The 100,075-nt window shown below is 63.9% G+C and carries 80 protein-coding genes, 3 pseudogenes and 1 riboswitch; of the genes and pseudogenes, 33 read left to right on the forward strand and 50 right to left on the reverse strand.

The window, feature by feature from the left end; genetic code table 11:
• Nucleotides 1–543 precede the first annotated feature (543 nt).
• Complete coding sequence (locus tag GO707_RS06450; RefSeq protein ID WP_114549143.1) at nucleotides 544–2,754, reverse strand: HelD family protein; 2,211 nt, start codon at nucleotides 2,752–2,754, stop codon at nucleotides 544–546.
• Nucleotides 2,755–3,145: 391 nt separating this feature from the next.
• Between GO707_RS06450 and GO707_RS06455 the strand changes: the two genes are divergently transcribed.
• Nucleotides 3,146–4,162, forward strand: a complete 1,017-nt coding sequence (locus GO707_RS06455) for an alpha/beta hydrolase (RefSeq protein ID WP_114549144.1) — start codon at nucleotides 3,146–3,148, stop codon at nucleotides 4,160–4,162.
• Nucleotides 4,135–5,994 carry a DUF6320 domain-containing protein gene (locus GO707_RS06460; RefSeq protein WP_157012591.1) on the forward strand — a complete coding sequence of 620 codons (1,860 nt, stop codon included), beginning with the start codon at nucleotides 4,135–4,137 and terminating at the stop codon, nucleotides 5,992–5,994. Before GO707_RS06455 ends, GO707_RS06460 begins: the two co-directional genes overlap by 28 nt.
• A gap of 18 nt (nucleotides 5,995–6,012) precedes the next feature.
• On the opposite strand, the gene GO707_RS06465 is transcribed toward GO707_RS06460, so the two are convergent.
• From GO707_RS06465 to GO707_RS12580, 5 genes are all read right to left on the reverse strand, one after another.
• Nucleotides 6,013–6,780, reverse strand: a complete 768-nt coding sequence (locus GO707_RS06465; RefSeq protein ID WP_114549146.1) for an energy-coupling factor transporter transmembrane component T family protein — start codon at nucleotides 6,778–6,780, stop codon at nucleotides 6,013–6,015.
• On the reverse strand, nucleotides 6,780–7,634 hold the full coding sequence (locus GO707_RS06470) for an energy-coupling factor ABC transporter ATP-binding protein (protein WP_114549147.1): 855 nt from the start codon (nucleotides 7,632–7,634) through the stop codon (nucleotides 6,780–6,782). The genes GO707_RS06465 and GO707_RS06470 overlap by 1 nt, the downstream gene beginning before the upstream one ends.
• Entirely contained in the window at nucleotides 7,631–8,470 is an 840-nt protein-coding gene (locus tag GO707_RS06475) for an energy-coupling factor ABC transporter ATP-binding protein (protein ID WP_114549148.1), read from the reverse strand. The genes GO707_RS06470 and GO707_RS06475 overlap by 4 nt, the downstream gene beginning before the upstream one ends.
• Before the next feature lie 33 nt (nucleotides 8,471–8,503).
• Complete coding sequence (locus GO707_RS06480; protein WP_114539259.1) at nucleotides 8,504–9,112, reverse strand: hypothetical protein; 609 nt, start codon at nucleotides 9,110–9,112, stop codon at nucleotides 8,504–8,506.
• A gap of 575 nt (nucleotides 9,113–9,687) precedes the next feature.
• A complete protein-coding gene (locus tag GO707_RS12580) occupies nucleotides 9,688–10,344 on the reverse strand; it encodes a helix-turn-helix transcriptional regulator (protein WP_198161033.1) in 657 nt (218 codons plus the stop codon).
• Nucleotides 10,345–10,660: 316 nt separating this feature from the next.
• Here GO707_RS12580 and ptcA point away from each other — a divergent pair, with 316 nt between their 5' ends.
• From ptcA to aguA, 3 genes are all read left to right on the forward strand, one after another.
• Nucleotides 10,661–11,731, forward strand: a complete 1,071-nt coding sequence (ptcA, locus tag GO707_RS06490; protein ID WP_157012592.1) for a putrescine carbamoyltransferase — start codon at nucleotides 10,661–10,663, stop codon at nucleotides 11,729–11,731.
• A gap of 63 nt (nucleotides 11,732–11,794) precedes the next feature.
• Nucleotides 11,795–13,270: an APC family permease gene (locus tag GO707_RS06495; protein WP_157012593.1), complete on the forward strand. Its 1,476-nt coding sequence runs from the start codon at nucleotides 11,795–11,797 to the stop codon at nucleotides 13,268–13,270.
• A gap of 63 nt (nucleotides 13,271–13,333) precedes the next feature.
• Nucleotides 13,334–14,458: an agmatine deiminase gene (gene aguA / locus GO707_RS06500; protein ID WP_114549152.1), complete on the forward strand. Its 1,125-nt coding sequence runs from the start codon at nucleotides 13,334–13,336 to the stop codon at nucleotides 14,456–14,458.
• Nucleotides 14,459–14,806: 348 nt separating this feature from the next.
• On the opposite strand, the gene aroF is transcribed toward aguA, so the two are convergent.
• The 12 genes from aroF to GO707_RS06560 all read right to left on the reverse strand — a co-directional run bounded on the left by aroF (nucleotide 14,807) and on the right by GO707_RS06560 (nucleotide 26,319).
• Nucleotides 14,807–15,607, reverse strand: coding sequence for a 3-deoxy-7-phosphoheptulonate synthase (aroF, locus tag GO707_RS06505; protein ID WP_114539261.1), 801 nt, complete (start codon nucleotides 15,605–15,607; stop codon nucleotides 14,807–14,809).
• Nucleotides 15,604–15,885, reverse strand: coding sequence for a chorismate mutase (locus GO707_RS06510; protein WP_022739332.1), 282 nt, complete (start codon nucleotides 15,883–15,885; stop codon nucleotides 15,604–15,606). Before GO707_RS06510 ends, aroF begins: the two co-directional genes overlap by 4 nt.
• Before the next feature lie 247 nt (nucleotides 15,886–16,132).
• A complete protein-coding gene (locus tag GO707_RS06515; RefSeq protein ID WP_114539262.1) occupies nucleotides 16,133–16,696 on the reverse strand; it encodes an HdeD family acid-resistance protein in 564 nt (187 codons plus the stop codon).
• Between the two features lie 257 nt (nucleotides 16,697–16,953).
• Nucleotides 16,954–17,265 carry a hypothetical protein gene (locus GO707_RS06520; RefSeq protein ID WP_114539263.1) on the reverse strand — a complete coding sequence of 104 codons (312 nt, stop codon included), beginning with the start codon at nucleotides 17,263–17,265 and terminating at the stop codon, nucleotides 16,954–16,956.
• A complete protein-coding gene (locus GO707_RS06525; RefSeq protein WP_114539264.1) occupies nucleotides 17,255–17,473 on the reverse strand; it encodes a hypothetical protein in 219 nt (72 codons plus the stop codon). The genes GO707_RS06520 and GO707_RS06525 overlap by 11 nt, the downstream gene beginning before the upstream one ends.
• Nucleotides 17,474–17,808: 335 nt before the next feature.
• Entirely contained in the window at nucleotides 17,809–18,426 is a 618-nt protein-coding gene (locus GO707_RS06530; RefSeq protein WP_114539265.1) for a 4Fe-4S dicluster domain-containing protein, read from the reverse strand.
• Nucleotides 18,427–18,435: 9 nt separating this feature from the next.
• Nucleotides 18,436–20,892: a molybdopterin-containing oxidoreductase family protein gene (locus GO707_RS06535; protein ID WP_198161034.1), complete on the reverse strand. Its 2,457-nt coding sequence runs from the start codon at nucleotides 20,890–20,892 to the stop codon at nucleotides 18,436–18,438.
• A gap of 263 nt (nucleotides 20,893–21,155) precedes the next feature.
• Nucleotides 21,156–22,313 carry a hypothetical protein gene (locus GO707_RS06540; protein ID WP_114539267.1) on the reverse strand — a complete coding sequence of 386 codons (1,158 nt, stop codon included), beginning with the start codon at nucleotides 22,311–22,313 and terminating at the stop codon, nucleotides 21,156–21,158.
• A 282-nt stretch (nucleotides 22,314–22,595) separates the two neighbouring features.
• A complete protein-coding gene (locus GO707_RS06545) occupies nucleotides 22,596–23,528 on the reverse strand; it encodes a slipin family protein (protein ID WP_114539268.1) in 933 nt (310 codons plus the stop codon).
• Complete coding sequence (locus tag GO707_RS06550; RefSeq protein WP_114539269.1) at nucleotides 23,529–23,990, reverse strand: GntR family transcriptional regulator; 462 nt, start codon at nucleotides 23,988–23,990, stop codon at nucleotides 23,529–23,531.
• 21 nt (nucleotides 23,991–24,011) lie between these two features.
• Nucleotides 24,012–24,989 (reverse strand): NrfD/PsrC family molybdoenzyme membrane anchor subunit, encoded by a 978-nt coding sequence (gene nrfD, locus GO707_RS06555; RefSeq protein ID WP_173114072.1) that lies wholly within the window; start codon nucleotides 24,987–24,989, stop codon nucleotides 24,012–24,014.
• A gap of 382 nt (nucleotides 24,990–25,371) precedes the next feature.
• Complete coding sequence (locus GO707_RS06560; RefSeq protein WP_041714865.1) at nucleotides 25,372–26,319, reverse strand: undecaprenyl-diphosphate phosphatase; 948 nt, start codon at nucleotides 26,317–26,319, stop codon at nucleotides 25,372–25,374.
• 643 nt (nucleotides 26,320–26,962) lie between these two features.
• Between GO707_RS06560 and GO707_RS06565 the strand changes: the two genes are divergently transcribed.
• The 3 genes from GO707_RS06565 to GO707_RS06575 all read left to right on the forward strand — a co-directional run bounded on the left by GO707_RS06565 (nucleotide 26,963) and on the right by GO707_RS06575 (nucleotide 30,053).
• Nucleotides 26,963–27,784: a helix-turn-helix transcriptional regulator gene (locus tag GO707_RS06565; protein WP_114539271.1), complete on the forward strand. Its 822-nt coding sequence runs from the start codon at nucleotides 26,963–26,965 to the stop codon at nucleotides 27,782–27,784.
• 283 nt (nucleotides 27,785–28,067) lie between these two features.
• On the forward strand, nucleotides 28,068–29,150 hold the full coding sequence (locus GO707_RS06570) for an acyltransferase family protein (protein WP_114539272.1): 1,083 nt from the start codon (nucleotides 28,068–28,070) through the stop codon (nucleotides 29,148–29,150).
• A 15-nt stretch (nucleotides 29,151–29,165) separates the two neighbouring features.
• Nucleotides 29,166–30,053: a TrmH family RNA methyltransferase gene (locus tag GO707_RS06575; protein WP_114539273.1), complete on the forward strand. Its 888-nt coding sequence runs from the start codon at nucleotides 29,166–29,168 to the stop codon at nucleotides 30,051–30,053.
• Nucleotides 30,054–30,207: 154 nt separating this feature from the next.
• On the opposite strand, the gene GO707_RS06580 is transcribed toward GO707_RS06575, so the two are convergent.
• The 6 genes from GO707_RS06580 to GO707_RS12325 all read right to left on the reverse strand — a co-directional run bounded on the left by GO707_RS06580 (nucleotide 30,208) and on the right by GO707_RS12325 (nucleotide 35,884).
• Nucleotides 30,208–31,536: a serine/threonine protein kinase gene (locus GO707_RS06580; RefSeq protein WP_161127751.1), complete on the reverse strand. Its 1,329-nt coding sequence runs from the start codon at nucleotides 31,534–31,536 to the stop codon at nucleotides 30,208–30,210.
• 10 nt (nucleotides 31,537–31,546) lie between these two features.
• Nucleotides 31,547–31,966, reverse strand: coding sequence for a helix-turn-helix domain-containing protein (locus GO707_RS06585; RefSeq protein ID WP_161127752.1), 420 nt, complete (start codon nucleotides 31,964–31,966; stop codon nucleotides 31,547–31,549).
• 101 nt (nucleotides 31,967–32,067) lie between these two features.
• Nucleotides 32,068–32,787 (reverse strand): DUF5067 domain-containing protein, encoded by a 720-nt coding sequence (locus tag GO707_RS06590; protein ID WP_157012597.1) that lies wholly within the window; start codon nucleotides 32,785–32,787, stop codon nucleotides 32,068–32,070.
• 109 nt (nucleotides 32,788–32,896) lie between these two features.
• Nucleotides 32,897–33,730: a hypothetical protein gene (locus tag GO707_RS06595; protein WP_157012598.1), complete on the reverse strand. Its 834-nt coding sequence runs from the start codon at nucleotides 33,728–33,730 to the stop codon at nucleotides 32,897–32,899.
• Complete coding sequence (locus GO707_RS06600) at nucleotides 33,724–34,449, reverse strand: ABC transporter ATP-binding protein (protein WP_227070548.1); 726 nt, start codon at nucleotides 34,447–34,449, stop codon at nucleotides 33,724–33,726. The genes GO707_RS06595 and GO707_RS06600 overlap by 7 nt, the downstream gene beginning before the upstream one ends.
• Nucleotides 34,450–34,843: 394 nt before the next feature.
• Nucleotides 34,844–35,884 carry a C39 family peptidase gene (locus tag GO707_RS12325; RefSeq protein WP_227070547.1) on the reverse strand — a complete coding sequence of 347 codons (1,041 nt, stop codon included), beginning with the start codon at nucleotides 35,882–35,884 and terminating at the stop codon, nucleotides 34,844–34,846.
• 163 nt (nucleotides 35,885–36,047) lie between these two features.
• Between GO707_RS12325 and GO707_RS06610 the strand changes: the two genes are divergently transcribed.
• From GO707_RS06610 to GO707_RS06620, 3 genes are all read left to right on the forward strand, one after another.
• Complete coding sequence (locus GO707_RS06610; protein WP_041714355.1) at nucleotides 36,048–36,767, forward strand: response regulator transcription factor; 720 nt, start codon at nucleotides 36,048–36,050, stop codon at nucleotides 36,765–36,767.
• Nucleotides 36,757–38,952 (forward strand): sensor histidine kinase, encoded by a 2,196-nt coding sequence (locus tag GO707_RS12930; RefSeq protein WP_157012600.1) that lies wholly within the window; start codon nucleotides 36,757–36,759, stop codon nucleotides 38,950–38,952. Before GO707_RS06610 ends, GO707_RS12930 begins: the two co-directional genes overlap by 11 nt.
• Before the next feature lie 70 nt (nucleotides 38,953–39,022).
• On the forward strand, nucleotides 39,023–40,012 hold the full coding sequence (locus tag GO707_RS06620) for a diaminopimelate dehydrogenase (protein WP_114539281.1): 990 nt from the start codon (nucleotides 39,023–39,025) through the stop codon (nucleotides 40,010–40,012).
• A 247-nt stretch (nucleotides 40,013–40,259) separates the two neighbouring features.
• Here the strand turns inward: GO707_RS06620 and GO707_RS06625 are convergent, their stop codons facing one another.
• From GO707_RS06625 to GO707_RS06650, 6 genes are all read right to left on the reverse strand, one after another.
• Nucleotides 40,260–42,872: an acetyl-CoA carboxylase carboxyltransferase subunit alpha gene (locus GO707_RS06625; protein WP_227070545.1), complete on the reverse strand. Its 2,613-nt coding sequence runs from the start codon at nucleotides 42,870–42,872 to the stop codon at nucleotides 40,260–40,262.
• 2 nt (nucleotides 42,873–42,874) lie between these two features.
• Complete coding sequence (fabZ, locus tag GO707_RS06630) at nucleotides 42,875–43,336, reverse strand: 3-hydroxyacyl-ACP dehydratase FabZ (protein WP_227070544.1); 462 nt, start codon at nucleotides 43,334–43,336, stop codon at nucleotides 42,875–42,877.
• Nucleotides 43,337–43,497: 161 nt separating this feature from the next.
• Complete coding sequence (fabF, locus tag GO707_RS06635; RefSeq protein WP_157012601.1) at nucleotides 43,498–44,784, reverse strand: beta-ketoacyl-ACP synthase II; 1,287 nt, start codon at nucleotides 44,782–44,784, stop codon at nucleotides 43,498–43,500.
• Complete coding sequence (fabG, locus tag GO707_RS06640) at nucleotides 44,781–45,539, reverse strand: 3-oxoacyl-[acyl-carrier-protein] reductase (RefSeq protein WP_335878766.1); 759 nt, start codon at nucleotides 45,537–45,539, stop codon at nucleotides 44,781–44,783. Before fabG ends, fabF begins: the two co-directional genes overlap by 4 nt.
• A gap of 2 nt (nucleotides 45,540–45,541) precedes the next feature.
• The gene (locus tag GO707_RS06645) at nucleotides 45,542–46,504 is read right to left on the reverse strand and encodes an ACP S-malonyltransferase (protein WP_157012602.1); all 963 of its coding nucleotides are present in this window, start codon (nucleotides 46,502–46,504) and stop codon (nucleotides 45,542–45,544) included.
• Between the two features lie 10 nt (nucleotides 46,505–46,514).
• A complete protein-coding gene (locus tag GO707_RS06650) occupies nucleotides 46,515–47,480 on the reverse strand; it encodes a nitronate monooxygenase (RefSeq protein WP_157012603.1) in 966 nt (321 codons plus the stop codon).
• 196 nt (nucleotides 47,481–47,676) lie between these two features.
• Between GO707_RS06650 and GO707_RS06655 the strand changes: the two genes are divergently transcribed.
• Nucleotides 47,677–48,861 (forward strand): beta-ketoacyl-ACP synthase 3, encoded by a 1,185-nt coding sequence (locus tag GO707_RS06655; protein WP_157012604.1) that lies wholly within the window; start codon nucleotides 47,677–47,679, stop codon nucleotides 48,859–48,861.
• A gap of 175 nt (nucleotides 48,862–49,036) precedes the next feature.
• Here GO707_RS06655 and GO707_RS06660 read toward each other — a convergent pair whose 3' ends face one another.
• Together GO707_RS06660 and GO707_RS06665 are read right to left on the reverse strand one after the other, a co-directional pair.
• Complete coding sequence (locus GO707_RS06660; protein WP_157012605.1) at nucleotides 49,037–50,194, reverse strand: CapA family protein; 1,158 nt, start codon at nucleotides 50,192–50,194, stop codon at nucleotides 49,037–49,039.
• 21 nt (nucleotides 50,195–50,215) lie between these two features.
• Nucleotides 50,216–51,070 (reverse strand): hypothetical protein, encoded by an 855-nt coding sequence (locus tag GO707_RS06665; RefSeq protein ID WP_157012606.1) that lies wholly within the window; start codon nucleotides 51,068–51,070, stop codon nucleotides 50,216–50,218.
• A 546-nt stretch (nucleotides 51,071–51,616) separates the two neighbouring features.
• Between GO707_RS06665 and GO707_RS06670 the strand changes: the two genes are divergently transcribed.
• Together GO707_RS06670 and GO707_RS06675 are read left to right on the forward strand one after the other, a co-directional pair.
• The gene (locus GO707_RS06670; protein ID WP_157012607.1) at nucleotides 51,617–52,405 is read left to right on the forward strand and encodes a sortase domain-containing protein; all 789 of its coding nucleotides are present in this window, start codon (nucleotides 51,617–51,619) and stop codon (nucleotides 52,403–52,405) included.
• Between the two features lie 126 nt (nucleotides 52,406–52,531).
• Nucleotides 52,532–53,440, forward strand: coding sequence for a Ppx/GppA phosphatase family protein (locus tag GO707_RS06675; RefSeq protein ID WP_161127757.1), 909 nt, complete (start codon nucleotides 52,532–52,534; stop codon nucleotides 53,438–53,440).
• 150 nt (nucleotides 53,441–53,590) lie between these two features.
• Here GO707_RS06675 and GO707_RS06680 read toward each other — a convergent pair whose 3' ends face one another.
• Nucleotides 53,591–54,277, reverse strand: coding sequence for a beta/alpha barrel domain-containing protein (locus GO707_RS06680; RefSeq protein WP_198161035.1), 687 nt, complete (start codon nucleotides 54,275–54,277; stop codon nucleotides 53,591–53,593).
• A gap of 224 nt (nucleotides 54,278–54,501) precedes the next feature.
• Here GO707_RS06680 and thrH point away from each other — a divergent pair, with 224 nt between their 5' ends.
• The 4 genes from thrH (at nucleotide 54,502) to GO707_RS06700 (ending at nucleotide 58,449) form a co-directional block, all read left to right on the forward strand.
• The gene (thrH, locus tag GO707_RS06685) at nucleotides 54,502–55,101 is read left to right on the forward strand and encodes a bifunctional phosphoserine phosphatase/homoserine phosphotransferase ThrH (protein WP_157012609.1); all 600 of its coding nucleotides are present in this window, start codon (nucleotides 54,502–54,504) and stop codon (nucleotides 55,099–55,101) included.
• A gap of 95 nt (nucleotides 55,102–55,196) precedes the next feature.
• The gene (locus GO707_RS06690; protein ID WP_232325668.1) at nucleotides 55,197–57,032 is read left to right on the forward strand and encodes an elongator complex protein 3; all 1,836 of its coding nucleotides are present in this window, start codon (nucleotides 55,197–55,199) and stop codon (nucleotides 57,030–57,032) included.
• Nucleotides 57,029–58,069, forward strand: coding sequence for a class I SAM-dependent methyltransferase (locus GO707_RS06695; protein WP_157012611.1), 1,041 nt, complete (start codon nucleotides 57,029–57,031; stop codon nucleotides 58,067–58,069). Before GO707_RS06690 ends, GO707_RS06695 begins: the two co-directional genes overlap by 4 nt.
• Nucleotides 58,070–58,095: 26 nt before the next feature.
• Complete coding sequence (locus GO707_RS06700; protein ID WP_157012612.1) at nucleotides 58,096–58,449, forward strand: nitrous oxide-stimulated promoter family protein; 354 nt, start codon at nucleotides 58,096–58,098, stop codon at nucleotides 58,447–58,449.
• 6 nt (nucleotides 58,450–58,455) lie between these two features.
• Here the strand turns inward: GO707_RS06700 and GO707_RS06705 are convergent, their stop codons facing one another.
• The 7 genes and pseudogenes from GO707_RS06705 to GO707_RS06735 form a co-directional block, all read right to left on the reverse strand.
• On the reverse strand, nucleotides 58,456–59,166 hold the full coding sequence (locus tag GO707_RS06705; protein ID WP_161127759.1) for a LytR/AlgR family response regulator transcription factor: 711 nt from the start codon (nucleotides 59,164–59,166) through the stop codon (nucleotides 58,456–58,458).
• Between the two features lie 283 nt (nucleotides 59,167–59,449).
• The gene (locus GO707_RS12730; protein ID WP_157012614.1) at nucleotides 59,450–60,364 is read right to left on the reverse strand and encodes a GHKL domain-containing protein; all 915 of its coding nucleotides are present in this window, start codon (nucleotides 60,362–60,364) and stop codon (nucleotides 59,450–59,452) included.
• Nucleotides 60,361–61,272, reverse strand: a complete 912-nt coding sequence (locus GO707_RS06715) for a hypothetical protein (protein WP_157012615.1) — start codon at nucleotides 61,270–61,272, stop codon at nucleotides 60,361–60,363. Before GO707_RS06715 ends, GO707_RS12730 begins: the two co-directional genes overlap by 4 nt.
• Before the next feature lie 775 nt (nucleotides 61,273–62,047).
• Entirely contained in the window at nucleotides 62,048–62,884 is an 837-nt protein-coding gene (locus GO707_RS06720) for an N-acetylmuramoyl-L-alanine amidase (protein ID WP_232325669.1), read from the reverse strand.
• 383 nt (nucleotides 62,885–63,267) lie between these two features.
• On the reverse strand, nucleotides 63,268–64,305 hold the full coding sequence (locus tag GO707_RS06725; RefSeq protein WP_157012616.1) for a GHKL domain-containing protein: 1,038 nt from the start codon (nucleotides 64,303–64,305) through the stop codon (nucleotides 63,268–63,270).
• 32 nt (nucleotides 64,306–64,337) lie between these two features.
• On the reverse strand, nucleotides 64,338–65,027 hold the full coding sequence (locus tag GO707_RS06730) for a hypothetical protein (protein WP_157012617.1): 690 nt from the start codon (nucleotides 65,025–65,027) through the stop codon (nucleotides 64,338–64,340).
• A gap of 14 nt (nucleotides 65,028–65,041) precedes the next feature.
• A pseudogene (locus tag GO707_RS06735) lies at nucleotides 65,042–65,508 on the reverse strand (low molecular weight protein-tyrosine-phosphatase).
• A 245-nt stretch (nucleotides 65,509–65,753) separates the two neighbouring features.
• On the opposite strand from GO707_RS06735, the gene ettA reads away from it, so the two are divergent.
• The 3 genes from ettA to GO707_RS06750 all read left to right on the forward strand — a co-directional run bounded on the left by ettA (nucleotide 65,754) and on the right by GO707_RS06750 (nucleotide 68,977).
• Nucleotides 65,754–67,433 (forward strand): energy-dependent translational throttle protein EttA, encoded by a 1,680-nt coding sequence (gene ettA, locus GO707_RS06740; RefSeq protein WP_114548687.1) that lies wholly within the window; start codon nucleotides 65,754–65,756, stop codon nucleotides 67,431–67,433.
• 219 nt (nucleotides 67,434–67,652) lie between these two features.
• Nucleotides 67,653–68,207, forward strand: a complete 555-nt coding sequence (locus GO707_RS06745) for a helix-turn-helix domain-containing protein (protein ID WP_232325670.1) — start codon at nucleotides 67,653–67,655, stop codon at nucleotides 68,205–68,207.
• Between the two features lie 2 nt (nucleotides 68,208–68,209).
• On the forward strand, nucleotides 68,210–68,977 hold the full coding sequence (locus GO707_RS06750) for a zeta toxin family protein (protein WP_157012619.1): 768 nt from the start codon (nucleotides 68,210–68,212) through the stop codon (nucleotides 68,975–68,977).
• Between the two features lie 326 nt (nucleotides 68,978–69,303).
• Here GO707_RS06750 and GO707_RS06755 read toward each other — a convergent pair whose 3' ends face one another.
• A complete protein-coding gene (locus GO707_RS06755; protein WP_161127763.1) occupies nucleotides 69,304–70,707 on the reverse strand; it encodes a 4Fe-4S dicluster domain-containing protein in 1,404 nt (467 codons plus the stop codon).
• Between the two features lie 188 nt (nucleotides 70,708–70,895).
• A pseudogene (locus GO707_RS06760) lies at nucleotides 70,896–74,105 on the reverse strand (molybdopterin-dependent oxidoreductase); the annotation flags it as partial.
• A 267-nt stretch (nucleotides 74,106–74,372) separates the two neighbouring features.
• Here GO707_RS06760 and GO707_RS06765 point away from each other — a divergent pair.
• From GO707_RS06765 to GO707_RS06780, 4 genes are all read left to right on the forward strand, one after another.
• The gene (locus tag GO707_RS06765) at nucleotides 74,373–75,608 is read left to right on the forward strand and encodes an LL-diaminopimelate aminotransferase (protein ID WP_157012622.1); all 1,236 of its coding nucleotides are present in this window, start codon (nucleotides 74,373–74,375) and stop codon (nucleotides 75,606–75,608) included.
• A gap of 155 nt (nucleotides 75,609–75,763) precedes the next feature.
• The gene (locus GO707_RS12040) at nucleotides 75,764–76,561 is read left to right on the forward strand and encodes a hypothetical protein (RefSeq protein WP_198161036.1); all 798 of its coding nucleotides are present in this window, start codon (nucleotides 75,764–75,766) and stop codon (nucleotides 76,559–76,561) included.
• A 409-nt stretch (nucleotides 76,562–76,970) separates the two neighbouring features.
• Nucleotides 76,971–78,080, forward strand: coding sequence for a cation diffusion facilitator family transporter (locus tag GO707_RS06775; protein WP_157012623.1), 1,110 nt, complete (start codon nucleotides 76,971–76,973; stop codon nucleotides 78,078–78,080).
• Between the two features lie 25 nt (nucleotides 78,081–78,105).
• Nucleotides 78,106–79,086 (forward strand): helix-turn-helix transcriptional regulator, encoded by a 981-nt coding sequence (locus GO707_RS06780; RefSeq protein ID WP_157012624.1) that lies wholly within the window; start codon nucleotides 78,106–78,108, stop codon nucleotides 79,084–79,086.
• Nucleotides 79,087–79,217: 131 nt separating this feature from the next.
• Here GO707_RS06780 and GO707_RS06785 read toward each other — a convergent pair whose 3' ends face one another.
• The gene (locus GO707_RS06785; protein WP_157012625.1) at nucleotides 79,218–80,873 is read right to left on the reverse strand and encodes a PAS domain-containing hybrid sensor histidine kinase/response regulator; all 1,656 of its coding nucleotides are present in this window, start codon (nucleotides 80,871–80,873) and stop codon (nucleotides 79,218–79,220) included.
• A gap of 120 nt (nucleotides 80,874–80,993) precedes the next feature.
• Nucleotides 80,994–81,926 (reverse strand): cysteine synthase A, encoded by a 933-nt coding sequence (cysK, locus tag GO707_RS06790; RefSeq protein WP_157012626.1) that lies wholly within the window; start codon nucleotides 81,924–81,926, stop codon nucleotides 80,994–80,996.
• Between the two features lie 397 nt (nucleotides 81,927–82,323).
• Here cysK and GO707_RS06795 point away from each other — a divergent pair, with 397 nt between their 5' ends.
• Entirely contained in the window at nucleotides 82,324–83,250 is a 927-nt protein-coding gene (locus tag GO707_RS06795) for a LysR family transcriptional regulator (protein WP_157012627.1), read from the forward strand.
• 37 nt (nucleotides 83,251–83,287) lie between these two features.
• On the opposite strand, the gene GO707_RS06800 is transcribed toward GO707_RS06795, so the two are convergent.
• A complete protein-coding gene (locus GO707_RS06800; protein ID WP_157012628.1) occupies nucleotides 83,288–84,772 on the reverse strand; it encodes a helix-turn-helix transcriptional regulator in 1,485 nt (494 codons plus the stop codon).
• A 345-nt stretch (nucleotides 84,773–85,117) separates the two neighbouring features.
• Here GO707_RS06800 and GO707_RS06805 point away from each other — a divergent pair, with 345 nt between their 5' ends.
• Complete coding sequence (locus GO707_RS06805) at nucleotides 85,118–86,731, forward strand: FAD-binding protein (protein WP_114539308.1); 1,614 nt, start codon at nucleotides 85,118–85,120, stop codon at nucleotides 86,729–86,731.
• A 255-nt stretch (nucleotides 86,732–86,986) separates the two neighbouring features.
• Here the strand turns inward: GO707_RS06805 and mnmA are convergent, their stop codons facing one another.
• Entirely contained in the window at nucleotides 86,987–88,096 is a 1,110-nt protein-coding gene (gene mnmA, locus GO707_RS06810) for a tRNA 2-thiouridine(34) synthase MnmA (RefSeq protein WP_232325671.1), read from the reverse strand.
• Nucleotides 88,097–88,278: 182 nt separating this feature from the next.
• A riboswitch (TPP riboswitch) is annotated at nucleotides 88,279–88,400 on the forward strand.
• A gap of 78 nt (nucleotides 88,401–88,478) precedes the next feature.
• Here mnmA and thiM point away from each other — a divergent pair.
• The 3 genes from thiM to GO707_RS06825 all read left to right on the forward strand — a co-directional run bounded on the left by thiM (nucleotide 88,479) and on the right by GO707_RS06825 (nucleotide 90,698).
• Complete coding sequence (gene thiM / locus GO707_RS06815; protein WP_198161037.1) at nucleotides 88,479–89,369, forward strand: hydroxyethylthiazole kinase; 891 nt, start codon at nucleotides 88,479–88,481, stop codon at nucleotides 89,367–89,369.
• A gap of 62 nt (nucleotides 89,370–89,431) precedes the next feature.
• Complete coding sequence (locus GO707_RS06820) at nucleotides 89,432–89,731, forward strand: MTH1187 family thiamine-binding protein (RefSeq protein ID WP_157012629.1); 300 nt, start codon at nucleotides 89,432–89,434, stop codon at nucleotides 89,729–89,731.
• Nucleotides 89,732–89,834: 103 nt separating this feature from the next.
• The gene (locus GO707_RS06825; RefSeq protein WP_157012630.1) at nucleotides 89,835–90,698 is read left to right on the forward strand and encodes an ATP-binding protein; all 864 of its coding nucleotides are present in this window, start codon (nucleotides 89,835–89,837) and stop codon (nucleotides 90,696–90,698) included.
• A 57-nt stretch (nucleotides 90,699–90,755) separates the two neighbouring features.
• On the opposite strand, the gene GO707_RS06830 is transcribed toward GO707_RS06825, so the two are convergent.
• Together GO707_RS06830 and GO707_RS12335 are read right to left on the reverse strand one after the other, a co-directional pair.
• The gene (locus tag GO707_RS06830) at nucleotides 90,756–92,105 is read right to left on the reverse strand and encodes an aminotransferase-like domain-containing protein (protein ID WP_232325682.1); all 1,350 of its coding nucleotides are present in this window, start codon (nucleotides 92,103–92,105) and stop codon (nucleotides 90,756–90,758) included.
• A 213-nt stretch (nucleotides 92,106–92,318) separates the two neighbouring features.
• Nucleotides 92,319–92,630 (reverse strand): annotated as a pseudogene (locus GO707_RS12335) (GntR family transcriptional regulator); the annotation flags it as partial.
• A 97-nt stretch (nucleotides 92,631–92,727) separates the two neighbouring features.
• On the opposite strand from GO707_RS12335, the gene pdxS reads away from it, so the two are divergent.
• Complete coding sequence (gene pdxS / locus GO707_RS06835) at nucleotides 92,728–93,630, forward strand: pyridoxal 5'-phosphate synthase lyase subunit PdxS (RefSeq protein WP_157012632.1); 903 nt, start codon at nucleotides 92,728–92,730, stop codon at nucleotides 93,628–93,630.
• Between the two features lie 5 nt (nucleotides 93,631–93,635).
• Complete coding sequence (pdxT, locus tag GO707_RS06840; RefSeq protein WP_114539314.1) at nucleotides 93,636–94,274, forward strand: pyridoxal 5'-phosphate synthase glutaminase subunit PdxT; 639 nt, start codon at nucleotides 93,636–93,638, stop codon at nucleotides 94,272–94,274.
• Here pdxT and GO707_RS06845 read toward each other — a convergent pair.
• Entirely contained in the window at nucleotides 94,268–95,905 is a 1,638-nt protein-coding gene (locus tag GO707_RS06845) for an ATP-binding protein (RefSeq protein ID WP_157012633.1), read from the reverse strand. The two genes, pdxT and GO707_RS06845, sit on opposite strands and share 7 nt — an antisense overlap.
• Before the next feature lie 39 nt (nucleotides 95,906–95,944).
• Between GO707_RS06845 and GO707_RS06850 the strand changes: the two genes are divergently transcribed.
• Complete coding sequence (locus GO707_RS06850) at nucleotides 95,945–96,232, forward strand: hypothetical protein (RefSeq protein ID WP_157012634.1); 288 nt, start codon at nucleotides 95,945–95,947, stop codon at nucleotides 96,230–96,232.
• Nucleotides 96,233–96,450: 218 nt separating this feature from the next.
• Here the strand turns inward: GO707_RS06850 and GO707_RS12735 are convergent, their stop codons facing one another.
• Nucleotides 96,451–99,882 (reverse strand): chitobiase/beta-hexosaminidase C-terminal domain-containing protein, encoded by a 3,432-nt coding sequence (locus GO707_RS12735; protein ID WP_157012635.1) that lies wholly within the window; start codon nucleotides 99,880–99,882, stop codon nucleotides 96,451–96,453.
• Nucleotides 99,883–100,075: the final 193 nt, after the last annotated feature.

Below are 100,075 nucleotides of genomic sequence, written 5' to 3' on the forward strand. Positions count from 1 at the left end.
CTACTCGACCGTCCGTCTAAAGGCCTTCCGGGAGGGCGGCAGGACCGTCTACGATACGATAGACAACCGCAGGAGGCGGTTGGGGCTGGCGGCGTAGGCCGCTGTCCAAGTAACTGTCCGCACCCCCAGGACGCTGATAAGTGCAGATTTTGATACAAATTCTGACAACTCGGCGTCCGACCAATTTCGCATACTGGCTCTTAGCGGATCCAAGCGCGTCGACCCGCCACAATATAACAAGCTTGGCCAACGCGTCCGTCTCTTCCCTAGAAAGAGCTGCGGCATCGCCTCATTCCAGGCAAGTGCTGAGGCCGATTCTCCTGTACAAGCGGTACTAGTTTTGTATAGTTACGTTTATTATAATCGTGACTATACAAAACCCTTATCGGGAGCGCCGACAAACAGCGGCTGTTCCTCTTCTCGAAAAGCGGCTTTACCGACGCCTGCCGAGCCGAAGCCGCCGCCTGCGGGTGCCGCCTCGTAGCGCTTGCAGATATGGGGCTGGGGCAATAGAACCGATCCGCTTGGCCGCCCGCGCTTGGCCTAACGCAGCCGCTTCTCCCCCAGAAACGGGCTCGGTTCGTCGCGGTAGAGGACGGTCAGGGCGTGCATGGCGCGGGTGACGGCCACGTAGAGCAGGTTGCGATCGGCCTCGGTGGCGTACTGGCGGCCGTCGGCGTCCAGCAGCACCGCCTCGTCGAACTCGAGGCCCTTGGCTAGGCGCACCGAGCTGACGACGATACCGCCCGGGTAGGCGTCCGTTTCATCGGTGAGCAGCGTAAGGTCGTGATCGCGCGCAATGAGCTCAGCGTAGCGGGCGGCGAGGAAGTCCGATTTCGCGATGACTCCCAAGGTGCGCCGCCCCGAGGCACGCCACCGCTCGATGGCTTCGTCCACCGCCGCGAGCACCCCCACGGTGTCGCCGCAGCGCGCAAAGCGCACCGCCTCCCCATGGCGCTGGACGGCGACGAGACCCGCAACGGGCATCACCCGGGCGGCCAGCTCGGTGATCTCGCTGGTCGAACGGTAACTCGTCATGAGCCGCACCACCCGCGCGCCCGGATAATGGGCCGCCACCGCCTCGGGCGCCGACACCGCACGGCCGTCCACGAGCTGGTTCACATCCCCCAGGATAGTGCGATCGCAGCGGAACAGGCGGGAGATGGCCTCGTGCTGCACCGGCGTCAGATCCTGCATCTCATCGATGACCAGATGGCGCACGGCAGAAGTGGGGGCGAATCCGTCGGGGCCCGCGAAGGCCAGGGCGCACAGCACGACGGGGAAGGCGTCCTCCCATTCCACCACGCCCTTGGCCGGCGCCTTAAACAGGGCGCTCTGGCCCGTGTCGGCTAAAAAGCGCTTGTACAGCGCCAGCGGGTTCTTGGCCCGCATCATGCGCAGGAGCCGCCCGCGCAGCTCGCGGCGCGTCGGCATGGTGTGGACATAGCGGCCGAAGGTCTTGCCATGGGCCAACTCCAACGCGTCGCCGGCGATAAGGTCGAGGCGCTCATCGAAGGGCACCGGCGCGTAAGCCGCAAAGCGCTCGGCGAGCCAGGACGCCTCGGCCACGTCGCCCCCGACGGCCAAGTCGCGCGGCTCGAAGAGCTCCGATGCCGCCACCTTCCCATCGCCGGAGCCCTTCTCCCCCAGCTGAGCGCCGAGCCACGCCGTCAACGAGGCAGCGAACGCCTCGGTGCCCTTGGCGGCAGCACGGGCCGCCCGAACCGGGTCGGCCTCATCGGCAGCCGACACCGGGAGCGCCACTTTCGTGATCCCTTCCAAAAGGAGGGCCGCCAAGTCGTGCAGGCTCCACTGCCGCACTGGCTCCTCGCCCAGCTCCGGCAGCACCCCGGAAATGTAGTCGGAGAACACCCGGCTCGGCGAGAGGATGGCCACCGACTGCGAGGTCAGCCGCTCTTTCTGGCGATACAACAGGTAGGCAACCCGGTGCAGCGCGATGGAAGTCTTGCCCGAGCCGGCCACGCCCTGAATGATAAGCGTGCCGGGCGCCTCATCGCGAATGACGGCGTTCTGCTCGCGCTGGATGGAGGAGACGATATCATGCATCTTCGCGTCAGACGTGCGCCCGAGAACCGTCGCGAGTACCTCGTCGCGCACGCTGGAGCTGGAGTCCACCGCGTAGCGCAGCTGCCCCTCCTCGATGGAGATCTGCCGCTTGAGCGCGAGCGTTCCCTCCCGGCGCCCGGCCGGTGCCTCGAAGGCGGCCGGCCCCGGCTCGAAGTCGTAGAACAGCGCGGCCACCGGGCTTCGCCAATCGGAGATGAGCGCCTGGTTCTCCCAGGTGAGGGCGAAGCGCCCGAGGTAGGTGATCTGGCGTGCGGCCGCCGTCTCGCCTTCGGCCGAACCGGCAGATGAGGACGCCCCTTCCTCGCCTTCGACGAAATCGACCCGGGCGAAGTAGGGCGAATCGAGCAGCTTCTCCAACCGGCCTCGGGAGCGATGGGCCAAAGCGGCCTGGGCGTCCATGCGGTTCAGCTCATAGGCAGAAAGATGCGCCTCCTCCGGCGCCAATTCGCCACGCGAGGCCGCCAGCTGCGCCCCCGCCTCGCGATGGCTCGCCTCCGTACGCTCGGCCAACCCGCGCGCTCGATCGACGGCCGCGCGCACCGCACCCAACACCTCGTCAAGGTGGGCTTGCTCTTCCGCTTCTATGCTAGGGGATCCTCCATCGGTGTCCGCATCGGCATCTGCGTCTGCAGACCGAAGCAGGGCTTCGTCATGTTCCGCATCCACAGCCTTCTCCTTCCTCGTCCAGATTTCGCGAAACGCGGACGGCTCGGCCCTCGCTGAGCCCCGTCCGGGAAACCTGAGAGGTCGAAGCCGTGAGATGCGCCGACGTCAAGGGGAAACGCTATGCTAGCGGCCCCGCGCCTGAGCACCAGTCGCCACCGCACCGACCTCCACAAAATTCGCGCAACTTCGCTTCCCATGCTAAGACGGTATGGCTGTAGCGAGTCGTTTACCGTTTGATGCCAAGGGGCAGCAGCCAGACGTCAGCAGGGACAACTTCCCTTAGCATGGAACTCAGCGTTTACGTGGCGTCAAAAGCGTCGCCGACTGCGGCGCCCGATGCCGCTGTCGACCGCGGCGCTCGACGCCGCCGACCCCGAGACAAGGAGCGCTCATGCCCATGAACCCCGCCGTCCAAGCGGTCATCAAGGCCATCACGCGCCTGCAGCCCGACGTGGCCAATTCCTGGAACTCCCAGCGCAAGGTGGAGGACGCCGCCGGCAAACTCACCATTGCCGACCCGCGCTGCCGCATCGACAAGATCACCGCCACAGCCGACGACGGCTACGAGATTCCCTTGCGCGTGTTCACGCCCCTCGACATCGACTTCTCCCTGAAGCGGGGCCTACACGTGAACGAGGATCACCGCGGCACCATCCTGTACTTGCACGGCGGCGGCTGGGCCAACGGCGACGTGGAATTCTACAGCGACGCCTGCATGCGCACGGCGCTGAAGCTCGAGCGCCGCGTCATCGCCGTCGACTACCGGCGCAGCCCCGAGCACCGCTTCCCCACCGCGCTTGAGGACTGCTACGCCGTGGCGCGGCAGCTGTTCGCCGGCACGCTTATCCGCGACGCCGATCCCGGGCGCATCGTGCTCATGGGCGACTCGGCCGGCGGCAACCTCACGGCGGCCGTGAGCCTTCTCGCCCGCGAGCGCGGCGACTTCCGCCCGCGCACCCAGATCCTCTTGTACCCGCTCGTGTACAACGACCACTCCGAAACGACGCTGTTCGATTCCGTGCGCGACAACGGCGAGGACTACATTCTCACCCGCCAGGCCATCGTCGACTACATCGAACTGTACCTGCGCACGCCCGCCGATTTCCACGACTCCCGCTTCGCACCGCTCATCGCGACGTCGCTGGCCGACCTGCCCCGCACGCTCGTCATCACCGCCGAGTACGACCCTTTGCGCGACGAGGGCGAGGCTTTCGCTGCGCGCCTGGATGCGGAGGGCAACGAAGTGGCCTGCTTCCGCATGAACGACGGCGTCCACGGCTACTTTTTGTACCCCTCCGTGCTCTCGCTCGTGCGCGACACCTACCGCCTCATCGCGCACTTCCTCGATGGCGACCCGCTCCCGAAACCCGGTGACCGGCCATGGCTGACGCTTCTTGGTACCGACTAGACAACGTCGGCAAGTTCTACGCCGCCCAGGCGGGAAGCCCGAACCAGACCATCTTCCGCTTGGCGGCCACCATGGTCGACGAGGTGGACGCGCAGGCGCTGCAGCGCGCGCTGGACGCCACCGTGGCGCAGTTCCCCGGCTTCAATGTATCGCTGCGATCCGGCATGTTCTGGCATTACTTGGAACCGTCCGGCACCGCGCCGCGCGTGACTCCCGAGAACCTGCCCATCTGCTACGGCCTGCATGCCGGGCCCCAAAGCGTGCTCTTCCGCGTGAGCTACTATCGCCGGCGCATCAACGTCGAAGTGTCCCACATGATCTCCGACGGGCGCGGGGCCCTGGAGTTCCTAAAAGCGCTGCTCGGCGCTTACGTGGCCGAGCGCTACGGGTTGCCCGAAGCCGCCGCCTGCGCTTATGCGGGCACCGAGGCGCAGAAGACCGAGGACAGCTTCACGACCAACTACGACCGCTCCGCGGCGGGAAAGGCGAAAAAGCCGCGCGTCTTCCATCTGACGGGCCTGAAGACCGACGCCGACCCGCTTTACCTGGAATACCACCTATCGGCCAGCGCCGTGCATGCCGCCGCCAAAGACGCCGGAGTCAGCGTCACCTCCTACCTCATCGCGGCGGTCATCTGCGCCGTGCGCGCCACGATGACCGCCCGCGACCGGCGCCGGGCCATCCACCTGGACGTCCCCGTCGACCTGCGCAGCCTCTTCGGCTCGGCCACCCTGCGCAACTTCTTCGGGCTCGCTTTCGTCTCCTACGCTCCCGGCGCCGCCAATGCCTCGGTGGCCGAGGTGGCCGTCGAAGTGCAGCGCCAGCTGACCGCCGGATGCGAGCCCGCATCCCTGAAGCGCCGTATGATGGCCATGATCAAGCTGGAGAAGAACCCACTTCTGCGCGCGGCGCCCCTCATCGTGAAGGATGCGGCGCTGGCCGTCGCCGACGCGCGCGCCGCCCGCGAGGTCACCACTACCGTCTCGAGCCTCGGCCGCGTGGCGCTGGACGAATGCACGGCCCCCTACGTGGAAGGCATCAGCGCGCTCACGTCCACCTCCGGCCTCAACTTCATCGTGTGCACCTACGGCGACGATCTATCCATCGGCATCTCCAGCCGCTTCCTCGGCCAGAAGGTGACCCGCGCCCTGGCAGAGGTTTTGGAAGACGAGGGGATGCGCGGATATCTGAACGCAAACCGCGACGCGCCGGCGTTCCACCGCCCCGGTCCGCTGGCGGCCGCCCGCAAGGCGGCTCCCGTGCCATCGGTGTTCCCGCCGAACTCCTTCGAGCGCAAGAGCACCCGCGTCCGCACGGTTCTGGCGGTGCTCACCCTTATCTGCATCGCACTTATCGCGCTTTTGGGCGGCACTGCGGGCGGCAGCGCGCTGGCCGTGGGGGCGCCGTGTGCGGCCGTGGCCCTGAACTGGCTGTTCGTGCGGAACATGATCGTGCACGCCCCCGACTTCATCCGCGTGGTTGAGCGCTACTTCCTCGTGCTTTTGGCCGTGGCGGGGCTGTGGTTCGCATCCACGGGAAACCTCATCGTCACCACCTACGTGGTGCCGGGCCTGTGCATGCTGGCCCTCGCGTTCAACGCGGTGCTCCTCATCGCCTTCCGCGGACCGTTTGTCACCGGATACGCGAAGTACCTCATCTACGAGGTGCTGCTCGGGCTCGTTCCCCTGGCGCTTCTGGCCGCCGGCCTCATCACCTGGCCGCCCTTGGCCATAGCCGCCGGCGCAGCCGCCGCGGCCCTGCTGGCCATCCTGCTCCTGGTCGGCCGCAAGCAACTGGCCGCCGAAGCCCGCAAGCTGTTCTCGCTGCGGTAGGCCACCTGTCTCCAGTCCCTACCCCACCACTGCCAGCACGATGGCGGCGGCCAGCACCGCCACGCACACGGCCAGGGCCACGAAGTCCTCGGCATGCAGCGGGTAGTCCTTGTAGCCGCTCGTGCGCGTGCGCAGGTTGAAGCCGCGCACCTCGGCGGCGATGGCGGCGGAGTTCGTCTTGCGCACCGAGCTCACCAGAAGCGGCACGCACAGAGGAATCATGAGCCGCACCTTCTTCGCAAAAGAGCCGTCGAATTCCACGCCGCGGGCTGTCTGGGCCTCCATGATGCCGGCCATGTCGTTCATGAACACGGGAATGAAGTGCACCGTGCTCGTGAAGGTGAACGCGTACTTGTAGGGCACGTGCAGCTGCTTGACGGCCGCGTTTGTCAGGTCGTTCATCTTCGTGACGTAGAACACGAGGAACAAAGGTATCGCCGCCGCCATGAGGCGCACGACGACCGTGAGCGCCGCCAGCAGGCTGCCGGTGCCGATGTACCCCCAGGGCAGCGGCACGAGCGGCATGCCGTGGGGCGTCGTGAGCAGGATGACCACGGCCAGAATGAGCGAGAACGCGAACACCGCCTTGCAGAGGCCGGCCGTCTCGCGACCCAGCCCGCACGAAGCGGCCATGACGAGCGCGGCGGCCAGAAGGATCAGCAGAAACACCAGGTTGCTCGTCACGAAGCAGGCGATGGCGATGAGCACCGCGCCGATGAGCTTCACACAGGGGTTCATACGGTGCAGAAAGCTCTCCCCCGGCACATATTCCAGAAACTTGGCCATTAGTCGATCGCCTCCACTTCCACGTCTTCGACCTCCCTATCGCATGCCTGGGCCACCGCCGTCACCATTTGGGCCACGGTGTTCGCCTCGGCCACAGCCGCGGGACAGGCCGCCTCGCGCCCGAGAATGAGCGACACCTCGGTCACCTGAGGCGGCAGGATGTGCGCCTCCTTCAGCACGCGCCCGTCGCGCAGCACCTCGAAGGTGGGGCCGTCGGCCACCACCCGTCCAGCGGTCATGGCGATGACGCGGCGGGCGAAGTCCCCCACCACTTCCATGTCGTGGCAGACCATGATGACCGTGGTGCCGTTCTCGTTCAGCTCGCGCACCACATCCATCACCTTCACGCACTCGCGAAAGTCGAGACCGGTGGTCGGCTCGTCCAGGATGATGGTGGGCGGCGCCAGCACGATGATGGAGGCCAGCGCGAGCAGCTGCCGCGTGCCGCGGTTCAGCAGGTAGGGCTCGGCATCCGCGTCGAAGCCGAAGCGCTCGATCATGGCGTCCACCCGCGCCTCCGCTTCCGACCCCTCCTCGCCGAGCGCTTTGAACCCGAACATAAGCTCCTCGCGCACGGTGTTGCAGCAAATTTGCCGATCGGGGTTCTGGAAGAGAAAGCCGATGCGCCGGGCCAATTCGCTCGTCTTCAGGGAGGTCGTGGGCACGCCGTCGATGAGCACCTCGCCGGAGGTGGGCTTCAAAAGCCCGTTCACGAGTCGCATCGTGGTGGATTTCCCCGCTCCGTTGGTGCCGACGAAGGCCACGAAGTCGCCGTTGTTCACCGTGAAGCTCACGTCGTTCAGCACGGCCAGCTCGCCGTCGTAGGACGCCGACACGTTCTTGAACTCGATCATGCGAGAACCTCCTTCAGCGCCGCCGCGGCCCCGGCCACGTTGCGCACCGTGGGGCCGGCGTACAGGCCCTGGGCGGAAAGCGCGTTCATGAGCGTCGTCGAGCGCGGCACGTTCACGCCGAGCGCCAGCAGCTCCTCGGAGTGGGCCAGCACCGCGTCCGGCGTATCGGCGAAGCGGATGCGGCCCTCGTCCACGATGACGAGCATGTCAGCGTAGTCGGATAGAAGCGCGATCTTCTGCTCCACCACGACGACCGTGGTGCCGTGTTCCCGGGCGTAGCGGGCCAGCAGATCGAACACCGTCACCGACGAGGCCGGGTCCAGCTCGGCGGTAGGCTCGTCCAGCACGAGCACCTTGGGGTGCAGCGCCAGCACCGAGGCCACGGCCACCTTCTGCTTCTGGCCGCCGGACAGGCTGTCGATGGTGCGGTCGCGCAGATCCGCGATGCCCATGGAGGCGAGCGCCTCGTCCACCCGCGCGGGAATCTCCTCGCGCGGCACGGCGAAGTTCTCCAGGCCGTAGAGGATCTCGTCTTCCACCACGGTGGACACCATCTGGGAGTCGATGTCCTGGCACACGCTGCCCACCAGTCGCGACAGGTCGGTCAGCGAGGTGTCCACGGTATCGCACCCTTCCACCGTGACCGAGCCGTAGAAGTCGCCCGGATAGCAATGCGGGATGATGCCGTTGATGGCGTAGGTGAGGGTGGACTTCCCGCTGCCCGCCGCCCCAGTGATGCCGACGAAGCAGCCGTCGGGAATGGAAAGCGTGATGTCGCGCACCACGGGCTCGGCCCCTTCCCGGTACCGAAAACTGAACTCGTTGAACTCGATCATGATGACCTTTCTTGCTCGTGCCGGACCAGCAGTTTAACGCTTCAGCACCTTCTTCAGGGGCGTCGCCAGCACCTCGACGAAGATGCAGTTGAAGGTGGCGGTGCCCAGCACGATGGCCACGTAGGCCGCCATGGCCACGGCGAAGTCGCCGCCCACGGACACGACGTTGATGTAGACGGACAGCGCCGCGAAGGTGAAGCCGGACACGCAGGTGGAGATGAACGTGTTCACGAGCGGGTTCACGTCCAGCTTGCCGATCTTCATGGGCACGTGGATGAGCAGCCCGCAGGCGAGCGCACCCAAAAGCTCCGAGGGAATGTTGAGCAGCGGCGTGGCGTTCAGCATCGGAATCTGGCACACAAGGCCTGCGATGAGCCCGATGACGAGCGACTGGGCCACGTTCGGTCGGATGATGATAATGGCCAGGCAGTAGGCGGCGATAATGAAGTTCGGCTTCATGCCGAAGGAGGCGAGCAGGCTGCCCACCGTGAGCTTCAGCACGGCACCGGCGGCCAGAAGCACGGCCACCAAGATGAGATCCTGGATGGCCAGTCCCTTCTTCTCAGCCGCAGCCACGGTGCGCTTGGCGCCGGCGGCGGGGGTTGCGGTTTCAGCGTCGGCGGTCATACGGAGTTCTGCCATGTCGATCAGTCCTTTCTCGGGCGGTTTCCCCACCGCCCCTCGTGCCCGCTTCTTACGGGCCTTCCAATTCGTAGCAATTGCTCCTTCGCCGACGCCTTTCGAGAGGTTCCCGGCCGACCCCAACAAAAAAGGATCTGTCCTTCGCTTAAAGGACAGATCCCTCGATCTGCGGTGCCACCTTTAATTGATTCGCGCGATGCGAACCCTCTCATGAACGGGCCATCACCCGTTCTGCCTTTAACGCAGGCTCACGGTCCAGATACTCGGCCTCGTCGGAACAAACGACGTCGGGCCTTTCCCCTTTCCCTCGGCGATCCATTTACCCTCTGGCGTTCTGCGGGAATCTCAGCTGCGCCCGCTCTCTGTGAGTGCCCGGATGGCTTGACTTTCGCCTCATCGGTTTAAGGTATATTCAATTGCTGCGTGTACTTTAGCACAGAAAACCAACCGCGCAACCCCCAATTTCCCCACCGCCCGCCAACGGGCCCTTGAAGGGCAAGACTTGGAGGGCAAAAGCGAGAGCGAAAGGGTTGAGGGGTGAAAACGGGTGCGTTGCGAGAGCCCAACTGCGCGATTCAGTCGAAAACGGCATCCTTCCCTAGAGAGCGCAGGGCTTTGCGCAGGAGCGTTGAGCGATTCCCCGCTCCCGTCTTCTGATAGATGTTGGCTAAGTGTCGGTTGACCGTACTCGTCGATATCGTGAGGCTTGCGGCTATTTCTGCGGGAAGAAGGCCGCTGCATACCATCTCGCAAATCTCCGCCTCTCTCGCCGTAAGACCATACAACTCGTTAAAATTCTCGAGCGACCCGCCTCGGCCGCGATACGAAACTCCCACTGGATACAGTTGGTGGAATTTTTCACCGAGATGGCGAGCCGTCACCGATAGAATATCCAACTCCTTATCGGTGAAATCTCCCTCCCCTTCGTCACGTGCAAACGTCACCGTCGCAAAGCCAACGCCATGGCTGAAGACGTTGATACCGCAGCCATAGACGACGCCCATGGGCCTCATCCATTTCTGGTAAAACTCGCTTTTCTGCCTCATTCCGTCTGAAATGAAATCTGAATCTCGATAAGCAACGATATCGCCCATCTGACTCGTCGCCCACGATGTGTAGTCCTTCTCGATGAATTCGTCGTAATAGCTATCAAGAGCCTTCTTCTCGATGGTGGTGGTTACCGGGTCGAAGAAGACATCTCGACCTCGGCGTCGGCCTTTGAGATCGAACACGGAAATCTCGTGGGGAACCAGCTGTTTCATCCTCTCGAGGAAACGGAGTCGCAAGTCCCTCACGTTCTCCGCCTGATATATGTCAAAAACTACATCGTCTATTTGCCGCCATTCCGACTCCGAGATCATAACGCCTCCGCACTCTAGGACTCGCCGCCGCGCTGCATATATTTATGCAGAATGAAAAGATGCACAACTCAAAGAATTTCATAGTTCGTCGCTCAAATTTACCATAAGCGCAGCGGTATCTCAAACCGCCGAGCCAATGGGGGATTCTGCCATATTACGGACGATATCCCCAGATAGGAGGATTTCCATGGTCAAGGATTACATCGACACCAACGACTTCACCAAGGAGGAACTGCTCGGCATGGTGGACCTCGCCATCGCCATGAAGGGGCTCATCAAGGAGGGCGGCGAGTACCCGCTGCTGCTCGCGAACAAGACCCTCGGCATGATCTTCCAGCAGGTGTCCACCCGCACCCGCATCTCCTTCGAGACGGCCATGACCGACCTCGGCGGCCACGCGCAGTTCTTCGGCCCCGGCTCCATCCAGCTGGGCGGCCATGAGTCCATCGAGGACTCCGGCCGCGTCATGGGAAGCCTCGTCGACATCCTCATGGCCCGCGTCGACCGCCACAAGGACGTGGTGGACCTGGCGAAGTACTCCGCCGCGCCGGTCATCAACGGCATGAGCGAGTTCAACCATCCCACCCAGGAGCTCGGCGACCTCATGACCATGATCGAGAACCTGCCCGCCGGCAAGAAGATCGAGGACTGCAAGCTCGCCTTCATCGGCGACGCCACCCAGGTGTGCGTGTCGCTGATGTTCATCGCCTCGAAGATGGGCATGGACTTCGTGCAGTTCGGCCCGAAGGGCCACCAGATCTCCGACGGCGCCCTGCACGTGGGCACCGACGAGGAGCGCGCCGCCTTCGGCAAGCAGCTCATGGCCATCGGCGAGGAGAACTGCAAGGTCTCCGGCGGCACCATCACCGTCTCCGACGACATCTCCTGCATCGAGGGCGCCGACTTCGTCTACACCGACGTGTGGTACGGCCTCTACGACGAGGAGGTCTCCGGCGAGAACTACATGGACGTGTTCTACCCGAAGTACCAGGTGACCTGGGACCTGATGAACGCGGCCGGCCCGGACTCCAAGTTCATGCACTGCCTGCCCGCCACCCGCGGCGAGGAAGTGGTGGACGAGGCGATGGATGACCCCGCGCGCAGCCTGTGCTGGGACGAGGCTGAGAACCGCAAGCACTCCATCCGCGCCATCCTGGCCACCCTGTGCCCCCAGAGCGAGCCGGACGAGGAGAAGGCGACTGCCTACCGCGCCACCATCGACAGCTGCATGGCAAAGCTGGGCAAGCACGGTCTGTAAGACGTACCGGGTCGAGGGAGTTGCGGCTCCCCCGCCTTCATCTTCCAAGTAAGGAGCCACACTATGAGTGGTAAGAAGAAGTTCAAGCTTTTAGACGTGATCCTCTCGGTGATCTGCGTGGTGTTCGTTGCCGAAGCCATCGCTCCCGCCGCGGCCATCGGAAACCAGCAGTTCTTCTGGTGGATATTCCTGATCATCACCTTCCTTCTGCCCTACGGCCTTATTGTATCGGAGCTGGGAACCGCCTATGCCGACGACGAGGGAGGCCTGTACGATTGGGTGCGCCGTGCCTTCGGCGACAAGTGGGGCGCCCGCGTCAGCTGGTACTACTGGATCAACTTCCCCCTGTGGATCGCCAGCTTGGCCGTGCTCTTCCCCAGCACCCTCGGAGCCATGGCAGGTATAGAGCTGGGTCTCGTTCCCTCTTTGGCCATAGAGCTCGCTTTTATCTGGATCATCATCTTCATCAGCTTCTCCCGCGCCTCTGACGCCATTTGGATCATGAACGTGGCCGCAGTCCTCAAAGTCGCTATAGCCCTGTGCCTCGGAGGGCTCGGAATCTACTTTGCGGCAACTTCGGGATTCGCCAGCGATATGGCCCCGGCAACGTTCATGCCGTCGTTCGATATGAACGCTCTTGCGTACCTCTCCATCATCCTCTTCAATTTCCTGGGATTCGAGGTAGTCGCCACTTACGCAAGCGACATGGAAAACCCACGCGTGCAGATTCCCAAGGCCATTATCATCGGGGGCATCGTCATCGCCGCCATTTACATGGCTGGCTCGTTCGGCATCGGCGCCGCCATTCCTGCGACTGAACTGAGCCTCGATTCCGGCATCATGGACGCCGTCGCCATCATGACGGGCGACGGGTCGCTCCCGCTCATCATCGTCGGCGTCGTCTTCCTCCTTACACTGTTCGGCAATATGGTGAGCTGGTCGTTCGGCGTTAATTTCGTTGTTGTGTGCGCAGCTAAAGACCGGAACATGCCGACCGCGTTTTCCACGGAAACCCGCAAAAGCAACATGCCGAAGGGAGTCACTATAGCAAACGGCATCATCGCATCCATCGTCGTGCTTCTCCTGCCCGTCGCCGAGGCGTTCGGTATCGGGGACTTTTTCTGGGTGCTGTTCTCCGTGGGAGTCGTATTCCTGCTCTTCAGCTACATTCCTATGTTCCCGGCCTTCCTGAAACTGCGGCGCATCGACCCTAATCGAAACCGACTCTTCCGCGTGCCCGGCTCGCGCGCCGTTCTCAGCGTCTTGGCGTGGCTACCCGTAGTGATCCTCGTGCTAGCTGCCTTCATCACCATCGTACCCCTCGACGGCTCGGAGTCGGAGCTAGCGAAACTGCCCATGCTCATCACCGTTATCGCCTTCATCATACTGGGAGAGGTCGTTCGCATCGTCGCGGGCAAAAAACGTCCCCAGGCCTACCTTGGCATGGGCAAGAGCGGCGAACCACCGGCCCGTTCCCTACCTGGAGCCGAAGTTGAGGAAGAGCGATCCCAGAGAGAGGAGCACCTGGCGAGAAATTAGCGAAAAATGAACTGCCTGCGAAAAGAATAGCCCCGATACTGTCCCAGAACGAAAGGATGCATTATGGAGAAAACAATTTACGAGAACGAGTCAACGCCCAAAGCAGACGGGTTCCATATGCCCGGCGAGCACGAGCCCCAAGAGCGCATCTGGATGCTTTGGCCTCATCGAACCGACAACTGGCAATACGGGGCAAAACCCGCACAGCAAGTTTTCGCCGACGTGGCGCGCGCCATTGCCCACTTCGAACCCGTGACAATCGGAGTCAAGCCCGTCGACTACGCAGCTGCCCATTGCCTTTTTAAGAACGACCAGCTTATCGATATCGTGGAGATGGAATCCGACGATGCGTGGATCCGCGACTGCGGGCCCGCCTTCGTTGTCAACGACTCCGGAGACCTGCGCGCGGTTCATTTCGGATTCAATGCCTGGGGCGGCCTGCACGACGGCCTCTACTTCCCCTGGAACCAAGACGAACTCGTCGGAATGAAGGTGTGCGACCTGGCTCACGTCGACCGCTACAAGCCCGACAACTTCATCCTCGAGGGAGGCTCGTTCACCGTTGACGGGGAAGGAACGGTCATCACTACCGAGATGTGCCTGCTCTCGCCCGGTCGTAACCCGCACTATACCAAGGGCGAGATCGAACAGCACCTGTGCGATTATCTTGGCTGCGAGAAGGTCATTTGGGTAAAGGACGGCATTGATCCCGATGAGACCAACGGGCACATCGACGGTGTTGCGACCTATGTTGCCCCGGGCGAAGTTGCTTGTATCTGGACCGATGACACAGAGCATCCCTACTACCAAGTGGCCCAAGACGCCTTCACAACCCTTTCGACCGCCACCGACGCCAAAGGCCGCAAGCTGAAGGTCCACAAGCTCTGCATGGGAGCCAATCCCATAGCGCTCGACCCGGCTGCAGCGGCCACCATCGATACGGTGGACACGGCCAAAGAGCGCACAAGCGACTACGAAGTCATGGGATCCTACCTCAATTTCCTCATTGTCAACGGCGGCGTCATCGTCCCCCAATACGACGACCCCAACGACGAGCTCGCCATCGAGCAGATCCAGGGCATGTTCCCCGACCGCGAAATCGTCGGCGTGAACACCACGCAGATTCTCTACGGCGGCGGCAACATCCACTGCATCACCCAACAGCAACCGAAACCACAGAGGAAATAGCAGAATCGGCGCGGCTGAAAGGAAGAATAGCGCATCACGCCAGACAAACTGCACCCCGCTCTGTTGCAAATCGGCAATATTCGCCAAACACGCAGCATAATTTGGACAAAAACAAGCGCTTTGCAACAGCTAAATCGCCCTATGGGGGCTGAATTCCTGTTGCAAAGCACCTTTATCTGCCAAAACAGAGCCGCAAACCCCCGATTATTGCCGTGTTTTTCTTGCTCAATAGACAGAAACAAAGGATTTGCAACAATCTCGGGGCCTATACAGCAAAGTGGCCGAACCCGAGAAGGGGACGGTCACTTTTTCGCAGTCGCATAATGAACCTGCAAGCGGAAAAGCGCGCTACACGATCTTCTTTCCCAGGACGGCGGCCAACTCGCGCAGCTCGGCCACGAGCTCGCGGAACTGGGCCGGGGTCAGCTGCTGGGGGCCGTCGGAAAGCGCCACGGGCGGGTTGGGGTGCACCTCGATCATGAGCGAGTCGGCCCCGGCGGCCACGGCGGCCTTTGCCAGCGACGGCACCAGGTCGCGCTGTCCGGCCGGATGCGACACGTCGATGCACACCGGGTACAGCGACTGCTTGTGGATGACCGGCACCGCCGCGATGTCCAGCGTGAAGCGCGTGGCCGTCTCGAAGGTGCGGATGCCGCGCTCGCAGAGCACCACGTTGGTGTTGCCGTGATCAGTGATGTAGTCGGTGGCGGCGAGCCACTCGGCGATAGTGCCGGCGAAGCCGCGCTTGTACAGCACCATCTGGTGGGTGTCGGCCGTCACCTCGCCGATCTTCTTCAGCAGGCTGAAGTTCTGGAAGTTGCGGGCGCCCACCTGCAGGCCGTCCACGTAGTCGGCCACCAGCTGGCAGTGGGCCGAATCCATCACCTCGGTCAGCGTCTTCAGGTTGTAGCGGTCGCCGGCGCTCTTCATGATCTTGAGCGCCTCCTCGCCGAGGCCCTGGAACGAGTGCGGGTTGGTGCGGGGCTTGAAGGCGCCGCCGCGGATCCAGGTGAGGCCCAGATCGGCGATGCACTCGGCCACCTCGTCGAACTGCTCGGCGGACTCCACCGAGCAGGGCCCGGCATAAATGGTGATCTCGTCCGTGCGCTGGCCGAGATCGGGGATGGGGGCAATCTTCACTTCGCTCATACGGACGGCGTCTCCTTCATGATCTTCAAGATGGTAGCGTAAATCTCCCGAAGGTTCTCGTTGTAGAGCGGCCCCTCGTTGTAGCTATCCACCCGCGCGAAGATTTCCTCCTCGCGGCGCGCGTCGTACAGACCCAGATGCGCACCGGGTTTCAGACCGCGGATGACCAGCGAGTGACCGGCGCGCTTGTTCAGAAGCGCGACGATCTCGCGATCGATCTCGTCAATCTGCTCACGATGCTTCTGAATCTCGGCAAGATTGCTGTTCTCTTCAGACATCGCTTTTCCTTTCGTGTACCAAAAACTTGAACGAGCATGGCCGCACCGCCTAAAAGCGCCGCCGCCCTCGCGTGGCGTTCATGATAGCAAAGACCCCGGTCCGCGCCGAGGTCGCAAAGGGAAACGGATATAGAAGCCCCCGACCGCCCGCCATCGACAAAAGCGAAGGGCACGCCTATTCAAATACGCCCTTCGCACGCCCTTCGCGCAGACGGAAAGCCCGGAGAAGACTACGCAGCAAAAACCGCTAGCGACGCATGAAAGTGCCGACTTTTTTCTCGGAATCGCGGGTATACCACTCGATGAACAGGTCGACCGCGCCGTTGGCCACGAATGTCGCACCGAGCACGAGCACGAAAGTCATGGACGCACCCCATGGGTTCACCACGATAAGCACACCACCGATACCCACGGCCACAGCCGCCGCAAGCACAGCGATCCAAATGCTGCTGCCGAACGCACGCAGGCCGAACGCGCGAACCACGTTCACGATGGCCAGCAAAATGAGCACCACGCCGAGGACCACCGAGAAGAACCCGGCGATCACCTTGGGAAAGACGAAGGCGATGATTGCGATGATAACGTAGAACACCGCCGCCATGAGCGTGCCCGAGTCGCGGTAGCGCACGCTGCGCTGACGGAAGTACGACAGCAGCCCCGCCGCGCCCATCAAAGCCAGGGCCACGCCGAAAAGCATAATGATGCCCTGCACGGTAATGGACGGGTAGATCATCAGGAAAAGCCCGAACGCGATGCAAAGCACCGCTTGCACCATGTTGTTCGATCGCACAACGTTCAGAAACTTCTCCACAGCTGCTCCTCTCGCTCGGCGCCTAAGCGCCCCTACTTCGGATCCGACACCCCCGGTCACGCGCCACCCTCCCCTGCGACCGCGCCCTTCGGATCTCTCTTACTGGCGACATGCTAAAGCGCTCGCACAAAACGGTGGGCCTTGAGATCAGCGTTGAAAACAATCAGTTGAAGAAGGCCGCCCGCCGTCACCAACCCGTTAATAAGACCACCATTGCGAAAAGACAGCGTTACCATTCCGTCAACAACGGCAACGCCCTAGAATCGCGTCGCTTCCAGCTCCAGACCCAACTTCATCGCCGTAGTCGTGAGCGAACCGATTACGAACGCCCCTGACGGCTCTACGCTCGAAGTCGTAGTGCGCAAGAGCTTCGTCGCTGAGCGAGCCGACCCCTCGGTAATGCGAAGCACACGATTCATGATGGCCTCCAAGAAAAGGCGGTCCACATCCATCGCCGGATCTTTGAAACGCACCTCGGTAATGCCAAGGCAACTGATTTGCCCCTGGGTCTCCGTGACGAGATCGAACGTCTCCTGAATACGAGCGAGATCGGTAGCCTTAGCATCCAACCAGCGCCTCGCCCTCGCAGCCTTCGACGATAAGCCGGCGCAACACATCGAGGGAGATCCTCTCGTCCTCCACCTTCAGCGGCTTGATGAGAAGCCCTTCGTCGGTCTGCTCAATGAGGGCATACTCGGTGAACCCCATATCTTTGTAGGCCTTCGCGGAAATAGCGATCTGCCGCCTGCTGGACACCTTGACCCGCTGTGGCGCCATACGAGCCGTCTCCCCCATAGCTCCCCCACCAAGCGCTTGGTTCCAAGTTACAAAGCGAGTATGGCATGAGACGCGCACAAAAAGGACAGGGAGCCTGACGGGGAGGGTGGGCGCAATGACGCCAACGCCATTCCTCGTCAAAGATGAATTCATCTGCAAGGAAACCGAATGCCAGGCAACACGTAGCTCACGCCCTCCATCTGAAACGTGCAGAGCCCGGAGCAGAAGTCGCCTTAATCGCATTCGGAGCAACGGCCAGACGCCATCCACGAAATGGACCCTTCGCAGAGGGAGGGGGCGAAGGGTCCATAAGCCTAGTCGGACAAGCCGAGAAGCTACTTGAGGTAGTACACCGACGGATTAGTTCCCTGCTCGGGAAGCAGCTGCTCCCACTCGCGCTCGGCAATGAGCTTGGACACCTCGGAGTTCGGATCATCCAGATCACCGAAGAAGCGGGCGTAGCCCACGCACGCCTGCACGCACATGGGCTTTTCGCCGCGCGCAATCAAGTTCGAGCACATGGTGCACTTCTCCACCGTGTTCGACACATGCTGCGGCGCGTCCGCGAAACCCACGGCGAACTCCATGGCGTACTTCGGCTCGCCATCGTTGTACACACGCACCTCATAAGGACAAGCCTGCATGCACGTTTTGCACCCAATGCAAGTTTCCGCGTCCACGGTCACAATGCCTGTTTCTTCATCCTTCATGGTAGCACCCGTGGGACACACCTCCACGCAAGGGGCATTCTCGCAATGCTGGCAGGTCACCGGATAGTGCTGGAGCGTACAATTCGGATACTCACCGTCCGGCGAATCGAGACTCTCTCCACCGTCAGTGATGACCCGATTCCACCAATTACCAGTCGGAAGATTATTCGCCGTCCGACAGGATGTCATACACGTCTGGCACCCCATGCATCTCTTCAAATCAATAGCCATTCCGTATCGCATGACGTCCTCCTATTGAACTTTTTCCATTTCGCACAGACAATCGAACCAATTGTCCTGCTCAAAGCGTGGCCACGAAGCGATGCTGGAGAGATCGCCGTAATGCCCCTCGATGAAATTCCGCTCTTCCCAACCGTGATCGATCACCAACACGCCTTTGCGGCATCCGTTGCTGACAACCGCTTTAAGGACCACATGCCCGCGATCGTTATAGAGACGCACTATATCGCCAGTGTTGATGTCACGCGACGCCGCATCGGAGGGACTCATCTTTACGAACGGCTCTGGGTCGATCTCGAGCAAGGCAGGAACGTTGTTGAAGATGGTGTGAGTTTTATACTTGCATCGTTCGCTTATGAAAGCAAGCGGATACCGCTCGAAAAGCGGATTCTCGTGCCAGGCCTCTAACGGAGGTTCCCAGAACCAGCAGGACTCTTTGAGCATATCCCACTCCTGGCCAACATCCATCATGGGTTTAATGCCCTCATGGTAGAACTCCAGACGCCCTGTCGCTGTAAGGATGGGAGCGTTCAATCCAATGACGCTGGGCTCCTCGGGATGAGACCATACCGCATGCTCCGATTGCAGCTTATCCCACGTAACACCGGCTTCTTGAGCCACTTCATTATCTACACATGAGGAAAGGAAATCCTCAAGAGTCTGGGTGAAGTACTGCTCGAAACCCATTGCGCGGCCTAGCAGAGTAATCACATCAAAGTCGCTCTTCACCTCAAAGGGAGTCTCCACTGCCTGATCTATGAGCTTAACGAAGCCAGTCTGACGAAAAGTAAGATCGCTCTTCTCGAAGGGGAAGGCTACAGGCAAAACAATATCGGCGTATTCCGCCGTTTCGGACATGACCATGTCCGAAACCACGACAAGATCCATCTTGTCGAGCATCGAAAGCCATCTTTGGCGATCGGGCATGTTAGCCAGCGGGTTGCAATAGTAGATGTACATCGATCGCGGCGCCGTGTCGAATTCCCCAATCGATCCTTCCTCCACTAACTGAGGAAGATGGTTCACATACACTGTAGGCCCAGCCACAGCACCATCCAGGTTCATACCGGCAGTACTCTGAACGCCCTGCGCCACAGCCCCAGTCAAATCGACGCAGGTGCTTCCGGCTCCGTGTTTGCACTCTTGCCCGGTGATATCCGCAAGCGCAAACACACCGTCGTAGAACGTCTGACCGTTTGCGTAATGATCTTGCCCAAAGCCAAGCAGCACCATCGATCGGCCCGAGAGATAGATACTCGCAACCTCCTCGATAACGTCGAGCGGAATGTCAGTGTATTGGGAAATCTGGTCCAAAGTCCACGCCGAGAACCTATCGACGAGAATCTGGTACGCTGGCCTGACTTTAAACCCCTCGAGTTCGAACGAGCCCTCGAGCACAGGCTCCTCTACCTCGTCGAAGGGCGCGAGTTGGACGCCATCATAAACCATAATCCTATCTTGGTCGCTTCCCGCCTCTGCCCGACCTAAATCGCTCAAGCGAAGGTAGAAGCCATCCTCTTTGACCAAAAACGGAGCTACCGTCTTAGTGCGCATGTGTTCGACATCGATTTTGCCATCGCGAATGGCAATCTGGGCAATACCTGCCGCTAGAAGACCATCAGTTCCGGGACGGATGGAAACGTAGAGGTCCGCCTTAGCTGCCGTAGTGGTAAAAATGGGATCGATGACAACAAGTTTGGCTCCCGCTTCGCAGGCTTCGGAGATGAAATGATAGTCAACAATGAATGACTCAGACGGATTGGAGCCCCATACAAAGATATTTTCCGCATTGACGATGTCGCGATACTCGTTATGGCCTCCTGTAGTGGTCGCACCGAGAGCGCCATGGTTGTACTGGCAATAGACACCTGTATTGTCGTAACAATTATGAAGTACCGTAGCGCCCATGCAAGCAATCAGGCGATCAGCGTACGTTTTAACCGTTGAGTCCACGTTGCCCGATCCGGCCAAGAATCCTACAGCGCCCGGCCCAAAATCTCCTTGCAGATTCTTCCACGTATCCGTGATTTCCGCAATGGCCTCATCCCAGGAAATACGCTCCCACTCCCCAGCACCTCGCTCGCCTTTGCGCTTCAAAGGATACTGAAGGCGCGTATCAGCATACATGCGCTCGATGTTGGTATAGCCCTTCAAACAGATACGTTGATAAGGACTCGGAGATCCGTCGGGTAGTTTCATATCGGGACGAGTCAGATTGGCCGCTTTCCCTTCGCGGACGGTAACGTTGATGGGGCATCCCCAGCCCGAACAGTTGCCCATACAACTGCTGAAGTATACTTCTTCAGCGACTTGGGGCGCCGTGCCGGCGAGCGAAACACTTTCACCCTCCTCACCTACAGTGTTGCCCGAAGCGCATCCAGCAAGCGATCCAGCTGCAACCGCCCCCGCCGTTGCAGCGAGAAAGCTGCGCCGAGTGAGTTCAGGGGAAACTCGTTTCGTTTTCCTCATTATCTTCTCCTCCACTCTTTTGGGTCCAAAAAGCGAGATGTTGTTTAACCAGATTTGTTCCAAGTATTTCAAATAAACCATCGGAGAACTTTTCATCGCAACCACACCTGTCGATGTTCGTTGCCGCCAGTCCCCTCAAACTGGTATTCCCGAGAATTGGCCAAATTCCTCTGGCGGCACTATAGCAAATTGTCCTATGGCAATGCAAGGATTATCATAGGACAATTTTTCAGCACAGGTTATCTATTTTGAGGATAGTTAGCTTACATCCCCCACTCGAGAGCTGATGCGACAACAGAATTGGCGTCACCCTCCGTCCTCAGTATATAGTCGGCTAAGTAAGGAATGATGAACGCCAGCTTCCCTCGTCCAGGCGCTCCGACAATGCCGTTGTCAACAAGATTCGCCCGTACGGTACTCAGTTGCTTTTGGGACTTCCCCATCTTCTGGGCAATCGCCCCCGTCTCAGCCGTTCGCTCCTCTCCAAGGAGCCCAGCCATGGCATGCAAATACTCCACCTCGCTACGGCTCATGGCGGCGACTAATGGCTCAAGGGCCCGACTGTCATAGGCTTTCCGCACCGCCGGCATTGCGCACTCGACATCCTTCACCTCAATACGATAGGAGCGCTTCTGCACCTTTTCGTTTATATTGTCAATCAAGTAATAACCCTGCAGCTGCATGATATAGGGGTGTCCTTTCGATTCCCGAAGCAGCAGTTCAAGGGCATCCTTTTCGAGCGAGGTACCCTTAATGCTCCCAAAGGACTCCTCGAGCGCCTCGCGCACCTCATCGGCGCTGAGCGGCCCCAGCTGCTCGTAAGAGGCGCGGCGCAGAAACGCGCAGCCGTTCTTTTGGATAATCGGTTCGTAGGCATAGGGCAACCCAGCGATGGCAATCATTGCATCGCAGCCCTTGCGCGACGCCATCTGGAAAGCTTCGGAGATCAGCGACACGCCATCAAGGGAGACCTTCTGAATCTCGTCAATGGTGACAAGAAGCTTGAATCCGTCCTCCAGACAGGCATTCAGGAACACGTATTCGAAATCGTCACGCTCGTAGCGCACCGTCTTCGAGCTGGAGCCCGCGCGGAGGCTCCCGCCCGTGCCCATCACGCTAATCTCCACCTCGGGATCAATCGTTTTAGTGGCCTCGTCGAAGGGAACGAGGTGACGCATGATACCGCCTATGGGATTGTCGGACCCCACATCGATAACTTTGCGTCCCTGCGCTCTCGCGCGCATAGACAACTGCTCAAGCAGGGCCGCCTTCCCATAGCCGCGGCTACCCGTTATGAAAAGAGCACGGTCGTCGCTTCCGTAATCACTCATAGCCCTATCGAAACGCCGCAAAATACCTTCGCGCCCAAAAAAGAACCCAGGCCTTCCCCCAAAGAGCGGGGTGAACGGGTTGTCGAACATAGGACACCTCCAGATGAGGCGATGCGTTGCTTCCCAGATACAGCTACCTTCAAGAGATTCTAAGAAATCTATTCCAACAGAGCAAATCTATAAATCTAGTTATCTAGTAAGTCTAGTTTTAACTACGAAGTCTAGTAAATCTATTTTCGAACTAGAGTCTAAGGGCACTCATTAGATTTCGCTGCTCCCGTAATCGCAACGGCATTTCGGAGCGCCGTCGCATAAAATGTCAAATACTCTTGATTAATGAGAAATGGGACGAATATCAAATATTTTTGACGCCTACCCCTTGAACAGGTCGCCTACGCCTTCGTTGAAGCCCTCGGCGAAGGCGCTGGGGATGACCACCGTGCCCTTGCCCTCGCGCAGCGACTCGTTCAGCAGGTGCATGGTGCGCAGGCGCGCCACGGCCTCATGGTCGCCGATGAGCTCTTCCATCTCGCCCAAGATCTCGTAGATGTCGTGCTCGGCCTCCATGAGGATGATGCGGGCCTTCTTGCGCTGCTCGGCCTGGGCCTCCAGGCTCATGGCCTCTTGCAGCTCCTTGGGCAAAAGGATGTCGCGCACCTCCACCGAAAGGATGGTCACACCCCAGGGCGCCACCTTCTCCTCCAGCACCCGTTTGAGCTCCCGATCCAGCTGCTCGCGACGGATGGCCACCTCGGCGGCGCTCGCCCGCCCGATGGCGTCGCGCAGGGCCGTCTGGGCGGCCATCTCCACAGCACGGGTGAAGTCGCCCACCTCGGTGCAGGCCGCGGCGGCGTCCCACACGTGCCAGAACAGCACGGCGTCCACGTTCATGGGAACCAGGTCGGCCGTCAGCGTCTCCTCGGCGTAAAAGGTCGTCACCCGCGTGCGCGTGTCCACCCGCATGGTGTTCGACTCGATGACGGGGATGGTCCAGAACAGCCCCGGCCCCGACACGCGGTTGAAGCGCCCGAGGCGCAGCACCACCACGCGCTCCCACTGCTGGGCGACATGGCAGCAGCCGATGGCGAGCAGCGCCGCGAGGGCCGCCACCACGATGACCTCCAACGTCACACGGCCGACCGTAAGCCAGCCGATGCCCAGCACCGCAGCGAGCACCGCGACGAACAGCACGGCGGAGAACAGCAGCACGCCCGTCGAGGACGCACGCTCCCCCACCACCTCCGTGGCCGCATCGGGCGCCACGCGGAACCGGCGCTCGCCGGAAGACTTCTCCTTGCGGGACATTTAGGCTCCCTTCTCGGCCCGGGCTCCGGGCTTCTCGAAATCGATGATGCGGGCAGACACCTCGCCGCGCTCGCGGGCCTCATCGTACTTCAGGCGCTTGATCTTTCGGCTCATGGCGCGCTCGATGTCATCTAGCCCCATGCCCAGCTCGCGGCACGACGCGATGCACTCGTCTAGCACCGCATCGGCCTCACCCTCCCCTTCCGCACCCATCTTCGCACCCAAATCGGTCACGAACACGCCACGACCCCGCGTCGATTCCAGGTACCCGTCGGACACGAGGCTCAGGTAGGCCTTGTTCACCGTGTTGTAGTTGATGGAGATCTCCGAAGCCAGGCCGCGCACCGTGGGCAGCTTGTCGCCGGGCGCCAGGGTGCCGTCGTTGATGAGGTAGGCGATGCGGTTGCGCAGCTGCACCCACAGGGGCAAGTCGCTTGTCGGATCAACTTCGAAGGGAAACATGGACGACCTTTCTCTCAAGGACTAGAAGGGAACGGAAACAACGGGCAGCATCCCGGCCGCCACTACGACCGCGCGCAAACAGGCGCCGCCAACAAGAACGCAACCGGCGCTGGCGAGCAACGCGCGCGAGGCGAGAGACGCCTCGGCGACGTCCTTACTCGCATTGCAACGCGCGAGGACAGCCTCTATCGCAAAAGGAGCAACAAGGCCAACGAGCACAAGGCCGCCCCAGAACGGCAGAGAGCACGCACCGTTCAATACGGAGGCCACCGATGCCAACGCGGCCGCATCGGTAGGCGTTGCCCCCGAGGAAGCCGAGCCGCCGTGTTCCAGCCACGCTGCACCGAGCCACAGCGCCACGACGACCGCCTCCAGGGCAAGGAGAACCATATCGGCGCGAACGACTTGCCGCATCGTTCGGCCGAAAACCGTCGCCATTCCCGAAAATACTGCCACCATGCCCACAAGCGCCACTCCGCACGAGAGAGCCGAGATCGCGAACAGCCCCGGCAGCCACGGGCCGAACCACAACGGCACCGACGGCATACCCGACAGCAACAGTCCCGTATAGATCACCGCGACGAAAGACACCGCCGCAAGCAAGACAGCGAGCGCTCTGAATAGAGGCAGAGACACCGACGGCACCCCGAGCCACACAAGAAGCATGGCTGCCGCCAACGTGCCACAAAGCAAAAGTGCCCAGAATCCTACGACCAGATAATTCGAAGGGGATGAAACCGCCAGCAAAAGGATGCGATCGAGGCGCCCCACATCAGCCGCAAGGCACAGGGCCCCCAGCACTAAGACTACCAGCGAGGCCACGAGTATCGGCACGAACAGTCGGCGATAGGCAGCGCTTCCGTTGTCTCTGAAGCGCACAACCACTCCGCGGCTCACGGCTCTCTCGTCAGCGAGGAGCATCAGCACTGCGGCAATCAAGAGCGCGCCCGCCCCTGTCCCTCCCAGAAAGAGGTAAGCAACCACCAGTTCGCTGAACACGACTCCTCCTCTTGCCCTAGACAATGCCTACGGAACCCACCGACCCCGCATTCCGGCGTTAAGATTATCATAAGACAATCGAAGAAGCGATGCGTCCGTCAGGAAAGATTCAGGGAGAGCAGCACCAAGAATTTCGAGTTGTTAGACATCCAACGCGCTCGCAGGTGATTGCCTGCTTCCATCTTGTCTTCTCATATATCGTATTTTATTACTTTTCTTACACATTTTGTTCTGCCACAGTTTTTGAGCGAACCATCGCGCGTACCTAAAGTCTAACAACTCGAAAAAACAGCCCGAATCCGACGGCAAGCTTTTCCGAGAAGGCCTTCGTTCCCGATTCGCACGGTTAATTCACGTTGAAATCGCGCCGCTTTTGCGTCGGCTACAGCAACACCTTCACGCCGAAGTAGGCGAGCACCACCAAACCCACGATGATGCGGTAGACGCCGAACGCCGTGAAGTCGTTCTTCTTGATGTAGCCCATGAGGAACTTGATGGAGATCACCGACACCACGAATGCCGTCACGATGCCCACCACGAGCACGGCGATCTCGGTGGCCGTCATGGCCAGACCCACGGCCATCAGATACTTGATGAGCTTCAGCACGCCCCAGCCGAACATGACGGGAATCGCGAGAAAGAACGTGAACTCCGCCGCCGCCGTGCGCGAGCAGCCGCAGAGCATGCCGCCGATGATGGTGGAGCCCGAGCGCGACGTGCCGGGGATGATGGCGAGCATTTGGAAGCAGCCGATCTTCAGCGACGTCTTCCAGTCGATCTCGTCCACGGTGCGCACGCGGAACAGGGCCATCTCGGCGTCGTCGCCATCGTCGCCCGGACCCACCTCGGGCACGGGACGCGCATGGGCGCCGCGGGGACGCCGGGGGGCGCGACTGGCCAGATAGGCTGCCTCGCGCCGACGGTTGCGACGCTCCAGCAGGATGAACACGACGCCGTAGACGATAAGGGCGATGGCCACCGTCCACGCGTTGTAGAAGTACTCGTTGAAGAAGTCGTCCAGCGTAAGTCCGATGGCCGCCGCCGGGATGCAGCCGATGGCCACCATGCCCCACAGCCGCCACGTGCCGCGCTTCTCGGCCGACGTCTTCTTCGGCGAGAACGGGTTCAGCTTATGGAAGTACAGGATGAGCACGGCCATGATGGCGCCCAGTTGGATGACCACTAAGAACAGCTCCAGGAACTCCGCCGACACGTTCAGCTTCACGAACTCGTCCACGAGAATCATGTGGCCCGTGGAAGAGATGGGCAGCCATTCGGTGATGCCCTCCACGACGCCGATGAAGAACGCCTTCAGAACTTCGATGAACATGTCCACAGAAACTGCCTCCGTACGATTTGCTTGTCTGTCGGCCCAAGCGGCGAGCGGCAACCCAGGCCAGAGCGCGCCGCCAACACGAGGAAAAGCGCACAAGGGGCACTCCCTCTTTCGAGCCTCGGAAATGCTATCACGGCACTGCGAATCGTCAGGATTCCTACGGAGAAAGTCCACGTTTGTCACTTTGGTCTACCGAGGCGCCGGCCAGCCCAGCGTTCGCAGCGCGCGACACAACCCGTCGTGTCGCGCGTGCCGCCCATTCCACCATGGCTTGTGCACGTAGCCGATTTCATGTCAGATACAACATAGCAAGCAGGTTCGTTTTCCCTGCTCAAATCCTCTTTTCGAAAGCAACGATGCGCCAACGAACACCAAGCATCGTGGTAATAAAACTATCGAAGATCGCACTTTTACCAACGATGTCAGTTCCATTGGGGTATCATGGGACACCCGCGAGAGACCGGAAGCGAAATGTTTTTCCGGCCCGGCAAACGCAGCTTTCAACTCAACAGGCCTCGCCCTCTTCCTGGCGCTCAGGCGCACTGCGGCACAACCCGCGGCGCACGGACGTCCTTGCCTCATCACGGATGCGCCCACCAACCGAAGGGTCTCCCCCTTCCGACAAAAGGATACTATCATGCTGAAAGCTGCCCACCCCGGCGGTCTGATCCCGCCCATCCTCCATCCCTCCCCGCTCAACCGCGAAAACACCGGCGAGCGCACCGACCGGACGGGCGCGCTCCTGTTCGCAGGCGCCGTGGCTTCCTTCGGGCTAGCTCTCGTGCTCATCGGCGCTGCCGTTTCGTTCGCCGCCGGAGCGCCAGCGCCGGCGAACCTCGACCAGTCGACCCTCGTGTTCGGATCCTTGGCAGCGGCCTGCGCCCTGGCGGCACTCGGCATGATGCTGGCCTTGCGGGAGAGAAGCCTGCGCACGCAGCAAATGCGCCGCGTCACCCGTGCCGAGCAGATCCAGGGAGAGCTGGACAGTCTGGGCCTCACGCCCAAGGAGATGCCCATTGCCAAGCTCATCCTGCAGCATCAAAGCTATGCGACCATCGCCGCCGAGCGGCACCTGGCCGTGCGCACGGTGCAATTCCATGCCACGAATATCTTCCGGAAGGCCTATGTCAGCAATCGGCGCGATTTCGAGCGTGTCATCCTGGCCGACGAGCGCAACGACGACCGGAGCGACGGCGGCCGTCGCGACACTCCCTGCTGCCGCAGCAACCAAACGACACCGCCCGACGGCCGAGGCGCCGCGCGCCCCGGATGCGCCCTCTGCGGCCAAAATACCTGCTTGCCCGGGGGCGGCTCCGACAACCCGGCGACGGGCCTCCCCGCGCAAAACCCTGGCAGCGAGCAAGAGCGCGGAGATCCCGACCGTCCCGCTGGCAGCCCCACGACCCTCCGCAGCAGGGCGGCCCTGCGCCACGGCAGGCAGGAGGGAGGACGGCCATAGCCAGCGCCGTTCGCTAGCGCGCCCGCACATCTGGTAGGCGGCGCCGGCACTCGCAGGCGCGTCCGCGAGAGGTCATCATTGGGGAAACAGGCGCCCGCGCGCCGCCTTCGTCGTGGTGCCCGCGTGCTACCGTGAACCCATGAGCAACTTCGCCGACATAGCGTGCCCTGCATCGCCGCAACTCGAAAGCGCAACGACCGCCTCCCCTGACGGCCGCCCGAAAGACTCGGCAACATTTGCGGGAAGCCGCTCTCGAAAGACGCCCGACGTCCCCGAAGGCGAGATGCACGGCCACGGCTCCGGCGGCCCCAAGGACGTCTGGACGCACAACGTGGAAGCCACCGCGTCCCTCCTCATCGCCTTCGGCACCCTCATCACCACCTGCAGCGCCCAGGGCCTTTTCACCCCCTCGACCGCCAGTCGGTGGATTCTCGAGTACCTCGTTCCCTTCCAGCTGCCGATTTTCTACTTCTGCCTGGGCTTTCTCTACCAGCGCTACCGCACGACGCGCACCCCTCGCGCCTGGGGCCAGAACCTCCGCCGCGAGCTGGCGCTCATGGGCATCCCCTTCGCGGCGTTCACCGTGCTCGTGCTGCTCACGAACTCGGCCGTCGGCGCGAAGCCGCCTCTGTCGGTCGCCGATCTCCTCCGCGCGCTCTTCATCGAGCCCGTCATTCCCGTCGGCTACTTCTATACCTGCCTCATCATTTACGCCATCACCCCCACCGTGAAGAGCCGCCGCAACGCCAGCGGCCTCCTGTTCGCCGCCGTCGCAGCGAAAGCGGCCATCGTGGCGCTCGCTTCGCTGCCCGCCACCGCCGAGATGGCCACGCGCCTCCCCTACGCCGTCACCTCCGTGGCCGAGAACTGGATCTGGGTCGCCGGCGGCATGGCCATGGCGCTCTACCGGGGCCTGCCCCTCGTGCGCGGATCCGAGAAGGCCTGGGCCCTCGGCGCCCTGTGGGTGGCCACCAGCGTGATCGCCTTCTACGCCGGCTGGACCGGCGAGACGTCCCACGCCGTTCTGGACGCGCTCGGCGTGCTGTGGGCGACCTCCCTGTTCTCCACCGTGTTCCGCAGCGGGCGGCAGAACCGCTTCTACGACTTCGTGACCCGCTACACCATGGCCATCTGGCTCTTCCACGGCATCTGCCTCGCTCTGTACTTCCATCTTTGGAAGGCGGCCGGCATCTCCGTCACAGCAGCACCGTGGATGGCGGCCGTGGGGGCGGCGCTCGTCTGCTACGGCATGCCGGTGCTGATCATGGCCGTCCTTTCGCGCCTTGGGAAGGCCGGCATCATCGTGTATCCGGCCCGCTATCTGCCGCCCGCGCCGGCCACCATGCTCCGGAAGACGCCGCACTAACGTATACTAGGGCCCATGAACAAGTCGCAAACATCTTTCCTGGCGGGGGGCGACCCGTATCTGGCGCCGTTCTCGTCTATGACCGACGGGCAGCTGCGCGACCCCAAGCAGCTCGTGGGCCTGGCCCGCGCCATCGACCCGGAGGGCGCGCCGGAGCGCTTGGCGTCGGGCCTGTTCGTCGCTGAGTCCGTGAACGTCATCGACCGCGCCCTTAACGCCGGGTGCGTCCCCTTCGCCGTGCTCACCGATGCGCGCTGGCTCGCCGCCTCCGAAGTGCTCTTGGAAAAGGTGCACACGGCCAATCCGGCCGCCCCCGTGGCCGTGGTCTCCTCGGAGGAGATGCGCTCCATCACCGGCTACGAGGTGACCCGCGGGCCCTTGGCCGCCTTTCACCGGCCGCCCGAGCCCGACCTGGCCGCCCTGCTTACTGGCGCCCACCGCGTCGCCGTGCTGGAGGACGTCACGAACTACACCAACATCGGGGCCATCTTCCGCAGCGCCGCCGCCCTCGGCATCGATGCGGTGCTGCTCACGCCGGCCTGCCATGACCCGCTGTTTCGCCGCGCGTCGCGCGTTTCCATGGGTACGGTGTTCCAAGTGCCCTGGGCCCGCATCGGCAGCGCGCGCGATTGGGCGTGCGAGGGCGTGGCGCGCCTGCGCGACGCCGGCTTTGCCACAGCCGCCCTGGCCCTGGCCGACGACGCGCTTTCCATCGCCGATACGCGCCTGAAGGCGACCGACAAGCTGGCCCTCGTACTGGGCACGGAAGGCGACGGCCTGGCCGCCTCCACCATCGCCGCCTGCGACTGGACCGTGCGCATCCCCATGCACCACGGGGTCGATTCCCTGAACGTCGCCGCCGCCAGCGCCGTCGCCTTCTGGGAAACCCGCCGGGAAGGCTAGCGTCGCGCAGCCACATCCCGTAGCTGGGAAGACTAGCGTCGCGCAGCCTCATCCCGTAGGGGCTGACCTTGGTCAGCCCTCATCAGGCAAGGTTATCCCTCTTGTGAGGGGCGACTGAGGTAGCCCCCTACGGATGGAGCGGAAGCTCGGCCCCCTACGAGCCGGTCGGAAGTCCCATGGCGTTCGCGATCGCCATCGTCACGCCCACGGCTATCACGCCCACGACAACCAGCGCGATGCCCAAGATTCGCAAACGAGCTCCCTGCAGAAGGCGAAGCCTCGGAGCCGCCCGACGTAAAACGCGGACGTCGGTCAAAATGAAAAGAAAGCCCGTGAAGAACGGAATACCGAACGTCCAATACTGAAAGGCGAGCAGCCAGAACGGCCAGGTGGCGTAACGTTCGTCGGGCGTGAACGGCATTGCGATGAGAACTGCCATGAACAGCAGCCACACCACCAAGAGGGCGACATCGACCACGAGCCCTGCCGTCTCACCGGAGGAGAGCGTCGAGAAAGCACGCCTTACCCGAGAAACGACTACGCCATGCGGTCTGTCATCGATCGGAGCTGCGGCACTCACCGCCGTCGCGGCCCAATCCGCAGGGGAAACCCGACCCGCGCCGGCGACCTGGGTCACAACGACACCCCGGTCTGCAGGAGAAGCCCCGGCTGGGGCGAGCGCCGCGAGGAACGCCGCCTTCAGGTCGCGCACCGTCTGGAAGCGGGCCGCCGGATCAAAGGCGCAGGCGCGCTGGAGCACGGGGCGCAGCGCGAAAGGCACTTCCGGCCCCGCGAATCCCGCCGCAGCCACCGACGGCGACGGATCGCGCTCGGCCAGCAGGTAGTAGAGCAGCATTCCCAGCGCGTACACGTCGCTGCGCTCGTCGGTCTGCCCGTAGCCGAACTGCTCGGGCGGCGCGTAGCAGCGCGTGCCGAAATGAGCCGTGTCCCCGTCGGCCCCCTCGCGAAAGACCCGGGCGATACCGAAGTCGATGATCGTAAGGCCCGCATCGCTCACCACGATATTGGTGGGCTTCAAATCGCGATGGATCAACGGCGGCGAGAACTGCTCGTGCAGCTCCATCACCCCGTCGCACAGGAGCGGGAACCACTGCGCCGCCAGGGCGAGCGATCCGTCGCGCTCGTACACCTCGTCCCGCAGCGTGCGCCCTTGGATGTATTCCATGACCACCACCAGCTCGTCGCCGGTGGTATGGACGTCGTAGATGCGCGGCAGATGCCGGAAACGCCGCCCGGCGCGCTGCGCTCGGAACAAGTGGCCGTAGGCATCCCCCATGGCCGCATCAACCGCGATGCGCTTGCGGACGAACGGCCCGAGCTCCGCCGCATTGGCCCCCACGAAGTACACCACTTCGGTCGTCTCGTGGGGCACCGTCTTCAACACCTCATCGACGCGATAGCAATCATCGCGGGCAAGGGCGGCGAGGTATGCGGCAAGCGGGTCGTTTTCCATAGATGCCATGGTACCAAAGTTAGCTGATGGTCGCCTCGTCGAACCGGTAAAGCTCCTCCTCGGTTTTCTGCAGCGTGTAGCCATGGCTGATGGCGAAGATGACGATGGCATCCCGCCGATTCTTGCAGTACAGCTCGTTGGCGCCTCCCGCCTGCAGAAGGCGGTTCGCCTCGCGCAGCGTGCATCCCATGGCGAAGGCGATCTTCAGCAAGTTGTCCCGGGAGGCGCGGCGGGCGCCGGTGAATATCTGGTAGCCGAAGGTCTCGTTGATGCCCGCCTCGCGCACCACGGCCGCACGCTTCAGACCCTTCTCCGCCAGAAGCGCGTTCAGGTACTCCGCCAGACTACGCTCGCCCACCTCGCGCCGCTTGATGAACGCCCGCGGATCCGGCGCATCCAAGAGCTCGGCCAGCATGTCCTCTGTCAGCGGTTCCTCCACGCGCTTCTTTCTCCTTCGACCCATATCACGAAGCCCCTATTGTAGCGCCCCGAGCGCCCGCCTTCGAAGACGGGCGCCCGAGACATGCGCCATCGGGCACGCTAGCTCAGCGAGAACGTCTGCTCGGCGATGAGCTCGTCGCTGAAGCTGAAAAGCTCTTCCACCTCGACGGTAAGATCGCTCATGTCGGCGAGCTCGTAAGCCGACTCGTAAGTGATGGAGGAGCCAGGCTTCACCTCGTTCATCGACTTGCCGGACTCCTCGGCATCGGCGACCACAGCCAGCTCGAGCTCGGTTCCGTTCTGGAAAGCTTTGGCGTGAACCGCCACTGCGGGGCTGGTCGCCTCGTCGGAGTTGTTCGTGAAGGTGTAGGTCACCACGGCAGCTGGATTTCCCCGATAGTCCTCGGTCACGCGGCAGTCGTCGATGGTGACGCCGTAAGCGGCCTGCGTCGCCTCGCTCTGCTCGGCCGCCTGGGGCTCGGCCGCAGATCCGGAATCTCCGGCCGCTACGCCTTGCGCCGTCGCCGTATCAAGCCCGCTCTCCTCCATGGCCTGGTCGAGGGCGGCGCTGAAGGCGCTCTGCATCACGAGCACAAGGATGAAGGCGATCACAGACAGCACGAGGCCGGCGACGCCTAAGCCCTTACCGCTCTTTTTCCCTTTCGAAACGCCCACCAACCCGACGATGGCGAAGACGATGCCGAGGATGGCCAAAAGGAAGGAGAGGTTGTTGATGATCGGCAGAATCGAAGTGACCAGTGCCACGATTCCCAATACGAGAGAAGCCACGGCCATGGCCGAGCGAGGTTGCGTTTCCATAGATGATTCCCTTCTTCTAAACGCGCTATTCCTAACGGACAAGGAAGAAGGGTATCCGTTCTCGTTAACCGTTTCATTAGCTGCCAGCTAAGGCAACGGCAATTTTTCCCTAGCTCAGATCGACCTTGGCGCGCACGAGGTAGGCGGACAGGGCGACGCCGCCCGCGGCCACGGCAAGGTTCACCACCGTCTGCATGACGGACACCGTGCCGAGCATGAACGATGCCGTGCCCGTGTCGCCCATCATGGCCAGCACGCCAACGATAGAGAACAGAAGAGAGATCACCCAGCCAATTCCCACATACAGCGCCACGGCCGCGGCCACCTTATGCCGCCGCGCCCACCATGCGCCCAGCGTCAGCGAGAGGAACGCCAGCCCCACGGTGTAGGCGGCGGACACGAGCGCGTTCGCCACGCCTATGACCGACGAGGCCACACCACCGCTGCCCGTCAGCGCCGACCAACCGCCCAAAAGCGACAGCACCACCGACACCATGTCCCCATCGCCGTCGGAGATCGCGAGCACGGCCAATGAGGCGAGCGCGCAGGCCGCAAGCGTAAACACCGCCGCCAGCAGGAAGGCGGCGCAGAATTTCGCCGTCACCAGCGCGCCCGTGCGCACCGGCAGCGTGAGCGTGAGATAGCCCTCGTCGGTGAACATCGTGCGATAGAAGCGCATGGCGATGAACACGTAGACCGCCACGAGGCTGGCCCACACGAGAAAGGCGCAGAACAGCGCCGCCATCACGAGCACCACGGTCAGGTTGGAAGCGGCCGACGCCTCGTTGACATAACGGGAGGCGAATCCCGCCGCGCGGCTCACGGCGTCGGTGGCCTCGATGCAGCCGATGCCCACCACGCCAGCGACGACCATAATGGCCAGCATGATGGCCGCAGGCTTCACAAGCGCCCGCATTTCCTGGGCGAAGAGCTTTCCTAGCATCGGAACTCCTCTCGGAAGAACGCGTCCAGCGTCGTGCCCTTCCCCTGGGTCACATAGGCCACGGGCGCGTGCAGAAGCATCTGGCCATAGCGCAGCAGGATGAAGTCGTCCAGAAACGCCTCCACGTCGCGCACGAGGTGGGTGGAAAGGATGATGGACGACTGCGGCCGATAGGCGCGAATAACCGTTTGCAGGATGTAATCGCGGGCCGCCGGATCCACGCCGCCGATGGGCTCGTCCAAAAGATACAGCGCCGCGTGACGGGCCATGACGAGCGTGAGCTGCACCTTCTCAACGGTGCCCTTGGAAAGCGCCGCGCACGGGGCGCCCTCGGAAACGCCGAGCCGAGCAAGCATGTCCCGGGCCAAGGCGGCGTCGAAGTCCTCGTAGAAGTCGGCGAAGAAGGCGATCATCTCGCGCACGCGCATGGAACGGGAGAAGTAGGGCCGCTCGGGCAGGTAGGAGACGAGCGCCTTCGATTCCGGGCCTACCTCATAGCCCGCCACGCGAATGTCGCCCGCCGTCGGATGGGCCACGCCGGCGATCATCTTCAGCAGCGTGGTCTTGCCCGAGCCGTTCGGGCCGAGCAGCCCTACGATGCGGCCGGCGGCCAAGCTGACAGTAAAGCGGTCGAGCGCCACCGTGGCGCCATAGCGCTTAGTGAGGTCGCGGCACTCGAGCAAGGGCGGCGGCGCGACTTCGGGGACAAAGGCATCCACGGGAAGCCTCCTCATCGTTCGGAATCACTGGCTCCATCCTAGCACGGACGCCAACGGCCAAGCGGGAACCCCATCGAATGAGCGAATCGCTCCCGCCGCATGGGCGCATGGACCTTCCCACCGCATGGACGCATGGACGAATCAGTCATGCAGCGCGTTTCCGAAGGCATCGACAATGCACCCTCTTGTTTTGAGAAAGAATTTCGAGTTGTTAGAGTTCGCGCGCAGAAAACCAGCCGCTCCAAATCAGCAATTCAGACAAAACCGCCATCAAAATGGCGAGATCGCCCTCTCATTCGCTCGACTAAGTCTAACAACTCGAAATTCTTGCCAAAAAGAGGGAGGCGCTTTGCTCCAAAAGCGAAAACCCTGGAAGCGCGCCGTCCCGCCCCCGTTAAACCCGCTCGAAGGCCCAGAGGTTGGCACATTGGGCGAGCACGCGCTGAACGTCCCAGGTGCGGGCGCTGTTGGCGGGGCTGTTGGGGTCGTGGATGACCAGCTCGCCGTTGTCGGCCACGCCGGCCACCACGAGAAAGTGTCCCGTGTCCGTGAAGTCGCCGGGGCGCACGCTGCAGATGACGGGATGCCCCTCAGCGAGCTCCGCCGCAAGACGCCCCGCGTCCGCCGGCACCTCATGGGAGGAAAGACCCAGCTCGGCCGCGCCGTCGGTCATGAGGCGCCAGGCGGTGAGTCCCCCCTCCACATAGCCGCCGGCCTCGCTGAAGGCGGCCATGGCGGCGGGATCCTTGTCGGTCTTCCCCGTCAGCGCGATGTAGACCATGGCCAGGCTCGTCGGCCCGCAGCCGGCCTCCCGCACCGTGGTACCGGCATAGGGCGCATCGCGGTACTGGGGATCGGTCTGGTAGAGGAAGGGCAGATGGCCGCCGCGCCACTCGTCACGCGGGGTGCTGGCAGGATCGTCCGCCTCGTCCGCGCCCGCGGCGGCCGGAGCGGTATCCGCCGTGGGCGAGGCGATGCCCGGTCCCGTAAGCCCCAGCCCTTCGACGTACAGGTTCGCCATTTGAAAGATAGCGACCAGCACGAAAATGGAGAGCGCCGCCACGCTCAGCACCGACCACAGATGCCAGCGCCGTCGCCCAATGCGGCGGCCACGCGCGGCGCGGCCCGTGCGGGCCAGACCGCCCAGCATGGCCCTCACCACGCCCGGCACGGCAGCCGAAGCCGCGAACGCCCGCGCCGACCCGCGAGACGGCCGCCGCTGCGGCGATGCACCCTGGGCGGTTTTCGAACCCGCGCTACGAGCCGACCGACTCCCCGCGCCCTGCGGCCGCGCCCAAGCGTCCCGCCCGTAGGGATTGGGGGCAACCCTCGAAGCACCCGAAGAGCCCGAAGCGCCCGCCCTTCCGGCGCAGCTTAAGGGCGCGTCCCCTTCGTACAAGTTTCCCTCGTCGAAACGGTAGGCAGCAGTGTCCATAAATCTCTCCTTACGTTGCACCTCCACCTTACCGACGAGCCGGCTTACGCGTCCCATAGCGAAATCTGACATTTCCGGCAGGGCACCTTAACTTTTCCTGAAGCTGTCACGGGATGGCACGCCTGTTGGCAAAACCCGGGGCGAATCGCGTACAATAGCCCTTATGGAAAAACGCGCGCACATACTGGTGGTGGACGACGAGCAGGCCATCGCCGATCTGGTTGTCAACCTGCTCGTGGCCGAGGGCATGGACGCGCTGGCCTGCTACAGCGGACAGGCGGCCTTGGACATGCTCGCCCGCACGCCGTTCGACCTGGCCATCGTGGATATCATGATGCCGGGCATCGACGGCTTCGAACTCTGCGTTCGCATGCGCCAGATGCGGGACATTCCCGTCATCTTCCTCTCGGCGAAAGACGAGGAGGCCGACCAAGTCGTCGGCTTCACCCTGGGCGCCGAGGACTACGTCACCAAGCCCTTCCGGCCCCGCGAATTGGTGGCCCGCGTGAAAGCGCGCCTACGCCGACGCCAAGCAGCGCCCCAGGCTTCCTCGACCCTGCTTTCCGCCGGCGCCATCGAGGTGGACTTGCGCACACATCTAGCCACGCTCCACGGCGAGCCTTTGCACCTCACCCCCAAGGAGTTCGCCATTCTGGCGATTCTGGCCCAGTCGGTCGGCTCACCGGTCTCGGCGGCCGATCTGTTCGAAGGGGCCTGGCACGAGCGCTTCGACGACGCGGCGGCCAACACGGTCATGGTGCACATCCGCCGCCTGCGCAAGAAGCTCGCCGATATCGACGCTTCCACGACGTTCATCGAAACCGCCTGGGGCGTCGGCTACAAGCTGCGCGGTGCGCCCGGCGACACCGGCCATGGCGCTTAAAAGCGAGCAGGCCCGCGTCCTGCGCCGGCGCGTGCTCGGCGGCCTCATTCGCAACCTGCTGCTGTTCAGCGGGGCCTTCGCCCTGGCCTGCCTGGCCATCGAGACCTTCATGGTGCCTTCGATCGCGAACTGGGTAGCCGACTCAACCTCGTCCTGGCGCACCCTGAATTCCTCCGAGCAGTTCCAGCAGATCCTCACCGACCAGGGACTGCTCGACGATGCCAACCTCTTCGACCTCTGGGTCAACGAGGCCGTCGAGAGCGGCTACTCCAACGATGCGGGCACTATCGCCGAGGTTCAAGGCGAAGTGAACGAGATGGAAGACGCCCTGGCGGAGTATGCAAGCATGATGGCCGACTCGCCCGAGAACGCCGAGGCGGCCGCGGCCTACGCCAAGGAACGGGCTGAGAAGCTCGGGGCGGATGTGGCCGTCGCCTCGGGCACCAACGCCGCGGCCATCGGCGACACGAGCGCCTTCATCGATGACGTGGCGCCCCTCGATGCCGAGACCGACGGCGCCCCGGACGACAAGACCCTCTGGGCCGTTCCCCTCCTTCCCTATCAGACCATTCTGACGGCCGAGGGCATTTTCACCGACGAGGCGAGCGCCGCCCATGCCATGGCGGCGCTGCGCGTATCAGCATCCCTGCAGGAGCTGGGGCTTTCCCTGCCCGAGGCCCAAACGTTCATGCCGCCGGAGACCACGGTGGACGTGGCCACGCGGATTCTCGTCAGCGCCGCCGTCCTGGGCTACGATCAGCCAACGTTAAACGACCTTCTGCAAAGCGCCTTTCGCCAATCCCAGGAGCAGGCCTACAGCGCCTGGCTTGACCTGACCTCCGCCGAAGAGGCGCGGGCGCTGGGCGTCTCCGACGACCACCCCGTCTGGCAAGTCCAGTACGGCGAGGACGGCGTCTACCGCATGCGCGACGTCGCCACCTACACGTTCGTCAAGTCGTTCAAGCTCCCGCTGGCTCTACTCGTCTTCGTGGCCGGCTGGCTCGTCATCATCCTGCGGGCCCTGAACCGGTCGCTGCGCTACTTCGACGAGCTGTCCGGGGCCGTGGGCCGCTTGCTCGCCGACAAGGACGCCCCCATCGAGCTGCCGGCCGATCTGTCCATCGCCCGCAACGAGCTGGCGGTTATCCGCTCGCAGTCGCTGGCCGACGAGCGCGCCGCCCACGCCGCCGAGCAGCGCAAGAACGAGCTGGTGGCTTACTTGGCCCACGACATCCGCACGCCGCTCACCTCGGTGCTCGGTTACCTAGACCTGCTGCACGAGACAACCGATCTGCCCCGTGAAACCCTGCGCAAGTACGCCGACATCGCCTATTCGAAGGCCGAGCGCCTCGAAAGCCTCATCAACGAGTTCTTCGAGATCACCCGCTACAACCTGTCAGCCATTCCCATCGAGCGGGAGACTGTGGGAGTGCGCCTGTTCTGCCAGCAGGTGGCCGAGGCGTTCTTCCCCGAGGCCGCCGCCCGCAACATCCGCATCACCGTGGACGCCGCCGGCGCCGGCCAGTTCTTCATCGACCCGGACAAGCTCGCCCGGGCGCTGGGCAACGTGCTGCGCAACGCCGTGGCCTACGCCGACGCGAACTCCGTCATCGCCATCGCCGCGCGCCAGGACGCCCGCACGACCACCATCACCGTAGCCAACCGCGGACGCGAGATATCCGACGCCCATCTGGAGACCATCTTCGAGAAGTTCTACCGCGAAGACGGGGCGCGCTCGTCGAAGAAGGGCGGTGCGGGGCTGGGGCTCGCCATTGCCAGGGAAATCGTCGTGGCGCACCACGGCGACATCGAGGCGGCAAGCGAGCGCGGCGTCACCGTGTTCACCCTGCGCATTCCCACCCAGGGGGAGGAGATTGAAGGAGCAGCCGCCGCGCCGCGCATCCCGGGCGCGCCCGAGGGCCTCCAGCGGCCGGTTGCGCCCGTGCCGCCCCGCACCGCGCGGCCGGCGGGCGTGCGGGCAATTTCCACGCCGCCTTCCGCGACGACGCGCCGCGGGGCCTCCGCCCGTCCGAATCCGCAGCACCCCGTCGGCGAACGGACGCACGCGCCGCGCCAAGGTACCTCTCCGTTAAATCCTCGTAACGCTCGCCATGGACAGGTTCCCGCGCGTAAGACGGTACGCGATAATGATGCGACACCCCGGCGGCGCGGCCTGTCCCGCTAGCTTCAAAACCAAAGCGAGCGTCAGCCCGAAGCGCCGTTTTCCTACTCAGCGAACACCCAAGGAGGCACCATTGAACCCCATCCGCATCGGCATTCTCGGCTATGGCAATCTCGGCCGCGGCATTGAACTGGCCGTCGCCGCCAACGACGATATGGAACTGGTGGGCGTGTTCACCCGCCGCGACCCGGCCACCGTGCATCCGCTCGGCGAGAACGTCGCCGTCTGGCCCGCCACGGAGCTGGCCGCCCATACCGACGACATCGACGTGCTCATGCTCGCCGGCGGCTCCGCCACCGACCTGCCCGAGCAGACCCCGGCAGCCGCTGCGCTCTACAACGTGGTCGACTCCTTCGACACCCATGCCAACATCCCGGCGCACTTCGCCGCCGTCGATGCGGTGGCCCGCGAGACGGGGCACGTGGCCGTCATCTCGGTGGGCTGGGATCCGGGCATGTTCTCGGTCTCGCGCGTTTACGCCAACGCCATCATGCCCAACGGCGCCGACTACACCTTCTGGGGCCGCGGCGTCTCCCAGGGGCACTCCGACGCCATCCGCCGCATCCCCGGCGTGGTGGACGCCCGCCAGTACACGGTGCCCGTGCCCGAGGCGCTGGAGGCCGTGCGCTCCGGTGCCAACCCGGAGCTGACCACGCGTCAGAAGCACACCCGCGAGTGCTTCGTCGTGGCCGAAGAGGGTGCCGATACGGCTGCCATCGAAGAGGCCATCGTCACGATGCCGAACTACTTCGCCGACTACGACACCACGGTCACCTTCATTTCTCAGGAAGAGCTCGACCGCGATCACGCCGGCATTCCCCACGGCGGCTCGGTCATCCGCACTGGCACCACGGGTGCCGCCGGCGAGAACACCCACGTGATCGAGTACTCGCTGAAGCTCGATTCCAACCCGGAGTTCACCGGCAGCGTGCTCGTCGCCTGCGCCCGCGCCTGCTGGCGCATGGCCTGCGCGGGCGAGACGGGCTGTCGCACCATCTTCGACATCGCGCCTGCGCTGCTCTCGCCCATGACCCCCGAGGAGCTCCGCGCGAAGATGCTGTAAGAGGTCCTTCCAGCAAATCTTCCTCTCAATTTGGGGACATATTTTCGAGTTGTTAGACTTCCACATCCTGCAAAGCAAAAGAAAAGGGCTCGACACGAGTCCTTTTCTTGCTTTTCGGCCTCTTTTCAGCCTGTTTTTCAACCCCAGCTCACCAAGCCGCTCCCAGCCATGTCTAACAAATCGAAATTCTGCGACCAGAACGGCAACGAGATTGCTCCGGGCAAAAAAGGAGCGGCAGAAACCACTCCTAGAACTTCGCGAAGCGCTCTTGGCGTTGGCGGACCAACTCGTCGGGAGCAAGGTCGGCCAGCTCCTTGTAGGCGTCACGCACGTAATCGCGCACAGCAGCGACGGCCTCCTCCGGATTCTCGTGGGCCGGGCCCTCCCCTTCCGAAATGACCGCATCGATGATGCCGCATTCCAGCACCGAGGCGGCGTCCATCCGCATGGCCTCGGCGGCCTCGGGCGCGCGGGTGCGATCCTTCCACAGGATGGAGGCGAAGCCCTCCGGCGAGAGCACCGAGTACACCGCATGCTCCTGCATGGCCACGCGGTTGCCCACGGCCAGCGCCAAGGCGCCCCCGCTTCCGCCCTCGCCCAGAAGCACGCTCACCACCGGAACGGTAAGGCCCGCCATGGCCACCAGATTGTCGGCGATGGCGTTGCCCTGGCCGCGCTCCTCGGCCTCGGTGCCGCAGAAGGCGCCCTGGGTGTCCACCAAACAGAGAATCGGCCGGCCGAACTTCTCCGCCTCGCGCATGAGGCGCAGCGACTTGCGGTAGCCCTCGGGCTGGGGGCATCCGAAGTTGCGGGCCACGCGGTCGGCCAAGTTCACGCCCTTCTCCTGGGCAATGACCGTCACGGGATGCCCCGAGATCCACCCGATGCCGGCGAGGATGGCCCCGTCGTCGGCGAAGGCGCGGTCGCCGTGCAGCTCGATGAAGCCCTCCACGATGCCGTCGAGGTAGCGTCGGGCCGTGGGACGGCGCACGTTGCGGGCGATCTGCACGGACTCCCAGGCGCTGCCCGAAGCGGCCTCGCAGCTCACCCCGGACTTGCGGGCCTCGCGCCGGGCATGGCGCTCCAGCTCGCGGCGGGACGCCTCCTCGGCTTCCTCGGGGGTTTCCGGGCGCCCGATGAGCTCGCCCACCACCGGCACTGACTCGGCCAGGCTGCGCCACAACCCCGCGGCCTCCTCGTCGCGGATGCGCTCGCCAACGGCTCGGGCCTCGGGCGCCACGTCCACCGAGCCGTAGGCGTCCGCGCCCACCGACAGCGCGTCCATGACGCTGTGGTAGGTGACGATGCGCCCCGGGTCGTCGGCCGGGGCGTGCAGGGCCAGAAGCTGGGCCAGCACGCTGCGCATCTGGGAGCGTTCCACGATGGCGTCGATAAGCCCGTGCTCGAGCGCGAACTCCGCCGTCTGGAAGCCCTCGGGCAGCTCCTGCTTGATGGTGTCGCGGATGACCCGCTGGCCGGCGAACCCGATGAGCGCGCCGGGCTCGGCCAAGACGATATCGCCCTGCATGGCGAACGACGCCGTCACGCCGCCGGTCGTGGGGTCGGTGAGCACGGTGATGAAGGGCAGACGGGCCGCCCCCAAACGCTCCACGGCGCAGGACACTTTCGCCATCTGCATGAGCGAGATGAGGCCCTCCTGCATGCGGGCGCCGCCGGAGGCGCAGAACACGACGACGGGCAGCCGCTCGGCGATGGCGCGATCGATCATCGCGGCCACCTTCTCGCCCACCACGTGTCCCATGGAGCCCATGAAGAAGCCGGACTCCATGACCCCTACGGCCAAAGGCAGCCCCGCGATGGTCGCGCGTCCCGTGCGCACCGCTTCCTCAAGGCCACTCTTCTCGCGCTGATCGGCGATCTTCTCCGGGTAGCCCGGGAAGTCCAGCGGGTTGGAGTCGGGCATGACCGCGTTCCACTCCTCGAACGAGCCGGCGTCCACCGTGGCGGCCAGGCGCTCGTCGGAGCGCAGGCGCTGCAGGGTGCCGCAAGCCGGGCAATAGCCGCCGAGCTCGATGATCTCCTCCTTGTCGAAGAAGAGCTTGCACTTGTGGCAGCGGCGCCAATGGGTGGGGCCCTCGTCGTCGTCCGCCACCCGAGCCGGCTCGTTTTCCCAGGGCGCCTCGGAGGGCGACGCCGCACCGAGCGCGGGCGCGACGCCGGCGGGCAGAAGCTCCACCCAACCGGTGCGCAGAGTGCCCTCGGTGGCCGGGGCGAACACGCGCAGGCCGCGCTTGGCGGCGTGACGTAGGAAATAGGCGTCCTCCGCGAGCGACGCCTTGGCGCTGTCGAGGAAGATGAGCGTCGCGCCGCAGGCCTTGGCCGCCGAGAGCACTGTGTAGATGTTGGCGGAAAGCGTGTCGGCGTCCACGTCGGCCGTGGTGCTGCCCAGGTTGTAGGTGGGCAGCATGCGCCGGGCGAAACCGTCCAGCGAGCGGTTGTCCACCGTGGCGAAGACCACATCGAGGCCCGCCTGCTCCATGGGCACCACGAAGGCCCGGGCGTTCTTGGCCGAAGCGATAACGAGGGCCCGGGGCTTCTCGGCGGTTCGCGCCGCATCGACGGCGAAGTCGTCGCCGATGGTGGACCGAACGTGCTCGGAGACGTCGGCCACCTTCTCCTCCGGGTCGCGATGGGCCGCGCCGGGGCGGGCCCCCACCAGGGCCGCCGCCGTATCCGGCAAGGTGCCGGCCGCCTCCACGATGGCGTCCAGAGCGTAGGAGACCGCCGACTTCAGCGAGCCGTCCTCGGGCGCCTCGGGGGCCGCAGAGCCGTCCTCAAACTCGGAGACGAAGTTCCCCGCCGTGTCGAAGCTGATGTACTTGGAAGCCGCTTTGGCCATGTCTACTCCTTGGGTGCGAGCACGTACTTCTGGGTGGCCGTGGCGCAGATCTCGCCGTCCACGGAGGCCTCCACCTCGGCCACCACGAGGCGTCGCGACGACTTCACGATGGTCGCGCGCAGCGTCACGGTGTCACCGGGGGCCACCTGGCGGCGGAACTTCGCTGCGTCTATGCCGGTGAGAAAGCCGATGCACCCGCGCAGCTCGGGCGCCTGAAGCACGGCGATGGAGGCGCACTGGGCGAGCGCCTCCATGATGATGACGCCGGGCAGCACCGGATGGTCGGGGAAGTGCCCGCGGAAGATATCCAGATCAGCCGGTACGTCCAGCTCGCCTTCGATGGAAGCGCCGGGCTCGATGGCCATAATGCGGCTCACCCACACGAACGGATCGCGATGGGGCAGAATCCCCTCGATGACCTCGCGCCCCCAGGGCAGCGGCGCCATCGCGTTCTCCTCAGTCATACGTTTCTCCTTGCAACATTCTTTCGATCCTCATCTCGCCTTCCGTAGGGGCCGACCTTGGTCGGCCCTCGTTCGCGAGGACGTCGACGCTTCGCGTCAGCCCCGCCGGACCGCGAGCCCAGGGCCGACCGAGGTCGGCCCCTACGAGAGGGTGAAGCTCCCTAACCTTTGTAGGGCGAGAAGGCCAGAGCGGCGTTGTGGCCGCCGAAGCCCAGCGAGGTCGACAGGGCCACCTTCTGCGGATAGTCGGTGACCGCCTCGGTGACCACGGCCACGGGGCAGTCCTCGGCGGCCTCGGCGAAGCCGGCCGTGGGGGGCACCGCGTCGCGCGCCACGGACAGGGCGCACACGATGGCCTCCACCGCGCCGGCGGCGCCGAGCATGTGGCCCGTGGTGCCCTTCACGGAGGTGACCGGCACCGAAGCGGCCGCTTCCACACCGCCCATCAGGTTCGCGAGCGCCTTCGACTCCGTGGCGTCGTTGGCCGGCGTGCCCGTGCCGTGGGCGTTCAGGTGCCCCAAATCGGCCGGGGTGAAGCCGCCCTCGGCCAGAGCGGCGGCCATGGCAGCGGTGATGGCGGTGGCCTCCGGGTCGGGCGCGGTCATGTGATAGGCGTCGCCCGTGCTGCCGAAGCCGGTGATCTCGGCGATGGGCGCAGCGCCGCGGGCCAGAGCGCTTTCCAAAGACTCGATGACGAGCGCGCCGGCCCCCTCGCCGGCCACGAACCCGCCGCGGCGGGCGTCGAAGGGCAGCGAGGCCTCTTTGGGATCCTCGGCGCGGGTAAGGGCCGACAAATTCGTGAAGCCGGCGATGCAGATGGGGCTCACGGACTCCTCCGTGCCGCCCACGAGCGCCGCGTCGATGTAGCCGTGGCGGATGTCGCGCAGCGCCGTGCCGATGCAATGGGCGCCGGTGGCGCAGGCGGTCACCACGTTCAGGCACTCGCCGCGCATGCCGTAGCGGATGGCCAGGTTGCCCGCGGCGATGTTCCCGATCATCGTGGGAATGAACAGGGGGTTCACGCGCTTGGGGCCCTTCTCCTCCAAGGTGGCGAAGCTCTTCTGCAGCTCGTCGATGCCGCCGATGCCGGTGCCGAACACCACGGCGATGCGATCGCGGTTCTCGTCGGTCACTTCCAAGCCGGACTGGGCCAGCGCCTCGTCGGCCGCCACGATGGCGTACTGCACGAAGCGCTCGAAGCGGCGCGCCTCCTTCTTGGTCAGGCCGTGCTCGGTGCCATCGAAGTCGCGCACCTCGCCGGCGATGTGCACCTCGTACTCGCTCGTATCGAAGCGCTCGATGGGCGCGATGCAGCAGCCGCGCTCCATGAGCGTCTCCCACAGCGCCTCGGCGCCCACACCGGCCGGCGTCACCGCGCCCACGCCGGTGATGACGACGCGATGGGTGCCGTCGGGCCGCCGGGTCTGGATGCTCTCGTTCTCGCTCATAAAGACATTCCTCCGTCCACGCAGATGACCTGACCGGTAATATAGGACGCCTCGTCCGAGGCGAGGAAGCGCACCAAATGCGCGATGTCGTCCGGCTCGCCCAAGCGCCCGCTGCCGATGCGGCTCACGATAGCCTCGCGCTGGGCATCGGAGAGCGCATCGGTCATATCGGTGGCAATGAATCCCGGCGCCACGGCGTTGGCCGTGATGTTGCGGCGCGCAAGCTCCCGGGCGAGCGACTTCGTGAGCCCGATGACGCCGGCCTTGGAGGCGGCGTAGTTCACCTGGCCCGCGTTGCCGTACACGCCCACCACGCTGGACATGTTCACGATGCGACCCCAACGCTGCTTCATCATCAGCTTCGCGGCGGCGCGGCAGCAATGGAAGGTGCCCTTCAGGTTGATGTCGATGACGGCGTCGAAGTCGTCGTCGGACATGCGGGCGGCCAGGCCGTCGCGGGTGATGCCGGCGTTGTTCACGAGCACGTCCACCCGCCCGTTGGCCTCGGTCGCAGCGGCGATAAGCGCGTTGGCCTCCTCTTCTATGGCCACGTTGGCGGCCACGGCCAGGGTTTCCACACCGAACTCTTCGGCGATCTCGGCGGCTACCGCCTCGGCGGCGGGCAGGCTGCGCTCAGAAGAGCTGTTCACCACCACGTTCATGCCGGCGGCCGCCAGCTCGCGGGCCACGGCGCGTCCGATGCCGCGGGTGGAGCCGGTCACCACGGCGCAACGGCGATTCTCTGATTCGGTCACATCTATTCCTTTCCGAATTCCTCGACGAAGGCGTCGAAGGAGGGGCGATCCTGAATGGCAGCTCGGGGCGCGCTGCGGTCGATGCGCTTCACGAGATTGGCGAGCACGCCGCCGAAGCCCACTTCCGCGAACATCTTCGCGCCGACCGCCTGAAGCTTTGCCACGCTGGCCTCGAACTGCACGGGCGACACCAAGTGCGCCACCAGCTCCTCGCGAGCGCCGGCGACGTCAAGCGGCGCGGCGTGCACGTTGCCGATGACCGGCACCACCGGCTCGCGGAACTCCACCTTCGCCAGGTAGTCGGCGAAGGGCGCCTGCGCCGGCGCCATGAGCGGGCTGTGGAAGGCACCGGACGTGGCCAAGCGCGAGAAGCGGCCCTTGCTCGCGGCCCACGCCTCCTCGGCGCGGGTCACCGCCGCCGGCGTGCCGGCGATGACGATCTGGCCGCCGCCGTTCAGGTTCGCGGGCACGAGCACCTCGTCCTCGGCGCACTGAGCGCACAGTGCCTCGGCCTCGGGCAGCGTGATCTTCAGAAGCGCGCTCATAACGCCGGGATTCGCGTCGGCCGCCTCCCCCATGAGGCGCGACCTTTCAGCGATGAGCGCGAAGGCGTCCTCCTCGGCGAGCATGCCGCCGAGCACCATGGCGGAAATCTGCCCGAGAGAGAACCCGAGCAGCGCGTCCGGCTCGATGCCGCGCGCCTTAAGCGACCGCCCCATGCCGACCGACAGCGCCGCGATGGCGATCTGGGCGTTGCGCGTGTCGTTCAGCTCTTCGGGCGACGCGTCGCGCACCAGCGCTGCCACGTCGCGGCCGAGCACGTCCGAGGCGCAAGCGAACACGTTCGCCACCTCGGGGATGTCCAACAGATCGGCGCCCATGCCGGGCTTCTGGGAGCCCTGGCCCGAGGCCATGAACACCAGGCCAGCCGGGCCCAAAGGCGCCAAGGGGGTCTCATCAAGCATGGCGGCCTCCTTACACGCGCGCCCGGCGGCTGTTCAGCTCGGCCAACTCGCCCAATGAGCGGCCGGCCAGGGCCTCGGCCTCGCGCACCATATCGGCAATGACGCCGGCCGCCGTGCCGCGCTCGGTCACCAGCGCAGCCACCTGGCCCGCCATGACCGAGCCGTTTTCCACGTCTCCCGCCACGGCCCGGGCGAGCGAGCCGGCGTACATGCCCTCCAGCTCTTCCCCGGAGGTGGCGGCCATCTCGATCTTGCGGCATTCGCGGGCGAACTTGTTCTTCAGGCCGCGCACGGGATGCCCCGTGCCGCGCCCGGTGACGATGGTGTCGGAGTCCTTCGCCTTCAGCACCTTCTCCTTCCACGCCTCGTGCACGCCGCATTCCTCCACGGTGAGGAAGCGCGTGCCGCACTGCACGCCCTCGGCGCCCAGCGCGAAGGCGGCGAGCATCCCCCGGCCGTCCACGATGCCGCCGGCGGCGATGACGGGAATGGAAACCGCCGCACACACCGACGGCACAAGGGCCATGGTGGTCAGCTCGCCGATATGTCCGCCAGCCTCGGTGCCCTCGGCCACCACGGCATCGGCGCCGAGGCGCTCCATGCGGGCCGCCAGCGCCGAGGAGGCCACCACGGGCACCACCTTCACGCCCGCTTCCTTCCACATCTTCATATAGTTGGCGGGACTGCCGGCGCCGGTGGTCACCACTTCCACGCCCAGCTCGCACACGAGCTCGGCCACCTCGCTCGCGCGCGGATCCATGAGCATGACATTGATGCCGATGGGCTTGCTCGTAAGGGCGCGGGCGCGGGCCACCTGCTCGCGAATCCATTCGGGCCGGGCGCCCCCGCAGGCGATGATGCCCAAGCCGCCGGCTTCGCTTACGGCGCCGGCCAGCCCTCCGTCGGCGATGCGGGCCATGGCCCCTTGCACGACGGGATATTCAATGCCCAAAAGCTCTGTGATACGGGTCTTCATGAAAGCAGCTCGTCCTCTCTTTCGCTGCGGCAACACGCGCCTTGAGATAAACTATCTGAGAAATCTTAAGGAATTCGCCCCAAAAACTGACCGCGCGTTTAAAATCTTCACCAAACATCTCATCGTTGAGCAGAAAACTTGGCGATATGGGGCATCATAGAGCAGGTTGAGGCATCACTTACGGAAAGGAACGGCTTTGGGCAGCGTCATCATCGGATCGGGCAGAGCGCTGCCCGCGCGCATCGTCACCAACGACGAGCTCTCGGAAATCGTAGACACCACCGACGAGTGGATCGTCCCGCGCACGGGCATTCACACCCGCCATGTCGCCATCGAGGAGACCTGCACCGATCTGGGCGCCCAAGCCGCGCTGCGAGCGCTGGGGCTTGAGGAAGGCGGTTGGCAGCGCGAGGCGGGAGCGATCGAAGCTGCCAGCCTGGACATGATAATCTGCCCGACGCTCACCGCCGACACCCACTTCCCCTCCGAGGCCGCCCGCATCCGCGAGCGCATCGGTGCCACAAACGCCGTGTGCTACGACATGTCCTGCGCCTGCTCCGGCTGCGTCTACGGGCTTTCCACCGCTGACCTCATCATGGCCGGCGCCGCCTTCGCGCGCCAGGAAGCCGCCCGCACCGGGACGCCTCTGCGCTGCAACGACGTGCGCCGCGTACTCGTGGTGGCCGCCGAGCGCCTGAGCAAGCTCGTCGACTGGGAAGAGCGCGCCACGTGCATCCTGTTCGGCGACGGCGCCGGGGCCGTGGTGCTGGAATGGCGCGACGAGGCGGAGACCGGTGCTGCCGGCGCCGATGGCGCTGCCGGAGCCGCCGGAGCTGCCGGAGCCGCCGGAGCCGATGCGCCCGGCATCCTCTCCTCGTACATGGAAAACACCGACGACGTCGACCGCACCCTCTGGTGCGACAGCGCCTTCGCCTCCCGCGAGGTGCCCTTCGCCGCCGACGGCACGACCGCTGCTGCCGGCACCTCCGCCACCGCTGCCCCGCGCCTCGCCGCTGCCGATGCGGAAAGCGACCCCTATATGCGCATGGCCGGCCAGGCGGTGTTCAAGTTCGCCACCTCCGCCATGATGCGCTGCACCGAGGAGGCGCTTACCCGCGCCGGGCTGACCACCGACGACGTCACCTTGTTCACACCGCACCAGGCCAACGAGCGCATCATCCGCTACGCCGCCAAGAAAATGGACCTGCCCATGGAGCGCTTCCAGGTGATCATCGACCACGTCGGCAACGTCAGCGGCGCAAGCGCCCTCATCGCCCTGAACGAGGCGCTCTGCGAAGGCAAACTGCAACCGGGAGACATCGCCTGCATGACCGCCTTCGGCGGCGGCCTCACCGCCGGCTCCTGCGTCATCCGCATTTAGACCGCAACCCCAGCAACTAAGGCTCAATAGGCTGCGAGAAGGCGGAGGGGTGCCGCGCGCAGTTCTTTCTATGGCATAACGAAATGTCGGCAGCTCCCGACGAGCCCTGCCATAGAAAGCTGTTTGAGCACGGCGCCCCTCCGCCTTCTCGCGGCCGGACAGGTTAATCGATACTTTAGGAGGCAGCCGCAATGCGGTCGGCGGCTTCTTGCACCTTCGCGTCGATGCGGGCCTTCTCATCCCCTTCGGCCAGTACCGGCTGGTAGGTGTTGCGGTCGGTCTCCGTGGAAACCGAGGCGGCGATGAAATCCACGTCGTCGTTCTTGGCCACCTCGTCACCGGTCACCGTGAACGTTTGCTGGAAGATGAGGCAATCTTTGTCGTCGGGGTTGGTGTTACCGCCGAAGCAGAAGTTGCCGAGGCTGTAGACAATGTAGCGGCCCTGATACACCTCCCAGCCCTGCACCACGTGCGGGTGCGAGCCCACCACTACATCGGCCCCCGCATCAATAGCGGCGCGCCCGGCGGTCTGCTGCCCCTCGGTGATGTCGTACTCGTGCTCCTGGCCCCAGTGCACGTACACGATCACGAGCTGGGCGCCCTCGGCGCGGGCCGCGGCGATGTTGTCGGTCATCTCCTTGGTGTTCTCGGCGCTGTCCTCGGGGAAGTACGACCCGATGAGCGCCACCTTCACGCCCTTCACATCCAGATACGCGATGCGGTCGTAGCCGAAGCTTTGCACCCCCTCGGCGTCCAGCGCGGCAATGGTGTCGTCGTAGCCCGTCTGGCCGTAGTCCTGGGAGTGGTTGTTGGCCAGCGTCGCCGCCTCTACCGAGGCGCTGGAAAAGATCTTGGCGTACTCCGGCTTGCCGCGGAAGGCGAACTTCTTGTCGGCCCGCTCGCCGCCCTCGGTCAGCGCACCCTCCATGTTCACCACGGTAAGGTCGTCGGAGCCGAACAGGTCGGCGACGTTGCGCAAGAAGTAGGTGGCATCGCCCTCCTCGGCCTGCCAGCGGCTGTTGAAGGACCGCTCGTTCTCGTAGTTGATGTCGGTACCGAGCGTGCAGTCGCCGGCGAAGGTGACGGTCAGCGTCACGGGCTCGGAAGACGCCTTGTCCCCGCCGGCCGTCTCTCCGCCGTCAGAGGCAGCCGGAGCTGCCGGCGTGTCGGTTGGCGCCGGAGTCGTCGACGCCGAAGCTTCGACGGCCGAGTCCCGACCCTCGGAGGCACCGGCACGGCCGGCGAGCAAGAGCCCAATAGCCGCAAGTTCGACAACAATAACAACAACGAGAAGGATCTTCAGCGGAGTCGGACAGGTCGGTTTCGCGTACATGTAATGCCTTTTCTAGAACCCTTAGAACACTAAGAGGCAAACGATCACAACAAGAAGAACGACGATCAGGGGAACGGCGATCTTGACGAACATCGGCACCCCGGAGCCGCCCTGGGTGCCGCCGTAGTTGGCCCGGCCGCTCATGACGCCGGCGAATCCGACGTCGGAGGCGCTCGAGCCGCGCGGACGACGCGCGGGCGCCGGAGCGCCGGGAGCCCCCTCGGCGGGCGCGACGAAGCCCTGCCCAGCCCGGGAATGCCAGGTGCGGTTGTCCATGACATCGATCATCGGGTCGTGGCGGTCGCGGTCGTCGCGGGAGTAGGCGGAAATCTGGTGGCTCTCGTTGAAGGTGCGCGAGTCGATACTGCCCCGGCCGTCGATGACCTCGCGGTTGAGCGCGCGGCCCCGCCGAGCTTCCGACAGGGCATCGCGAGAGGCGCGGGCGCGCTCGTAGCTTTCCATGGAGGAGCGGGTGAGGTCGTAGCTTTCCTGGGAGGACAAAGGCGGCACCACGCGCGTTCGGCGCTGGCCGGCGCGCTGGGCCGGGGTTGCGGGTGCGGGACGCTGCTGGGCGGCGCGACGAGCCTCCTGCTCGCGCTGCTGGGCCGCAAGGGCCTCGCGCCGGGCCGCGCGATCGGCATCGCGCTGGGCGGCGCTGGCCGTATAGGCGCGGGACGCCTGCTGGGAGCGCAGGCGCGCGTCACGGGCGCGCATCTCGTCTTGGGTCGCGTAGGACTGCAAAATGCTCTCTCGCGAGGGGCGCGTGGTGATCTTGCCCCGCGAGCCCTGGGGAGCCCGGCCGGCCGGAGCCGGCGCATCGGGTCGCTCGGGGCTGCGGCCGTAGGCATCCCCTCGGGGGTCTTGGTTCATTCCCATGGATGATCAACCTCGTGTTCGTTTCCGTCGTGCGTTTCGCGTGTTCGTTTGGTGGCAGCACGCCGGCCGCCAAAGCAGCTTGCGTGCGGTTGTGTCCATCGAAATACAGGTGGGCTCATTATAGGCAAAATATCGCCTTGCGACCTCCCCTCTTCGCGAAAAGCCCTCAGACCTCAACAATCGGCAGCGGCGAAAACCTCAACACGTGCAGCAAGGGTCGACCAACATCGCCCCCTACGGGAGCCAAACGGCAGCGGCCCCCCACAACTTCTGCGCAACCCGCGCCGTTTCCGCTTGCATGCCGTCAACAATGGCGACGGGATGGAAACGGGCGTATTTCAAGGCGGCTTCTTTCTTCCGAACAAGTTCTCTTACGCATACGCGATTCCAACAATGCCCAGTTCAGAGCCTATTTGTGACCTGGACACCCTAAGATAGGCACTGTCAAGTTCCATTCTTGGCCCTTACCGCACGAGAGGGTTCGCCTCGCAAAGAAGAAGCCCGTCCGCGACTCCGTCGATAGGCCTCGTGAAAGGAAGAAGCGTCATGAAGGCATCGAAACTCATAGCCGCCGTTGTTTCCGGCGCCGCCGCGCTCGCCCTGGTCGGCGGCATCGCCTACGCCATAGAACCCGACCGCGACCCCGCGACCCTGCCCATGCCCGAGGCGGCCCAGGGCACCTCCATCGCCAAGCAGGTGGCCTCCATTATCGTCTACGAGGATCAGGAAGAGGCGGTGGCCATGGCCTCCGAGTTCGACGACATCCACGACGAGCTGGCCCTGGATGCGGTTTCCAGCCGCGCTTCCCTGTCCGCCAAGCACAGCGCGAGCCACGATGCCACAGCCAAGACCGCCGCGAGCGCTGCCGGCGAGACGCCCGAAGGCTCCGACGATTCCATCGACGTGGAGGCCGTCGACGTGACCGAGCCCCTCGAGACCATCTCCCCCGAAGGCGATGAAATGGTAGCGGACTCCATCGACGTGAACGGGGACATCGTCACCTACGTCCCCTCCTACGAAAGCGCCTCGGCTCCCGCCTCCGGTGCGGGACTGTGGATGGGCTCCGATAGCACCACCGATGGCAGCTGGGGCTACTTCATCGGTCACAACCCCGGCGACTTCACCTGCGTCATGACCCTGAAGAACGGGGATCCCGTCACCGTGTGCGACTCCGATGGGAACACGCGCACCTACTCCGTCGTCGACGAGTTCATCGTTCCCGATAGCACCTACTGGGAGGACATCCAGTCCCGCGTGACCGACTACGGCGAGTCGATCATTCTGCAGACATGCTGCGGAGACAACGCCCATTACCGCGTGGTCATCGCCGTCTAGAGGCGACAGCGACCCGCTCCTCCCCTCTTCCGAGCCGCCCGGTCATACCGATCGGGCGGCTCTTTGCCGGCAGGTTGCGCTACCCTAGGGAATCACTGCGGAATGCACCCTCGAGAAAGGACCCTCATGGCACGCCTCGGCGTTATCGACCTCGGCTCCAATTCGGTTCGCCTAGTCGTTTACGAGACCAAGCGGGAAGATGCCGCCAAGCCCTTCCGCACGTTGGTCGACGAGAAGAAGATGGCTGGCCTTGCCGCCTACGTGACCGACGGGGCCCTCTCCAGCGCGGGCATCGCACGAGCCGTAACCGTGCTGAGCGACCTGCTGAAGCTGGCCGACAACCTCAACTGCGCGCGCGTCGATATCTTCGCCACCGCCGTGCTGCGCAACTGCGCGAATTCCAAAGCGGCGACTGCGGCCATCGAGACAGCCATCAACCATAGGGTGCGCGTGCTCTCCGCCCGCGAGGAGGCCCACCTCGGGTTCGTCGGCGCCTCCATCGGCACACCCCTTGCAGCAGGCACGCTCATCGATGTTGGCGGCGGCTCGACGGAGCTGACGGCCCTTGCGTCCGATGGCGACCATGCGGGGATCTCGATACCTTTCGGCTGCGTGCTCGCCTACGCGAACTACGTGCGCTGCGTCATTCCCACCCCGGCCGAATGCCGCACCATCGCCGACGCGTTCCGCAAAGAACTCCAGACGCTACCGAATTTGGAGGGGTACCGAAGCGAGCGGCTCTACGGCATCGGCGGATCGGTGCGCGCCCTCGCGAAGATGGTCGCCGCCGTGTGGGGCGACGACACTCGGCCCAAGAGCATCAGCCGCAAGGACATGGAAGGGCTCGCCGATCTCCTTCAGGGCGACGTCTCCGTTTTCGCCCATCGCGCTGTGAAAGCCGCCCCCGACCGCGTTCACAGCCTCGTTCCCGGCATGATCATCGTGCGCACGCTCGCAGAGGAGCTGGGCGCCGCCGAAGTTATCCCCTGCAAATACGGCATCCGCGAGGGCTACCTCGTCACCCACATGCTTTAGGGCCCCGCCGGTTTACCCTGTGGAGCCGGCCAACCTCGCTTGCCCCACATCCCGTAGGGCTGACCCTGGTCAGCCCTCTCAACCGGAATGATGCCCCCAGCTGCGAAGGGGCGACCAAGGTCGCCCCCTACGGATCGCACTTGCAGGGCTCTACAACAGCTCGGCCGCCAAACGCCGGGCCTTCTCCATCACTTCGCGCTCCAGATCGGCAATGGCCGGCGGCGTCCAGCTGACGGCGTCGGCCCCGGCCGCAATGGTGGCGCGGATGGCGTCGTCGGTCGGGCCGCCCGTGGCGATGATCGGCAGGTCGGGATATTCCCGGCGCAAAGCCTCCACCACCTGGGGCGTGCGCGAGCCGGCGGCCACGTTCACGATGGAGGCGCCAGCCGCAATCTGGCGGCGCACCACGTCATCGGCGGCGCAGGCCGTCACGCACACGGGCACGGCCACCTTCTCCACGAGCGCCGAGATGGACTCCACGGGAATGGACGTGTTCACCACGACGGCGGCCACGCCGGACATCTCGGAGTGCAGGGCCGCCTCCACGCAGCGCTCGCCCTGGGTGATGGAGCCGCCGACCCCGTTGAACACCGGGCGCTGGGACGCGGCCACGAGCGCCTGGGTGATGGCCGGCTGGCAGGTGAAGGGGTACACCGCGAGCACCGCATCGGCGTCGCAGTGGCAGATGACGGCCAGATCCGTCGAGAACACGAGCGAGCGGATCTTGCGTCCCTGAATGGCGATGCCGGGGGCCGTACGCATGACCTCGGGCACGGAAAGCACGCTCTCGTGGGCCCCCGCCCGCTCCGCATGTTCTCTCTTGATGACCTTGGTCACAGCCGTACTCCTCGCTCTTGCCGCCTTCGGCGCCGCACCGACGCCTTCTTTTCGGAACGCCCAGTATAGCAAGAGGGGCGCCCGCGCTACCGCTGAAGTCGCCCCCTGCGCCATCTTTCCGCTTCCGAGGCGGCAAGGCGCCTTCAGTGGGGTACGCTTCTGCCGACGAAACCCTGCGGCGCGCAGGCCTTAAGCCCCGGCGCCGCCCACGGAAGGAGTGCCCTATGAGCGTCGTATGCCTCGATTTGGAAGGCGTGCTGGTTCCCGAAATCTGGATCGCCTTCGCCGAGGAAGCCGGCATCCCCGAGCTTAAGCGCACCACCCGCGACGAGCCCGACTACGACAAACTCATGAAGTGGCGCCTCGACATTCTGGCCGAGCATGGGCTGGGCCTGCCCGACGTGCAGGCGGTCATCGCCAAGATCGACCCCATGCCCGGCGCCCGCGCGTTTTTGGACGAGCTGCGCAGCCTCACCCAGGTCATCATCATCTCCGACACTTTCGAACAGTTCGCCCGCCCCCTCATGGAGAAGCTCGGCTGGCCGACGCTGTTCTGCAACGAGCTGGTGGTAGCCGCAGATGGCGCCATCACCGACTTCACGATGCGCTGCCCCGAAAGTAAGCTCACCACGGTGCGCGCGCTGCACTCCTGCGGCATCGAAACCATCGCCGCCGGCGACTCCCATAACGACCTGGGCATGATCCTGGATTCGAAGGCCGGCTTTTTGTTCCGCACCACCGATGCCATCAAGGCCGAGTACCCGGAGCTGCCGGCCCTGGAAACCTACGACGAGCTGCTGGCCGCCATCAAGGACGCGCTGTAATTCGAACCTAAATCTGGCAAGTTTCTCGTACAGAACAACGAGTCTCGCGCTTTGAACGCTAGAACGTGTATGCTTGAACCATGGAAGAAGCGCTTTTGGAAATAATCGCTGCGCTGGAAGCGGGCGAAGACGTTGACGCCGCATGGCTCGACAAGCTGGTGCGGCGGCACAACCGTGCCGCCCACGACGGCACGCGCCAGGTAGCCAAGCGGCGACTCCTCCCCTTCTACCTGCACGTGAAGGCTGAGGACCCCGAGCGGTGGGCGGCGTGGAAGGTGAGCGAGGCGACCGACGCGGCCCTCGTGCGCCTTCTGCAGGCCAAGCCCCGGCGCACCGCCTCAGGCGTGGCCACCATCACCGTGCTCACGAAGCCCTGGCCGTGCTCGGGCGCCTGCGTGTTCTGCCCGAACGATATCCGCATGCCGAAGAGCTATCTTTCCGACGAGCCGGCCTGCCAGCGGGCCGAACGATGCTGGTTCGACCCCTTCCTCCAAGTGGCCGCGCGCCTGCGGACGCTGACCGCCATGGGGCATGTCACCGACAAGGTGGAGCTCATCGTGCTGGGCGGCACCTGGAGCGACTACCCCGAAAGCTACCAGCGCTGGTTCACAGGCGAGCTTTTCCGCGCCTTGAACCTTTCCGACGAGGAGCGCGTCCGCGAGGCGACTGAGCGCCGGACATGGTACGAGAGACGCGGCCTCCCCCGCGACCGCGATGCCCTGGCCGCCGCGGCAGCCCCGCTTCAACAGCGCATCGACGCCGGAGAGCTCACCTACAACGAGGCGTGGCGGGAGGCCTACGGCGAGGAAGAGGTGCCGCAAAGCTGTTCCTGGGACGATCTTTTCGCCCTGCATCGCGCCAACGAAACGGCACCGAAGCGCGTCGTCGGGCTGGTGGTGGAAACGCGCCCCGACCTCGTCACCGCCGAGGCCTGCCGCACTCTGCGCACACTCGGCTGCACCAAGGTGCAGATCGGCATCCAAAGCCTGAACGACGAGACGCTCGCCGCCAACGGCCGCGCCATCACGTCCGCGCGTATCGCCGACGCCATGGCCCTGCTGCGGCAGTTCGGCTTCAAAAGCCACGTGCACTTCATGGTGAACCTGCTCGGCGCCGACCCCGTCTCCGACATTGCCGACTACCGTCGTCTCGTCACCGACCCGGCGTTTCTGCCCGACGAGGTGAAGCTCTATCCCTGCTGCCTTGTGGAAAGCGCCCGGCTCACCGACTATTTCGAAGACGGCTGCTGGCGCCCCTACACCGAGGAAGAGCTCGTGGAAGTCCTCGTCCAGGACGTGCTGGCCACCCCGCCCTGGACCCGCATCTCCCGCATGATTCGCGATATCTCCGCCACCGATATCCTCGTCGGCAACAAGAAGACCAACCTGCGTCAAGTGGTGGAAGCCGCTGTGGACGCCACGGGGGAGGAGGTTGCCGAGATTCGCTCCCGCGAAATCTCCGTGGAAGGCGCTGCGGTGGAGGACCTCGCGCTGGAGACCATCGCCTACCAGACCGCCACCACCGAAGAGCGCTTCCTTGAATGGATCACCCCCGAGAACAAGATCGCCGGCTTCTGCCGCCTGTCGCTGCCGACGGCACTTCCCCGCGACACCGCCAGCGAGTCCTCTCCCCCTCCCATCAAGAGCGAGCAAAGCGAGGCGAGGGGTTCCTCGCTTGCTTCCCCCTCCGCGCCGCAGGAGGCCATGATCCGCGAAGTGCATGTGTACGGGAAAGTGGCCGCCCTGCACCGCACCGGCGAGGGCACCCAGCATCTGGGTCTCGGGCGGGCGCTCGTGGAAGAGGCCTGCGCCCAAGCAGCGGCGGCCGGGTACACCGCGATTAACGTCATCAGCGCCGTGGGCACCCGCGTCTACTACCGCAACCTCGGCTTTAAGGACGCCGGGCTCTATCAGAAGCGGCCGCTGCCATGAGCATCGCCGACGAGCAACGCGTTTCCGCATCTGGAGCAACGACCACGCAGAGCGCCTCGCAACCCGGCGCCTACTCCCCCCAGGTCATCCGCAAGCTGAACGCCCTCACGAGCGACTTCTACGCCCGCGAGGCCGCCTCGTTCTCGGCCACGAGACAAGCCCCTTGGCATGGCTGGGAGAAGGCTTGGGAGCTCATCACGGCCCACGATGCCGTGCAAGGCCCCTTCCCCAGCCACGCCGCCCGCGTCCCCGATGACAGTGCCGGCGATTCCGGGGCGCCCCTCACCATCCTCGACCTTGGCTGCGGCAACCTCCGCTTCGAGCGCTTCCTCGCCGAACACACGAACGCCCCCCTGCGCATCACCGCCCTCGACAACTGCCCCGATCTGGCATCTCCCGCAATCGGCGCCCTATCTGCCGCCTTTCCGCACAGCCCTAGCAGCTCCTCTGCTGCTTCCAAAACGAAAGGAGGGGATGCTTCAGGACAGGGCACGAACCTCCCCGAAAAGACCACCGTAGATCTCCGCGCCCTCGACATCGTGGAATCCCTCCTCGACGGCACCTTCGCCGATCGTCTCCCGCGCAACTCCTGCGACCTCGCTGTCGCCTTCGGACTCATGCACCACCTGCCGACAGGCGCCCTGCGGGCCCGGGTTCTCGAAGGGCTCCTTAGTTCCCTGAGGCCCGGCGGCTTCGCCATCGTGTCGTTCTGGCAGTTCCTGAACGATGCGCGCTTGGCCGCCAAGGCCGCCGCGGCCACTGCCGAGGGCCGCGTCGCCCACGGCTTGCCCACCTTCCAAGAAAACGACTTTCTCCTCGGTTGGCAGCACGCAGAGGGCGTCTACCGCTTCTGCCACCATACGCCCGAGAAGGAAATCGATGCCCTCCTCGCCCCCATCCGCAACCCCAGCGCACCTTCTGCCAGCAGCTGCGCGTCCACCGCCTCCCTCCCCTTGCGTGAGGTCGCCCGCTTCTCCGCCGACGGCAAGCAGGGCAACCTCAACCGCTATGTAGTTTTGCAGCGCTCCCAATGCTAGGCGCATCCTCTGCTAAAGTGCGCACCATGGCAAGAATACCTGACACCCCCAAAGTCGCTCGCCGCCGCGAGCGCGAGAAGCGCACCATCTCGAACATGGTGGCGATTTATTGCGCCGGCAACCACGAGGCGACCGCACGCACCGAGACCAGCCATGCCGGCGAGGCGCTCTGCCCCGCGTGCAAGGCCATCGACGACTACTGCGTCCTGCGCACCGAGCGCTGTCGGTCCATGGCCCACAAAACAAGCTGCGAGGAATGCGGCAACCACTGCTACGCCCCCGCCCAGCGCGAGCAGATCCGCGCCATCATGCGTTACGCCGGTCCGCGGATGATCCTCCATCACCCCGTGGCCGCCGTCCGTCACCTGCTGAAGAAGTAGAAGGCCCTACAAAAACCCGCGCAAATGGCGGTGGAAGGCCTCGCGAGTGGCCACGGAGCGCTGGCGGCTCACCGGCAGCTGTATGCCCGTGGAAAGCGTGGCGGTTTTGCCATCCACCCACTCGAGATAGTTCATGTTCACGAGAAAGCTCATGTGGCTGCGCACGAAGTTCGGCGGCAGCTGGTCCTCGAAATCCGACAGCTTTGCGTAGGTCTCCACCGTATCGTCGACCATATGCACGATCACCTTGCGACGGTTGCTCTCAAGGTAGATGATCTTGCCCACGGGAAGCCGCCTCACCGCGCCGCCGCAGGTCACTGGCAAATAGGCGCCCGTCTGCGACGCGAGCCGCTCGAGCGCCTTGCCGAGCGCAGCGTAAAGCTGCTCGGCCTGCACGGGCTTCAGCAGGAAGTACACGTGCGGCGTTTCGTAGACCGGCGTGGCGTATTCCACGTAGCCCGTCACGTAAATTACCTGGGTACCGCAGCCCTCGGGAAACAGCCGCGAGACCGCCTCGATGCCGTCGGAGAATCGTCCCGCGTCGTCGTCCATGCGCACATCCATGAGGCAGATGTCCACCGGCCCGTGGTGGGCCTGGAAGCTTTCGAGATCGGGCACGCTCTGAAAGGTGAGGATATCGAAGGACGAGAACGGCGCATCGGCGATCATGTCCGCCAGGATCCTGCATTGGCGAAGGTCGTCATCGACAACGGCCACAGTGTACGCGCATCGTCCTTTCTCGTTTTCGGCTCCCGAATGCGCAAACGGCCCCGCTGCGCGCGGCGGCCATCGCAAGCTGCTATTATCTCAAAAGAGGATTCACTCCCTCCGCACCATGTCATTTTCAGTCGGAATGTTGTCACAAAATGCAAATCACTTCGGGGAACGGCACACGCCCTGACCTTCGCGGTTGGCGTCATTCAAAGCCCGTTCGGCCCTATGCCGCGAGACTCAGCGGCCCTTCTGCCGCCGGTTACCCGCCTTCCAGCCGCCGGCTGATCTACCGGCAGCGCACTATCAAGCTCGCCACCCACTGATCTCCCTCGGCGGCACTCTCGAAAGACCCGTCGTAGCGCTCCGCCAGCGCCCCCAAGATATCGAGGCCCCAACCATGGGAGTCCACGGCGCACCGCCGCTGTCGCCCCGGCTTCGCCGAAGGGGCGCCGCCGCTTTTGGGGCTGCAACTGTTGACCACCCGCACAACAAGCATAGCGCCATGCACCGAGACGTCCAGGCGCACGAATCGCCTGCCCTCAGCCTTCACGGCCCCGTTGATGCCATTGTCGAGCATATTCGAGAACAAAGCGCACAAGTCTACATCGCTGATGGACACTCTGGCGGGGACGTCGGCATGCACCTCAAAGGCAACTCCCTCCTCGCCTGCGCGACGCGCCTTTAGAGCCAAAAGCGCATCGACAACGTCGTTGCGGCAATAGCGCGCAAAGGGCGACCCGACTGCAAGCTCTCCTGCACCGACGACCTCGTCCGTACCGCACTGCTCGATCGCCCGATTCAGCACCTGAACCATGCCACGACGCACGTCGTCTGCCTCTTGCACCTCTCGCCGAGCAGCGGCCGCGCCCTGACGTGTCGCTTCCAGCAGCTCAGCTGCCGCACGGGCCTGATCCTGGGCCGACTCCTTGCGCGCACCCAGCGAAAGGCTCGGCAGTGCGAGACCATCGGCCACCAGACACGCTACCGTGGCGAAAACAACGTAGGGAACAAATCGATCCAGAAAGGGATCGCGCATAGCAAAGGCGCCGAACGCGACAAGAGCGCATGCCTGGGTCAGGGGAATCGCCATCGCAGCCAAGCGCCTCGAGAGCGGTACGGCACCCATGCGCACGCCGTACCAGAGGGCCATGGCCGAAAGCAGAGCGGAGCACAGAACAACCCCAGCCATCGACGCCGTCACAACGAACCTCCCTCTGGCATCTCCTCCGTCGAAACTCGTTCCGCCATAGCGCAAAGAAGCCGGCGAGCCTCTTCGGCGCGCCCCCTCTCTTGCAGCGCGCGGGCCGCCGCCATCTCGTTTCGAAGATCGTGCCGCAAATGGGCAACAGCCCTCACCTGGGCCTGAGCGTTCTCGTACTCCTCGAGGTAGGCAACGCGCTGGCGAGCCAGCTCTTCGCTGCGGCGCTGGGCGCGGGCGGCAACTTCCCAATGCCACGAGGCGACGATGGCCCCAATGCCGACCACCAGATACACCAGCAGAATCAACGCAATGACCGCATAGGCGCCTGTCCCCAGCGAACGGGCCATGCAGATCATGGGGACGCTGGCCATAAGCAGCTGAGCCACAAGCAATCCGGCGAAGACGACGCTACCCCGCGTGTCGGCCGTGCGCCATGCCCAACGCCGAAACAGGACAACCGCAGGTATCAGCAGTATTGCCGAGAGGCCTATGTCGAGAATCTCGTAGATGAGCCATTTCCCCAGATCGCTTCGATACAGCGCAAACTCGGCCGTGGAGTCCTCGGGGATCGGCATGCCGAAGATGGCCTCCCAGCACGTCCAGACAACGGCTCCCGCCACTATCGAGCACAGCTGGATCACGAACAGGGCGCTCACCTTGCGAAACGGGGAACCCCTCCAAAAAAGGAGCGGCAGCACAAACTCAAGAATGCCGCACACCAAAAGGCCCACCCAAAACCATGAGAGCACCGTCCCGAAGACAAACGCCCAAAGAGGGGTGCCGATAAGCTCGAGAGCCAGAAAAAGGCCACGCCTTCGCATCGGCAATATCTGCGTTGCTGCCAAAGCCATGATCCAAGGCTCGATGCACAAATCAATCACGTCGATCAGCACCGCAATCGAATCCACCAGTCTCTTCCTTTCGAACACTTCGAATTGCTCCGCGATGCGCCCGATGACTCCAGGCGAAGCTCGGGCAAGGCTCGGGCACTCGAGAGCAAAACTCAGGCAAAGCTCGGACGCACGAGAGAGCAAGAGCCCCAGCTTCACCCGGAGAAGAATTCCACAAGAACCCGTCCGCTTCAACGGGGCTCTTGCTCGCTCGTCATTTTCAGTCGTTTCGATGTCATCAATGACATCGACCCCCGGCGAGCGGCTTGTCGCCTCGCGCGATGCGACGGCATCGGAGCCACTACAATCGCAGGCCTGATTCTAGAAGTCCCTCAATGGTCCTACCGAAGGCATCGTCCCTCTCGTCTCTCGCTTCCGATAGCATAGAAAGCGGAGATGGAATGTCTCTAGCGAGGCTCACGCGCCTTCGATCCGCTCGCTCCATGATTTCTCGGCGTTTAGCAAGCCTTGCGTCCTGCTCGGCAGCCAACCCAAGGGGAATCACATGCGAAGCATTTCGGTCCGAGCTCTTTCCCTTCGTAGCCGTCTCCGCTACTGCAATCGTCCGTTTCGCCATGCTTCTATGGCGCAAAGCGGAAAGAGCACAGAGTTCTTCGCAAGAATCGCTCAAAAAACAATGAGACTGAAATACAAGCATAACCTTCTCCTCGCACGTTATGCGTATGCACTATATATGACACAAATGACATATTCAAGAGACACGAAGACCATCGAAGCAGATTCGCTCCCGCAGTCGCCCCATAACAGAGGCGAGTGCCAAAAAGCATTTCTTTCAGTTGTGTCTGCGATGATCTTGATAGTTTTCGAGATAAGCGGAAAACTCTTCCGACGTGTCCGAATTGCCGCTACGCCATGCTTTGTGATCGATTATCTCGCTTTCAAACCCATAGTAGCTGTCGATGTACGCGATGAGACCATCGAGAGCCTCGAGCTGCGCCGCAGGATAGTCCCCTTCGCCGCCCCTATGAACTAGCTCAATACCCACAGACCACGCATTCATGCCGTAATCTGATGCCCACGACCCAATGGGCGAAGAACCCTCCATATCGTCGCGCCCATCTTCTATTAGACCATACTTCTCATTGTGACCTGTGTCGCCATAGCCAGCATGATGCGCAATCTCATCAAGAGGAACGCATTGAGAAATTGAACCGTCTTTGCCGATGACAAAATGAGCGGCGACCAAATTGCCATTCGAATCCCACCAGTCAATAACAGAAGCAGGGTCGCTGTCGCCCTCTGTATCGTGCAGCACGATATACTTCTGATACTCAGCAGATTTGAGCCGATGGGAAAAGGAGGGCCGTATGTCTTGAACAATCGCCAAATCACTAGGAGCCGGTTCGCTGTACGATAGTTTCTCGGAATCGTCAGGAATATCTAAGTCCCCCGTATCGCTTGATCTATCTAAACTAGGCTCTTGATCTATCTCCTGCTCTTTCGGCTCTGCGTCAAAAGGAGAACTGTCGGGATACTCCTCCGCTTCGATAGCATCCGATTGAATCGCTTCTGACAGTTCGCTCTGGTTCTCTGGAGACGTGCAGCCATCAATGCCCAACATTACACTGCAGAGAAGAAGCACGGCAATATGCCGAAAGAAGTATTTCATAGCTCCACTTCCGATCGATCAGATGAACCTATACTCGTGCGCTTCTTCCAAGTTGAATCTTGAGGATTCGAAAGGGCAACTGACGAGTCCATGACAAAATGCCTGATCAAAGCACCACCCATTTTGAGGCACCACTAAGCTGCCGCTTCTTAATCTGGAATATGTGCTTTAATGGACTCAGAAATCGATCGCGTCCCGAAAAGCGCCGCTGTTGCCATCATGCAGGCCCCATCCCCGCGCATAACATCGAAGGCGATCCACACCATAGAATAGATGAGCGCAACCTGGATCAGCGGGAAGAGAGCAAACCGCTGAAGCCACGCAGCTCCCCGTCGCCCGACCCGCTCACTTCTGCCGTCATCCAGCGGGAAGAAGCGCCGGCATCACAGCACGCCTCCGGCCAGCTCCAAATCATCCGCGCAAGCTGCGCGATCGGGCAAAGTGCGCTCAGCCTCGCCCCTCGCTGCGGCGTCGGAAGCGCTGCCCAACCGCATGATCACGGTAGCGCGGAACACGCCGTCCTCGATGGCGCATTCCAAAGATCCCCCGTGTCGTTGCGCGATGCCGGAGATAATAGAAAGCCCCCAGCCATGAGCCTCATCCCAGGTGCGCTGCCGCTTGCGCGACCGTTTCGCGGACTCCTCCCAGGCAACGCGATCGGCTTCGGAGATGCTGTTTTTGGCCTCAATCACCAAATGGCCCTGCCGCACCGAGGAGCGCAGCGACAGAAACGGCTCGCCCGACGCGCCCGGCTCGCTCGACGCGCTCGACGCGCTCGACGCACCCAGCTCGCTCGACGCGCCCGGGCCGCCCGCATCCCACGCCCGCAAAGCAGCCGCCAGACCATTGTCCGCGAGATTCGCAATCACCGCGCACAACTCCACCGCCGGCACCCCCACGTTGTGGGGTATCTCAAGGGAGAACCGGGGGCGCACGCCCGCTTCCTCGCACGCCTTCAGCTTCATCGTCGCCACCGCATCGGCCGAGCGATGCTCGCACAGGCGAAAGGCCGTCGAGCCCATGATGTCGACAGCGCGCGAAAGCCGCTCCTGGGCGCTCCCCTCCTCTTGCTCGCGCAGGCGTCGCACCGCCTCGTCCATCTCCTCCGCCACCTCGCGGCGCAGCTTCATGATGTCTTCCATATCAGCCGCGATTTGCTCGCGATAGGCCACCTGCACGCGCTCTTGCTCCTCCAGCATGCGCACCCGCTCGCGCAGAATGTCGGCCTCTTGCGTCTTGCGCACCTCGCGGAACAGCTGGAAATCGACGGGAATGCAAGCCAGCGCGAGAAGCCCCACAACCCGGAGATACACCTCGGGCAGCTGAAGACGCACGATCCAGACGGCCGACACCGCCACCATGACGAGCTGGCTTGCGGGATACAGCAGAAACGAGATGCGATGGAGAATCGAGTGGCTCATGAGATGCCTTTCTTTAAAGAGAGCCCGGAACGTCAAAGGGAGTTCGCAACATCCTCAAGGTAGTCCAAAGCAGCGGCGCGATCCCCGCGCTCGCACAGCGTCGCCACCACGGCCTGGTGGTTGCGCAGATCGTGGCGCAGGCGCGCGGTGTCGCCAAGGAGCTCCTGTACTGCGGTCAGCTCGCGCAGATATCCCGCCAATCGCTCCTCCAGAAGCGCTGCCTTAATCTCAGCCCGCTGCCTCTCGGCAGAACGGCGCATCTGCAGAAACAGCAGCGCATCAATAGCCGTGCACAGCAGCAAAATTGCCGTGGAAGCAACCACAAACGCAGTCTCTCCCCGCGTGACGCTGAAGCAAATGCCCAGCACGATGAAGATGAGCGGCACCTGCATCAGGGGAAACAGCGCCAATCGCCGCATCCACTCCGGAGAGGCAGCCCCTGATGCACGTCGGCCGCGTCGGCCTTTTTTCGCGTCGGGAAAGAAGCGGTGCACGACCTTCCCCATGCCGATCATGGCCGGCGTCATTACAAGCCCATAGCCCACCAGTCCCATGAAGATGGTGAGCGGGGCATAGGTCAGGGCAAGCTGATCGTTCATCATTTCCAAACCAGTACTCGACACCCAGATGACCGCCCCCGTAAGCTCCGCCACCGCCATGAGCACCATGGCCAGCGAGCACACGATAACGCGCTTTGGCAGCGCACCACCACAGTGCCCCATATCAGAGTCCAGCCTCAAACGCCCAAATACGCCAGCAGCCCCTCGCAGCCATCGCACACGTCGGCATAGGTGGTTTCGAAATCGCCCGTGTACCAGGGGTCGTCGACGCTGCGGTTGGTGCCGGCGAATTCCAAGAGTTTGAGCACCTTGCCGTCCGGGTCGCCGCCGAGGATCCAGTTCATGTTGCGAATATTGGCCGTGTCCATGCCAATGATGAAGTCGAAGGCATCGTAATCGGCGCGGCGCAGCTGGCGGGCGCGCTTGCCTTCGAAGCCGCCGATACCATGCTCGCGCAGCACCGCCGCCGTGCCCGGATGCACCGGGTTGCCGATCTCCTCGGTGCTCGTCGCCGCCGACTCGATGTGGAACTGCTCGGTAAGCCCCGCCGTGCCACCATGTCCTTCAGCACGAACTCGGCCATAGTCGATCGGCAGATGTTGCCGTGGCAGACGAAAAGGACACGAATGGGAGACTGGGTCATGGGGAAAGCCTTTGCAAGGAGACCGATTGTTTAAAAGATACGGTGCATATTATCTCACAGCAACCCCCATCGCCCTAAGCCACAAGTCGCGGTTTTCTTCCAGTATCGCGAAGGCGCCATAGCTCCCGTCGGTTACTTCTGGGAAAATACCGCCCAAGCATTGGACGGCTCGCTCGGAGCAACGGCCTTCCCGTACGCGCCTCGCGCTGCGAACCGAGGAACCGAGCAGAGGGAACAGGAGCATCATGGCAGAGTTCATCTACCAAATGTACAAGGCCCGCAAGGCGGTGGGCGACAAGGTTATTCTGGACGACGTTACGCTGTCGTTCTACCCCGGCGCGAAGATCGGCGTTGTGGGGCCCAACGGCATGGGAAAGTCAACCCTGCTGAAGGTCATGGCCGGCCTCGAGGAGGTTTCCAACGGCGAGGCGCGCCTGACGCCCGGCTACACCGTGGGCATTCTTCTGCAAGAGCCGCCGCTTGAAGAGGACAAGACCGTCCTCGAGAACATTCAGATGGCCTTCGCCGATGTGCTGGCCAAAGTGGAGCGCTTCAACCAGATCGGCGAGGAGATGGCCGCGCCCGACGCCGACTTCGACGCGCTCATGGACGAGATGGGCAAACTGCAGGACGAGATCGACGCCGCCAACGGGTGGGACCTCGACTCCCAGCTCTCCCAGGCCATGGACGCGCTGCAGTGCCCCGACCCGGACGCGCCCGTGAGCATCCTTTCCGGCGGCGAGCGCCGTCGCGTGGCGCTGTGCCGTTTGCTTCTGGAACAGCCCGACCTGCTGCTGCTCGACGAGCCCACCAACCACCTGGATGCCGAATCGGTGCTCTGGCTCGAGCAGCACCTGAAGACCTACCCCGGCGCCGTGCTCGCCGTCACCCACGACCGCTACTTCCTCGACCACGCCGCCGAGTGGATCTGCGAGGTGGACCGCGGGCAGCTCTTCCCCTACAAGGGCAACTACTCCACCTACTTGGAGACCAAGGCCGCCCGCATGGCCGCCCAGGGACAGGCCCAGGCCAAGCTCGCCCGCCGCATGGAGCGCGAGCTTGAATGGGTGCGCAGCTCGCCGAAGGCCCGTCAGGCGAAGTCGAAGGCGCGTCTGGCCAACTACGACGCCATGGTGGCCGAGGCCGGCAAGGCGAAGAAGCTCGACTTCGCGGAGATCCAGATTCCCGCCGGCCCTCGTTTGGGCTCGAAGGTGCTCGTTGCGAAGAACCTGCACAAGGAGTTCGACGGCCGCGTGCTCATCGACGACTTGTCCTTCGAGCTGCCCCGCAATGGCATCGTGGGCGTGATCGGCCCCAACGGCGTTGGCAAGACCACCCTGTTCAAGACCATCGTGGGCCTTGAACCGCTCGACGGCGGCGAGCTGGAAATCGGCGAGACGGTGAAGATCGCCTACGTCGACCAGAACCGCGCCGGGATCGATCCGGACAAGAAGCTGTGGGAAGTGGTGTCCGGTGGCACCGACTACATGATGGTCGGCGAGACGGAAGTGCCCTCCCGCGCCTACGTGGCCGCCTTCGGTTTCAAGGGAGCCGACCAGCAGAAGCCCGCAGGCGTGCTCTCCGGCGGCGAGCGCAACCGGCTGAACCTGGCGCTCACCCTGAAGGAGGGCGGCAACCTGCTCCTTCTGGACGAGCCCACCAACGACCTGGACGTGGAGACCCTCTCCAGCTTGGAGGCGGCGCTGCTCGACTTCCCCGGCTGCTCGGTCGTGGTCAGCCACGACCGCATGTTCCTCGACCGCATCGCCACTCATATTCTGGCTTGGGAAGGCGACGACGAGAACCCGGGCCGCTGGCACTTCTTCGAGGGCAACTTCGAGGCCTACCAGGCCGACCGCGAGGCACGCCTCGGCAAGGAAGCCGCCAAGCCCCACCGCCTCCACCGCAAACTAACCCGCGACTAGGCGCCGACAGTGGCCCTGGGGCTGCTGAGGGCGCACTTATCATATCCCCATCGAAGAGGGCGATCTCACAGGGATCGCCCTCTTTCTATCTTTTGATTGATATGTTGCTGAGTTTTTCTCTATCATTTTCTCGAATTCATGTCGAATATGTCCTAATCTAACTGATATAATACCCCTATTAGGCAATCTATAGATTGGATAATCATGAGAGAACACGACATGTCCCAGCAAATTAAGGAGATCCGGAAGCACTACGGGCTCTCCCAACAGGCCTTTGCGCGGCTACTCGGCATCGGCGAGGCCAGCATCACTCGCTACGAGAAGGGTATCGCCCCCACCAAGGCCAACGCCAACCTCATTCGCGCCGCCATGATTCCCGCGTTCATGGCCGGCTGCCTCGAGCGCGACGGCGACGCGCTTACCCCCAAGCAGCGCGCATCGGTCGAGAAGATCGTCTACGCGGAAGTGACCTTTGACGAGGGAGGAGACGTCATGGACACGACGGAAATCTACGAGATAACGTTGCAGCAGGAGGTGTTGAACGAATCCGCCTGGGACATCATGGCGCAGATCTCCAGAGCACGCGCCGAGGCAAAGCTCAAGGGAAATGACGAGCTAACGATAATCTACGACGACATCGAGCAACAGATCGCTCGCCTTGTGCCCGAAATTCTCTCGGACTCAGCGGCCAACCAACATGCTATCGATGAGATACGAGGGCAACTGAAAGGCTTTCAGCAATTTCTTTCGACCCAGCTCGCAAAGGCGGCCTAATCATGGGCGATGAAGACAAATACACCGAAAGAGAGTTCAGCGAAAAGTTCGAAGAGCTGCGCTGGAATCTCCTGAGCGCCTATCACCCCGTGCTCGAATCGCCTCCTCAGGCTTTCCTGATAGGGGGCCAAAGTGGAGCAGGAAAAACCACACCCCACAAGATCATCCATCGCCGACTGGACGGCAACGGTATCAGCATCAACGGGGACGACTATCGAAAGTTTCACCCCCGCTTCTTGGAGCTTCAGCGCATTTACGGGGACGAAGCCGTTAATTACACCGCGCCATGGGCGGGGCGCATGACCGAGGCGCTTATCGACTCGCTCTCGCGCATCGGGTACAACCTCGTCATCGAGGGCACGTTGCGCACGGCGGAAGTGCCCCTGAAAACGGCGGAGCTGCTGCGCCAGCGCGGTTACGGGGTGTCCCTCGCGCTTATGGCCGTAAAGCCGGAGATCTCGCTCGTCAGCTGCCAAATTCGCTACGAGGAGATGCGCGTAGCCGGCACGATGCCCCGGGCCACCGACCCGGCGCACCGCAACAAGATCATCGATCAGATCGTCTCCAACCTCGGCGTCCTGGAAGCAAGCGGAATGTTCGACGAGATCGCCCTCTACGACCGAAGCCAAACGCGCCTATTCCCGCGCGAAGGGGCCGGCGATAGCGCCGAGGAAGCTTTGCGCACCATCCTCTTCGGCCCCTGGACCTCTGAGGAGCGGCGCCACTACAACGAACTCAAGGCCAAGCTAGAACAGCTGCGCAGGAAGTAGGATACCACGGGATAGTCGCGCCCTGTCCCTCGATGCGAGAGCCAGGGCGCGGGTCAATCCCGCACAAGCACACACCTCCGAGCCATGGGAAGGAGGTGAAACCGATGAGGGAGTTTTTCACCTCAGTGCTTGCGGGCGTCGCGTCCGCAGTCGTCTGGGAAACGATCAGGTGGGTTTTCGCGTCCATAAGGGCGCAAAAAAGCCCGCTGATCCTGACCAGGCCAAGCGGGCTTGACACCCTGCGGGGGACGGTTCGGTTCCGTCCCTCGTAGTTTCGCATTGTAGCATAGAGCGTATATCTTTTCAGTCTAAAGATGCACGATTCGTCATGAACGCTCTGTAGCCGACTCTTCTTCCCCAGTGTCGTCAACTGGCTTGGAATCGTCTATCGCCTCGAGCCCATCGGCCGGCTCGGGATCGCCAGGCTCTTCGGCGTCGCCGGACTCTTCGGCCTCCCCGGCTTCTGCGGCGAGGGCGGCGTCTTCGGCCAGAAGGCGGTTGAACTCCTCCACGTCGTAGAGCTCGCCGGTGTCGCTCAGCTCGTCCACCACGGGAATCTCGACGGCGTCGTCCGCATCGCCGGCAAAGTCCTCGCCCCAGCCGTCCGCAACGCCGTAGTCCTTCATGCCGAAGCGCGCACGACCGCAGCTCACCAGGCGCGGCTCGAAGCCTTCCGCCTCATCGTCGCCCACAGCATCGGCGTTGTACCAGTGGTACTCCTCCACCGGCACGGCGGCCACTGCAGCAGCTGCGGCGGCGGCCGGTGTGGCGCCCTTCTTGGAACGCAGGGCGTTGCGGCGGCGCAGAGCGGCCTGAAGAGCGGTCTCTTCCACGACCTCGCGCGCATCGCCATCGGTACCCTCCCCGCCTTCGATATTCTCCTCGTCGAGCAGCGGATTGAAGGTGCCCGCTGAAGCGGCGGCCGCCTCGGCCTCGGCAGCGCGCTGGCGCGAGGACTCGACCGCCAACCCCGCCACGGCGCCCGCAGCGGCAAGGCCGAGGACGCCCACGGACACAGGACCGGCCATCTTTACGGCATCGAGCCATTCCACCTCGCCGGTAGACGCCAGCGCCTCGTGCATGGAGCCGCCCACGCCGTACTTCATCACCTGCACCACGTGGTGTCCGCCCTGCTCGCTCACGCCGAGCACCGAGGCTGCGGCCCAGCCGCGCTCGCGCAGCGCCGCCGCGCGCTCATTGGCCCGGGAAACCACGGCATCGCGCTCGTCGAAGGCCAGAGCATCCAGCGGGCAGGCGGCCACGCAAGCGGGCACGCCCCCCTCGGACACCTCGGCCGCGCACCCGTCGCACAAAAGCACCTCACCGCGCTCGCCCCGATGACGCGGGGCCGCGGCCGGGCACACCATGGAACACAAGTGGCAGCTCACGCAACGCGCCGCGTCCAGCGCGACGAAGCCCGTTTCCCCGTTGACCGCCACAGCCCCCGTGGGGCACACCTCCGCGCAAGGCGCCTGGGCGCAGTGCACGCAGCCAGCGCGGGCCGCTTCCCAAACCACGCCTCCATCGGCCAGCGTGCGCTCGAAGCGCGCCACGGCCAGGGGCGCCTCCTCGTCCAGCACAGCCGCTCGCCCGAACGCGCGCGCCGTCTCGTTCTCTGAAGACGAATCGGACGCGGAGGGCGCCAAGCCGAAGCGGCCTTTGCAGGCAGCGACGCACGCCTGGCAAGCAGAGCACCGACTGCTATCGAAAAGAATTGCCTTGTCAGCCATGATGCCCCCTACGCCTTCTCGATATCGACCAGGAAACCCTTGACGTCGCGGGCCGCCCCCACGGGGCTTTCCGCCGCAGGGGCCAAAACGCCCCACACGGCTGCCGCAGCGCCCTCGTCGCCGAGGGTCATGCCGTTCAAGCACACATAGTGGCCCTCGTTGTCCTCGCATTGGAAGGGGCGGATGCGGTCGGTGACGAGCACCGGCGCCTCCGCGGATCCGCGCTCGTTGAACACGCGGGCCCACTTCCCCGTGGCCAGGCCGCGAATGCGAGCCAAACTCGCCGACATTTCCACGAAGCAGCCGGGCTCCGCGGCAGCCAGCGTCTCGCTCAGGGCGCGCCGAGCGCCGTCGCGGCCGTCCGAGCCGTTGATGACCGCCGCAATGGGATAGGCCGCGCGATCCGCCTGCATAGAGGAGTAGTCCGGCGCCAGCGCATCGGCCACGGCGGCATCCACCGCCCCGTCGTCGCCTGCGGCACCGGGTGCCTTCGCGGCGGCCGCCAGCAGCACCGGAGAGGCGTAAGCCCCGTTCAGGCGATTGTTCAACGGGGACTCCAACGGTTCGTAGTGCTCGGGCACAGGCCCGTCGCCCAACCGGTCGGACACCAAAAGCCCCACCTGTTCCCAGGTACCGGGGAAGGCCTGGTTGTCCGGCTCGAGCCATCGTCCGTCGCGCAGAATCGGGAAGTCGGGCGCATCGATGCAGGCCCAGCTCTCCCCCTCCCAAGTAAGGAGATTGCGCTCGCGCACCCAGGGCTGGCCCGCCAAGTTCGCGCTCGCCCGGTTGCCGCGCACCCGCACGTTGCCGGGCCACGTGAAGCCCCAGCCGGGGAAAAGCCCCAGACCGCTCTCGTCGGCACCGTCGCGACGTCCCACGGGTTGCTCGGCCGCATCAGCCGCACTGGCGCCGTTCGACCACAGCCCCGCCAGGAAAGCCGCGCCGCAGGCCGTCGAGCCGTCGGCGCGCAGCCCGTCGGCACCTTCCAAAAGCACCAGCTCGCCGCCGTCCCAGTCGCTGTCCTCGACGACATAGCCGTTCATCGCCCAGGCCACCTTCACCAGATCGATGCTGTCGGATGTCACGTAGTCCCACCGGGCCTTAAGGATCGGATCCGTCGCCGCACCGCCCTTGGTGTCGTACAGGTTGAACACGCGCTCCCACACATCGCCGATGATGGCAGCGTCCGTGCGGCTCTCGGCCGCCGGCTCAACCGCCGCCGCAGCATGCTGCAGAAGGCGGCCGCCGCTCGCCCGGATGCCGGCCTTCTCGAAGCCGAGGGCGCTCGGCAGCTGGAACACCGTCGTCTGCTGCTGGGAGGGATCTTCCACCCGTTCCCAGAACGTAGCCGTGAGGTTCGGCGAGCCGTCGGTCACGACGAGCCACTCCAAGCGCCCCACGTCGTCGGCCGTAACGCCCGAAGACGCGCTCCCCACCAGATCGGCGCCCCACAGGAAACACCCCTGCAGCAAGCCTGTGCGCAGCGCCTCGCTGAACGACGCACCGCCAGTTGGCGCCTTGGGCAGCCAATCGTAGCCGTAATCGTTGTCGAAAGCCGCCTCCTCGCCCCACCACTCGCGCAGGGCCGACACCAGGGCACGGGACCGCAGAGAACCCGCGCCGGCCGGCTCGGTATGGGCCTCGAGCCACGCCTGGAGCGTCGTCTCGCCCTCGGTGGGCCAGGGAAGATCGCCGCAGAACATGTCCGGCGAAAGCCCCATGGCATCGGCCAGCCCCTCATTCGCAGCGCCCCCCAGGTAGGAGATGCCGCCCCCGGGCACGCCGATGTTGCCGAGCAGCAGCTGCACCACAGCGGCCGCGCGCGCCGCCTGGGCCCCCGTGCCGTGCTGCACGAGACCGGGCCCGGCCAGCACCTTGCCCGCCCCCTCCACCGCGCCCGTGGCCGCGAAGGCCCCGTAGGCGCGCTCGAGCAGCGACCGCTCCACGCCGCAGACGGTGGCCACCGTGTCCAAGTCGTAGCGGGCGAGAAACTCCTGCAGGCGCACCCAGGCGCAAGCCGGGTCCTGCAGCGTGATATTGCGCTCGCAGCGCGGCTGGGACGGCACGGCCCAGGCAGGGACGCCCTCACCGCGCACCCAGGAGAACTCGCCGTCGAAGCGCATGTTCCACGTGTCGAAGCCGTCGGTCTGATAGCCCCAACTGGTCTTGTCGTAGGTGCCGGTCATGGGATCCCAGCCGAAGAAGGCGCCGCTTGACGCGTCGAAGGAGAAGGCGGGGTCCATGAGGTAGGAGGCGTTGGTGAAATTCAGCACGTACTCGGGCTGCCAGAGGGAATTGTCCATGGCGTATTTGGCCAGCCCCCCGAGAAACGCGATGTCGGTGCCGGGGCGGATGGGCACGTGGATGTCGGCCATCTCGGCCGAGGCCGAGCGCAGCGGATCCACGGCGATCCAAAGCGCGCCCGCATCCCGGGCACGCTCGATCCAGCGAAGGGAGAGCGGCTGGCTTGTGGCAACATCGGCACCCAGAGTGAGCAGGCAGCCCGTGTTCGCGATATCGCTCCAGAGCCCGTCGGGCTCGGCGATGCCGAGGGTGGCCGCCACGCCCGCGGCGAAGGCGCGCCGCCCGAAGGCCGCCTCGGAATCGATGTTCACCACGCCCCAAGATCGCAGCGCCTTGGCGAGCAGGAACTGCTCCTCAGCCACAAGGCGCGCGCCGCCGAAGCTGCCGATGGCCCGAGTGCGCATGACCGGCACGCCGCGGGGACGCTTCCGGGCGCTGTAGTCGTTGTCGCCGTAGCCATCGTCGCCGTAGCCGCCGCGATCGCTCCAGTCCCATTCGTCGAAGCCCGTCTCGCCCTGCGTCTCATCGTCGGCCTCCGTGCCTTCGATGCTCTCTTCGAAGGTGGCGTCGCGAGTATCCTTCACCAGGTTGGCGATCTCGTCCAGCGCGCGATCCCAGGAGATGTCCTCCCACGCATCCGACCCGGCGCGCCGCACCCGGGGCGAGGTCAAGCGCCCGGGACTGGTCGTCGTCGCGCCTTCGCTCGCGGCGTCGTTGCCGCCCGCGCCATTGCCACTATCGTCATCCGCGTCGTCCTCGGTCGTCCCCTCGGGCGCCTTCCACAAGTCGGTCAGCGCCTGAGCGCGCAGGCAGAGCCGCCCTTCAGAGAATGGATTCGCGCCGTCGCCGTGCACGGCCGCCACCCGCCCGTCCTCCACATCGAGCACCAGCGTGCAGGCGCCCGGACACTCCTCGCAGACGACGACCGGCCCCGCAGGGGCCGCAGGCTCTTCGGCCGGCGCCTCGTCGGTGCCGGCGGCCTCTTCGGCGGCCTCTTCGTCGGCCCAGGCTCGATTCGGATCCAAACCCCATGCCGCGCTTCCAACCGCCACCGCGCCGGCGCCGGCCAGAAAGCCTCTCCGCGTCAATTTCATGGACGAACGTCTCCTTCGCACAGGCCCGCGTCCTGCTAGCGCAAGCCTATTCACACCCTGTCTCTTAGAGCCTTCATTTTCACACAAGAGACCGTCGTGCGCGCGCTCAAAAACCCCGAGCGCGCGCCGTAGGCGAGATGCCCACAAGTTGTCCACGATTACGGCGCTGATCTGCCCATTGATGAGGTTTCTCCTTGTCTTTTCCCATTGGAAACATTCGCCCCCTAACCTAAGCGCATCAGAAAACCGCACCATGAAGGAGGCCCCATGGCCCGCATCAATCGCAACTACGAGAAGCTGCCCGGCAGCTACCTGTTCTCGGAAATCGCCCGCCGCACCGCCGCCTACCAGGAGGCGAACCCCGAAGCGCGCCTCATCAAGATGGGCATCGGGGATGTCACCCGCCCGCTCGCCCCGGCCGTCGTCGCCGCCATGCATGCCGCCGTAAACGACCTCGCCGCTGCCGAAACCTTCCACGGCTACGGCCCCGAGCAGGGCTACGCCTTTTTGCGCGACGCCATCGCCGAGCACGATTTCGCCGCGCGGAACATCGCCATCGCCCCTGACGAGATCTTCGTCTCCGACGGCGCCAAGAGCGACTGCGGCAACATCGGCGATATCTTCGCCGAGGACAACATCGTGGCCGTGTGCGATCCGGTCTATCCTGTCTACGTGGACACCAACGCCATGGCCGGCCGCGCCGGCGACTACGATGCGGATACCGAGCGCTGGACGAACATCGTCTACATGCCCACCACCGCCGAGAACGACTTCACGCCGGCCCTGCCCGACGTGCCCGTCGACCTCATCTACCTTTGCTCGCCGAACAATCCCACGGGCACGGTGCTTTCCCGCGAGGCCCTGCAAAGATGGGTCGACTTCGCCAACGCCACCGACGCCGTCATCCTCTTCGATGCCGCCTACGAGCGCTTCATCGCCGATGCCGCCATTCCCCACTCCATCTACGAGATCCCCGGTGCGAAGACGTGCGCCATCGAGTTCCGCAGCTTCTCGAAGACCGCCGGCTTTACCGGGGCCCGCTGCGGATACACCGTGGTGCCGCGCGATTTGGTGCGCGAGGGACAGAGCCTAAACGCGATGTGGAACCGCCGTCAAACAACGAAGTTCAACGGCGCCTCCTATGTCATCCAGCGCGGCGCGGCGGCCATCTACACCCCCGAAGGCGCGGCCCAGGTGGACGAGACCATCGACTTCTACCGCACCAACGCCCGCACGATCAAGGAGGGCCTGGCCGCTGCCGGCCTTGAGGTGTACGGCGCCGACAACAGCCCATACGTGTGGTGCCGCACTCCCAATGGCACCGACTCCTGGGGCTTCTTCAACCGCCTTCTGGAAGAGGCGAACGTCATCACCACCCCCGGCGCCGGCTTCGGGCCGGCCGGCGAGGGCTATATCCGGCTCACCGCCTTCGGCGACGCCGAGGACACCAAGGAGGCGGTCGAGCGCATCAAGCGGATGCTCGATGCCGAGAGTCGCGACTAGCCGAAGCGCACCACGGAATCGGCGCTCAGTCGAGCCCGCGCGCCGATTGCTGACGCTTGTCAACAATCGCTCCACAATTGATCGTCGACCGCGCAACTCAACAATACACCGCTATACTGGTCGCATTGCATCGTCCCCGATCCAAGGAGATCACCATGAACACCAACCATGCTAAGGCCATCAAGGGCATGAGCATCGCCAATATCGTGCTCGCTGCCCTCGGCATTCTCGGCATGCTCATCGCCTGGGCAGGCCTCGGCGTCGGCGGCGCCGCCATTTCCGGCTCCGGCTACGACTACTTCTACACCGAAGACGGCCTCTATTTCACCACCGATGACGTGTCGGCGCTGCTCGGCATGCTGGGCTTCCTCGTCTTTCTCGTGATCGTCTGCGCCGTGCTCATCCTCGTCGCTGGCATCCTCGGCGTGCGCGGCGCGGCCAAGCCCGAGAAGCTGCGCGGCATCATGATCTGGAACATCGTCGCCGCCGTGGTGAGCCTCCTTTCCTGCTGCTGGGTGTCGCTCGTGCTCTGCATCATCGTGGCCGTGTTCGCCAACAAGGACCGCGCCCTGTACGCCGCCCCCGCTCCGGCCGCTCCCTACGGCTACGCCCCGGCCGCTGCGCCTGTCGCACCGGTAGCCCCGCAGCAGCCCGTGCAGCCCGCAGCCGCTGCGCCCCAGCAGCCTGCCGCCCCGGCCGCCGCTGTTCCCGTGGCCGCCGCCGTGATGGAGACCGTCGAGGAGGACACCTTCGCTCCGGCTGAAACTCCGGAGGAAGCCGCCGAGGCCGCAGCCGAGCCCGCCATCATCCTGCCCGACAACTACATCGAAGATGCCCAGGCCGGCGTGACCGTCGTCGAGGAGATCCCCTCCGACGCCGACACCGCAGCCGCCGACGCTGCGACCGCCGACGCTGCGACCGACGCCGCCGACAACGACAAGCCCACCGCCTAGCGCGAAAATTCCCTGAGCAGCCTTCACAGCACTGGCAGCCAACCGCCAAAAGACCTCCCGCCTCCGGTCAGGAGGTCTTTTCTTTTGAGCACTTTTCTGACCACTTTTCCATGTAATTGCGATGCCGCCGTCTGCAGTGCCGGACAAAAACTGGGGGTTTGGTATCTTTGGGCGCTCTCGCTCTGGCAAGATGGTGGGGTGCTCCCGACGTACCAAGTCACCTCCACTGAGTAAGATAGTTGCCGAACTGCTTCGGAAAGGCAACGGGGCGGGGACTTAGCCGGCCGGGAGGAGGCCTATAATCGAATTGCGGGACGAAAGCGCGCCCAAGCGCGCCCGCAATCTGTGCGCCACGAGACGCGCCGCCGAAGCAGCGAGCAGGACAGCAACATCATCAGGGGTGAGAGTCATGAACCGCGAGAGGGAAATCGTCAAGGCGAGCATCTACGGCATTATCGGCAATGCGCTGCTCGTCGCCTTCAAGATGGCCGTCGGGTTCATGTCCCATTCCATCGCCATCATCTTGGACGGCGTGAACAATGCCACCGACGCGCTGTCCTCCATCGTCACCATCGTGGGCACGAAGCTCGCCGGGCGCCGGCCCGACCGCCACCACCCCTTCGGCTACGGCCGCGTGGAGTACCTCACCAGCGTCGTCATCGCCATCATCATCCTCGTGGCCGGCTTCATCTCCCTGCGCGAATCCATCGACAAGATCATCCACCCCGGCACGCCCAGCTACTCGGCCATCACCATCATCGTCATCGTGGTGGCCATCCTCGCGAAGATCGCCATCGGCATCATGTTCAAGCGCTTCGGCGACAAGACGAACTCCGAGGCCCTCATCGCTTCGGGCATTGATTCCAACTACGACGCGGTGCTCTCGGCCGGCACGCTCGTGGTAGCGGCGGCCCAGAACTTCTGGGGCCTGAACATCGACGGCGCCGTGGGCCTCATCATCTCGCTTGTGGTTCTGAAGGCCGGCTTCGAAGTGCTCGGCGACGCCCTCTCGCCGCTTATCGGCGGCCCGGAGGACAAGAAGCTCGTCGACGACATCATCGCCTACACCAACAGTTTCCCCGATGTGAGCGGCACCTACGACGTGGTGCTGGACAACTTCGGCCCCAACGAAGTCTTGGGCTCGGTGCACATCGAAGTGCCCGACGATATGTGCGCCCGCGACATCCACGCCCTCACCCGCCAGATCAGCGAAGGGCTCGCCGAGAAGTTCGGCATCCTCGCCACCGTGGGCATCTACGCCGCCAACACGACCGGTGCGTTCGCCCCTCTGCATGCCGACCTCGACGCCCTCGCGAAAAGCGACCCGGCGATCCTGCAGGTGCACGGCTTCTACGTGGACGAGAAAACCTCGACCGTCTACTTCGATTTGGTCATAGGCTTTAAGGCCGGCGACGATGCCATCCGCGACAAAATAATCGCCCATCTGAAGGAAAAATACCCCGATTACACCTACAATGTCGTCATCGACCACGATTACGAAGACGATCAGCCAACGTAGGCGATCATGGGGAAAGGGGCGCACGATGGCGGGCGAGAGCCAGAAACTGAAGCTGCTCAACCTCGCCAAGATGCTCTGCGAGCGCACCGACGAGAGCCACGGCCTCACCTGCCCCGAAATCATCGCCGGGCTGGCCGAGGCGGGCATCGAGGCCGAGCGCAAATCGGTGTACCGCGACTTGGACGCCCTTCGCGACTTCGGTCTCGACATCGCGAAGCTTCCCACGTACCCGGTCAGCTACGCCCTCGTCTCGCGCACCTTCACCGCCGCCGAGCTCATGCTGCTCACCGACGCCGTGCAGTCCTCGCGCTTTCTCACGGTTCGCATGGCCCATCGCCTCACCGAAGGCCTGGCGTCTCTGGGCTCCTGCCACCAGGCCGCCGCGCTTTCCAAGAACGTGCACGTGGAAGGCCGCATCAAGATGCAGAACGAATCGGTGTTCCACCACGTGGACACCTTGCACGAGGCCATCCGCCGCCACCGGCAGGTGGCCTTCCGCTACGTGAAGCACGACGCGAACAAGCACCCACAGCCCCAAGGGGGCGGCCGCATCTACTGCGAGACGCCGGTGTGCCTCATTTACTCCGAGGGCTGCTACTACCTCATCGCCTACAACGAGAAGCACGACTCCTTCCCCAGCTACCGCGTCGACCGCATGCAGGGGCTGCGCATCACCGACGAGGCGGCCGTGCGCAACGAGCGCATCGCCACCTTCGATGCGGCGGCCTACACTTCTCGCACGTTCTCCATGTTCGGCGGCGAGACGACGCCGGCGACGCTGCTGGTGGAGGAATCGGTCATGAGCGCCATTATCGACCGCTTCGGCAAGGACGTGGAAAGCGCGCCGGTGGATGCGACCCATGCCCGCGTGCACGTCACCGTGGCCGCCAGCCCCGTCTTCTTCGGCTGGCTCGCCCAGTTCGGCACCGCCGTGCGTCTGGAGGCCCCCAGCGCCCTGGCTCGCCAGTACGCCGACTACCTGAGAGACATCGCCGACAGCTATTAGCCTCGTCGCGCGCACCCGGACGGGGCAATCGCGCCTTCCCCGTAGGGTCTGACCTTGGTCAGCCCTCTGCAAGCGGGACAATTATGCACGACAAAACAGGGGCGACCAAGGTCGCCCCCTACGGGCGTATCTTAGTGAACGACCTTCTCGATGAGGGACTGAAGACGGTGCACGTCGAGCGGCTTGGGAAGGTGCGCGTCCATACCGCATTCCAGCGAACGCTTGCGGTCCTCGGAAAACGCGTTGGCGCTCACGGCGATGATGGGCAGCGATGCGCGCAGCGGGTCGGGCAGCGCGCGGATGGCGCGGGTGGCGGCATAGCCGTCCATGACCGGCATCTGAATGTCCATGAGCACCAAGTCGTAGGCGCACGCATCGGCCTCCTCGATCATCCCCACGGCCACCTCGCCGTTTTCCGCCGTGTCCACCGCATAGCCCGCGTCGTCCAGAAGACAGCAGGCGATCTCGCGGTTGAGCTCGTTGTCCTCCACGAGCAGAATGCGGTGCACCGGGCCCCGCCCGCGGCTCGGACGCGGCGCTTCGGCGGCCACGTCGGCCGGAGCCTGGCGGAAGGTGATGTCCACCGTGAAAGTGGAGCCCTCCCCCGGCGCGCTTTCCACAGCAAGCTCGCCTTCCATAAGATCGAGCACGTTGCGCACGATGGTGAGCCCGAGTCCCGTGCCCTGAACGCCCGAAGCCGTGGTGTTGCTCTCCCGTTCGAAGGGCATGAACATGCGCTCCATGAACGCGGGCTCCATCCCTACGCCCTTATCGGCCACGACGAAGCGGAAGCTGGCGAAGCCCTGGGGCGCGCCGGCGTTCTCGGCCACGCTGATGCGCACGGTGCTGCCAGCCGGCGAGTACTTGATGGCGTTGTCCACCAGCTGGGTGAGCACGTGGGACAGGCGCACGGCATCCACGAGCACGCGATCGTGGGCCAGAGGCTCAATGTCGCAGGCCAGGGTGACGTCGGCGCGGTCCGCCAGATCCACCATGTCCATGCGCGCCTGCAGAACCAGCTCGGAAAGCGAGCATTCCGCCTCGGCCAGCTGCACATGGCCCGCTTCCATGCGGCTGATCTCCAGCGTCTCGTTCACCACGTCGAGCAGCTGCTCGGAAGCGGCCAGCACTTTGTCGCTGTAGGCGCGCACCCGCTCGGCCTCGCCACCATGGGCCGAGATGAGCGACGCGTAGCCCACCACGGCGTTCAGCGGCGTGCGGATGTCGTGGGACATATTCGAGAGGAACGTGTTTTTCGCCACGTTGGCGGCCTCGGCCTCGGAAAGGGCGTTGCGCAGCATGGTACGGTGCTCGAGTTCGCGGGCATAGGCCTCGCGCAGCTGGGCGTTCACCGCCTCCAGCTCGTCGGCCCGCTCGCGCAGCTTGTCCGTGGCGTCGTTGATGAACACGTAGAAGAACTCGCCCGCGTCCAACGTGACGTGGTGGCCGTAGTCCTCTATCCAACGCACCGAGCCGTCGCGGCGGATGATGCGGTACTCCACGTAGTCCATGGAGTACCGGTCGGCCTGAATCTGACGGCTGATGGAGTGCTCCACGGCCTCGATGTCCTCGGGGTGCACCATGCCGGGGAAGGTGCCGCCCGTCAGCGCGACGAACTGCTCCTCGTCAGCGCAGCCGAAGATGCGCAGGCAGGCCTCGTTGACGTAGACCACCGCCTCGTCGCCATCGGCATGGTAGACGAAAAAGCCGCCTGGCATATGAGCGAGAACGTCGCCGATGTCGAGCTGGGCTAAAGCGGGAAATATGGAGGGCGCCGAGGTTGCCATGTGCTGCTTTCTTCTGTCGGCCGAAAAGGTGCTTTCCGTATGCTACCACGGCCGTTGCCCAGCGCCCCCGAAGCTGTCGATGAGCCCACGAATTTGTAACGAAAGAGAAACGTGGAAGGCTTACGAGAAATCGAACATGGCGGTGGAAAGGTAGCGCTCGCCCGTGTCGGGCAGGATGACGACGATGTTCTTGCCCACGTTTTCGGGTCGGCGCGCCAACTTCGCCGCCGCCGCCACGGCCGCGCCCGAGGAGATGCCCACGAGCAGTCCGTCATGGGCAGCCAGCTCGCGCCCGGCCTCGAAGGCCTCCTCGTCTTCGATGGCGATGACCTCGTCGTAGATAGCGGTGTCCAGCGTCTCGGGCACGAACCCGGCGCCGATGCCCTGAATCTTGTGGGCGCCGGCGCGGCCCTCGGAGAGCACGGGGGATCCGGCCGGTTCCACGGCCACCACCTGGATGGCCGGGTTCTGCGCCTTCAGATAGGCCCCGGTGCCCGAAAGCGTGCCGCCGGTGCCCACGCCGGCCACGAGGATGTCCACCGCGCCATCGGTGTCCTCCCAGATCTCCGGGCCGGTGGTGCGCTCGTGCACGGCCGGATTCGCCGGGTTGGAGAACTGCGAGGGAATGAACGAGTTCGGAATCTCCGCCGCCAGCCGCTCGGCCTCCTCGATGGCGCCCTTCATGCCCTTGGCGCCTTCGGTGAGCACCAGTTCCGCCCCAAAGGCGCGCATGAGGTTGCGCCGCTCCACGGACATGGTCTCGGGCATGACGATGATGATGCGGTTGCCCCGCACGGCGGCGATGGCAGAAAGGCCGATGCCGGTGTTGCCGGAGGTGGGCTCGATGATGACCGTCTCGTCGTCGAGGACCCCGGCCTCCACGGCGGCGTCGATCATCGATTGGGCGGCGCGGTCCTTCACCGAGCCGGTGGGGTTGAACGACTCCACCTTCCCGATGAGCGTGGCGGGCAGCTCGTGGGCGCGCTCGTAGTTGGTCAGCTCCACCAACGGCGTATGCCCGATCAGCTCGGTGATGTTCTTGTGGACGGTCATGGCAGGTCCTTTCTGGTTGAAACGCACCGCGGTGCGGGAGCGCGGGGAATTCTGATTCGCTCAGACAGTCCTCGCTGGTATCGAAGGCGCAGCGGGCATTACGTCTCCCCGCATCACCGCGCCTTCAATACCATCTGCGGAACTCGCTCGGTCAGAACACCCCGCGCTCCCTCAGCGCTCTCCCTTGGTCGAATTGGTGCGCTCGTAACGGGTGCTGCCCCCATCCTACTGGTTGCCTCCGCTTCGTCAACGCCCCGCGCCATAGCGGTTTCCGATGGCGACGCGGCCGAGAAAACCGTCACGAACCGCCAAGTTCCCCCTTCCATCGCCGCTCGGCGGCCGTATAATACCTAGCAGTTCCCTAGACTTGAATTCCAACCCGCCATAGGAGCTTCCCATGACCCTGCAGCAACTTCGCTACCTCATCGCCATCGCGAACCACGGCTCCATCTCGGCGGCGGCGCACACGCTGTACGTGTCCCAGTCGAGCCTGTCGGTGGCCGTGCGCGACATCGAGCGCGAAACCGGCGTCACCATCTTCGAGCGTTCCAACCGCGGCATCACACTCACGAGCGACGGCATCGAGCTATTGGGTTACGCGCGCCAAGTGGTGGAGCAGGCCGATCTCATGGAGCAGCGCTACTCCGGCCGCGGCGGCGAGGCGGCGCAAAAGCTCTCCATCACCTCCCAGCACTACGCGTTCGTCGTGGAGGCGTTCCTGGAACTGGCCGAGGAATACGAGGGCACCAGTTACAACTTCAGCCTGCGCGAGACCCGCACCTCCGAGGTCATCGAGGACGTGCGCGACTCCCGCAGCGATCTGGGCGTGCTGTACCTCTCCACGTTCAACGAGAGCGTCATCGGGCACGCCCTTTCCGACGCGAACCTCTCCTTCAACCTGCTGTTCACCGCCCAGCCCCACGTGTTCGTCAGCGACAAGCACCCCCTAGCCTCGCGCACCGAGGTGACCGTAGAGGATCTGGAGGACTACCCCCGCTACGCCTTCGAGCAGGGCGCGAACAACTCGTTCTTCTATTCCGAGGAACCCTTGGCCGAGCTGCCGCACAAGAAGTGCATCTCCGTGAGCGACCGCGGGACCTTGTCGAACTTGCTCGCCCATCATGACGGCTACACCATCTCCACCGGCGTGCTCTCCAGCGAGATGTACACCGGCATCGCCAGCGTGCCCCTGCAGACCAAGGAGCTCATGCGCGTGGGCTACATCGTTCACAACGAGCGGCAGCTGTCGCCTCTGGCCCAAAGCTACATCGAGAAGCTGAGCCTATTCGTGGAAGGCTACCAGATAGGCCTCGCGGGACTGTAGAGCACGCATCCCGTCCGTCGTCCCCGCGTATGCCGACCTAATCCTGGGGCCCCGTCTCGCGGCCATCGAGGCCGAGCAGATCGAAGAGCTCCTGACGCGTGTGGATGTCGAGCTTCTGGTAAATATGGCGCACGTGGGCCTTCGCGGTGCCGTTGGCGATAAGCAGCTCCCTCTCAATGATGCCCACCGTCTTGCGCTGGGCCAAAAGCAGCAGCACTTCCTCCTCACGCGCCGATAGCTTGTAAGTTCGCGCGATCTCGTCGCAACGATCCACCAGCTCCTGCTTGCGAATCATCGCCGCCGAGTCGGTGCCGCCGGACAGAAAGTTGGCACCCCAACGGCTCGACAAGTCACGCTCGGAGAGCAGCACCGCCGTGGCCAAGGCCACGGCCACTACCGCCAGCGCAGAAACCGCCACCTCGCCGCCGATTCCGAACGACTCGAGTGCCCCGACCCCCGCCGCGGTCACGCGGCCGAGCCACATGAAAATTTGGCGCACGCCCCGTTCGATGCCGAACAGCCAGATAGCGGAGACCCCATAGCGGTAACAGATATTGGCGCAGATCAGCATGATGAGGATAGACTGGGCTGTATAGGCGGCGGCCATACAGAAACCGGCCGCGTAATTCTGCGTACCGCCGAACACCGGCACCAGGAACAGCGCGGCCACGATGAGGGGCAGCGCGAACCGGTAGATAAGCGAGAAGTCGAAGCGGCCGCCTTGGAAAGAGACGCCGACGAACACGAGCACCGCCACGAGCACGGCCCCGGGCGCCGAATGGGGGCCGAAGACGCCCCCGTACATGCCGTTTTCCATGAGACCGTAACCAAAGGCGTAGGCCGCCATGAACAGCACCGCCTTCCACGGCACCGAGAAGCGCGTCCACGCCGTGGCCGGACGCTCTTGGGGAGGAAGATGGGCGAACCCACGCGAAGCCGCCCAGAACGAGAGCGGAGGCAAAAGCGCCGTCATGACAAACAACCACGGCAGCATGAAACCGCGGTAGACGTACAGCACCACTGCACCCGCGACGATGGAGGCCGAATAGTAGAGAGCGACCCGCAAAGGGTTCAAACAACCGTACAGCTCGCTCCATGTCAGGATCACGAGGGCGATGCCGAAACCGCCCGCCACCGCGGCGGCATAACCGGCCCATGCCGCCAACGACGCCACCCAGCAGCTGGCAAACATCAGCGTCGTCGACGCCACGAGCATCGCGGAGCCCAGCACGAAAGGCCACCGCTTGTCGAAGAAGGGGCCGATGCGCCGGGCAAGGAGGGTGCAGCCGAGGGCGGTGACCACCATCGTCCAGTCGAATAAGTCGCGCGCCGACACGGTAGCGGCAGGAAACACCACAAATGTTCCCACAAACACGATCTCGATCCAGGCACGGTACAACCCGAGACCGAGGAATACCACGGGAACGGCAGCCACCGACCGGGGCCTCCGAAAAAGCGGGGCCCGTTCTGCTGCGGCATCGGGCCGGGCACTCTCGGTCGGGGAAACGCAATCGGACGCCATGTCGCAACCTCCTTATAGGCGCAGTTTTACCAATGAATTTTTTCCAGCAATCCGAAAAAGTTGAAGGGGAAAGCGATAGATGATAGATTCGATTATAGAACAAGACCAGCCGTCCGCCCTTCCCCGACGAGCCCCAAATGCCCACTCTGCCCGAAATAGGGGGTTATATAAGGGGGTTATAAAAGGGTTGGGGAGACAGGTTACACAATTAGGCCCCCTAATTCCCGCAGCGGTCGATGCACACAAGCATTCGCACCCCTATGGTGGAGCTGTCGGCAGGAATGCTCAAGGCCGACACGGGAGCACCGAAGCGCGGTGCCCCTTCGATACACCAAGGAGGGAATTATGAGCACTATTTCTCGCAGGGACCTGTTCAAGTTCGGCGGCGTGGCCGCCGCGGGCGCCATGGGCGTGTCCATGCTCGGGGGCTGCGCACCCCAGCAGCCGGTAGCCGCCACCGGGGAGGCCGCAGCAGCAGCCGGGGACGGAACTCCGGCATTCTTCGTGAAGCCCGAGCCCATCACCGACATCGCCGACACCCGCGATTACGACGTCGTGGTCATCGGCGCCGGCGCTGCGGGCGTGCCCGCCGCCATCTCGGCCCATGAGGCCGGCGCGAAGGTGGCGCTGCTTCAGAAGGAGGCCACGGCGGTGTCCCAGGGCAACACCTGCGACTCCATCATCGTCGACCAGACGGCTCCCGGCGGCGTGGAGGCCGTGGTTTCTCTCATCAACGCCGACTGCTGCCACCTCTCCGACCGCGAGCAGGTGCGCCTGTGGGCCTACAACTCCGGCGAGGCTTTGAAGTGGCTGTGGAACATCGGCGAGCAGGCCGGCGCGCAGATGGTCGATTCCACGGCAAAGTGGACGAGCAACATCAGCAACATCAACGGCTACGACGTCACCTACTTCGCCTTCGACTTCGGCCCGAAGCCCTACAACACCGGCAACGGCATGCGCGACATCGCCGATTGGGCCGAGCAGCAGGGCGTCGAGATTTTCTACTCCACCCCGGCCGCCCAGCTCGTGCAGGACGAGTCCGGCGCCGTGACCGGCGTCATCGCCGAGGGCGCCGACGGTTACATCCAGTTCAATGCCGCCAAGGGCGTCATCGTGGCCACGGGCGACTACGAGAACGACGACGAGATGATGGCCTACTACGAGCCGGCCATGGCCAACATCTACCGCAAGGAGCAGAACAAGACCGGCGACGGCCAGAAGATGATGGTGTGGGCGGGCGCTTGCATGGAGGACGCCTGCGGCTCCAAGGTGCAGCACGACTTCGACGCCGGCCCGGGCTCCATGGCCGACATGCCGTTCTTGGCCGTGAAGAACGACGGCTCGCGCTTCTGCAACGAGGCCGCCTGCGAGATGGCCGTCATGGGCAACTTCCTGCGCAGCGAGGCCGACCAGGGTTGGTACAGCCAGATCTTCGACAGCAACTACATGGCCGACACCGAGGGCTGGCCGGGAGTGGCCCTGCCGCCCGAGGCCATGGCGAGCTACATGCCCGAGGTCGAGGGCGAGAAGACCGGCGTCTACGAGAGCCTCATCAACACCTTCTCTGCCGATACCCTGGAAGAGCTCGGCCAGAAGCTCGGCCTGACCGACGTCGACGCCTTCGTGAAGACCGTCGAGCGCTACAACGAGCTGGCCGAGAAGGGCATCGATGAGGACATGGGCAAGCCGGCCCAGTTCCTGAAGGCCATCAAGCAGCCTCCCTTCTACGGCATCCACCGCCACATCGGCCTGTCCACTATCATTCACGGCGTGAACGTGAACAAGGACATGCAGGTGCTGAACGCCGAAGGCGCACCCATCGAGGGCCTGTACGCCATCGGCAACTGCGCCGGCAACTTCTTCGGCAGCCCCGACTACCCCATGACGGTGCCCGGCCTCTCCCTCGGCCGCTGCCACACCCAAGGCTACGTCGTCGGCCGCGCTGTGGCCAGCAAGTAGGCCGCCTCTCGCAGCAACGGTGCGGGCCCCCTCCCGACTTTCCGCACCCTCCCAGCATCACCCTCCCAAGTGCACGGGGCGCCATCGAGCGCCCCGTCGCTTTTCGACCACTCTTTGGCCCGAAGGACTCCGTTAGTTCCAAAAACGGGAGTCCGACACCCGAGCACGGCCAGTCGGAGCCAAAAAACGAGAGTTTGGCATCCACGCCAATCTCCTTTGCGGGAAGACTTTCCGCAAGCATCCTTCCGCAAAACGCTACAGAGCCCGTGCAATGGTGCCGCCGCCGAGGACGATGTCGCCCTCGTAGAGGACGGCGGCCTGTCCTGGGGCAGCGGCGCGCTGGGGCTCGTCGAAGGCGACGGTCAGCTCGTCAACACCAGTCTGCTCGGCCACCGCCGGCACCGGGCGCTGGCGGTAGTGAGTCTTCACCAGCACCTCGCGCGGACCTTGCCAAACGTCGCCGCTGATGAAGTTCACATCGCTAGCCACTACCCCCACGCTGAGCAGCTCGTCTTTAAAGCCAACAATGAGCCGATTGGCGAACGCATCCTTCCCCAGCACGTACAACGGTTCGCGCGCCGCTACGCCGATGCCCTTGCGCTGCCCGATGGTGTAGCGGATGAGCCCCGCGTGCTCCCCGAGCACGCGCCCTTCCCGATCCACGATCTCCCCCGGATTGAAAGCAGTGTCCGCGCCACAGCGGCCCTCGATGAACCTCGCATAGTCGCCGTCGGGCACGAAGCAGATGTCCTGGCTCTCGGGCTTCGCCGCCGTGACGAGGCCGCGGGCACGGGCCAGCTCGCGCACCTCGCCTTTGGTCAGCTCGCCCAGGGGAAACAGCATGTGGGCGAGTGTGTCCTGGGTAAGGTGGTACAGCACGTAGCTTTGGTCCTTGACGGGGTCGCATGCCCGCAGAAGCTGCCAGCGTCCCGTGGCCGCATCCCACCGGCGCCGGGCGTAGTGCCCCGTGGCCACGTAGTCGAGCCCCAGCTCGCGGCGGCGCTGCTGGAGAGACTCGAACTTCAAGAACCGATTGCAGGCGATGCAAGGGTTGGGCGTGCGGCCCTCGAGATAGGCGTCGCAGAAGGGGCGTACCACCGCCGCATCGAAGCGATCGCGCAGGTCGAAGGCATCGTGGGGGATGCCGAGGCGCTGGCATACCTCCCGCGCGTCTTCCACATCGCGCGACGACCCGCAGGTCGATTCCTGGTCGTCCCGCAGCACCATCGTCGCGCCGCGCACGGCATAGCCCGCTTCCTGCAACAGCAGCGCGCACACGGAGCTATCGACGCCCCCCGACATCGCCGCCATCACGCCGGACGTCCCGAGCGCCACAGCCATCTCCCTGTCATCTTCGAAAGTCATGGGGCGCATCATAACACAGCACGCCGAAACGCCAATCATCCTTCGCTATGGGCAACCTCTTATCCTGACGATGGCCCACAGCAGCTCTCTTGGCTCCCTCTCCCCGTTTTTCCCTGTTTCTTCGCCTCTCGAAAGGCACGAGCGAATTCCTCACACGCACGTCGAAGCCATCGTGCTAAGCTGAAAGCATGCAGGGGTACCGCTCGGCGGCACGCGAAGCCGTCCCGTGGTTGAGAGGGCGCAGGCGCCCAACCCTTCGAACCTGTCAGCTAACACTGTCGTAGGGAGCATGCTCGCCAAGCACAAGGGGCGCTTCCTGCGGGGAGCGCCTTTTTTGGCGCGGCCCGCAGGACAACGCTCCGGCTTCCGGAAAGGAACCGCCATGTCCGAACATTCCACTACCACCGCCTCCCCCACCCGCACTGAAGCGGAACTGCGGACGCTCATGGCCCGCGCCGTGCGCGAGGTGCGCGAGACGAACCCGCTCGCGCCTTCTATCACCAACACCGTGACCCAGAGCTTCGTCGCCAACGCCCAGTTGGCCGTCGGCGGCTCGGCGGCCATGGTGTATTTGCCCGACGAGGGCGAGTGCGTCGCCGCCCTGGGAGGGGCCGTCTACATCAACCTGGGCACGCTCATGCCCGTCTACGAGCAGACGGTTCCCGCCACGGCGCGCGCCTGCGCGGCCGCGGCCACGCCCTGGGTGCTCGACCCGGTGGGCGTGGGCATCGGCAGCCTGCGCACTCGGCTCATCGAGGCCGTGCGCGAGAATCCGCCGACCATTTTGCGCGGCAACGCCTCGGAGATCATCGCCGTGGCCGACCTGTGGGGGCTTGGCGGCAACTCGGTCGATGGCGCTTCCGGCGACGGCCCCCGCGGCGTCGATAGCACTGATTCCGTGGATGCCGCCGAGCGCGCCGCCGTGGCGTGCGCCCGCTTCACGGGAGGCGCGGTAGCCGTTTCCGGCGCTACCGACCTTGTCACTGACGGCGTGCAGGTGGCGCGGCTCTCCGGCGGCTCGTCCCTCATGACCTGCATCACCGGCTCTGGCTGCTCGCTGGGCGGCGTATGCGCCGTTTACGCCTGCGTGGCCGATCCCTTCGTGGCAGCGCTCACCGCAACGGCCGCCTACAACCTGGCCGGCCTGCGCGCAGCCGAAACCTGCGACGGTCCGGGCAGCTTCCAAGTCGCCTTCCTCAATGCCCTCTACAACCTCACCACCGAAGAAGTGACTGAGGCGCCTCTGGCACTCACCAGCACATCAGCCGCGTAATCCCATAGCGATAGCCCGCAAACCTCGAAGCCGCATTTGCAACCAAAGAGAAAGGCCGCCCTATGAACACCCTTGTTGCCGTTGCCATCGCGCCCTTCGGCGTGGGAGACGAGCTCGCGCCCTATGTGGCCGAGGCCATCCGCGTCATCCGCGACTCCGGCCTGTCCCACCGCACCACCTCCATGTTCACCGAGATCGAGGGCGACTGGGACGAGGTCATGGCCGTCGTACGCGACGCGACCATGGCCCTCGCCGACCAGGGCATCCGCACCGAGGTGGTCCTGAAGGCCGACATCCGGCCGGGGCACACCGACACCCTGCACACCAAGGTCGAGAAGGTGGAAGAGCTGCTGGCCGAGTAGGGGTTCGTCCACATCTTTCCATCATCTACATGGAGCCTCTTGCGCTTTCGCGTCGACCCGCTATGATGCTGCCCGACATACGACACGAAGCGAAAGAGGTTCCATGCTCCGCAAGATCATTCACATTGACGAGGACAAATGCATCGGCTGCGGCCTGTGCGTCGACGCATGCCACGAGGGTGCCATCGCCATGGTCGACGGCAAGGCGCGCCTTATGCGCGACGACTACTGCGACGGGCTGGGCGACTGCCTGCCGGCCTGCCCTACCGACGCCATCTCCTTCGTCGAGCGGGAAGCCGCTCCCTACGACGAGGCTGCCGTGGCGGCACACCTGGCCGCCCGCAACGGCGGCGCGACGGCTTGCAGCGTTCCGGCCGCGGCCGAGCACCGCAGCGGCTGTCCCGGCTCGGCCGCCCGCACCCTCATCGACGACGCTCCGAAGCCGGCGCCGTCGCCTGCGCACCAGGGCGGATGCCCCGGTTCCCGCAGCCGCTCCCTGAACGGAGCCCCGGCACCAGCCGTTCCTGTACCGGCTGCTCGCACCGCCGCTCCGGCCGCTACCGGCGCCACCGACGCGCTTTCCGCCGTGGCCGCCGCTCTGCCGAACCGCTTGGCTCAGTGGCCGTGCCAGATCAAACTCGTACCGGTGCAGGCCCCCTACTACCAGGGCCGCGGGCTGCTTATCGCCGCCGACTGCACCGCGTTTGCCTGCGCCAGCTTCCACGAGCGCTTCATGAGCGGCAACGTCACCATCATCGGCTGCCCCAAGCTGGACGAGGGCTCCTACACCGACAAGCTCGCCGCCATCATCGCCGCCAACGACATCACCTCGGTCACCGTCGCCCGCATGGAGGTGCCCTGCTGCGGCGGCCTCGAGCGCGCCGCCGCCGAGGCCTGCGCCCAGTCGGGCAAGGACATCCCCTTCGAAGTGGTCACCTTCGCCGTCAACGGCGACGTCATCGGCTAGAAACAACCGACGCGCACTTGATTGAATGCGCCTCCTAGTTCATCGAGGATGACCAGGTCAGCCCAGCTCGACCATAACCGCCTCCGAGACGATCCCGGCTACCTCCGGGATCGTCTCTTCTTCCAAGGAAGAGAAGCTCATCACGAAGGCGGGACGGCGCCGACCCCTCCCCTCGCTGCACCCAGACCGCACCTCGTCGCATACCCTTCGGGCACCCTCGACTTCGCGAGCCTCGCACCGGCAGCCTACCGTTTCGTTCGAGCTGCGCCCAGGAGCTCCCGCCTCGCAACCCGTGAACCGATAACGGCCCAAAGGCGCCAGGCGCACGCCCCGAATCGCAGCGCGCCGGGCCACGCGCTCCTCGAAAGTCGCACTATCTCTCTCGTCTCCTTCGACACTCCTAACCTCCATGAGAAAGTGCAGCCCGGCACCCGCATTGGCAAAGTGCAAATGATCGCCGGCCGAAGACGCCGCTAGTACGTCAATCAGCGCGCTCAGCCGCCGCCGGTAACGCGTCCGCTGGCGATTGACATGGCGCTCGTAGTCCCCCGACTCCATGAACCGCGCCAACGTCAGCTGCTCCAATGCACCCACCGTGCAGGCGTAAAAGCCAAGTCGGTCGCGGAACCGTTCGGCCAGCGCCTCGGGCAGCACCATGTAGCCAATGCGGAAAGCACCCCCGAGCGTCTTCGAGAACGTGTTCGCGTAAATGACCCGCCCAGCCCCATCGAGGGCCGCGAGTGGAGGTACGGGACGCCCCGCCATGCGGAACTCGCAGTCGAAGTCATCTTCGATGAGGTAGCGCGACTGGGCACTGGAAGCTTTCACGCTCCGACCGCGAATCTCCCTAGCCGCTGCACCGTCCTCGGGCGCGGCAACCCCACTCTGGGCCCATTCCAACAACGAGCGCCGGCGCGACACCGGCACCGTGATACCGGTGGGAAACTGGTGCGACGGCGTGCAGTGCAGCACGTCGATGCGGGCACGCTCGAGCGCCTCCAAGACCGGCCCTTCCCCATCGAGAGCGATCGGCCGCACCGCCACGTCGTTCGACTCGTAGATGCGCGTAAGCCGCGGATAGCCGGGGTCTTCCACGCCGTACGCCAGATTACGACCGAGCAGCTGCACGAGCAGGCCATAAAGCGACTGGGCACCGGAACCGATCACGATCTGGTCGGGATGCACCTCCATGCCGCGAAAGCCCCGCAGATGCGCCGCGATGGCCGCCCGCAACCGAGGCGATCCCTGAGGCCCCGACGCCTCCAGCACCGTGCGCTCGCTCTCGTCGGCCAACACGCGCCGCAGCGTCCGTGCCCACGCCGCGTAGGGAAACACCCCTTCCGGCGCCATCGCCCCCGTGAAATCGGCGAGCCATTTGCGTCCGGCGCCTGGAGAAACCCCAGCCAAACCCTCTTCGCTGTGGGCTATGCAAAAAGGGGCGCCTTTTCTGGCAAGTTTTTCGAGCTTTTCGACGCCATCATTCCCAGAAATCCTCGCTTCGGGCCTGCAAGACGCGCTTTTGGCCCCAGAACTATCCCCAAGAGGGACTTTTACCTCTACGGATGTCGAAATCCTCGAAAAACTTGTCAGATTCGGCCCGATTTCCTGAACATAGAAACCGCTGCGGGGCACGGCGCGCACATAGCCCTCGGCCACGAGCTGATCGTAGGCCCCCTCTACAGTGACGACGCTCACTCCCAAATGCTTCGCGAACGCCCGCTTGGAGGGCAAACGATCACCGGCTCCAAGAGCGCCGGACTCGATATCGAGCCGCAATGCCCGGTAAAGCTGCTCGTACAGGCTCTCCCTCGCTGTGCGGTTGAGCGCGTAGGTGAGCATCACCTCCCTCCCTTCTTTGCACTGTGCGCTTTCGTGCCAGCCGCCATCCCGCCACTGCCCCATTTCGCGTGAGGGTTCTCCGACGCGCTGCATATCTGACCTTATTAAAACTTTGGGAATTGAATATAACACTAAGGCCAGTTATCCCTTACCCTTTCGCCCATATTATTCGCGAAAGGAAGGAACCCTCATGCCCCAAACCATCCCCGCCCCCACCGCTTCCGCCGAGCGCGTAGCCCTCAACCGCCAGCTCGCCCAAATGCTGAAAGGCGGCGTCATCATGGACGTCACCACCCCCGAGCAGGCCCGCATCGCCGAGGCCGCCGGAGCCGCGGCCGTTATGGCGCTCGAGCGCATCCCCGCCGACATCCGCGCGGCCGGCGGCGTGTCCCGCATGAGCGACCCGGCCATGATCAAGGGCATCCAGGCGGCCGTTTCCATCCCCGTCATGGCGAAATGCCGCATCGGGCACTTCGCCGAGGCACAGATCCTCCAGGCCATCGACATCGACTACATCGACGAATCCGAAGTGCTCTCGCCGGCCGACGACACCTACCACATCGACAAGACCGTCTTCGCCGTCCCCTTCGTCTGCGGCGCCCGCGACCTCGGCGAGGCCCTGCGCCGCATTGCCGAGGGCGCCACGATGATCCGCACCAAGGGCGAGCCGGGCACCGGCGACGTCGTGCAGGCCGTGCGCCACATGCGCCGGATGAACGCTGAAATCCGCCGCATCCAGAACCTGCGCGACGATGAGCTGTTCGAAGCGGCGAAGGAGCTGCAAGTGCCGGTGGAGCTGCTGCGCGAGGTGCACGAGGCCGGCAAGCTGCCCGTCGTGAACTTTGCCGCCGGCGGCATCGCCACCCCGGCCGACGCGGCCCTTATGATGCAGCTGGGCGCCGAGGGCGTCTTCGTGGGCAGCGGTATCTTCAAGTCGGGCGACCCGGCCCGACGCGCCGAGGCCATCGTAAAGGCCACCACGAACTTCAACGATCCTGAGATGCTCGCCGCCTTGTCCGAAGACCTCGGCGAAGCCATGGTGGGCATCAACGAGCAGGAGATCCAGATCATCATGGAAGAGCGGGGGCAGTAGAACCCATGTCCCCAACCATCGCCGTTCTCGCCCTGCAAGGCGCTTTCATCGAGCACGAGCAGCGCCTGCAATCCCTCGGCTGCACCACCATCGAGCTACGCCAGGCCGCCGACCTCGCCCGTCCCTTCGACGGCCTGGTGCTCCCCGGCGGCGAGTCCACCGTACAGGCGAAGCTGCTGCATGACCTGGGAATGTTCGAACCGCTGCGCCAACGCATCGCCGAGGGCCTCCCCACCCTCGGCACCTGCGCCGGCCTCATCCTTTTGGCCGACCATTTCCGCACCCTGCCCGTCACCGTGCGCCGCAACGCCTACGGCCGCCAACTCGGCAGCTTCCACGCCGAGGGTCGCTGGGAAGAAGGGGCGAAGGGGACAGAAGAAGCCGCGGGAGCAACCTGCGTCGCAGACGCGAAGGACTACTCGAGCAACAGCGCCACACTCGCTTCCGAGCCGGTTCCCCTCACCTTCATTCGCGCCCCGCGCATCGAAGCTACCGGCCCCGGCGTCGAGCCCCTCGTCACCCTGAACGACGCACCGGTAGCCGTGCGCCACCGCAACCAGATCGCCGCCGCCTTCCACCCCGAACTCGACGACGACAACCGCCTCTACGAAGCGCTCCTCGCGCCTTTGAAGCGCGCCTACTGAACCAACCGATAGACGGCGCCCGGGCCGCGCGACGGCCCCAGCCGTTCCACAAGAGACTTGTCCATCAGCCGATTGAGCGCGCGGCTGATCGTTGCCTTCGACTTACCCAATGCGTCCATAAGAATCCGCGAGCTCACCGGTGCGGGCGCCTCTTCCAAGAAGTCGACGATGTCGCACTCCACCGTACCCGGCGCCAGCACATGAATGGTATGGAAGCGACCTGTTTCGTCTGACCACTCCGTGACGGATCGCACGATCTTCCCGCCCGCAGCGCCCTCAGGCAGCCGAACGCCACCGCGCCCGCCACCCCCCGCGCGGCCGCCGAACCCGAACCCGAACCGCCCTGCCTCCGCGCCAGCGCCGGCCTTGTATAGCGCCACCTCGAAAGCGGTGATGTGGTCAATGGCTACCGGTTCCGGCATATTCACCTCGCGCAAGCTGGCCCGAATCTGGAAGTAACCCGTGCCCTTGTTCTCCACCACGCTGCCCACCTCGGCAAACCCCTCGGCATAGGGGGTGGCGCGCAGGATGTTGGCCAGTGCCTGGTTGCGCGGGAAGGAAACGCCAAGCTCGCCCAAACGGTCGACCGTCATAGCCCGGCACAAACCGCCTGGACTCAATATCTCAATGCGGTCGCCGTACATAGTCACCTGAACCTGAGAGGCGCACCCGTCCAGCGAGTAATCGCGGTGCATGAGCGCGTTGGCCACCGCCTCGCGCACGGCCGTCTCGGGATACTCGAGTCTATCGATGCGAAACGCCCCCTCCACCTTCGACGAGACGCGCACGTTGCGTCGCAGCGCCACCATCAGCTCCGATATCATCACGGGGATGGGCCCGACGATCTCGCGAGAATCGAGAAAACGCAGCCCCTCGGCGCTCACATCGGCCTTCGACGTCCCCGGGATCACCGTAAACGAAAGGCAGGCCCGCGGGAAATAACGCTGCGGAAAGCGCCCGAGCGCCATAAGTCCCGCCAATGTGGGTCGCACAATCCCCTCCCCGTCACGAGCCGTCACGCAGAGCGCCTCAAGCAGCTCCTCGTCGCTCATGCCCTTGAACGCTCGCGGCGAATCGGCACGCTGTCGGCGCATGAAGCCCTCCAGAAGCTCTTCGTCAAAGTCGCCCATCGCAGCCCCTTCGACCACTTCGCGATCGTATCGCGGCGGCCGACGCCCCTCCAGCAGGCGGTCCACCTCGTAGGGGCTCAGCCTCCGATCACCATCCCCCACACGCGCATAGGAGCCGTCATGCATTGCGCGCGACTTGACGAAGCAGGGCTTAAGCTCGGGCGGCAGCTCGGGCACCGTGGCCACCACCACGGGCGACCCTTCGAATTCAACGATCTCCACTGACGCCCGCACGGGCGGTTCCATCTTCTCGCCGCACATCTGGGCAAGCGCGTCGGCCACAGCGCGCGCCTTAAAGCCCGGAACAGCCTGGAAACCCGCGCGCTCCGCCAACCCCAGAACCACCACGCCGCCCGATGTGTTCGAAAACGCGCTCAGCGTTTCCGCCATACTTTTCGGAAGTCCTTGAGCGGCCGCTTTCACCTCTACCCGCTTCGTGTCGGTGCCAAGGCGCCGAGCGAGACCAATATAGCTCTCCAGATCGAAATCGTACACGCCCATAGCCCACCCCCGCAAGTAGTTTCAAGAAGTCTCATTAGTATGCAACAACTTGAAACTATTTGCAACAACGCTTGTATTTGTTGGTGCGCGCAAACCCAACATTGTGCAAGACCCCAGTTCAGAGAATTCAAATCACGATTTGACTGTAACATCTGCGGGACCGACATCACCGGCAACACCTCCGCCCATGCGAAAGAACACATGAAGGCCGGTGAAGGATCTGGGCATCATAGTGAAATCCGTCAGATAGTCACCGGCTACAACACGGTTAGCCATAAGAAAGAGGGACATTGGGAAACGAGGGTTGTCGGCGGTCGTTGGGAATAGACGTTAGGCAGGGGTCATTAAGGATGCGCTTGATATTGCTGTCAAGCCCTGATAGACGATTTGTCCGTTTATCAGCCACAGTTGCTTAGATGCCGGCAGAGCATGAAACAATTTCTGCCAGTAGGCGTCATTTCGCGATGCGCATCTTTTATATCCAATAGGCTGCATGGGTATCGCTAACCCACACAGCCTATTGGCGCCCAATCTCTCTAACGTACTTATCTGCGACTATTGAATCTTCTGCGACCGACATAGAGCAGCAAAGAAGCCAGTCCTATAGCAGAAGCGCAAAAGAGAATCAGAGCAATACGCACAGGCAAGCCTAAGCTGTCACTTGTTTCTGCCAAAAAGCCTAAAGAGCTAGCAGGCTTATCAGTATCAGTGACGGAGTTCGCGTTATCTGTCTGACCCGAATTGATTTCCTGGTTACCTCCTGATGCCTCAGGTGCATCCGAACCACCGTTATTCCCTTGGCCACCGTTCATGCTTCCGCTATTGCCCTGATTGGTTCCACCGTTGTCTCCGCCTCCCTGCTCGCCACCACCTGACGGATCGCGTCCGTCATCGGTTACGCTCACGGCAAGATTCAATCTCTCGCTGTATTCATCAAAAGGCATCCCCTCTTTATATGCGGCGATTCGATACTTCGTATCTCCCGTAACACTGATAGGTCCGGTGTAAACGCGTCGCGTCCCGTTTGCATCGCAGGGGCAGGTGTCGTCGGTGGTGTAGTAGATGGTCGCTCCTTCGGTGGTGGTTGTCAGGGTTAGCTTCGAACCTTTCGGTACCGTCACGCTGTTCTCTTTTGGAGCCAACGCATCGAACGTGTTCGTTCCGATGGTTGCGGTGGGCCGCACGGGTTGCGCTGCATCAGAAGTGGTGCGAATCGCCAGCTCCTTGGAAAGCGACGTGCCAGTTGCCGCAAGGGTGAGCGCCGTCATTCCGGGAAGGTCACCATAGAGCGAGAACGATGTCTTGCCCTCGGAATCCGTCATGCCAGTTGCGATGCCCTCGCCAGAAGCGTCCAAGGCGCTGATACCGTCGAGCGCCGCGATGCTGGGCGCATCCACCTGTGCCGTCACCGGCTGGTTCGCCACAGGGGTGCCGTCCGAATAGCGCACGTAGGCCACAACTTGGACAGGTTCAGGAGCATCGCTTTGCAAGACGACGGCATTCTCATAGTTCGCAACGAGCTGCGCCGGACGTTTCTCGACGGTGAGCGTCTTCGACCATGACCCGAACAGATCGCCCAACGAACACTCCGTATAGCTCTTCGCACCGTTCAGCTTCACCGAAACACTTGCTCCTTCGGACAAGGGTTCTTGCGGGTAGATGCGCAGGACCTTGGCAAGCGCTCCTCCTCCGTCGGCCTCGCTGGCGTCTTTCGAGTCGACCCATTCAAGACGGGCGCTCTCGCCATCCACGAGGGCGCTCGTTCCTGCTCCCTCATCGGCTTTCATGTATTGGCTGAATTCCAGCTCTATATATTCGGGGCAGGCATTCGCAGCTACAACGCTTGGCGCCTGCGTTGACTTCAAACCTACCTTCAGCCCGGTTCGGATGGGGAGCACCGAAAGCCAGTCCGTCCTTGCTACGTCATACCCTTCTTTGGCGACCCTCACCTGATAGAAGCCGGTTGGCGTATCCCATTGGAAGGCTCCGTCTGCGCCCGTGGTCAGCGTGCCCTCCTGCTCGTAGTCTTCGGCATTCCATTTCCGTGCATTGCGGCCGTTTGCATCGTCTGCAACATAGATGGTCGCCTTGGCACCTTCTACGGGATTACTATCCAGCGCCTCATATACGATGCCCGACGGGTCGATGATCACATTTGACCCGATGCCGTAGAACTTGTCCCAGTCGATGATGTTCCTGACATCGTCGCTGCCATTGTTCTTCTTAGGAACTTCCTTGCAAACGCTCTTCCTGTAAGCGGTTGCCTGCTCATAGGCGTTCTTTGCCTTGTCGAGGTAGTGCGCGCGCAGCAGGTGAATCGAGGTGGATCCTGCATCGATCGCCAACGAGGCCTTGCTCACCACGCCGCCAGCAGTGCTAGCCCCCTCCGTCACTACAGAGCTGCTCCCCATGGTTGCGACAAGGATGATCGTCGATCCCACCGTGTTCCAATAACCGGTCATTACATCGGTGTAGTTATGGTCGTCCTCGTTCTCCATGAGCTCTCGGTACTTCTCGGCCGCATCGCGTTCGGCGTAGAGCGCCTTGAGGCAGTTCTGGCATGCTCCATCGCAAGGGTTGCGCTTCTTGTAATAGAGAATCCATTGGTTTATGGATTCGATGTCGGCTTCAAGGACGCCTAAGGCATCCATGTTGTCTAACCATGAGTCCATGGCGAATCTCAACCCCACACCACTTCCGATGACGCCGACGCCGCCCAGAACCTGATTGACATTCGTGCACTTTGAGATTTCATTGGCCACCTCTTCTGTCTCCTTAGCCCACATCTGGCTCTTCGCCCAGGCTTTCACCATGGGCGTGATCCTCTCAGGCGGAACGTCCTTGAGGATGCGGCGCGCAAGCACGTTGTCGAGCACACTCTTTGCGCCCTCGTCGATCACGCCGCTCACCATGTCAATCCCCATACCAAAACCATCCAACCCGGCGGCTTTGAGTGCATCCACCTTGGCGGAGCGCATATGGTCATCTTTCTCCTTATGTTCTGAGAAATCGACCTTGTAGGTGTTCTGCTTCTTTGCGTTCGGATCCGTAGCTCCTTGGGGTGCGCTTTCCGTCACCAAGCACGAATAGCCCGTGTAGACGCCTTCCGTCTTGCCGTCAGCACTGTTCTTCTGCGAGTCGGTGACGTAGAGCTCGGCTTCGAGGTGGCCGTCTTCCAAGGTCTGGACTTGGACGCCCTTTGCGCTGTCGCCTTCGGAAACCTTGACGACGCCGCCTAGCTTGTCCTGAAGGCAGTTGTCCATCAGGGCCGACGGTGAGCCCGATGCGCTCACCTTGCCGATGCCCGCGCTCGTTCCCATGGCATCCAGGCTGTTTCGTATGGAGCGGTTCGTCAGCTTTCCGCACGCATAGTTGTTGTCTATGGACTCCTTCATCCTGTGGAAGAAATCCTTCACTTCCTTGATCGTTGCGGCATCCTGACCCGCATACCACCCATCTATCTCCGCATCAGTCGGAATCGAGTACTCGCCGATATCCGGGTCTTCTCCCGTGAAGTAGGGGTCGTCGATCGCAGCAATCCAGGTGTCGTCCGCATCTATGGGTGCACGGAGGCTGTCTAGGCTGATATCCGCGCGCTGCGCCTCAATCTCAGCCAGTGAAGCCTGCGCCTCCGCTTCGGTGAGCGTGCCTTCTTTGACACGCTGCTTTATCTCATTTTCGAACGCCTGTAAGGACGCATCTATTCCTTCGCAGGTTTTGCTCAGCTCGCTGCCGCTGGACGACGTGTCTCCGAACAGATTCTCCAAGTAGAGGTATCTGTCCTTGGCTTCCTGTTCGGCGCGCTTCTTGATGCGCTCCTTGAAGTCCTCGTCGTCCACGTTCGACGCATAGGCCAAGGCGAAGTTGTTGAACGTATAGGTCTGCGGGATGAAGAGCTCCTCGGCATCCAATTCGGAGATACTGAAAGACCCCGAGTCGGGATTGTCTGCCAGCAGCTGCAGATAAGTTTCGTCCACGTACTCGCCGACAAAGCGCGTATATTGCTCGTCGCTTGATTTCTTTGTAAGCGGGATGGCGACCGTCCTCGTATATTGTTTTCGCCACTTCTCGCGCAGTGGCCGCGCTCTTTACCTTCCTTTTCAAATATGGGATAAAGGGCGAGTAGAGGGCGGAGGGCGCAGAACGACCTCCTGGGATTTGGCCTTGGAC

Source organism: Adlercreutzia rubneri, assembly GCF_009755265.1.
Lineage (GTDB): Bacteria > Actinomycetota > Coriobacteriia > Coriobacteriales > Eggerthellaceae > Adlercreutzia > Adlercreutzia rubneri.

Coding starts and splice junctions, on each gene's coding strand:
- GO707_RS06455 (WP_114549144.1), top strand. CDS start 3,146: ATGCCCATGAACCCCGCCGTCCAAGCGGTCATCAAGGCCATCACGCGC.
- GO707_RS06460 (WP_157012591.1), top strand. CDS start 4,135: ATGGCTGACGCTTCTTGGTACCGACTAGACAACGTCGGCAAGTTCTAC.
- GO707_RS06465 (WP_114549146.1), bottom strand. CDS start 6,780: ATGGCCAAGTTTCTGGAATATGTGCCGGGGGAGAGCTTTCTGCACCGT.
- GO707_RS06470 (WP_114549147.1), bottom strand. CDS start 7,634: ATGATCGAGTTCAAGAACGTGTCGGCGTCCTACGACGGCGAGCTGGCC.
- GO707_RS06475 (WP_114549148.1), bottom strand. CDS start 8,470: ATGATCGAGTTCAACGAGTTCAGTTTTCGGTACCGGGAAGGGGCCGAG.
- GO707_RS06480 (WP_114539259.1), bottom strand. CDS start 9,112: ATGGCAGAACTCCGTATGACCGCCGACGCTGAAACCGCAACCCCCGCC.
- ptcA (WP_157012592.1), top strand. CDS start 10,661: ATGGTCAAGGATTACATCGACACCAACGACTTCACCAAGGAGGAACTG.
- GO707_RS06495 (WP_157012593.1), top strand. CDS start 11,795: ATGAGTGGTAAGAAGAAGTTCAAGCTTTTAGACGTGATCCTCTCGGTG.
- aguA (WP_114549152.1), top strand. CDS start 13,334: ATGGAGAAAACAATTTACGAGAACGAGTCAACGCCCAAAGCAGACGGG.
- aroF (WP_114539261.1), bottom strand. CDS start 15,607: ATGAGCGAAGTGAAGATTGCCCCCATCCCCGATCTCGGCCAGCGCACG.
- GO707_RS06510 (WP_022739332.1), bottom strand. CDS start 15,885: ATGTCTGAAGAGAACAGCAATCTTGCCGAGATTCAGAAGCATCGTGAG.
- GO707_RS06525 (WP_114539264.1), bottom strand. CDS start 17,473: ATGGCGCCACAGCGGGTCAAGGTGTCCAGCAGGCGGCAGATCGCTATT.
- GO707_RS06530 (WP_114539265.1), bottom strand. CDS start 18,426: ATGCGATACGGAATGGCTATTGATTTGAAGAGATGCATGGGGTGCCAG.
- GO707_RS06535 (WP_198161034.1), bottom strand. CDS start 20,892: ATGAGGAAAACGAAACGAGTTTCCCCTGAACTCACTCGGCGCAGCTTT.
- GO707_RS06540 (WP_114539267.1), bottom strand. CDS start 22,313: ATGTTCGACAACCCGTTCACCCCGCTCTTTGGGGGAAGGCCTGGGTTC.
- GO707_RS06545 (WP_114539268.1), bottom strand. CDS start 23,528: ATGTCCCGCAAGGAGAAGTCTTCCGGCGAGCGCCGGTTCCGCGTGGCG.
- GO707_RS06550 (WP_114539269.1), bottom strand. CDS start 23,990: ATGTTTCCCTTCGAAGTTGATCCGACAAGCGACTTGCCCCTGTGGGTG.
- GO707_RS06560 (WP_041714865.1), bottom strand. CDS start 26,319: ATGTTCATCGAAGTTCTGAAGGCGTTCTTCATCGGCGTCGTGGAGGGC.
- GO707_RS06565 (WP_114539271.1), top strand. CDS start 26,963: ATGCTGAAAGCTGCCCACCCCGGCGGTCTGATCCCGCCCATCCTCCAT.
- GO707_RS06570 (WP_114539272.1), top strand. CDS start 28,068: ATGCACGGCCACGGCTCCGGCGGCCCCAAGGACGTCTGGACGCACAAC.
- GO707_RS06575 (WP_114539273.1), top strand. CDS start 29,166: ATGAACAAGTCGCAAACATCTTTCCTGGCGGGGGGCGACCCGTATCTG.
- GO707_RS06580 (WP_161127751.1), bottom strand. CDS start 31,536: ATGGCATCTATGGAAAACGACCCGCTTGCCGCATACCTCGCCGCCCTT.
- GO707_RS06590 (WP_157012597.1), bottom strand. CDS start 32,787: ATGGAAACGCAACCTCGCTCGGCCATGGCCGTGGCTTCTCTCGTATTG.
- GO707_RS06595 (WP_157012598.1), bottom strand. CDS start 33,730: ATGCTAGGAAAGCTCTTCGCCCAGGAAATGCGGGCGCTTGTGAAGCCT.
- GO707_RS12325 (WP_227070547.1), bottom strand. CDS start 35,884: ATGGACACTGCTGCCTACCGTTTCGACGAGGGAAACTTGTACGAAGGG.
- GO707_RS06610 (WP_041714355.1), top strand. CDS start 36,048: ATGGAAAAACGCGCGCACATACTGGTGGTGGACGACGAGCAGGCCATC.
- GO707_RS12930 (WP_157012600.1), top strand. CDS start 36,757: ATGGCGCTTAAAAGCGAGCAGGCCCGCGTCCTGCGCCGGCGCGTGCTC.
- GO707_RS06625 (WP_227070545.1), bottom strand. CDS start 42,872: ATGGCCAAAGCGGCTTCCAAGTACATCAGCTTCGACACGGCGGGGAAC.
- fabZ (WP_227070544.1), bottom strand. CDS start 43,336: ATGACTGAGGAGAACGCGATGGCGCCGCTGCCCTGGGGGCGCGAGGTC.
- fabF (WP_157012601.1), bottom strand. CDS start 44,784: ATGAGCGAGAACGAGAGCATCCAGACCCGGCGGCCCGACGGCACCCAT.
- GO707_RS06645 (WP_157012602.1), bottom strand. CDS start 46,504: ATGCTTGATGAGACCCCCTTGGCGCCTTTGGGCCCGGCTGGCCTGGTG.
- GO707_RS06650 (WP_157012603.1), bottom strand. CDS start 47,480: ATGAAGACCCGTATCACAGAGCTTTTGGGCATTGAATATCCCGTCGTG.
- GO707_RS06660 (WP_157012605.1), bottom strand. CDS start 50,194: ATGTACGCGAAACCGACCTGTCCGACTCCGCTGAAGATCCTTCTCGTT.
- GO707_RS06665 (WP_157012606.1), bottom strand. CDS start 51,070: ATGGGAATGAACCAAGACCCCCGAGGGGATGCCTACGGCCGCAGCCCC.
- GO707_RS06670 (WP_157012607.1), top strand. CDS start 51,617: ATGAAGGCATCGAAACTCATAGCCGCCGTTGTTTCCGGCGCCGCCGCG.
- GO707_RS06675 (WP_161127757.1), top strand. CDS start 52,532: ATGGCACGCCTCGGCGTTATCGACCTCGGCTCCAATTCGGTTCGCCTA.
- thrH (WP_157012609.1), top strand. CDS start 54,502: ATGAGCGTCGTATGCCTCGATTTGGAAGGCGTGCTGGTTCCCGAAATC.
- GO707_RS06695 (WP_157012611.1), top strand. CDS start 57,029: ATGAGCATCGCCGACGAGCAACGCGTTTCCGCATCTGGAGCAACGACC.
- GO707_RS06700 (WP_157012612.1), top strand. CDS start 58,096: ATGGCAAGAATACCTGACACCCCCAAAGTCGCTCGCCGCCGCGAGCGC.
- GO707_RS06720 (WP_232325669.1), bottom strand. CDS start 62,884: ATGAAATACTTCTTTCGGCATATTGCCGTGCTTCTTCTCTGCAGTGTA.
- GO707_RS06725 (WP_157012616.1), bottom strand. CDS start 64,305: ATGAGCCACTCGATTCTCCATCGCATCTCGTTTCTGCTGTATCCCGCA.
- GO707_RS06730 (WP_157012617.1), bottom strand. CDS start 65,027: ATGGGGCACTGTGGTGGTGCGCTGCCAAAGCGCGTTATCGTGTGCTCG.
- ettA (WP_114548687.1), top strand. CDS start 65,754: ATGGCAGAGTTCATCTACCAAATGTACAAGGCCCGCAAGGCGGTGGGC.
- GO707_RS06745 (WP_232325670.1), top strand. CDS start 67,653: ATGTCCCAGCAAATTAAGGAGATCCGGAAGCACTACGGGCTCTCCCAA.
- GO707_RS06750 (WP_157012619.1), top strand. CDS start 68,210: ATGGGCGATGAAGACAAATACACCGAAAGAGAGTTCAGCGAAAAGTTC.
- GO707_RS06755 (WP_161127763.1), bottom strand. CDS start 70,707: ATGGCTGACAAGGCAATTCTTTTCGATAGCAGTCGGTGCTCTGCTTGC.
- GO707_RS06765 (WP_157012622.1), top strand. CDS start 74,373: ATGGCCCGCATCAATCGCAACTACGAGAAGCTGCCCGGCAGCTACCTG.
- GO707_RS12040 (WP_198161036.1), top strand. CDS start 75,764: ATGAACACCAACCATGCTAAGGCCATCAAGGGCATGAGCATCGCCAAT.
- GO707_RS06775 (WP_157012623.1), top strand. CDS start 76,971: ATGAACCGCGAGAGGGAAATCGTCAAGGCGAGCATCTACGGCATTATC.
- GO707_RS06780 (WP_157012624.1), top strand. CDS start 78,106: ATGGCGGGCGAGAGCCAGAAACTGAAGCTGCTCAACCTCGCCAAGATG.
- GO707_RS06785 (WP_157012625.1), bottom strand. CDS start 80,873: ATGGCAACCTCGGCGCCCTCCATATTTCCCGCTTTAGCCCAGCTCGAC.
- cysK (WP_157012626.1), bottom strand. CDS start 81,926: ATGACCGTCCACAAGAACATCACCGAGCTGATCGGGCATACGCCGTTG.
- GO707_RS06795 (WP_157012627.1), top strand. CDS start 82,324: ATGACCCTGCAGCAACTTCGCTACCTCATCGCCATCGCGAACCACGGC.
- GO707_RS06800 (WP_157012628.1), bottom strand. CDS start 84,772: ATGGCGTCCGATTGCGTTTCCCCGACCGAGAGTGCCCGGCCCGATGCC.
- GO707_RS06805 (WP_114539308.1), top strand. CDS start 85,118: ATGAGCACTATTTCTCGCAGGGACCTGTTCAAGTTCGGCGGCGTGGCC.
- mnmA (WP_232325671.1), bottom strand. CDS start 88,096: ATGACTTTCGAAGATGACAGGGAGATGGCTGTGGCGCTCGGGACGTCC.
- thiM (WP_198161037.1), top strand. CDS start 88,479: ATGTCCGAACATTCCACTACCACCGCCTCCCCCACCCGCACTGAAGCG.
- GO707_RS06820 (WP_157012629.1), top strand. CDS start 89,432: ATGAACACCCTTGTTGCCGTTGCCATCGCGCCCTTCGGCGTGGGAGAC.
- GO707_RS06825 (WP_157012630.1), top strand. CDS start 89,835: ATGCTCCGCAAGATCATTCACATTGACGAGGACAAATGCATCGGCTGC.
- pdxS (WP_157012632.1), top strand. CDS start 92,728: ATGCCCCAAACCATCCCCGCCCCCACCGCTTCCGCCGAGCGCGTAGCC.
- pdxT (WP_114539314.1), top strand. CDS start 93,636: ATGTCCCCAACCATCGCCGTTCTCGCCCTGCAAGGCGCTTTCATCGAG.
- GO707_RS06845 (WP_157012633.1), bottom strand. CDS start 95,905: ATGGGCGTGTACGATTTCGATCTGGAGAGCTATATTGGTCTCGCTCGG.
- GO707_RS06850 (WP_157012634.1), top strand. CDS start 95,945: ATGCAACAACTTGAAACTATTTGCAACAACGCTTGTATTTGTTGGTGC.